General features: G+C 69.1%; 107 protein-coding genes, 2 tRNA genes, 1 other RNA gene and 1 pseudogene (1 of these 111 cut by a window edge). 43 read left to right on the forward strand and 68 right to left on the reverse strand.

The features are described 5' to 3' along the window. Window positions 1-18 precede the first annotated feature (18 nt). The 5 genes from FNM00_RS07040 to FNM00_RS07060 all read right to left on the reverse strand — a co-directional run bounded on the left by FNM00_RS07040 (window position 19) and on the right by FNM00_RS07060 (window position 5,211). A complete protein-coding gene (locus tag FNM00_RS07040) occupies window positions 19-1,332 on the reverse strand; it encodes an MmgE/PrpD family protein (protein WP_185973032.1) in 1,314 nt (437 codons plus the stop codon). 4 nt (window positions 1,333-1,336) lie between these two features. Further along, entirely contained in the window at window positions 1,337-2,359 is a 1,023-nt protein-coding gene (locus FNM00_RS07045) for an LLM class flavin-dependent oxidoreductase (RefSeq protein WP_143912739.1), read from the reverse strand. Further along, window positions 2,356-3,207, reverse strand: coding sequence for an alpha/beta fold hydrolase (locus FNM00_RS07050; RefSeq protein WP_143912740.1), 852 nt, complete (start codon window positions 3,205-3,207; stop codon window positions 2,356-2,358). Before FNM00_RS07050 ends, FNM00_RS07045 begins: the two co-directional genes overlap by 4 nt. Before the next feature lie 38 nt (window positions 3,208-3,245). Then, entirely contained in the window at window positions 3,246-4,193 is a 948-nt protein-coding gene (locus FNM00_RS07055; RefSeq protein ID WP_143912741.1) for a DODA-type extradiol aromatic ring-opening family dioxygenase, read from the reverse strand. Between the two features lie 175 nt (window positions 4,194-4,368). Beyond that, on the reverse strand, window positions 4,369-5,211 hold the full coding sequence (locus tag FNM00_RS07060) for an IclR family transcriptional regulator (RefSeq protein WP_205198527.1): 843 nt from the start codon (window positions 5,209-5,211) through the stop codon (window positions 4,369-4,371). Window positions 5,212-5,327: 116 nt separating this feature from the next. On the opposite strand from FNM00_RS07060, the gene FNM00_RS07065 reads away from it, so the two are divergent. Beyond that, window positions 5,328-5,999, forward strand: a complete 672-nt coding sequence (locus tag FNM00_RS07065) for a TetR/AcrR family transcriptional regulator (protein WP_205198528.1) — start codon at window positions 5,328-5,330, stop codon at window positions 5,997-5,999. Window positions 6,000-6,036: 37 nt separating this feature from the next. Here FNM00_RS07065 and cofE read toward each other — a convergent pair whose 3' ends face one another. Genes cofE through FNM00_RS07085 form a run of 4 tightly spaced genes read right to left on the reverse strand, consistent with a single transcriptional unit; the run spans window position 6,037 to window position 9,632 of the window. Further along, the gene (cofE, locus tag FNM00_RS07070) at window positions 6,037-6,975 is read right to left on the reverse strand and encodes a coenzyme F420-0:L-glutamate ligase (protein ID WP_143912743.1); all 939 of its coding nucleotides are present in this window, start codon (window positions 6,973-6,975) and stop codon (window positions 6,037-6,039) included. A gap of 1 nt (window position 6,976) precedes the next feature. Beyond that, window positions 6,977-7,954 carry a 2-phospho-L-lactate transferase gene (cofD, locus tag FNM00_RS07075; protein WP_143912744.1) on the reverse strand — a complete coding sequence of 326 codons (978 nt, stop codon included), beginning with the start codon at window positions 7,952-7,954 and terminating at the stop codon, window positions 6,977-6,979. 17 nt (window positions 7,955-7,971) lie between these two features. Beyond that, entirely contained in the window at window positions 7,972-8,802 is an 831-nt protein-coding gene (locus tag FNM00_RS07080; RefSeq protein ID WP_221933626.1) for an SDR family NAD(P)-dependent oxidoreductase, read from the reverse strand. Beyond that, window positions 8,799-9,632: an SDR family NAD(P)-dependent oxidoreductase gene (locus FNM00_RS07085; protein WP_185973033.1), complete on the reverse strand. Its 834-nt coding sequence runs from the start codon at window positions 9,630-9,632 to the stop codon at window positions 8,799-8,801. The genes FNM00_RS07080 and FNM00_RS07085 overlap by 4 nt, the downstream gene beginning before the upstream one ends. Window positions 9,633-9,747: 115 nt before the next feature. Here FNM00_RS07085 and FNM00_RS07090 point away from each other — a divergent pair, with 115 nt between their 5' ends. After that, window positions 9,748-11,343, forward strand: a complete 1,596-nt coding sequence (locus FNM00_RS07090) for a tannase/feruloyl esterase family alpha/beta hydrolase (protein ID WP_185973034.1) — start codon at window positions 9,748-9,750, stop codon at window positions 11,341-11,343. Window positions 11,344-11,361: 18 nt separating this feature from the next. Here the strand turns inward: FNM00_RS07090 and FNM00_RS07095 are convergent, their stop codons facing one another. After that, entirely contained in the window at window positions 11,362-12,471 is a 1,110-nt protein-coding gene (locus FNM00_RS07095; RefSeq protein ID WP_185973035.1) for an NAD(P)H-dependent flavin oxidoreductase, read from the reverse strand. Continuing rightward, window positions 12,468-14,501, reverse strand: coding sequence for an acyl-CoA dehydrogenase family protein (locus FNM00_RS07100; protein ID WP_143912747.1), 2,034 nt, complete (start codon window positions 14,499-14,501; stop codon window positions 12,468-12,470). Before FNM00_RS07100 ends, FNM00_RS07095 begins: the two co-directional genes overlap by 4 nt. A 52-nt stretch (window positions 14,502-14,553) precedes the next feature. On the opposite strand from FNM00_RS07100, the gene FNM00_RS07105 reads away from it, so the two are divergent. Next, window positions 14,554-15,156 carry a TetR/AcrR family transcriptional regulator gene (locus FNM00_RS07105; RefSeq protein ID WP_221933627.1) on the forward strand — a complete coding sequence of 201 codons (603 nt, stop codon included), beginning with the start codon at window positions 14,554-14,556 and terminating at the stop codon, window positions 15,154-15,156. A 51-nt stretch (window positions 15,157-15,207) separates the two neighbouring features. Here FNM00_RS07105 and FNM00_RS07110 read toward each other — a convergent pair. From FNM00_RS07110 to FNM00_RS07120, 3 genes and pseudogenes are all read right to left on the reverse strand, one after another. Continuing rightward, a pseudogene (locus FNM00_RS07110) lies at window positions 15,208-16,296 on the reverse strand (ATP-binding protein); the annotation flags it as partial. A 204-nt stretch (window positions 16,297-16,500) separates the two neighbouring features. Continuing rightward, window positions 16,501-17,277 carry an SDR family NAD(P)-dependent oxidoreductase gene (locus FNM00_RS07115; protein ID WP_185973036.1) on the reverse strand — a complete coding sequence of 259 codons (777 nt, stop codon included), beginning with the start codon at window positions 17,275-17,277 and terminating at the stop codon, window positions 16,501-16,503. After that, window positions 17,270-18,922 carry a 4Fe-4S binding protein gene (locus tag FNM00_RS07120; protein ID WP_143912751.1) on the reverse strand — a complete coding sequence of 551 codons (1,653 nt, stop codon included), beginning with the start codon at window positions 18,920-18,922 and terminating at the stop codon, window positions 17,270-17,272. Before FNM00_RS07120 ends, FNM00_RS07115 begins: the two co-directional genes overlap by 8 nt. A gap of 72 nt (window positions 18,923-18,994) precedes the next feature. Here FNM00_RS07120 and FNM00_RS07125 point away from each other — a divergent pair, with 72 nt between their 5' ends. The 5 genes from FNM00_RS07125 to FNM00_RS07145 all read left to right on the forward strand — a co-directional run bounded on the left by FNM00_RS07125 (window position 18,995) and on the right by FNM00_RS07145 (window position 24,103). Further along, window positions 18,995-19,417, forward strand: a complete 423-nt coding sequence (locus FNM00_RS07125) for a universal stress protein (RefSeq protein ID WP_143912752.1) — start codon at window positions 18,995-18,997, stop codon at window positions 19,415-19,417. A gap of 66 nt (window positions 19,418-19,483) precedes the next feature. Further along, on the forward strand, window positions 19,484-21,106 hold the full coding sequence (locus FNM00_RS07130) for a flavin-containing monooxygenase (RefSeq protein WP_143912753.1): 1,623 nt from the start codon (window positions 19,484-19,486) through the stop codon (window positions 21,104-21,106). A 12-nt stretch (window positions 21,107-21,118) separates the two neighbouring features. Continuing rightward, entirely contained in the window at window positions 21,119-22,327 is a 1,209-nt protein-coding gene (locus FNM00_RS07135; RefSeq protein ID WP_143912754.1) for a CaiB/BaiF CoA transferase family protein, read from the forward strand. Then, complete coding sequence (locus FNM00_RS07140) at window positions 22,311-23,252, forward strand: alpha/beta hydrolase (protein ID WP_143912755.1); 942 nt, start codon at window positions 22,311-22,313, stop codon at window positions 23,250-23,252. Before FNM00_RS07135 ends, FNM00_RS07140 begins: the two co-directional genes overlap by 17 nt. Window positions 23,253-23,374: 122 nt before the next feature. Continuing rightward, entirely contained in the window at window positions 23,375-24,103 is a 729-nt protein-coding gene (locus FNM00_RS07145) for a FadR/GntR family transcriptional regulator (RefSeq protein ID WP_221933628.1), read from the forward strand. Window positions 24,104-24,396: 293 nt separating this feature from the next. On the opposite strand, the gene FNM00_RS07150 is transcribed toward FNM00_RS07145, so the two are convergent. From FNM00_RS07150 to FNM00_RS07165, 4 genes are read right to left on the reverse strand one after another with little or no spacing between them, the layout of a single operon-like run. Beyond that, window positions 24,397-25,200 carry an amidohydrolase family protein gene (locus tag FNM00_RS07150; RefSeq protein ID WP_143912757.1) on the reverse strand — a complete coding sequence of 268 codons (804 nt, stop codon included), beginning with the start codon at window positions 25,198-25,200 and terminating at the stop codon, window positions 24,397-24,399. 4 nt (window positions 25,201-25,204) lie between these two features. After that, the gene (locus FNM00_RS07155) at window positions 25,205-25,954 is read right to left on the reverse strand and encodes an SDR family NAD(P)-dependent oxidoreductase (protein ID WP_143912758.1); all 750 of its coding nucleotides are present in this window, start codon (window positions 25,952-25,954) and stop codon (window positions 25,205-25,207) included. 1 nt (window position 25,955) lies between these two features. After that, window positions 25,956-27,083: an acyl-CoA dehydrogenase family protein gene (locus FNM00_RS07160; protein ID WP_143912759.1), complete on the reverse strand. Its 1,128-nt coding sequence runs from the start codon at window positions 27,081-27,083 to the stop codon at window positions 25,956-25,958. Window positions 27,084-27,094: 11 nt separating this feature from the next. Beyond that, a complete protein-coding gene (locus tag FNM00_RS07165) occupies window positions 27,095-28,246 on the reverse strand; it encodes an acyl-CoA dehydrogenase family protein (protein WP_221933629.1) in 1,152 nt (383 codons plus the stop codon). Window positions 28,247-28,352: 106 nt separating this feature from the next. Here FNM00_RS07165 and FNM00_RS07170 point away from each other — a divergent pair, with 106 nt between their 5' ends. The 3 genes from FNM00_RS07170 to FNM00_RS07180 are packed head-to-tail and all read left to right on the forward strand — an operon-like array spanning window position 28,353 to window position 31,123. Then, window positions 28,353-29,549, forward strand: a complete 1,197-nt coding sequence (locus FNM00_RS07170; RefSeq protein WP_143912761.1) for a thiolase family protein — start codon at window positions 28,353-28,355, stop codon at window positions 29,547-29,549. Between the two features lie 36 nt (window positions 29,550-29,585). Beyond that, on the forward strand, window positions 29,586-30,344 hold the full coding sequence (locus FNM00_RS07175; protein WP_143912762.1) for an SDR family NAD(P)-dependent oxidoreductase: 759 nt from the start codon (window positions 29,586-29,588) through the stop codon (window positions 30,342-30,344). Beyond that, window positions 30,341-31,123, forward strand: coding sequence for a crotonase/enoyl-CoA hydratase family protein (locus FNM00_RS07180; RefSeq protein ID WP_143912763.1), 783 nt, complete (start codon window positions 30,341-30,343; stop codon window positions 31,121-31,123). The genes FNM00_RS07175 and FNM00_RS07180 overlap by 4 nt, the downstream gene beginning before the upstream one ends. Before the next feature lie 150 nt (window positions 31,124-31,273). Here the strand turns inward: FNM00_RS07180 and FNM00_RS07185 are convergent, their stop codons facing one another. Together FNM00_RS07185 and FNM00_RS07190 are read right to left on the reverse strand one after the other, a co-directional pair. After that, a complete protein-coding gene (locus FNM00_RS07185; protein WP_143912764.1) occupies window positions 31,274-32,752 on the reverse strand; it encodes an aldehyde dehydrogenase in 1,479 nt (492 codons plus the stop codon). A 28-nt stretch (window positions 32,753-32,780) separates the two neighbouring features. Next, complete coding sequence (locus FNM00_RS07190; protein WP_143912765.1) at window positions 32,781-33,791, reverse strand: LLM class flavin-dependent oxidoreductase; 1,011 nt, start codon at window positions 33,789-33,791, stop codon at window positions 32,781-32,783. A 206-nt stretch (window positions 33,792-33,997) separates the two neighbouring features. Here FNM00_RS07190 and FNM00_RS07195 point away from each other — a divergent pair, with 206 nt between their 5' ends. The 4 genes from FNM00_RS07195 (at window position 33,998) to dctP (ending at window position 39,072) form a co-directional block, all read left to right on the forward strand. Further along, entirely contained in the window at window positions 33,998-34,423 is a 426-nt protein-coding gene (locus tag FNM00_RS07195; protein ID WP_143912766.1) for a Zn-ribbon domain-containing OB-fold protein, read from the forward strand. Beyond that, a complete protein-coding gene (locus tag FNM00_RS07200) occupies window positions 34,420-35,580 on the forward strand; it encodes a thiolase C-terminal domain-containing protein (RefSeq protein WP_143912767.1) in 1,161 nt (386 codons plus the stop codon). The genes FNM00_RS07195 and FNM00_RS07200 overlap by 4 nt, the downstream gene beginning before the upstream one ends. An 18-nt stretch (window positions 35,581-35,598) precedes the next feature. After that, entirely contained in the window at window positions 35,599-37,701 is a 2,103-nt protein-coding gene (locus tag FNM00_RS07205) for an acetate--CoA ligase family protein (RefSeq protein ID WP_143912768.1), read from the forward strand. Window positions 37,702-37,794: 93 nt separating this feature from the next. After that, a complete protein-coding gene (gene dctP / locus FNM00_RS07210) occupies window positions 37,795-39,072 on the forward strand; it encodes a TRAP transporter substrate-binding protein DctP (protein WP_143912769.1) in 1,278 nt (425 codons plus the stop codon). 45 nt (window positions 39,073-39,117) lie between these two features. On the opposite strand, the gene FNM00_RS07215 is transcribed toward dctP, so the two are convergent. Genes FNM00_RS07215 through FNM00_RS07225 form a run of 3 tightly spaced genes read right to left on the reverse strand, consistent with a single transcriptional unit; the run spans window position 39,118 to window position 42,472 of the window. Further along, on the reverse strand, window positions 39,118-39,999 hold the full coding sequence (locus tag FNM00_RS07215) for an HpcH/HpaI aldolase/citrate lyase family protein (protein ID WP_143912770.1): 882 nt from the start codon (window positions 39,997-39,999) through the stop codon (window positions 39,118-39,120). Between the two features lie 29 nt (window positions 40,000-40,028). Continuing rightward, the gene (locus FNM00_RS07220) at window positions 40,029-41,687 is read right to left on the reverse strand and encodes an AMP-binding protein (protein ID WP_143912771.1); all 1,659 of its coding nucleotides are present in this window, start codon (window positions 41,685-41,687) and stop codon (window positions 40,029-40,031) included. Further along, the gene (locus FNM00_RS07225; RefSeq protein ID WP_221933630.1) at window positions 41,684-42,472 is read right to left on the reverse strand and encodes an enoyl-CoA hydratase/isomerase family protein; all 789 of its coding nucleotides are present in this window, start codon (window positions 42,470-42,472) and stop codon (window positions 41,684-41,686) included. Before FNM00_RS07225 ends, FNM00_RS07220 begins: the two co-directional genes overlap by 4 nt. 91 nt (window positions 42,473-42,563) lie before the next feature. On the opposite strand from FNM00_RS07225, the gene FNM00_RS07230 reads away from it, so the two are divergent. Then, window positions 42,564-43,628, forward strand: coding sequence for a Zn-dependent alcohol dehydrogenase (locus FNM00_RS07230; protein ID WP_221933631.1), 1,065 nt, complete (start codon window positions 42,564-42,566; stop codon window positions 43,626-43,628). Between the two features lie 27 nt (window positions 43,629-43,655). Here the strand turns inward: FNM00_RS07230 and FNM00_RS07235 are convergent, their stop codons facing one another. The 10 genes from FNM00_RS07235 to FNM00_RS07280 all read right to left on the reverse strand — a co-directional run bounded on the left by FNM00_RS07235 (window position 43,656) and on the right by FNM00_RS07280 (window position 53,737). Beyond that, complete coding sequence (locus FNM00_RS07235) at window positions 43,656-44,051, reverse strand: Zn-ribbon domain-containing OB-fold protein (protein WP_143912772.1); 396 nt, start codon at window positions 44,049-44,051, stop codon at window positions 43,656-43,658. A gap of 4 nt (window positions 44,052-44,055) precedes the next feature. After that, window positions 44,056-45,231, reverse strand: coding sequence for a thiolase C-terminal domain-containing protein (locus tag FNM00_RS07240; protein ID WP_221933632.1), 1,176 nt, complete (start codon window positions 45,229-45,231; stop codon window positions 44,056-44,058). Continuing rightward, on the reverse strand, window positions 45,228-45,686 hold the full coding sequence (locus tag FNM00_RS07245; RefSeq protein WP_221933633.1) for a hotdog family protein: 459 nt from the start codon (window positions 45,684-45,686) through the stop codon (window positions 45,228-45,230). The genes FNM00_RS07240 and FNM00_RS07245 overlap by 4 nt, the downstream gene beginning before the upstream one ends. Beyond that, window positions 45,679-46,287, reverse strand: a complete 609-nt coding sequence (locus FNM00_RS07250) for an FAS1-like dehydratase domain-containing protein (protein ID WP_221933634.1) — start codon at window positions 46,285-46,287, stop codon at window positions 45,679-45,681. Before FNM00_RS07250 ends, FNM00_RS07245 begins: the two co-directional genes overlap by 8 nt. Then, window positions 46,284-48,743 (reverse strand): CaiB/BaiF CoA-transferase family protein, encoded by a 2,460-nt coding sequence (locus tag FNM00_RS07255; protein WP_143912774.1) that lies wholly within the window; start codon window positions 48,741-48,743, stop codon window positions 46,284-46,286. The genes FNM00_RS07250 and FNM00_RS07255 overlap by 4 nt, the downstream gene beginning before the upstream one ends. After that, window positions 48,736-48,951 (reverse strand): ferredoxin, encoded by a 216-nt coding sequence (locus FNM00_RS07260; protein WP_143912775.1) that lies wholly within the window; start codon window positions 48,949-48,951, stop codon window positions 48,736-48,738. The genes FNM00_RS07255 and FNM00_RS07260 overlap by 8 nt, the downstream gene beginning before the upstream one ends. Before the next feature lies 1 nt (window position 48,952). Continuing rightward, complete coding sequence (locus FNM00_RS07265; RefSeq protein WP_143912776.1) at window positions 48,953-50,155, reverse strand: cytochrome P450; 1,203 nt, start codon at window positions 50,153-50,155, stop codon at window positions 48,953-48,955. A gap of 30 nt (window positions 50,156-50,185) precedes the next feature. Beyond that, a complete protein-coding gene (locus tag FNM00_RS07270; protein WP_143912777.1) occupies window positions 50,186-51,691 on the reverse strand; it encodes a TRAP transporter large permease in 1,506 nt (501 codons plus the stop codon). Window positions 51,692-51,853: 162 nt separating this feature from the next. After that, window positions 51,854-52,384, reverse strand: coding sequence for a TRAP transporter small permease (locus FNM00_RS07275; protein WP_221933635.1), 531 nt, complete (start codon window positions 52,382-52,384; stop codon window positions 51,854-51,856). Between the two features lie 63 nt (window positions 52,385-52,447). Next, complete coding sequence (locus tag FNM00_RS07280; protein ID WP_143912778.1) at window positions 52,448-53,737, reverse strand: type 2 periplasmic-binding domain-containing protein; 1,290 nt, start codon at window positions 53,735-53,737, stop codon at window positions 52,448-52,450. A gap of 252 nt (window positions 53,738-53,989) precedes the next feature. Here FNM00_RS07280 and FNM00_RS07285 point away from each other — a divergent pair, with 252 nt between their 5' ends. Beyond that, window positions 53,990-55,210 (forward strand): NAD(P)/FAD-dependent oxidoreductase, encoded by a 1,221-nt coding sequence (locus FNM00_RS07285; protein WP_185973037.1) that lies wholly within the window; start codon window positions 53,990-53,992, stop codon window positions 55,208-55,210. Further along, window positions 55,207-55,647 (forward strand): nuclear transport factor 2 family protein, encoded by a 441-nt coding sequence (locus tag FNM00_RS07290; RefSeq protein WP_143912780.1) that lies wholly within the window; start codon window positions 55,207-55,209, stop codon window positions 55,645-55,647. The genes FNM00_RS07285 and FNM00_RS07290 overlap by 4 nt, the downstream gene beginning before the upstream one ends. Window positions 55,648-55,667: 20 nt before the next feature. On the opposite strand, the gene FNM00_RS19200 is transcribed toward FNM00_RS07290, so the two are convergent. Genes FNM00_RS19200 through FNM00_RS07305 form a run of 3 tightly spaced genes read right to left on the reverse strand, consistent with a single transcriptional unit; the run spans window position 55,668 to window position 61,370 of the window. Next, window positions 55,668-58,238, reverse strand: a complete 2,571-nt coding sequence (locus tag FNM00_RS19200) for a chorismate-binding protein (protein ID WP_143912781.1) — start codon at window positions 58,236-58,238, stop codon at window positions 55,668-55,670. Beyond that, on the reverse strand, window positions 58,235-60,343 hold the full coding sequence (locus tag FNM00_RS07300; RefSeq protein ID WP_143912782.1) for a DNA polymerase III subunit gamma and tau: 2,109 nt from the start codon (window positions 60,341-60,343) through the stop codon (window positions 58,235-58,237). The genes FNM00_RS19200 and FNM00_RS07300 overlap by 4 nt, the downstream gene beginning before the upstream one ends. 52 nt (window positions 60,344-60,395) lie before the next feature. Further along, complete coding sequence (locus FNM00_RS07305) at window positions 60,396-61,370, reverse strand: alpha/beta hydrolase (protein ID WP_143912783.1); 975 nt, start codon at window positions 61,368-61,370, stop codon at window positions 60,396-60,398. 172 nt (window positions 61,371-61,542) lie between these two features. Between FNM00_RS07305 and FNM00_RS07310 the strand changes: the two genes are divergently transcribed. Further along, entirely contained in the window at window positions 61,543-62,421 is an 879-nt protein-coding gene (locus FNM00_RS07310) for a glycosyltransferase family 2 protein (RefSeq protein ID WP_246065107.1), read from the forward strand. Between the two features lie 241 nt (window positions 62,422-62,662). Here the strand turns inward: FNM00_RS07310 and FNM00_RS07315 are convergent, their stop codons facing one another. Next, window positions 62,663-63,415, reverse strand: a complete 753-nt coding sequence (locus tag FNM00_RS07315; RefSeq protein ID WP_143912785.1) for a glycosyltransferase — start codon at window positions 63,413-63,415, stop codon at window positions 62,663-62,665. Between the two features lie 43 nt (window positions 63,416-63,458). Between FNM00_RS07315 and FNM00_RS07320 the strand changes: the two genes are divergently transcribed. After that, window positions 63,459-64,691, forward strand: a complete 1,233-nt coding sequence (locus FNM00_RS07320) for a polysaccharide biosynthesis protein (protein ID WP_143912786.1) — start codon at window positions 63,459-63,461, stop codon at window positions 64,689-64,691. A 141-nt stretch (window positions 64,692-64,832) separates the two neighbouring features. Here the strand turns inward: FNM00_RS07320 and FNM00_RS07325 are convergent, their stop codons facing one another. The 4 genes from FNM00_RS07325 to FNM00_RS07340 form a co-directional block, all read right to left on the reverse strand. Then, a complete protein-coding gene (locus FNM00_RS07325; protein ID WP_185973038.1) occupies window positions 64,833-65,789 on the reverse strand; it encodes a glycosyltransferase in 957 nt (318 codons plus the stop codon). Next, window positions 65,779-66,159, reverse strand: coding sequence for a DUF2304 domain-containing protein (locus tag FNM00_RS07330; protein WP_143912788.1), 381 nt, complete (start codon window positions 66,157-66,159; stop codon window positions 65,779-65,781). The genes FNM00_RS07325 and FNM00_RS07330 overlap by 11 nt, the downstream gene beginning before the upstream one ends. After that, window positions 66,159-66,893: a glycosyltransferase family 2 protein gene (locus FNM00_RS07335; RefSeq protein WP_143912789.1), complete on the reverse strand. Its 735-nt coding sequence runs from the start codon at window positions 66,891-66,893 to the stop codon at window positions 66,159-66,161. Before FNM00_RS07335 ends, FNM00_RS07330 begins: the two co-directional genes overlap by 1 nt. A gap of 181 nt (window positions 66,894-67,074) precedes the next feature. Further along, window positions 67,075-69,057, reverse strand: coding sequence for a DUF6541 family protein (locus FNM00_RS07340; protein WP_143912790.1), 1,983 nt, complete (start codon window positions 69,055-69,057; stop codon window positions 67,075-67,077). Between the two features lie 112 nt (window positions 69,058-69,169). Here FNM00_RS07340 and FNM00_RS07345 point away from each other — a divergent pair, with 112 nt between their 5' ends. The 3 genes from FNM00_RS07345 to FNM00_RS07355 all read left to right on the forward strand — a co-directional run bounded on the left by FNM00_RS07345 (window position 69,170) and on the right by FNM00_RS07355 (window position 72,929). After that, window positions 69,170-70,522 carry a threonine/serine exporter family protein gene (locus tag FNM00_RS07345; protein WP_246065108.1) on the forward strand — a complete coding sequence of 451 codons (1,353 nt, stop codon included), beginning with the start codon at window positions 69,170-69,172 and terminating at the stop codon, window positions 70,520-70,522. 88 nt (window positions 70,523-70,610) lie between these two features. After that, entirely contained in the window at window positions 70,611-71,771 is a 1,161-nt protein-coding gene (locus FNM00_RS07350) for an acyl-CoA dehydrogenase family protein (protein WP_143912792.1), read from the forward strand. 6 nt (window positions 71,772-71,777) lie between these two features. Next, on the forward strand, window positions 71,778-72,929 hold the full coding sequence (locus FNM00_RS07355; RefSeq protein WP_143912793.1) for an acyl-CoA dehydrogenase family protein: 1,152 nt from the start codon (window positions 71,778-71,780) through the stop codon (window positions 72,927-72,929). 186 nt (window positions 72,930-73,115) lie between these two features. Here FNM00_RS07355 and FNM00_RS07360 read toward each other — a convergent pair whose 3' ends face one another. The 4 genes from FNM00_RS07360 to FNM00_RS07375 all read right to left on the reverse strand — a co-directional run bounded on the left by FNM00_RS07360 (window position 73,116) and on the right by FNM00_RS07375 (window position 76,281). Then, the gene (locus FNM00_RS07360; RefSeq protein ID WP_185973039.1) at window positions 73,116-73,313 is read right to left on the reverse strand and encodes an LPXTG cell wall anchor domain-containing protein; all 198 of its coding nucleotides are present in this window, start codon (window positions 73,311-73,313) and stop codon (window positions 73,116-73,118) included. Window positions 73,314-73,536: 223 nt separating this feature from the next. Continuing rightward, window positions 73,537-75,084 (reverse strand): choice-of-anchor G family protein, encoded by a 1,548-nt coding sequence (locus tag FNM00_RS07365; RefSeq protein ID WP_143912795.1) that lies wholly within the window; start codon window positions 75,082-75,084, stop codon window positions 73,537-73,539. A gap of 91 nt (window positions 75,085-75,175) precedes the next feature. Beyond that, the gene (locus tag FNM00_RS07370) at window positions 75,176-75,871 is read right to left on the reverse strand and encodes a type 1 glutamine amidotransferase domain-containing protein (protein WP_143912796.1); all 696 of its coding nucleotides are present in this window, start codon (window positions 75,869-75,871) and stop codon (window positions 75,176-75,178) included. Window positions 75,872-76,196: 325 nt separating this feature from the next. Then, window positions 76,197-76,281, reverse strand: a tRNA-Ser gene (locus tag FNM00_RS07375). Window positions 76,282-76,362: 81 nt separating this feature from the next. Here FNM00_RS07375 and ffs point away from each other — a divergent pair. Then, an RNA gene (gene ffs, locus FNM00_RS07380) (signal recognition particle sRNA small type) lies at window positions 76,363-76,459 on the forward strand. Here the strand turns inward: ffs and FNM00_RS07385 are convergent. Continuing rightward, a complete protein-coding gene (locus tag FNM00_RS07385; RefSeq protein WP_143912797.1) occupies window positions 76,455-76,877 on the reverse strand; it encodes a GNAT family N-acetyltransferase in 423 nt (140 codons plus the stop codon). The genes ffs and FNM00_RS07385 overlap by 5 nt on opposite strands. A 60-nt stretch (window positions 76,878-76,937) precedes the next feature. Between FNM00_RS07385 and FNM00_RS07390 the strand changes: the two genes are divergently transcribed. Continuing rightward, window positions 76,938-77,243: a type II toxin-antitoxin system VapB family antitoxin gene (locus FNM00_RS07390; protein ID WP_087622207.1), complete on the forward strand. Its 306-nt coding sequence runs from the start codon at window positions 76,938-76,940 to the stop codon at window positions 77,241-77,243. Beyond that, window positions 77,240-77,770 (forward strand): LytR C-terminal domain-containing protein, encoded by a 531-nt coding sequence (locus tag FNM00_RS07395; RefSeq protein WP_143912798.1) that lies wholly within the window; start codon window positions 77,240-77,242, stop codon window positions 77,768-77,770. Before FNM00_RS07390 ends, FNM00_RS07395 begins: the two co-directional genes overlap by 4 nt. A 160-nt stretch (window positions 77,771-77,930) precedes the next feature. Here FNM00_RS07395 and aroQ read toward each other — a convergent pair whose 3' ends face one another. The 9 genes from aroQ to FNM00_RS07440 form a co-directional block, all read right to left on the reverse strand. Then, entirely contained in the window at window positions 77,931-78,383 is a 453-nt protein-coding gene (gene aroQ / locus FNM00_RS07400) for a type II 3-dehydroquinate dehydratase (protein WP_246065109.1), read from the reverse strand. 235 nt (window positions 78,384-78,618) lie between these two features. Beyond that, complete coding sequence (locus FNM00_RS07405; RefSeq protein ID WP_143912799.1) at window positions 78,619-78,798, reverse strand: hypothetical protein; 180 nt, start codon at window positions 78,796-78,798, stop codon at window positions 78,619-78,621. Between the two features lie 24 nt (window positions 78,799-78,822). Continuing rightward, window positions 78,823-79,485: a hypothetical protein gene (locus tag FNM00_RS07410; RefSeq protein ID WP_143912800.1), complete on the reverse strand. Its 663-nt coding sequence runs from the start codon at window positions 79,483-79,485 to the stop codon at window positions 78,823-78,825. A gap of 201 nt (window positions 79,486-79,686) precedes the next feature. Further along, window positions 79,687-80,373, reverse strand: a complete 687-nt coding sequence (locus FNM00_RS07415) for an SRPBCC family protein (RefSeq protein WP_246065110.1) — start codon at window positions 80,371-80,373, stop codon at window positions 79,687-79,689. 1 nt (window position 80,374) lies between these two features. Continuing rightward, window positions 80,375-81,229, reverse strand: a complete 855-nt coding sequence (locus tag FNM00_RS07420) for an FAD binding domain-containing protein (protein WP_143912801.1) — start codon at window positions 81,227-81,229, stop codon at window positions 80,375-80,377. After that, window positions 81,226-83,637 carry a xanthine dehydrogenase family protein molybdopterin-binding subunit gene (locus FNM00_RS07425; RefSeq protein ID WP_143912802.1) on the reverse strand — a complete coding sequence of 804 codons (2,412 nt, stop codon included), beginning with the start codon at window positions 83,635-83,637 and terminating at the stop codon, window positions 81,226-81,228. The genes FNM00_RS07420 and FNM00_RS07425 overlap by 4 nt, the downstream gene beginning before the upstream one ends. Next, the gene (locus tag FNM00_RS07430; protein ID WP_143912803.1) at window positions 83,634-84,101 is read right to left on the reverse strand and encodes a (2Fe-2S)-binding protein; all 468 of its coding nucleotides are present in this window, start codon (window positions 84,099-84,101) and stop codon (window positions 83,634-83,636) included. Before FNM00_RS07430 ends, FNM00_RS07425 begins: the two co-directional genes overlap by 4 nt. A gap of 235 nt (window positions 84,102-84,336) precedes the next feature. Next, on the reverse strand, window positions 84,337-85,581 hold the full coding sequence (locus FNM00_RS07435; protein WP_143912804.1) for a sigma-54-dependent transcriptional regulator family protein: 1,245 nt from the start codon (window positions 85,579-85,581) through the stop codon (window positions 84,337-84,339). Window positions 85,582-85,639: 58 nt separating this feature from the next. Continuing rightward, a complete protein-coding gene (locus FNM00_RS07440; RefSeq protein WP_143912805.1) occupies window positions 85,640-87,226 on the reverse strand; it encodes an FAD-binding oxidoreductase in 1,587 nt (528 codons plus the stop codon). A 64-nt stretch (window positions 87,227-87,290) separates the two neighbouring features. Between FNM00_RS07440 and FNM00_RS07445 the strand changes: the two genes are divergently transcribed. From FNM00_RS07445 to FNM00_RS07475, 7 genes are all read left to right on the forward strand, one after another. Continuing rightward, window positions 87,291-87,905, forward strand: a complete 615-nt coding sequence (locus tag FNM00_RS07445) for a TetR/AcrR family transcriptional regulator (protein ID WP_143912806.1) — start codon at window positions 87,291-87,293, stop codon at window positions 87,903-87,905. Window positions 87,906-88,004: 99 nt separating this feature from the next. Further along, a complete protein-coding gene (locus FNM00_RS07450) occupies window positions 88,005-88,379 on the forward strand; it encodes a YidH family protein (protein WP_221933636.1) in 375 nt (124 codons plus the stop codon). Between the two features lie 19 nt (window positions 88,380-88,398). Further along, window positions 88,399-88,698: a DUF202 domain-containing protein gene (locus FNM00_RS07455; RefSeq protein ID WP_143912807.1), complete on the forward strand. Its 300-nt coding sequence runs from the start codon at window positions 88,399-88,401 to the stop codon at window positions 88,696-88,698. Window positions 88,699-88,738: 40 nt separating this feature from the next. Further along, the gene (locus FNM00_RS07460) at window positions 88,739-89,626 is read left to right on the forward strand and encodes an alpha/beta fold hydrolase (protein WP_143912808.1); all 888 of its coding nucleotides are present in this window, start codon (window positions 88,739-88,741) and stop codon (window positions 89,624-89,626) included. Window positions 89,627-89,630: 4 nt separating this feature from the next. Continuing rightward, window positions 89,631-90,680: a YdcF family protein gene (locus FNM00_RS07465; RefSeq protein ID WP_143912809.1), complete on the forward strand. Its 1,050-nt coding sequence runs from the start codon at window positions 89,631-89,633 to the stop codon at window positions 90,678-90,680. Window positions 90,681-90,719: 39 nt separating this feature from the next. Continuing rightward, window positions 90,720-91,730 (forward strand): adenosine deaminase, encoded by a 1,011-nt coding sequence (locus FNM00_RS07470; RefSeq protein ID WP_143912810.1) that lies wholly within the window; start codon window positions 90,720-90,722, stop codon window positions 91,728-91,730. Beyond that, window positions 91,730-92,518, forward strand: coding sequence for an endo alpha-1,4 polygalactosaminidase (locus FNM00_RS07475; protein ID WP_143912811.1), 789 nt, complete (start codon window positions 91,730-91,732; stop codon window positions 92,516-92,518). Before FNM00_RS07470 ends, FNM00_RS07475 begins: the two co-directional genes overlap by 1 nt. A 3-nt stretch (window positions 92,519-92,521) precedes the next feature. On the opposite strand, the gene FNM00_RS07480 is transcribed toward FNM00_RS07475, so the two are convergent. The 5 genes from FNM00_RS07480 to FNM00_RS07500 form a co-directional block, all read right to left on the reverse strand. Continuing rightward, a complete protein-coding gene (locus FNM00_RS07480; RefSeq protein WP_143912812.1) occupies window positions 92,522-93,319 on the reverse strand; it encodes a serine hydrolase in 798 nt (265 codons plus the stop codon). After that, complete coding sequence (locus FNM00_RS07485) at window positions 93,316-94,050, reverse strand: hypothetical protein (RefSeq protein ID WP_143912813.1); 735 nt, start codon at window positions 94,048-94,050, stop codon at window positions 93,316-93,318. The genes FNM00_RS07480 and FNM00_RS07485 overlap by 4 nt, the downstream gene beginning before the upstream one ends. 70 nt (window positions 94,051-94,120) lie before the next feature. Continuing rightward, window positions 94,121-95,143, reverse strand: a complete 1,023-nt coding sequence (locus FNM00_RS07490; RefSeq protein ID WP_143912814.1) for an LLM class flavin-dependent oxidoreductase — start codon at window positions 95,141-95,143, stop codon at window positions 94,121-94,123. 55 nt (window positions 95,144-95,198) lie between these two features. Continuing rightward, window positions 95,199-95,471: a hypothetical protein gene (locus FNM00_RS07495; RefSeq protein WP_143912815.1), complete on the reverse strand. Its 273-nt coding sequence runs from the start codon at window positions 95,469-95,471 to the stop codon at window positions 95,199-95,201. Window positions 95,472-95,553: 82 nt separating this feature from the next. After that, complete coding sequence (locus FNM00_RS07500) at window positions 95,554-96,678, reverse strand: MalY/PatB family protein (protein ID WP_246065111.1); 1,125 nt, start codon at window positions 96,676-96,678, stop codon at window positions 95,554-95,556. A 138-nt stretch (window positions 96,679-96,816) separates the two neighbouring features. Here FNM00_RS07500 and FNM00_RS07505 point away from each other — a divergent pair, with 138 nt between their 5' ends. The 9 genes from FNM00_RS07505 (at window position 96,817) to FNM00_RS07545 (ending at window position 104,609) form a co-directional block, all read left to right on the forward strand. Beyond that, window positions 96,817-97,683, forward strand: coding sequence for an isocitrate lyase/PEP mutase family protein (locus tag FNM00_RS07505; protein ID WP_143912817.1), 867 nt, complete (start codon window positions 96,817-96,819; stop codon window positions 97,681-97,683). A 9-nt stretch (window positions 97,684-97,692) separates the two neighbouring features. Next, window positions 97,693-98,958 carry a 3-isopropylmalate dehydratase large subunit gene (locus FNM00_RS07510; RefSeq protein WP_221933637.1) on the forward strand — a complete coding sequence of 422 codons (1,266 nt, stop codon included), beginning with the start codon at window positions 97,693-97,695 and terminating at the stop codon, window positions 98,956-98,958. Beyond that, complete coding sequence (locus tag FNM00_RS07515) at window positions 98,955-99,494, forward strand: 3-isopropylmalate dehydratase small subunit (protein ID WP_143912818.1); 540 nt, start codon at window positions 98,955-98,957, stop codon at window positions 99,492-99,494. Before FNM00_RS07510 ends, FNM00_RS07515 begins: the two co-directional genes overlap by 4 nt. Next, window positions 99,491-100,804 (forward strand): MFS transporter, encoded by a 1,314-nt coding sequence (locus FNM00_RS07520; protein WP_143912819.1) that lies wholly within the window; start codon window positions 99,491-99,493, stop codon window positions 100,802-100,804. Before FNM00_RS07515 ends, FNM00_RS07520 begins: the two co-directional genes overlap by 4 nt. Window positions 100,805-100,894: 90 nt before the next feature. After that, entirely contained in the window at window positions 100,895-101,686 is a 792-nt protein-coding gene (locus FNM00_RS07525) for an IclR family transcriptional regulator (protein WP_205198070.1), read from the forward strand. Between the two features lie 102 nt (window positions 101,687-101,788). Next, window positions 101,789-102,472, forward strand: a complete 684-nt coding sequence (locus tag FNM00_RS07530; RefSeq protein WP_143912820.1) for a hypothetical protein — start codon at window positions 101,789-101,791, stop codon at window positions 102,470-102,472. Window positions 102,473-102,579: 107 nt separating this feature from the next. Further along, window positions 102,580-103,368, forward strand: coding sequence for a hypothetical protein (locus FNM00_RS07535; RefSeq protein WP_143912821.1), 789 nt, complete (start codon window positions 102,580-102,582; stop codon window positions 103,366-103,368). A gap of 198 nt (window positions 103,369-103,566) precedes the next feature. Then, complete coding sequence (gene cmtR / locus FNM00_RS07540; RefSeq protein WP_143912901.1) at window positions 103,567-103,926, forward strand: Cd(II)/Pb(II)-sensing metalloregulatory transcriptional regulator CmtR; 360 nt, start codon at window positions 103,567-103,569, stop codon at window positions 103,924-103,926. Next, window positions 103,923-104,609, forward strand: a complete 687-nt coding sequence (locus tag FNM00_RS07545) for a cation efflux transmembrane domain-containing protein (protein WP_143912822.1) — start codon at window positions 103,923-103,925, stop codon at window positions 104,607-104,609. Before cmtR ends, FNM00_RS07545 begins: the two co-directional genes overlap by 4 nt. A gap of 74 nt (window positions 104,610-104,683) precedes the next feature. Here FNM00_RS07545 and FNM00_RS07550 read toward each other — a convergent pair. After that, window positions 104,684-104,770, reverse strand: a tRNA-Ser gene (locus FNM00_RS07550). A gap of 138 nt (window positions 104,771-104,908) precedes the next feature. On the opposite strand from FNM00_RS07550, the gene FNM00_RS07555 reads away from it, so the two are divergent. Beyond that, window positions 104,909-106,006, forward strand: a complete 1,098-nt coding sequence (locus FNM00_RS07555; protein ID WP_185973040.1) for a S1C family serine protease — start codon at window positions 104,909-104,911, stop codon at window positions 106,004-106,006. Between the two features lie 64 nt (window positions 106,007-106,070). Here FNM00_RS07555 and FNM00_RS07560 read toward each other — a convergent pair whose 3' ends face one another. The 7 genes in view from FNM00_RS07560 to FNM00_RS07590 are tightly spaced (at most 20 nt apart) and all read right to left on the reverse strand, a layout consistent with a single transcriptional unit that may run on beyond the window. Next, the gene (locus FNM00_RS07560) at window positions 106,071-107,036 is read right to left on the reverse strand and encodes a zinc-binding dehydrogenase (RefSeq protein ID WP_246065116.1); all 966 of its coding nucleotides are present in this window, start codon (window positions 107,034-107,036) and stop codon (window positions 106,071-106,073) included. Between the two features lie 7 nt (window positions 107,037-107,043). Beyond that, window positions 107,044-107,607, reverse strand: a complete 564-nt coding sequence (locus FNM00_RS07565) for a carboxymuconolactone decarboxylase family protein (RefSeq protein WP_143912825.1) — start codon at window positions 107,605-107,607, stop codon at window positions 107,044-107,046. Beyond that, the gene (locus FNM00_RS07570; protein WP_143912826.1) at window positions 107,604-108,272 is read right to left on the reverse strand and encodes an SRPBCC family protein; all 669 of its coding nucleotides are present in this window, start codon (window positions 108,270-108,272) and stop codon (window positions 107,604-107,606) included. The genes FNM00_RS07565 and FNM00_RS07570 overlap by 4 nt, the downstream gene beginning before the upstream one ends. Before the next feature lie 20 nt (window positions 108,273-108,292). After that, window positions 108,293-109,129: a cyclase family protein gene (locus FNM00_RS07575; protein WP_205198081.1), complete on the reverse strand. Its 837-nt coding sequence runs from the start codon at window positions 109,127-109,129 to the stop codon at window positions 108,293-108,295. A gap of 4 nt (window positions 109,130-109,133) precedes the next feature. After that, entirely contained in the window at window positions 109,134-111,488 is a 2,355-nt protein-coding gene (locus tag FNM00_RS07580; protein WP_143912828.1) for a xanthine dehydrogenase family protein molybdopterin-binding subunit, read from the reverse strand. After that, entirely contained in the window at window positions 111,485-111,967 is a 483-nt protein-coding gene (locus FNM00_RS07585) for a (2Fe-2S)-binding protein (RefSeq protein WP_143912829.1), read from the reverse strand. The genes FNM00_RS07580 and FNM00_RS07585 overlap by 4 nt, the downstream gene beginning before the upstream one ends. After that, window positions 111,964-113,929 carry the 3' portion of a xanthine dehydrogenase family protein molybdopterin-binding subunit gene (locus FNM00_RS07590; protein WP_143912830.1) on the reverse strand. It continues 422 nt past the right edge of the window, so 1,966 of the gene's 2,388 nt are visible here — the last part of the coding sequence; its start codon lies beyond the right edge, outside the window — the gene reads right to left on this strand; its stop codon occupies window positions 111,964-111,966. The genes FNM00_RS07585 and FNM00_RS07590 overlap by 4 nt, the downstream gene beginning before the upstream one ends.

Genomic DNA, 113,929 nt, shown 5'->3' on the forward strand with positions numbered 1-113,929 from the left:
GACCCCGTCGCGAGAACCTCAGGGTCGCCGGCGCAGGGCCGCAGCGAAAAAGCCGAGATCATCGGCATCGTCGAGGTCGACGAGTGAGCGACGGAGGTCGTCGGCAGCCTCGGTATCGAATCCCGCGGCCGTGACATTGGCGAGGAACTTGGCGCCGACTCCCTCGCGATCGGCATCCGTGCGCGACGCAGCGGCGACCTCCTGCCAGGCGCCCGATGATGTCCGACACCGCACCCGCGCCGACCAGGCGGTGGCCGGTCCATCGGTCTCCAGGGCCTCGACGACGACCTCGGGCGCGCTCGGACGCAACCGCGCTTCTCTGAACCAACCGACCTCGGCCTCGTGTCCCCCGCAGACGGCATCGACGACGAAGGCCGCGCTCGCGGCCGCCTCGGTGGGTCCGATCACGTCCCGCCGATCGGTCACGAAGGCGAGGACGCCGGGGTCCAGTCCGATCTCCACGCGCGTGATCGTGGACAGATCGACGTAGCGGTCCCGCAGGGATCGCAGGGCCTCCACGACCGCGTGCAACGGCCGCGCACAGGGATACCACTTGGTCACGCATTCGGAGACCACCGCCGTGGAGCTCGGCGCCGGGAACGGGTCCGAGCCAGAACCGAGGAAGGCGGCACGAGCCGGATCGTCGAGCGCCTTCCACGAGGCCTGCACGCCGGCCTTGGCCTGCAGGGCCGCGGCCGCACCCGCGGCTGCGGCGCGTGCCGCGCTCAGATAGTGGCCACCCCCCAGCCGGTCCCCGGCCAGCAACCCGCCGGAGCCGATGCTTGCGATGCCGAGCGCATGGCAGGTCCGCTCCTCGTCGAGCCCCAGCAGTGTCGCGGCGGCGGCCGCCGAGCCGAGAGAGCCGAAGGTGGACGTCGGCCACCACCCCGCCGCGTAAAGTCCTGATCCGCCGAATCGGGCCGCGACCGTGCCGGTCACCTGATAGCCGGCGATGACGGCATCGATCACCTTCCGGCCGGAGACCCCCATGGCTCGCCCGAGGTGGAGAGCCGGTGCCGCCACCACCGCAGCCGGGACGGTGGCCGAGCCCGCGTGGAGGCTGTCGAACTCATCGACATGGCACGCCAGGGCGTCGAGCACCACCGCCTGCTCGAGCGGAAGCGCGGCATCCACCGCGATGGCCTCAGTGTCGTCGCCCGGGTGCCAGGACCTGGCGTAGTCGAGGAACTCTCCGCTGATCGCATGGTCGCCGCCGCGGATCATGCATCCGACACTGTCGAGCAGTTCCGTGGCCGCATCCGCGCGCGTCTGCGAGGTCGCCTCCCGTACGGTGCGGGAGGCGACCTCGGCCAGGACCTCGACCGTCGACACGTTCTCAATCCGTCAGGAGGGGAAGCACCGACCCGGCCACGTCGGCAGCCAGCTGCTCGGGCAGGTGGTAGGAGCCCACGTGCTGGAAGAAGACCGATGTCACCCCGAGACGCTGAGCCTCGCCGATCCTCTCGACAATGTGCTCGGCGGTGCCGAAGAGACAGAAATTCTCGGCGAAACGGACAGCGTCCGCATCACTCACCCACTGTCCGCACACCTCGACGGCCAGATCCCAGTCCTCCGCATGCACGAGATCCGGGTAGACCCCCGGCACCTCGGACGGGACGTCGATCTCGATGCCCGTGGACGCGAGAGCGGCTCCGCCGCCCTGCTGGGCGATCCCGGCGCAGATCGGCTTGAGGATCCGGGCGTCCCGCTCGACGTCATCGGTCACCATCGCGTGGGCGGAGACGACCACACCGACATCCTCGGGTCGGCGGCCCGCCTCCGCCGCACCTTCACGCACCAGACCGATCGCGCGCTCGAGCAGCGGTGTCGACACACCGGAGAGGAGGATCACGCCGTCGGCGATCTCGCCGGCGAGCTTGAGATTGCGCGGCCCGGTCGCCGCCATGTAGATCGGCACATCAGGCTGGGGATCCCGCAGGCGGCCCCGGCGGGTGCCGAAGTCGATCTCGGCGCCCTCGAGGAGCCCTCGGATCTGGGTCATCCCGGCCCGTAGCTCGGCCTGCTTACTCGGACGCAGCCCGACCGGCTCGACCGAGCTGTTGCCCACCCCGAGGCCCAACCGGAATCGCCCGGGCGCGACCTCGGCGATCGTCCGGGCGATCGAGGCGACGACGCTCGGATGCCGAGTGACGACATTGCTCACCGCCGTGCCGAGCTTGATCCTCGAGGTCTGCAACGCAGCGCCGTAGAGAGCCATATAGGGGTCACGCCAGAGCAGCTGCGAGTCCGGGATGTACAGCTCGTCGAAGCCCATCTCCTCCACCCGCGCGGCGAAGTCGGCGATCTCGGTCGCCGGCCGGCAGGCCGGGACGCGGATCCCCAACGACGGTGCGGTCATCGGCTGTGCGCCTCGATGAACGCGATGGTCTCCTTGTTGAAACGATCCGCGTGCTCATGCTGCGGCCAGTGCCCGCACTCGCCGTAGATGTCGAGCGTCGCGTCGCCGATGGCATCGGCCATCGCGCGCGCCTCGGGCACGTCGCCGAAAGGATTCTCCGCTCCCCACACGACGTGGGTCGGCGCGGTGATGCGTCCCAGTTGCTCGGCCGTGAGGAGATCCTGGGTGCGGTTCTCCATCTCCTGCAGGCACAGCAGGTGGTCGATGTTCTCCACGAAGCCGGGCTGGTGGTAGATGTCGTGTCGTATCTCGACGAGCTCGTCGGAGACATTGGCCGAGTCGAACATGAGCAGTTCGAGACGCTGGCGGGTGAAGGCGATGTCATCGCTGAGCACGGCCTTGCGGGTGCTGCCCTTGATGCGTTCCATCACCTCCGGCTTGGCTACCGTGCCCCCCGCCGCGACCAGGGCGAGGGTCTTGACCCGCTCGGGATGGTCGGCCGCGAGCCTGCCCGAGACCCAACCACCGAGCGACTCTCCGAGGAAGTGCGCCGAGGAGAGGCCGACCGCGTCCATATAGTCGAGCACGTGCTGCACATAACCCGCGATCCGATAGGGCACTCCAGGGCTCTCGGTGTAGCCATGGCCCATCATGTCGATCGCGTGGCACTCGAAGTGCTCGCTGAGCACCGCGACATTCCGCACGAAGGCCTCCAGATGCCCGCTCGTGCCGTGCAGCATCACGATCGGTTCCCCCTGGCCGGCACGCAGGGAACGCGTCCGCAGACCGCCTGCGTCCACATAGTCGACCGTGAACGCGACATTGCGCAGTTCAGTCCAGATCGTCATCGTTGCTCTCTCTCATTCCTCGGATTGCTGGTACCGGTTCAGGCGGGATCGTGCTGCGTGGGTTCGAAGGAGGCGACACCCATGCCGGTGAGCCATTCATCGATGGGCTCGTAGGCGAGGGTCCGTCCTCGGCCGGGGCCGACCGCGGTCGTCATCGCGATCCACGAGCGGATCTCCTGCGCCCCATTGCCCGCGACCTCCTCGAGCTTGTCGTTGGACCAGGAGAGGATCTCGCTGAGATCTCCGCGTTCGAGCTGCGCCAGGAAGTCGCGATCGAAGTCGGGATTGAGATCGGGCTCGGCCGCGCGGATGATCTCCCGCCGGCGGACCTCGAACTCCTTCCACTGGGTGCGGCCGTGCAGCCACGCCTCGACGAGGAAGCGATCGTCATCGGACAGGGTCTGCGACCAGTCGGGCCATGGCAGCCGATGGGAGAGTCCGCCCGAGGCGATGACGAGCACTCGCTTGTCCGCCTCGTCGCTGCGGGCGGCTGCCCCGATCGCGGCACCGAGTGCGGCGGCGCGCGGCAGGCCGATGAGCGGCGGCGCGAACATGTTGATGATGACCGGGACGATCGGGATGTCGAGATCGGGGACGAGGTACTGCAGGCTGTGGGTGATGCCGTGGTCCACGGTGAGCCTCAGCGAGAAGGCGGGATCGAAGCCCTCGTCGACGAGGCCGTCGACGACTCGCTTGGCGAGTTCGCGATCCACCGGCAGCGGCCCCTCGGGGGTTCCGGCCTCACCGGCGCCGAGGACCTCGGCGACCCCGACGGTGATCGACGGCATCAGGTCGAGGAACAGGCCCCGGAAGTGATTGGAGCCGATCACCACGATCGCATCCGGCCGCAGCTCGGCCACCATCTCGCGCGCTCGGTCCAGCCCCTCCCGGAAGCGGTGGGGTCCTTGCAGGTGGTCGACCTCGGCCCAGTGGGTGTTCATCAACGTGCTGTGGGACGCGGCGATACCGCCGACGATCTGGCTCACGGATATGACTTCCTCTCGTGTCGCTGGCGGCGAGACACCGCACCGCCGCCGCGCTCGTCACGGGCATCCGTCCCGTCGACAGCGAGTTGTCGTCGTTGCGCACGCGGCCTCGGCATCCATCTCACGGCATCGCTCGCGACCGCGGAAGCGTCATCCCGCGCCGCGGGATGGGCGTCTAGCCGAAGGCATGTGCGCGGCGCGACGTGTCCACACGGTGCGGAAGCGTGCGGGCGGAGGCCGGCGCCAGTCGCTCGGCCTCCATGGGGGGCCGGAGTCGGCGCGCGAGACCCAGAGCGGCGGTCTTCACTGCCGCGGCCAGCGGTGGAACGCGGTACTGCGTGACCGGAACCGAGACCGAGATGGCGGCCACGGCTTCGCCCCGCACGAGGACCGGCGCCGCGACACACGCCCGGCCCAGGGTGGCCTCCTCCCGCTCGAAGGCGAAGCCCGTGGCCCGGATCTCGGCCAGCTCCCGCCCGAGGGCGACCAGGTCGGTATTGGACTTCGGGGTGATGCGCCGCAGCGGACGGGCGAGGACGCTCTGGCGGACCTGCTCATTGCTGAAGGCCAGCAGCGCCTTGCCGACACCGGTACAGGTGAGAGGCATCCGCCCGCCGATGCGCGACGGCAGACCCAGGTCGGAGTGACCGTGGATCTTCTCGACATAGACCACGTCGAGGCCGTCGCGCACCCCGAGATGCACGGTCTCCTGGGTACTCAGGAACAGGTCCTGCAGGAACGGCAGCGCCGTCTCTCGGAGGCCGCGGTTGATCGGCACCAGGCCACTGAGTTCGAAGAGTCCGATGCCGAGCTCGTAGCCGTCCCCGTCGACAGCGATCAGCTGGTGCTCGATGAGCAGCCGCGCGAGCCGGTGGACGGTCGACTTCGGCATCCCGGTGCGCTCGACCAGGTCGTTGAGCCGAAGCTTCTGATCGCCGGCGCGGAATGCCTGGAGGATGCGCAGGCTCTTCTCCAGCATGTTGGCGCTGTCCCGTTCGACCGGCTGATTCCATGTCATGAGACGCTCTCTTTCTGCAAGAGTGGTGCACACGGTTCCCTGTGATCGACACAAGAACCACACACGGTACAATGTACGGACTCGGCGTACGGACGTCTAGAGGAAAGGCAGTGCAGGTGTCTCCCAACTCGACCGACGGCGCCCGGCTCACCCCGGAGACGATCGCCGCTCACGCGCTCGCCCTCGCCGACGAGGACGGGCTGGAGAAGCTCACCGTCCGCCGCCTCGCGTCTCGCATCGGGATCGGCACCATGACCTTCTACGGGTACTTCCGCTCGAAGGAGGAGATCCTCGACGCGATGGCCGATCTCGCGCTCGGGTCCCTCGTCCTGCCCGACCGCAGCACGAACGAGACGCCGTCCGAGGCGATCGTGTCGATGGCGAACGCCTTCCGCCAGCTCCTGCACGACCATCCGGCCGTCGCGCAGATCCTCGTCACGCGCGTCACCGAGAGCCCGCAGGCCCGTCGAGGAGCGATGGAGGCCGTCATCGACCGGCTCATCGCCAGCGGCATCCCCGGCCCGCTCGCCGTCCAGTGCTATGGGTTCATCATCATCTACACGCTCGGCTTCGAGAGCTACCAAGCGCCGAGGAACTGGGCCGGCGACGATGCCGAGAGCGACGAGCGACGACGCCAGCAGAGCCATCGCTTCGCTGCCCTGCCGATGGACGAGTTCCCCCGATTGATCGCCCTACGCGACTCCATCATCGACCTGCCGGCGGACTCGCAGTTCGAGTTCGGGCTTCAGTGTCTGTGCGCGCAGGTCGAGAGCCTGCTGGCCGGATAGCCGCAGCGAGGAGTCCGTCGCCGAAGCGATCCGCGGCTCAGTCCCCCGAATCTGTCGAGACGAGAATCTCGATGTCGAGCCCATAGGCGAAGGCCACAGCCCACACCCGCTCGGCGGTCGCCCCCGCTTCGATATCGTCGTCACCACGCTCGATCAGCACCCTGCTGCCGTCGCGGCGACAGGGCACCGACGCCGCTGCGAGGACCTCATCGAGTCCCTCCCACTCGTCGGCGGCGTCGAGGAATCCCCGCCTCGACTCCCGCAGCGCCGCGGAGAGCACGGCTTCGCGACTGCCGAGGCCGAAGAGATCCTGGCCCTCGTCGCGCACGAGGGCGGCGGCCCCGGGCCCGTCATCGGCGGAGAGCAACGAGGCATCGAGCCCCCGGACGACCACGAAGGGACGACCACCGAGCTTGCCCGATGCCAGTTCGGCGGCACCTGCGATCTCGTCGGCGACGGCAGGGGCGGTGACCACGAGCGTATTGCCGTGGCCGTCGGTCTTCCCCGCGAAGGACGCGACCGGGACGACACCCGCACAGCCGATGGCCATGTCCGTCTGGCCGTTGCGCCATGACCGCCCCGCGGTGTCGGCGATCACGACGCCCACGGTGACCCCGGCCAGCTCCGCGATGCGGGCGCGCAACCGCCGCGCATCACCGTCAGGGTCGCGGGGCAAGGGGATGACATAACCCTCCTCGACATTGGAGGCGTCGATTCCGGCGGCCGCCATCGTCAACCCGTGGTGGGTGCGGACGATCGATGTGCCGCCGCGGCGCGCCACCACCCGATCGGTCTCCTCGGCGAGCACCTCATCGCGGGATCGACGCGTGGCCAGTCCCGCGGCCTTGGCGACGATCTTGCTGGTCACGACCACGACATCGCCGTCGACGAGCTCGGCGGCCTCGGTCAGGAGCGCCGCGAGATCATGCCCCGGGGCGATCTCGCCGATACCGTCGACCGCGATCAGCTCGACCATCTCAGCGCTCCCCCGCCAGGGGCCGGGCGAGCTCCAGCGCATCCTCGGCCAGCGCTCGGGTCGTGTCGTCGTCGCTCATGTAGAGGGGGACGGCCCGCGCGGCGATGCCGGCGGACTCGATCCGCGACACTGTCCCCGCATCCGCGGTGTCGACGAGCCAGCCGTCGAGCACTCCACCTCCCGATCGGGCGCCGTGGAACTCGGCGACACCGGCGGCGCTCACCTCCAGACCGAGCCCGCCGAGCAGTTGATCGGCCATACCGCGCACGTGGCCACCGGCGATGATCGGGGAGACCCCGACCACCGGTGCCGCTGCCGTGCGCAGGAGCTCCCGCATGCCCGGCACGGCAAGGATCGGGGCGATGGAGACGATCGGATTCGAGGGCGCGACCACGATCACGTCGGCACCCTCTACGGCCTCGATGACACCCGGAGCAGGGGCGGCCGACTCGATGCCCTCGTATCGCAGCGACCGAATCGGCACCTGGGCTCGATAGCGGATCCAGTACTCCTGGAAGTGCACGTCACTCTCGCCCTCAGGCGTGTCGACGACCAGACGGGTGGCGACCTCGTCGTCGGTCATCGGAACGAGGCGGATACCCGGTCGCCACCGCTCGCACAGCTCGTCGGTCACCTGGGAGAGGGTGGCGCCGCGGCGCAGGCGGTCCGAGCGCACCAGATGGGTCGCCAGATCGCGATCGCCCAGGCCGAACCATGCCTCGGGCTCGCCATAGCGCTCCAGCTCCCCGCGGGCATTCCAGGTCTCGTCCTGGCGGCCCCAGCGCCGCTCGGGATCGATCCCGCCGCCGAGCGTGTACATCACCGAGTCGAGATCCGGGCAGACGCGAACGCCGAAGACCCAGAGGTCGTCGGCCGTGTTGACGATGGCGGTGATCTGGGTGTCCGGATGCGCCGCGCGCATCCCTTCGAGGAAGCGCGCTCCACCGACCCCGCCGGTGAGCACGACGATGTTCTGCATGAACACCAGTGTCGCGTTCAGTCGACCTCGACGTCGTCGCGGACCCCCCGCCACGCGGTCGTGCCGCCGTCGACGGGCAGGTTCGCACCGGTGATGAAGGAGGCGGCGTCGCTCGCCAGGAAGCAGACGGCAGCGGCGATCTCCTCCACTTCGCCGAATCGCGGCAGCAGATGCGTGCCGTACATGGCCCGGGCCCGGGCGACCTTGTCGTCCGCGGCGTCCAGATGCGACTGGCTCATCGGCGTACGGATCGATCCCGGCGAGAAGGCATTGACCCGGATGTGCGGGGCCAGGCCCACGGCTGCCGTGCGGGTCAGCTGCAGCACGGCCGCCTTGCTCACCGAGTACGCGGTCATCGGCGATCCGTTCATGCCTGCGACGGAGGCGGCGTTGACGACCGACGGGCCACGGGAGGATTCCATCAGATAAGGCGTGGCAGCCTTGATCGCGAGCCAGACGGCCTTGAGGTTGATGTCCATCACGGCGTCCCAGGCCGTCTCCTCGAGCTCATGGACGCGGACGCGATCGGGATCGGTGAACACGTGGTCGAGCACGCCCGCATTGTTGACGAGGGTGTCCATGCCGCCCGCCTGCCGGGCGAAGTCATCGACCATCGCGATGACCTGCGTGCCCTGCGCGAGATCCACCTCGAGTTCGGCGGCCCGAGCGCCGAGCGCCTCGATCTCGGCGGCGAGGGTTCGCAGACCCTCGACATCGCGGTCGGCGATCCCCAGGTGGGAGGCTCCGCGGCGCGCGGCCTCCAGGGCGATCTCGCGCCCCATCCCCTGGGCGGCCCCGGTGATGAGGATGCGCTTGTCGTCGAGCATGTCGTGTCCCTTCGAGGTCATGAGGTGCGTCCGCCCTCCAGCAGGGCGCCGCGACCGGCGTGCGTCGGCTGAGCGAAGGCCGCCGATCCCGAGGCGTGCGTGTAGCCGGCGTCGACGAACATCTCGCTGCCGGTCATGTAGCGCGCATCGTCGCTGGCGAGGAAGGCCATCGCCCCGGCGATGTCCTCGGGCTGGCCGGCGCGGTCGAGCATGGCCGATGACGTCATCGCCTCGGTGGTCTGCTCGAGGGCCTGGGCGTCGCCGACGATCGCCGAGGCGGTCATGGGCGAGACCACCGCGCCGGGCACGACGGTGTTCACACGGATGCCGAAGGGCCGCAGCTCGGCCGCGACGGAGCGGACCAGACCGATGACACCCGCCTTGGTGGCGCTATAGACGTGAGGGCCCGCTCCTCCGACGATCCCGCCGGGGCTGGCGGTGACGATGATGCTGCCCGAGCCCCGGGACTGCATGACGCGCGCCGCGTGCTTGAGGGAGAGGATGACGCCGCGCAGGTTCACCGCGATCGTCAGATCGACATCGGTCGTGCGCTGTTCGGCGATCGGGCCGATCGCGCCGAAGACGGCGGCATTGGCGATGAAGACGTCGAGTCGGCCGTGTCGCTCGACGACGGTGTCGACGAGACCGGCGATGCTGTCCTCGTCCGTGACATCGGTGACGACGAACTCTGCCCGGTCGCCCAGCCGTTCGGCGAGGTCACGCGCCGGGTCCGTCTGCACGTCCGCGATGACGACGTGGGCGCCCTCGTCGACGAACCGGGCGACGGCCGCGGCACCGATCCCGGTGGCACCCCCCGTGACGATGACCACCGCTTCGTTCAGTCCGTGCATCTTCGGCCTCCTTAAATCCATGCTAACGATATATAGAGAAACATTCCGCGGCTAGGGCCCGGCCCCCCGGCGTCACCATTGCCGTCACGCCCGCTCAGTGATATAGATCATGATCATGAATTTGCTCAGGGGAAGTCGCCGGACGTCCACCGTCGTCGGTCTGGCGCTGATGGCCATCGTGGCGGCGGGCTGCACCGGCACCGATGACCAACGCCGTTCAACCGACGCGCCGGACCGGTGCGAGGACCCGGCGACGTGGGAGTCGCTCTCGATCGGCTCGGCGGAGATCACCGACGCGACCGGGGTCTGGAACGACGGCGCCTCGACGCGGGTCACCCCTCCGGAGGAGACCGAGGTGGACACGGACCCCTTCTGCGAGGTCGCCGTCACGCTGACCCACGGCGAGGAGGGTGGATTCGGACCCGACGAGGTCGGCCTCTGGGTCTGGTTGCCCGAGGACTGGAACGGCCGCCTGCAGGCGATCGGTGGCGGCGGGACCTATGCCACCAACGGCCCCGAGGTGATGCGCGAGGCGCTGGCCACGGGGTATGCGGTCACCGCGAGCGATGCCGGGATCGGCGAGGAGCGCCAGCCGAATATCTTCCTGACCGATCAGGAGACCTTCGACTGGCAGATCTTCGAGAACTGGACCCACCGCAGCATCGGCGAGACCGGCCTGCTCGCGCAAGCGGCCATCGAGGCGTTCTACGACGAGCCGGCCGAGTACTCCTACTGGAACGGCTGCTCGAACGGGGGCCGCCAGGGGCTGGCTGCGGCGCAGCGTTATCCCGATCTCTTCGACGGCGTCCTCGCGGCCGCACCCGCCCTCTACGGCGCCGACCGGCTGAACATGACCATGTCGTGGCCCGCGATCGTCCAGCAGGAGCGGCTCGGGGGTCTGATGGACGAGTGCACGGCGACGACCATGAACACGGCGATCATCGATCACTGCGATGCGGACGACGGAGCCGAGGACGGGTTACTCGGCGACCCTCGCACCTGCGATGTCGCCGCGGCACTGCAACCACTGGTCGGCACCGAGACCCCCTGCGGATCGATCACCTCCGAGGAGGTCGCCGTCGCGCTGGAGATCTTCGCGGGTCCGACGACCCCGGACGGCCAGGCGGTCTGGTACGGATTCGAGCCGGGGATCGACCTCGCCGGCGGAGCGATCCGCACACCACCGTCCTTCGCACTGCAGAACTTCGCCTTCGCCGATCTCGATCACGACTGGACGACCGTCTCCTCGACGGATCTCGTCACCTCGGTCAGGCCGCGCCTGCAAGGACGCTTGGAACTGCTCGCGACCGCCGACCCCTCGCTCAGCCGGCTGCGCGATGCCGGTGGCAAGGTCCTGATGTGGCACGGCCTCGCGGACGCCATCTTCCCCGCTCAGCAGTCCGTCCACTATGTCGAGGAGGTCACCCAGCTCACCGGGGAGAGCACCGCCGACTTCCTGCGGCTGTTCCTGGCTCCCGGCGTCGATCACTGCGGCGGCGGAGACGGGCCGGCCCCCGCCGATCCCCTCGCGGCACTCGTCGCCTGGGTCGAGGATGGCACCGCTCCGGACACCCTGCTCGCCGAGGACCGCGACGAGGACGGCGAGGTCGTCCGCACCCGTGACCTCTGCGCCTTCCCGGCGAAGCAGGCCTATGAGGGCGGCGAGGTGGACGACGCCGGGAGCTTCACCTGCGAGGCAGCCGACGGCTGAGACAGGGGCACGGGCCGATCAACGCCGGCCGCCGAGTCCTCCGATCGCCTCGACGCAGCCGGCGACCATGTCGTGGACGATCTGGCGCGTGGGTCGGATCTCGGTCATCCGGCCCACCACCTGACCGACGAAGAAGGAGGTCAGCTCGTCGACATCCCGCCCCTCCTCGGCGGCGGCCTCGATCAGCGCCCAGGCGTCCTTGGACAGCAGCAGCTGCTGGTTCATCGGCAGGACCGGTGGCGCATCGGCGCTCTCCCAGGCGTCGTGCCAGGCCGATCTGAGCTGGCGTGCGGGCTTGCCCGTCCGCGCGGTGGAACGCACCGTGTCGCCGCTGCCGGCACGCAGCAGACGCCGCTTCACGGTCGTCGGCGTGATGTCCTCCTCGCTCGCGAGCCACACCGAACCGCACCAGGCCCCGGCGGCGCCCAGAGCGAGGCTCGCCGCCAGCTGTCGGCCGTCGGCGATCCCGCCCGCCGCCAGCACCGGCACGTCTCCGGCGAGATCGACGATCTCCGGGGTCAGCACCATCGTGGCGATCGAGCCGGTGTGGCCGCCGGCCTCGGTGCCCTGAGCGACGAGCACGTCGACCCCGAGGTCGAGCTGTCGGCGAGCATGCGTGGACGAGCCGATGAGCGCTGCCACCGGCACGTCCTCGGCGTGCGCGCGTTCGATCAGACGTGCCGGGGCGGGGCCGAGCGCATTGGCCACGAGCGCCGGGCGGTGGGCGAAGGTCACGTCGAGCAGCGCCTCGACGCCGTCCGCTGAGAGCGAGGTGGTCGTCGTCGCGCCGTGCCCGAGCTGCCCGAGCCCCGGGGACGCGATGCCGTGCTCAGCCAGCAGCTCGCGCACGAAGTCGACGTGGGTGACCGGCAACGGGCCGCTCGCCACCCCCGTCATCGGGCCGGGCGGCACGAGCAGATCGACCCCGAAGGGCGCCCCGTCACACCGCTCCGCGATCCACGTGAGGTGACGATCGAGCTCGTCGGGAACGTACGGCGTGGCCGCCAGCACTCCCAGACCGCCCGCGGCGCTCACCTCGGCCACGACCCCGGGCGAACGGCTGAATCCGGCGAGCGGGAGCTCGAGGCCGAACATCGTCGTGAACCGCGTATCGATGATCGCGCTCATCGCGGCAGTCCCAGAGCTCGGGCGATGATGCCGCGTTGGATGTCATTGGTGCCGCCGCCGATGACATACATGGGTGCCAGACGCAGTATCGCCTCGTAACGACCATCGAGGGCGGCCTCGGGCCCCAGCAGATCGAGGGCGACCCGGCCGAACTCCTCGGCGAGGTGACCGCTGAGGACCGCCGACACCGGACCGAGGATCCGGGCATCGTCGCCGTCCATCGCCCGGGTGGCCTCCACCACGAGGACGCGTGCCGCCTGGAGACGCGCGGCGACCGATCCGAGTCGGTCGAGGATGACGGGATCGCCGTTCCGGTGGGCGCGCAGGTCACGCAGCAGAGCATCGAAGTGGCCGAGAAGTGTCGCGGCGATGCCGCCCATGAGCACGCGCTCGGCCGCCAGGGCGTCCGTGATGACGCGCCAACCGCCGTTCACCTCGCCGACGCGCGCCGCATCCGGCACACGGACATCGTCGTAGAAGACCGAACAGGAGATCTCCCCGGACAACGCCCGGTGCTGCTGCACCGTGATGCCGGCGGTGTCCATCGGCACCAGGAAGATCGTGATGCCGGCATGGCGTGGATGTGCCTCCGGGTCGGTGCGCACCGCCAGCCATACGTGCGAGGCGGTGTGGGCCCGCGTGGTCCACAGCTTCTGACCGCGGATCACCCACGCATCGCCATCGCACACGGCTCGCGTGCTGAGCGAGGCGAGATCCGAACCGGCATCCGGCTCGGAGTAGCCCAGACAGAAGGCTATCCGCCCCTCCCGCAGCAGCGGCAGGAACTCCTGCTTCTGATCGGCGCTCCCGTGCCGCAGCAGCGAGTGGCCGATGAGCATCGTCGCGCTCATCGCCCGGTCGACAGGGCCACCGGCGTACTTCATCTCCTCGTTGAGGACGACCTGCTCCTCTAGGGAGGCTCCGCGGCCTCCGTGTTCGGCCGGCCAGGAGAGCGCGAAGAGACCCGCCGCCGCGGCAGCGGCGCGTACCCCCTCCGTATCGAAACCGTCATCGCCTCGGTGAGCATCGAGCAGGGCGCGCACCTCGGCACGCAGCAGTTCGGCGTCCTCGCCGAGGTCCAGTGGCGGCAGTGCGCCGTCGTCGGCGAGGAGGAACCGTTCGAGTCCGTGGGATGGGGCGACGGCGCTCTCGAGGGCCCGCAGCCGCGACACCTCGGCGTGGACGAAGCGGAACAGCCACGCGACCTCGTGCTCGTCGAAGTAGCCGATCGCACCGAGGGTGTGCTGGGCCCCGGCCAGCACACCGACCACGTGATCGCGGGCGTGCCGCGCGACGAGGGCGCAGGCGAGCGGCGCCGGGCCGTCTGTCGCGGTGCGTGCGGCCTCGTCCACGAGGGCATCGTGGGCGAGCACGTCGATCTGCCCGCTGGCAACCCGTTGCTGCACGGCTCCGAAGGCGCCGATGACCTGGCCGAACTGGCGACGTGTGGTGGCGTGTCCGACCGCGAGGCGGTGCGCTCGTCGGGAGGCGCCGCCGAGCCGTGCCGCGGCTGCCAGCCGCAGCACGGCGATGCACTCCTCGATGAGCGTCCGGCCGACCTCCAGCTCCTCACCGGCGCCGAGGGTCACGCGGTGCCATGAGGGGACCGCGAGGCCGGGAGCGGGGACCGCCCGGGCCACCGGGGCGAGCCGTGTCGTCGTCCCGGCAGCATCGAGCTCGAGCACATGGGTGGTGCCGGCGGGCACCAGCGCCTCCGCGGTGGGGTCGAGACTGACGGCGGGGCGAGCGGTGCCGAGGTCGAGGCCGGGCACCAGCCGCGCGGCGACATAGGCATCGGCGAGCGGAAGCGAGCATCCCCGCTCGCCGAGGACTCCCTCGGCGGCCGCGAGATAGTCCACCGCCCCGGCCTCACCCAGCTCGAACCATCCCTGCTGCGCGGCGATGGCATGGAGCTCGTCCAGGTCCGCCGTCGCTGCGGCGGTCGCATCGGGCCACACTCCGTCGAGTGCGCCGGCCACCGCCCGAGCGAAGTCGCGGATCTCGGCATTTCCTGATCGATCATCGTCCATGAATGACATCATGAACGATAGCCGTCTGAAACCCAAGCGGTACTCTCGCGCTGTGGAGACGACGTCACCGGGCCGGCCGCGCGATCCCGCGGTCGGCGAACGCATCACCGCGGCAGCCGTCGAGGTCTTCGCCCGCCAGGGATGGAGCGGTTTCAGCCTCGACGCCGTGGCGCGGACCGCCGGCGTCGGCAAGGCCTCGATCTACCTGCGCTGGACCGACAAGGAGGCGTTGCTCACCGACGCGATGGCGGCCGTGTTCGCCCCGATCGCGGACATCGATTCGGGCACCCTGCGCGGAGATCTGGAACAGCTCGCCCTGCTCCTGCTCACCCTCTACGCCGATGGCGTGCGTGGCACTGCCGCCCGGCGCATCGTCGTCGAGTCGGAGGTGACGGAGGCGGTGAGAGAGCGATGGGCGACCGTGCGAGCCGAGCAGATCGCCACCACACGCTCGATCGTCCGGCGCGCGGTCGAGCGCGGCGAGCTCGCGACCGACGCCCCGGTCGCGCTCGTCCTCGACAGCCTGTGCGGCGCGGCGATGCTCCACCCCGTGGCGGTATCGGCGGCACACCTGACCGAGCCTGCGCTCGCCCGGCATGCCGCGGCGATGGTCGACTTCGTCCTCGCCGGCGCCTCCGCCTATCCCCGCCGTTGAGCCCGGCAGCGTTGAGAGCAACACGCAGGTTCCTGCGCGTTGCTCTGCCACTCACTCGCCGTGGCCCTCGCCAGTGTCGAATGTCCGGGACGCCACGTGACTGCGCAGGTAGTCCCGCAGATACGGGAGCGTGAAGTCGACATAGCCGTGCTTCGTCGACATGATCATTTCCGCAGCCAGGAGCTTGAGCCGGTATTGGCTGACGTAGTTCGCATCGACCCCGAGCCGGCGCGCGATGTCAGCCATCTTGCTCGGCCCGTCATCCTGAGCCATCGCCAGAAGGAACGAGCGAGTGATCGGCGACAGAGGAGCCAGCGCTGGTTCGTGGACCAGCTGCCCAACGCGCCGGATCGCGCCCGCGACGGCCTTATCGGCATCCTCCGGCGAGATCTCATCGCTGTCTGGAGTAGCAGCCCACATGCGAAACCCGATGAGCTGCACCAGAAAGGGATAGCCTTGGGTTCCATCAGCCGCGACCGTCAAGGCCTCGTCTCCGATCGTTCGGCCGGCCATCTCAACTGGCTCGCGCAGCGCTCGCCTCACGTCGCCAGGCGACACGCTTGTCATGCCGTACCGCTCAGCCCGGCGCATGAATGTCATGACCTCATCGCTGAGGACGTCATCGACCGACCCCGGGAGACCAGCACCGACGAATGCGACCTGGCGGCCGTCCCGGAAAGCATGCTGCACTGCCTGAGTGATAGCCCGTAGATCGTCACGGGCGGCCGTGTGAACTTCATCCAGGGAGATGACGACGCCAGAGCCAATGGGGGCGAGGTGGTCGGCGAGATCCTCGAGCTGGGACCGAAAGGTGGCAGTGGCCGGATAACGCTCAGTGAACTCCCTCGAAATCCCGAGACCAGTGCCGCTCACCTTGAGCTCCGCGCTCGTCGCATGCCACTCGGTAGAACCACCAGCGTGCTTCGCCAGGAGACGTGGCAGGGTACTGCGAGCTATCTCCTCGGCGACTCCGGGGCGTGTCGTCTCGGACACCACGACCCAGTTCCGCCGTCTCGCCTGGTCCTCCAGCGCGTTGAGCATGACCGTCTTCCCGGCACCGCGCGCTCCGGTGAAGAGCATCGCCCGCGCCGGGTCGCCGGGGCTGCTGTCGAGGGCATCGCCGAAATCCTCGATCACTTCATCGCGAAAGTAGGAGTGAACGGGTTCGCCATGATCAAACCACCGTTAGAAATCATTAGATTTATTAGATATGACGATACACGTTAGAGGTCGCTAGATCTATTAGATATCCGGCTCATGGCGACGAGTCAGAGCAAGCACAGCAGCAACTCACCTTGAGGACCTCGGCTCACGAGTTCCCCGGCGACGGGTCGCACGACGAGCTCAGCCGTAGTAGGACCTTCCCGCTGATCCGGGGACCGCATCGCCACCGTCGACGACCAGCGTCGCCCCGTTGATCCGGCGCGCCCCGGAGAGGAAATAGGCCGCCTCGGCGACATCCTCGCTCGTCGTGGGCACACCGGACGACGAACGAGAGGCCAACTGTTCGTAGGCCCGCTCCACGTCACCGGGCCCACTGCCGACGAGGCCGGCCGACAGCGAGCTCACGGTGCCTCCGGGCGCTACGGCATTGACGGTGAGCCCATAGGGCGCGACCTCGACGGCCAGGGACTCCACGAGACCTTTCACCGCGTGCTTCGCGGCGGTGTACAGATGAGGTCCGAGTCCGCCGCGCACGCTCGCGACCGAGGCGGTCGCGACGAGGGCACCGCGACCCTGCGGTCGCATCCGCGCCACCCCGTGCTTGAAGGCCAGGAACACGCTGGTGAACAGCAGATCCATCGTGGCGCGGGCGTCGCTCAGCTCCGTGTCCTCCACGCGGCCCGTGACGCCGACCGCTCCGGCATTGGCGTAGACGGCGTCGACCGGGCCGAAGGCCGAGGCCGCCTCGAACAACGCCACCGTGTCGCGCTCGCTGGTGGCATCGGCAGAGACGAAGCGCACCGCGGGGCCGAGCTCGCGCGCCAACAGCTCACCCTCGTCCGCCGCGAGATCGCCCAGGACGACACACCCGCCTGCGGCCACGACCCGCCGGGTGACCGCGGCGCCGATACCGCGCGCGCCTCCGGTCACCACCGCCACCTGTGTCGGCTCAGGCATCGCCGCGTCCGATCTGCACCAGGTCCTCGGCCCGGACCGTCTTGACCCTCGGCCGTCCGTCGGGACGGCCGGCGGCGCGCTCATGCCGATCGATGCGCTTCCAGGCCGCCGCGTCGAGCCGGTCGGGGACGAGCGACTCGAGGTCTTCCTCGACCGCCAGCCCCGCAGGGATCGTTCCCTCGCGCACGTCGTGGAGCAATGCGGCGACCGTCTCCTGGGCGCACAGCTTGTTGGTGCCGATGACCCCCGAGGGACCGCGCTTGATCCAGCCCACCACATACGCGCGACCGGCCCACTCTCCCGCCGGATCGACGACCTTGCCCTCGCTATTGGGCACGACGCCGCGGTCGGCATCGAAGGGGAGCCCGGGTACCGGCTCGCCGAAGTAGCCGACCGAGCGCAGGACGAGCCCGCACTCGAGGTCCTCCAACTCCCCCGTGGGATGTGCGGCCGTGCGCCCGCCCTCCTCGACCAGCTCGTTGCGGCCGACACGCAGGCCGGTCACGTGGGAGTCACCCAGCATCTCGGCGGGCGAGCTCAGGAAGCGCAGCGTGACCGTGCGATCGCCGTCCTCGGGCTCCGTGGCCGCCGCCTCGTCGAGCACCTCGGCCTTCAACCGGGCGATGTCATCGGCGGGCTCGCGGAGCGCACCCTCGGCGCCCTCGACCCGCACGTGGACACCCCGGGTGGCCAGCAGCCCGAGCAGCTCCGGGGTGGTGAAAGCTGCCTCGGCCGGGCCACGGCGTCCGAGGACCACCACCTCGCGGATCTTCGACGAACGCAGCGCCTCGAGGGCGTGATCGGCGATATCCGAGCGCTCCAGCGTGGCGATATCCGCCGTCAGGACACGGGCGACGTCGAGGGCGACATTGCCGTTGCCGATGATGACGGCCCGCTCGCCGCTCAGGTCGAACTCGTGGTCGGCGGCATCGGGATGCCCGTTGTACCAGGCGACGAAGTCAGTGGCAGGGTGGCTCCCGGGCAGGTCCTCGCCTTCGATCCCGAGCCGCCGGTCGCGCATCGCGCCGACCGCGTACACGACGGCGTGATAGCGATCCTGGAGCTGCTCGAAGCTGATATCAGCGCCGATCTCGACGTTGAGGAACAGCCTGAATCCCGACCTCCGGAACAGCGAGCCGAACTGCTCGGCCACCACCTTGGTGTCCTGGTGGTCCGGGGCCACGCCGTACCGCACCAGGCCGAAGGGGACCGGCAGCCGCTCGAACATGTCGACGTTGACCTCCAGACCCCGCGTCTCCAGCAGCTCCTCGGCCACGTAGCACGCGGAGGGCCCCGAGCCGACGACCGCGACGCGCAGCGGTCCCTCCCAGTCACCGCTCCACTCACGCTTGCGTGGGGCATTGGCGGTCTGCGGGTAGTCGGCATTCTCCGGATCGAGGTAGTAGCGCGCGTTGATCTGCTGATAGCGCTCCATCGACTCGGGGAGCTCGTAGTCCGGGGCGATCGCCGAGACCGGGCAGACATCCATGCAGGCCCCGCACTCGATGCAGACGTCCGGGTCGATGTACAGCATCTCCGCCGTGCGGTAGTCCGGCTCGTCCGGAGTCGGGTGGATGCAATTCACCGGGCAGACCGGCACGCACGAGGCGTCGTTGCAGCAACTCCGGGTGATCACGTAGGGCATTGAAGGAGACCTTCCTCACACCAAAGACTATTTGAGGTATACGATAGTCATAGATTTCCCGAGGAGGAAGACATGGACCTGATCATCGTCGGCGTCGACGGCAGCGAGACCGCTCTCGCCGCGGCCCGGACCGCGGCCACGCTCGCCCATACGACGAGCGCACGCCTGCACGTCATCTCCGCGACCCCGCGCGACACGGTGGACTACGAGGACGGCCAGCACCACGTCCAGGTCGATGTCGCGGCCGAGGCCGAGCAGATCGCCCAGGAGGCCGCGACAGCCCTCCGCGAGATCACCCCTGACATCACGTCGAGCGCGGTCAAGGGCCGCCCGGCCGATGCGCTCGTGAGCGAGGCCGAGCGGCTGGGAGCCGACCTCATCGTCGTCGGGAATCGGCGCGTGCAGAGCGCGGTGGCACGGGTGCTCGGCAGCATCGCCACAGCGGTCGCACACCACGCACCCTGCGATGTCTACATCGCCCACACTGGCCGCTGACACCCGTGGTTGCCGTCACGCCGCGATATCCGTAGTATTCATACGCATGATTAGAGGAGGATGACCATGGCGACCACTCCCGACCGTACCGCCGTCCCCGGCGATCTCGACGTCCTCGTCGTCGGCGCCGGCTTCTCCGGCCTGTACAGCGTCTACCGCCTGCGCGAGCTCGGCTTCCGCGTGCACGGTATCGATGCCGGCGAGGACGTCGGCGGCGTCTGGTACTGGAACCGCTACCCCGGCGCGCGGTGCGATATCGAGAGCGTCGATTACTGCTACTCCTTCTCCGACGAGCTCGTCCGCGAGTGGGACTGGACCGAGCGCTATCCCGCGCAGCCGGAGATCCTGCGCTACATCAACTTCGTCGCCGACAAGTTCGAGCTGCGCGAGGACTTCACCTTCGGCACCCGGGTCGACAGCGTTACCTGGGACGAGGAGGACCGCCGCTGGCACGTCACCACCGATCGCGGTGACGACATCACCGTCTCGCACGTCATCATGGCGACCGGGCAGCTCGCGGTGCCGCAATTACCCGACATCCCCGGCATCGAGGACTTCGAGGGTCGCACCCTGCACACCGGCGCCTGGCCCCACGAGGGCGTGGATGTCACGGACGAGCGGGTCGGCGTCATCGGGACCGGCTCCTCGGGTGTGCAGGTCATCCCCCAGCTCGCCAAGCAGGCCGGGCACCTGACGGTGCTCCAGCGCACCGCGCACTTCGTGATGCCCGCGGAGAACCACCCGCTCGATCGGGAGTACGCCGAGGACCTGAAGACGCGCTTCGAGGAGTATCGCGAGATCGCCCGCCACCATCCCGGTGGCACGCACCGCAAGTTCGGCACCTCCTCCGCGCTCGAGGTGTCCGACGAGGAGCTGCGGGCGTCCTTCGACGCCTACTGGGACCGGGGCGGACCCGATGTCCTGGCCGCGTACACCGACCTGCGCACCGACGAGCGAGCCGCCGAACGGGTCGGCGAGCTGGTGCGCGAGAAGATCCGCGGCATCGTCCACGACCCGGCCACCGCCGAACGGCTCTGCCCGCGCGGCTATCCCTTCGGCTCCAAACGCCTGGTCCTCGAGATCGACTACTACACGACCTACAACCGCGACAATGTCGACCTCGTCGACGTCGGCGCCGATCCGATCGAGCGGATCGCGCCGAACGGAGTCGTGCTGCGCAGCGGCACCGAGATCGAGCTCGACACCCTCGTCTTCGCCACCGGCTTCGACGCGCTGACCGGGGCGCTGTTCTCCGCCAATATCACCGGGGTCGGCGGCCTCACCCTGCCCGACGCATGGAAGGACGGTCCGCGAACCTATCTCGGCGTCGCCACGCACGGGTTCCCGAACCTCTACTTCGTCGCGGGCGCGGGCAGTCCATCGGTCATCAGCAACGTGCTCATCTCCATCGAGCAGCACGTCGAGTGGATCACCGATCACATCGCCTGGCTCCGCGACCACGATCTCGACCGGTCCGAGGCGACCGAGGAGGCACAGGACGAGTGGACCCACCACGTCTACGAGACCGCCGCGCCGACCCTGTTCATGAAGGGCAATAGCTGGTATCTCGGTGCCAATGTCCCCGGAAAGCCGCGGGTCTTCTCGCTGTACCTCGGCGGAGTCGGACGCTATCGCGAGGTGTGCGATGAAGTCGCCGCCCGCGACTACGCCGGCTTCGCGACCACCTGACAAGGAGCTCCCATGTCCGCCCCTACTTCCGCCGCACCCCTCGCCGGTGTGCGCGTCGTCGAACTCGGATCGATGTACGCCGCCCCCACTACCGGGCGCATGCTGCGCGACTTCGGTGCCGAGGTCATCAAGGTCGAGGACCCGCGCCAGGGCGACTTTGCCCGCCAGTGGCAGCCCGCGCACGAGGGGATGGCGATCGGCTTCGCCCGGCTGAACTCCGGCAAGCGGTCGATCGGCATCGACCTGCGCGAGGAGGCCGGCCGCGACATCGTTCGGGACCTGGTCCGCGAGGCCGATGTGCTCATCGAGAACTTCCGACCGGGACGGCTCGAGGAGTGGGGCATGTCCTACGCCGAGCTGAGCGCCGACCACCCGGGACTCGTGATGACGCGGGTCAGCGGCTTCGGGCAGACCGGCCCCTACCGTCAGCGGCCCGGTTTCGGAACGGTGGCCGAGACGGCGAGCGGCTTCGCCTTCCTCAACGGATGGCCCGAGACTCCGCCCACGGCACCACCCTTCGGGTTCGCCGACTCGATCGCGGGCATCTCGGCGGCCTTCGGCACGGCGATGGCGCTGTTCCGCCGGGAGATGTCCGGGGGCATCGGCTCGGAGGTCGACGTCGCCCTGTACGAGCCGCTCATGTTCATCCTCGGCGATGCGGTGCTCAACTACACCGCCAGCGGAACGATCATGGAGCGCCACGGCAATGCCTCGGGCGCCGCGTCACCGCGCGGCATCTATCAGGCCGCCGACGACGGCTGGCTCTCCATCGCCGCCTCGAACCAGGCGATCGCCATGCGGCTGTTCGAGGCGATGGGCCGGCCGGAGCTGCAGACCGACGAGCGCTACGCCACCAATACGGCCCGCATGGCCAACAACACCTCATTGCAGACGATCGTCAGCGAATGGGTGCGCTCGCGCGATCGCGACGAGGTGCTGAAGATCCTCGACGATCACGAGGTCGTCGCGGCGGCGGTCAACGACTCGAGGGACATCAGCGAGGACCCGCACTTCCTCGAACGCACACTGCAGCACCTCAGCGACACCGTTCTCGGTCCGGCGCTCGTGCCCGGCCCTGTGCTGCATGTCGCCGGATACGAGGGACCGCAGTACGACGGCGTGCCGGCCGTCGGCGAGCACACGGCCGACATCCTGCGGTCGCTCGGCTACGACGACGACCGCTTGCACGACCTCACCGAGCGCCATGTCATCTCGGCATGAGGCGCTCGACCCCGATCTCGCGGCCCTCCGCGATCAGGTCCGGGCCTCCGGCGCCGCGCCGCTGGTCGCGCTGACCCCCGACGAAGCGCGCGAGCGGGTCAGCGGGGGTGACGTGGCGTGCGACGGCGGCCCGGTCGTGCGCGAGGTCGAGGACCTGACGATCGGCGACGCTCCAGGGGTGCGGATCCGGTCCTATGACAACGGCGCGTCGCACTCGATCCTGGTGTACGCCCACGGGGGCGGCTGGGTCACCGGGGATCTGCAGTACGCCGACGAGCTCTGCCGGCATCTCGCCGCGACGGCGTCGCTGCGGGTGGTGAGCGTCGACTACCGACTGGCGCCGGAGCATCCTTTCCCTGCTGCTGTCGACGACATCGATGCGGCGGTCGAGTGGACGATGGCGCTGGCCAATGGCGATCCGGTCTTCGTGGGCGGCGACAGCGCCGGCGGCAATCTCGCCGCGACGGCGGCGCAGCGACATCCGGGCATCACGGGGCTCGTCGCGATCTATCCGGTCGTCGACCACGATCCCACGCGCCCGTCCTATCGCCATCACGCGCAGGGCTTCCCGATCGGCGCCTCTGACATGGCCTGGTTCTTCGATCACTACGCACCGCCGGAGGCCCGGACCGACCCCCGGATCAGTCCGCTGCGGGCCATCCGCGACGACCACCCGTCGACCTATCTGCTCACCGCTGGACACGACCCGCTGTGCGACGAGGGCTTCGCCTACGCCGAGGGGCTCACCGAACGTGGCGTCCTCGTGGAGCACCGGCACGAGCCCACCCTGTGTCATGGGTTCCTCCGCTCCTCGCGGATCTCGTCGGGTGTGCGCGCCGCCCGGGACCGGCTGGTCGCGGACATCGCGAGGTTCGTCGCCCTCGACCGGTCACCGTCGGCGGCCGATCCGCGGTCCCGTGCATGATTCCGTGTTCCTTGAGCGACGAATAGTTCGCCTCCAGAGCGGATTGATGCATATGATTCGATGAGCGACCAGCCGTCGGCAGTTCGATATCAGGGTCCAACGGAGGAAGAACACTAGTGTCTGTGGCCAACTCACGACCGCCCAAGACGGCGATGCTGCTCGCGCAGCAGATCGTGGCGGATATCAATCGGCGCGGCAACCGCGTCGGCGACCGCCTGCCTCCGGAGCGTCTGATGCTTGAGGAGTACAACGTCGGACGCGGCACACTCCGCGAGTCCCTACGTTTCCTGGAGCTCCAGGGAGTCATCCGCCTGCGTCCCGGCCCCGGCGGCGGACCGGTCGTCCAGCAGCCCGACTCCACGGCCCTGGCCACGTCCCTGACCCTGCTGCTGCAGTTCGAGAACGCGCCGTTCCGCACCATCGCCGAGTCGCGAGTGGGCCTGGAGCCGATCATGGCGCGACTGGCAGCCGAGCGCATGAGCGAGGAACAGCTGGCCGATCTCAAGGCGAGTGTCGACACCATGAAGCTCCATCTCGGAGACCAGCGGGTGTTCCTGGAGGAGAACAAGCGTTTCCACGATGTGATCGCCCACGGCTCGGGCAATGCGATGTTCGGCTATCTCGTCGATGCCCTGCTCGACATCCTGGACGGATCGGCGATCGGCATCGACTATCCGGAGGTACGGCGCGAGGCCGTGCAGGAGGCGCACGCGCAGATCTACGAGGCGATCGCCGCGCGCGACCCACTGGCCGCCACCGAGGCCATGTCCGATCACATCGACCAGTACATGCGCTATGCCGAGCGCAAGTTCCCCGATGTCCTCGACGAGCCCATCACCTGGGCCCACTGACCCGAGCCACCCCGCTCCAGCAGCTCCGCGTCCACCGAGCTTGTGCCGTAACGCAATCACCTCAACCTGGTGTGGTCTCGATACGTTCAGTCGCTGGCGCTCCCTCGCACTCGACCACCGAGGGCCGGGAGCCGCAACTCGGTGACCGAGTGCGACGGCGAGCTCTGCGAGCACGTCGCGATGGAGCCGTGGCACAAGGGAGATGGCCTCCGCGTAGCGCGATCACCTCAACCCACGTGGTCTCGATACGCTCCGGCCGCTGAGCGACCGCCGCACTCGACCGGGGACGTGACTCAGGGGCGCCAGGGGGACGGGATGTCGAGCATGCGGGCCATCGTGCCGCCGAGCACGAGCTTGACCTCGTCATCGCTCAGACCCAGCGCCTCGATGGCTGCGATCTCCTCCACGGGACTCGTCATCGGCCAGTCCGAGCCGAAGACGATGCGCTCGGCGCCGTGTCGCTGGATCAGCTGGCGGACGCGCTCGGGACGCAGCGTCGCCAGGCTCGGTGGCCACGAGGTCTCCAGGACGACATCGACCCCCTCGAGGATCTCGCGAGCATCGTCGAACAGCTTGTAGCCGCCGAAGTGGCACGCCATCAGCCGCAGGTCGGGGAACTGCCGGGCGATGTCGCGGATCATGCCGGGATTCGAGAGCGCGTTGGCCTCGGCTGACCCGCCCTCGCCCACATGCGTGATGACGGCGATGTCGCTGCCGAAGGCCTCGAAGATCGACCACAGCCGCGGATCGTTCAGTGCATAGCGCTGAAACAACGGGTGGATCTTGACCGCAGTGATGCCGTGCCGGCGCAGGCTCGCCAGGTTGTCCTCGACCGACAGGTCGACGTGCACCGTGCCGAAGCCGAAGCGCTCCGGTGAGCGCAGCGCGGCCACGAACTCGTTGACCCGGTCGACGTGCCGGGCCTCGTTCGCGATGCCGAGACAGCACGAGGCGTCGACCCCGCTGCCGGACATGTCCTGCATGAGGCCGTCGACGGTCCCGTCACCGCGGGCCACCAGGCCCGGCAGACGGTTGCCGCTGAGAGCGGCGTGGGCGATCTTGTCGGGCCAGACATGGGTATGGGCGTCGATGATCATCGGATCACAGCTTTCCTGACTCTCCGCCGTCGACGACGAAGACGCCACCGGTGGTGAACGGGGAGGCCGGCGAGACCAGCAGGGCCGCGAGCGGCACGAGCTCGCCCGGATCGGCCATCCGGCCGGCGGGGATCTTGGCGACTCGGCGGGCATGCAGGTCGGCCGACTCGGTGACGGCCTTCTGGGCCTCCGTGACGAAGGCACCCGGCGCTATGCAGTTGACCTGGACGTTGTGCCGAGCCCACTCGGCCGCCAGCGCCTCGGTCATCCGGACGACCGCACCCTTGGACGTCGAGTAGCCGACGAGGTGGGGCTTGCCCCGCACACCGGTGGTCGAAGCGATGTTGACGATACGTCCACCGCCCTGCTCGATCATGTGACGGCCGGCCGCCTGAGCGAGCAGCATCGGCGCCACGACGTTGACGGCGAGGGCGTCCCTCCAGATCTGCGGGTCCTGGTCGACGAACTTGCCGGCCGGGGCGATGCCGGCATTGTTGATGAGACCGTCGATCCGTCCGTGCCGGGCGATGACCTCGGGCACGACCGCGGCGACCGAGGTCTCGTCGCTCATATCGGCCTCGATCGTGCTGATCCGGCCGTGTCCCTGAGCGGCGACCTCCTCCAGGCTGCCCACGGAGCGCGCCGCGGCGACGACGTGGGCCCCCTCTTCCGCTAGCGCGATCGCCATGGCCGCGCCGAGCCCTCGGCTCGCGCCGGTCACCAGGACGACAGTGTCGCGCAGTCCGAACTCCATCTCAGCGTCCTTTCTTGACGAGGCGCCGCGCGAGCGAGTCCAGCAAGACCTCGGTGGCACCCTCGTAGACCCGGAGGGGCCGAGCATTGCGATAGAGGCGTTCGATCGCGCTGCCGCGCACCAGGCCGAAGCGTCCCATGGTCTGCACGGACCGGTCGACGACGCGGCCGGCGGTCTCCGTCGCGCTGACCTTGGCCATGGACGAGAAGTCCAGGTGACCCAGCGGATCCTCGGTCGCGAGCGCTGCGGCCCGGTAGACGAAGGAGCGAGCCGCCTCGGTCTCGGTCCAGGAGAGCGCGAGGGACTGGGACACCGCACCGAGCTCGGCCAACGGGCGCCCGAACTGAGAGCGTTCCTGAGCGTGCCGCACCGCCTCGTCGAGGGCCGCCTGAGCCAGGCCGACGCCCGAGGCGGCGACGGTGACCCGGAAGACCGCGAGCGTCTGCAGCATGAGCGAGAACGCCTTCCCCGGCACACCGAGACGATGGGTCGAGGGCACCCGCACCTGATGGAAGGCGAGTTCACCGAGGATGTGCGGGGCGATGAGATCCGCGCCCGGCTCGATCGTCAGCCCGTCGCTGTCGGCCGGCACCAGCACCATCGAGTAGCCGTCGCCTTCGCGGGCGAGGACACAGTAGAAGTCGGCGGCCCCGCCATTGGTGATGAAGGACTTGCGGCCGTCGATGACGACCTCGTCGCCGTCGGCGGTGAGCGTTGTGGTGACGGCGCGCAGATCCGATCCGACATCGGGCTCGGTGAGCGCCAGGCCGGCGATGGCGTCCATGGTGGCCACCCGGGGCAGCCACTGCTCCTTGAGCTCCTCCAAACCGCCGACCGACAGCGAGTAGCTGCCGACCCCCTGCATCCCGAACATCGAGTCCAGGTGCGCCGAGGAGTACATCAGCGCCTCGCGCACCACGGCGATCGCCAGCGGGTCGAGCCGTTCGCTCGCGCCACCGTAGGCCGCGGGCACCACATGTCGCGCCAGTCCGCTCTCGCGCAGCTCGGCGAGCACGCCCGGATGCACCTGCGTGTACTCGTCGGCCTCGGCGGCGTACGGGGCGACCGCCTCGGCGACGGCACGCGCGCGCGCCTGGATGTCTCGATGCTCTTGTGTCAGGTCGAACATGGCTCTCTTCCTCAGGCTCGCTGATCGAACTTACGGCCCAGCAGCTCCGAGACGATGCGGATCCGCTGCATCGCCGGCGTGCCGCCCGCGATCGCCCAGCCGTGAGCGTCGCGGTGCAGCCGTTCGATGCCGTACTCCTCGGTGTAACCGTTGCCCCCATGCAACTGCATGGCGATATCGGTGACGCGCTTGGCCATCTCATTGGCCGTGCACTTGGCCAGCGAGACCTCATAGGAGTTCGGGAGCCCGACCCCTGCCGAGGCGGCGGCGCGATCCCGTAGGAGGCGTGCCGCCTCGACCTGCAGCGCCATGTCCGCCAAGAGCACCTGCACACTCTGGAACTCCACGAGCGGCTTGCCGAACTGCTCGCGCTCCTGGACGTACTGCACCGTCTTGTCGAGGGCGGCCTGTCCGATCGCGATGCTCATGGTGGTGTTGCCGAGGCGTTCGACCGAGAAGACCCCGAAGAGTTTGGAGAAGTCGCCAGCGGGGACCACGATGTTCTCCACGGGAACCCGGACATTGTCGAAGTAGATGTCGGCCGACGGGATCCCGCGGAAGCCCATGAGGCGCTCGCCCGCGCCGAAGCTCAGTCCCGGGGTGCCCTTCTCGACCAGGACCGCACCGATGCCCTTCGAGCCCGGCGCATCCGAGAGGCGGCAGTAGACGAGATACTGATCGGCCTCGCCGCCGTTGGAGATCCAGCGCTTCGCACCGTTGATGATCAGATGATCACCCTCGGGCTTGGCGGCCGTGACCATGTCGGTGGCCGCCGAGCCGGCGTCCGGTTCGGAGATCGCGACCGCCATGGTCTTGGCGCCGCTGACGATATCGGGGAGCCAGCGTCGCTTCTGCTCCTCGGTGCCCAGATGTGAGATGACCTGCGCCGGGCCGGTGTTGGCCTCGAAGACCTGGAAGGCCGCCGGACGGCACACCTTGCCGAACTCCTCGACGACGGCGAGCGCCTGTTCCAGCGGCGCCCCCGATCCGCCGTACGCCTCGGGATGCGCGATACCGAGAAATCCCAGCGCTCCCAGTTCCATGCGCTGCTCGCGTGTGATCGCCTTGCGCTGCACGTCCAGCTCTTCCGCGATCGGCGCGTACCGCTCGCGTGCCACCTGCGCCGCGAGCGACCGGATCTCTGCCAGATCATCGTGAGCCACGACGACCACCTCCTCTAGTGGTAATGATTATCCTGATTTAGCCGACCCGGGTCAACCGGCACCGGACGGCGTGACACACAGATGACTATCATGATAATAGTTAGCTATGTCACTCCAGCCCCGCGACATCGTGATCGTCGACGCCGTCCGCACCGCGAGCGGCAAGGGCCGTAACGGAGGTGGTCTCGCCGAGCTGCACCCGGTCGACCTCCTGGCACAGACCTTCATCAAGCTCGCCGAGCGCACGCCCGAGCTCGATCCAGGCGAGGTCGACGATGTGCTCATCGGCTGCGTGTCGCAGGTCGGTGAGCAGTCCGCGACACCCGGCCGGATGGCCTGGCTCGGCGCCGGCTTCCCCGCACACGTGCCCGCCACGACGATCGACCGCAAGTGTGGATCGAGCCAGCAGGCCGTGCACTTCGCCGCCCAGGGCATCGCCGCCGGGTCCTACGACATCGCCATCGCCGGCGGCGTCGAGTCGATGAGCCGCGTGGTCATGGGGTCGGCGCGTATGGGTGCCGACCCGTACGGCGCGATGGTCGCCGAGCGCTACGCACCCGGCCTGGTCTCCCAGGGGGTGGCCGCCGATCTCGTGGCCGCGCGGTGGAAGCTCGAGCGCGAGGACCTCGACGGTTATGCGGTCGAGTCCCACCGCCGCGCCGGAATCGCACTCGAGAGCGGCTCCTTCGCCCGCGAGACGATCGCGATCGACACCCCGTCCGGCGTATTCGACCGAGACGAGACCGTCCGTGCCGGGAGCACTGTCGAGAAGCTCTCCACCCTGCGCAGCGTCTTCGGCACCGAAGCGCTCGCGGAGCGCTTTCCCGAGGTCGGCTGGCACACCACCGCAGGCAACTCCTCGCAGATCACCGACGGCGCCAGCGCCCTGCTGATGATGAGCGCGGAGCGCGCCGCGAGCCTGGGGCTGACGCCGAGGGCGCGCGTCCACACGATGTCGGTCGTCGGCGATGATCCGCTGCTGATGCTCACCGCCCCTATCCCGGCGACCCACCGCGTGCTCGCCCGTTCGGGACTTCCGCTCGAGGCGATCGACCACATCGAGATCAACGAGGCATTCGCCTCGGTGCCCCTCGCCTGGATGGCCGAGTTCGGCGATGCCGACCCCGCCCGGGTCAACCCGCGCGGCGGTGCCATCGCCCTCGGTCATCCGCTCGGGGCCTCCGGAGCGCGACTGATGACCACCATGCTGCACGCGCTGGAGGATGACGGCGGTCGCTACGGGCTACAGCTCATGTGCGAGGCCGGCGGCATGGCCAATGCCACCATCATCGAGCGCCTCTAGGCGCCCGAACCCATCACGCAAGGAGAAGGGACGCCCATGGACATCGCCCACTGTTCGGCGGTCGTGACGGGAGGAGCATCCGGTCTCGGTGAAGCCACCGCCCGCGCTCTGGCCGCACGCGGCGCACACGTCGTCATCGTCGACCTGAACGAGGATCTCGGACGTGTCGTCGCCGAGGAGATCGGGGGGACATTCGCGCTCGCCGATGTCACCGATACCACCGCCGTCGAGGCCGCGCTCGATGCGGCCGAGGCTGCGGCCCCGCTGCGGGCCGTCGTGCACTGTGCGGGCAAGGGCGGCACGGTCCGCGTGGTCGAACGCGACGGGCAGCCTGGCTCGCTGGAGACCTACGAGCAGCTCGTACGACTCAACCTCGTCGGCAGCTTCAACGTGCTGCGACTGGCCGCCGCTCGCATGGCCTCCCTGGATCTCGTGGACGACGAACGCGGGGTCATCGTGCTCACCGCATCGGTGGCCGCGTACGAGGGGCAGATCGGGCAGATCCCCTATGCCTCGGCGAAGGCCGGCGTGGTGGGCATGACGCTCGTCGCCGCCCGCGACCTGGCCAGCAAGGCGATCCGCGTCGCGACGATCGCTCCCGGCACCTTCGACACCCCGATCCTGGCCCGCTTCGGTCAGGACGTGCGCGACAAGCTCGCGGCGCAGACCCCGCACCCACGCCGTCTCGGCCGTCCCGAGGAGTACGCCAGCACCGCGCTGCACATCATCGACAACGCCATGATCAACGGCGAGACGATTCGCCTCGACGGCGCGATCAGGATGGCCCCGAAATGACCGAGACCCCCATGAACGACCGCGAGCTCCTCGTCGAGGAGCGGGGACGCGTGCTGGTGCTGACGATGCACCGTCCCGAGTCTCGCAATGCGATGTCGATGACGATGGCTCACCAGATCGCCGAGGCGCTCGAGGACTTCGACCGGCGCGACGATCTGAGCGTCGCCGTCATCACCGGCGGTGGCGGCACGTTCTGCGCGGGTATGGATCTGAAGGGTTTCGCCCGCGGCGAGCGGCCGGTGGTGGAGGGCCGCGGTTTCGCGGGCATCGTCAAGAGCCCGCCGCGCAAGCCGATCATCGCCGCCGTCGAGGGCTACGCGCTCGCGGGCGGATTCGAGATCGTGCTCTCGTGCGACCTCATCGTCGCCTCTAGCGAGGCCACCTTCGGGCTCCCCGAGGTCAAACGCGGGCTGACCGCCGCGGCGGGCGGACTGCTACGCCTCCAGCACCGCGTCCCCTATCACCTCGCGATGGAGCTGGTGCTGACCGGGCGGATGTGGCCGGCACCGGAGGCACACACGGCCGGACTCGTGAGCCGCCTCGCCGGCCCCGGAGAGGCGCTGGCCACGGCGCTCGAGCTCGCCGAACAGATCGCCCCGAACGCGCCGCTGGCGCTCGCCGCCTCCAAGCGCGTCCTCGTGGAGTCCGTGGACTGGCCGTTGCCGGAGAAGTTCGATCGCCAGGAGGCGATCGTCAACCCGATCCGCGAATCCGATGATGCGAGGGAGGGGGCTCGCGCCTTCGTGGAGAAGCGCGACCCCCAGTGGACCGGCCGCTGACCCGCACCCTCGCTGCGAACGCCCCCGAGCTCAGGCTCGGGGGCGTTCTTCTGTTCTCCGCCTCCGGTGGGCGGTACCTATCGCGGTACGCCATCAAAACCACGACAGCGGGGGGTGGTCGCCCCCCCCCCGAGGACGGGTGCCCGTGGATCAGGCGGGGCCGATCGCGATGGACTTGGTCTCCAGATACGAACGGAAACCCTCGGGTCCCATCTCGCGGCCGATGCCCGACATCTTGTAGCCGCCGAAGGGCGAGCCGTAGGCCTGCGGGAAGCCGTTGATGCTGACCATGCCGGTGCGGATGCGGCGCGCGACCCTGACAGCGTCATCGACATCGGCACCCCAGACCGAGCCGGACAACCCATAGGGCGAGTCGTTGGCGATATCGATCGCCTCCTCGACATCGTCATAGGGCACCAGCGCGAGCACCGGGCCGAAGATCTCCTCGCGCACCGCGCGCATCGAGTTGTCGACTCCAGCGAGCAGGGTCGGGGGCACGAACCAGCCGTTCTCCAGCTCCGGCGGCAGGACCAGCGTCTCGGCTCCCGAGACGATCCGGGCTCCCTCGTCGCGCGCCAGCGAGATGTATCCCTGCACGGTGTCCAGCTGGTTCTTCGAGACGAGCGGGCCGATCTTGGTCGCCGGGTCCATCGGGTGCCCGACCGTCCACGCCCGCAGCGCCTCGGCGAAGGCCTCGGTGAACTCGGTCTCGCGATTGCGGGGCACCAGGATCCGCGACTGGGCGATACAGAGCTGGCCGTTGACGACCAGCGCCATCGGCAGAACGGCCTTCGCCACGGTCTCGGCGTCCGCATCGGGCAGCACCACCGCGGCCGACTTGCCGCCGAGCTCCAGCGTCACGCGGGCGACCCGATTGGCCGCTGCCCGCATGAGCGTCTGGCCGACGGCGGTCGAGCCGGTGAAGGCGAGCTTGTCGACATGCGGGTGCTCGATGAGCGACTGCGCCGCCTCACGATCGGCCGGCACGATGTTCAGCACGCCCTCCGGGAGCCCCGCCTCCGCGAAAGCGTCCGCGAAGGCGAAGGCCGACAGAGGGGTCTGCGTCGGCGGCTTGAGCACGACCGAGCAGCCGGCGGCGATCGCCGGGGCGATCTTGATGCTCGGGGTGCTGAGCGGGCCGTTCCACGGGGTGATCGCCGCGGCCACGCCGACCGGCTCCTGCGTCACGATGCTTCGCATGCCGTTGGCATCGGTGCGAACATCGTCGAGCTCATAGGACTCGGCCAGATCGGCGTAGTACCGGGTGTGGCGGATCGGGTTGGGCACATGCGCCTGCTGACTGAACCACAGCGGACAGCCCAGCTCGGAGGTCAGCAGTACGGCGATCTCGTCGAGTCGTGACTCCAGGATGTCGGCGGCCCGTCGCATGACCGCGGCCCGCTCGGGGCCGGGCAGATCACGCCAGCGGCGGTCCTCGAAGGAGGCCTTGGCGGCTCCCACTGCGCGGTCGACGTCGGCGGACGTGCCGACGGCCGACCGCCCGACGACGGACTGGTCGACGGGGTTGAGAACGTCGATGATCTTGCCGCCCTCGGTGTCATGCCACTGGCCGTCGATGAACAGCCGGCTGCGGTCGGCGAGATCGGGGGCGATGACAGCATCGGTCATGAGTGCTCCTCAGGGGTCGTGGGTCGGATCAGCGGAAGGCCGGCAGGACCTCGTTCTTGAACAGTTCGAGGGTCGCCAGCACCTGCTCCTGCGGGAGCCCGTACCACTGCATCCGCAAGATGATGTAGGTGAGTCCCTGCGCCTCGAGGTCTTTGAGCGCCGCAATGGCACCGGCCGGATCGGTGAACAGGTAGGAGGCGTCGGCCACCTCGGTCGCGGTCTGCTCGGACTGCAGGTGGCGGTAGCCGGCTCCCTGCTGCGGGGCGTTGTACTGCGCGTACTGAGCCGTGACATCGCCGCGCGCCTGCAGGCCGATCGCCCGCGCGCGCTCCGGGTCGTGATCCAGCACCAGTTCGCGGCGCACGACGAGGTTCTTGACCGGAAGGCCGAGCCGCTCCTTCTCCGCGCGATAGTGTCCGAGCACGACCTTGAGCCGCTCGGGGTCCACATGGGGCGGAACGATCCAGGCGTCGCCGAGGCGTGCGGCGCGCTGCGCGCCCTTCTTGTGCGGTCCGGCTCCGATCCAGATCTCGGGCCCGCCCTCCTGCACGGGACGCAGGCTGATGTGCTGGTCCTTGATCCGGTAGTACTCGCCATCGCGGGTCACCGATGCACCGCTCCACAGATCGCGGATCATCGCGATGCTCTCCTCGAAGCGCCCGACCCGCTCGTCCAGGCCGATGCCGAAGGACTCGAACTCGTTCTCGCGGTAGCCCATGCCGAAGCCCGCAACCGCCCGTCCGCCGGTGAGGTGGTCGAGGGTCGAGAACTCCTCGGCCACGGCGACCGGGTGGCGCAGCGGGAGGATGAACATATTGGTGCCCAGCTGCATCTCACCGGCATCGGCGGCCAGAGCCGCGAGCGTGGGGACCGGCTGGAGCGTGGGCATACCGCCCAGATAGTGCTGCAGCACCCAGGCCGAGGAGATTCCGCTCTGGGAGGCCGCCCGCACCTGCTCGCGCATCGCGGCGATGCGGTCTGCGGGCACGACGTCGGTCGGGAAGTCGTTCATGATGGCGAGGCCGAAGGTCAACGGCATGGTGTCTCCCACAGGTTGCTGCGATTGATATGCATGATTGTGCCATAGATCTTCTGCCACCACAGCCCCGACCGTGAGCGGGATCACGCGAGGGTATGGCGCGGGGCGCTCTTCTAGGTTAATTTGATGATCAGCAATTTGGCTGAGCGACCACCCCCGCGCGCCCGCTCAGCCCCTCATCGCGGCGAAGGAGCACCCCGGCGATCATGAGCACCAGAACCGGCCGACCGTTCCCCCAGGAGACCCCGGCCGAGTTCGCGGGCCATGTCGAAGGCCTGCTCCGCGGCGAGTTCGTCGTCCCGCGATGCCGCCCCTGCGATGCCGTTCAATGGCCGCCGCGGACCGTGTGCGGACAGTGCGCCGGCACCGAGTTCGAGCAGGTCGTGCTCGGCGAACTCCGCGGTGAGGTCACGACGTGGACGATCGTCCGGCGCGCCTTCCACCCCTGGTTCGCCGACCGTGTGCCGTACGGCGTGGCCGTCGTCGACACGACGGTCGGCCTCCGCCTCACCGGCTGGTACGCGGGCCCCGAGGTCGACACTCTGCGCGCCGGACTCCCCGTACAGGGGTCCGTCGAGCCGCTGGGCGACGCACCGGCACTCGTCTGGCGACCTGGGCAGGTTGAGCGATGAGCACGCCCCTCGCCGCGATCACGGGGGTGGGCGAGACCGCGTACACGCGCGGCACCGACCTGACGGCGACCGCGCTCCTGCTCCAGGCCGGTTTACGTGCGTGCGCCGACGCGGGCATCGATCCGAGCAGCATCGACGGGGCCGTGACCCCGCAGGGCAAGGCCGAGTCCGAGCAGTTCGTCCACGCCCTCGGCATCCGCGACCTGCGCTTCCACGCGCACAACGCGATGGGTGGAGCGGGGCCGGTCGGATGTGTCGCGATCGCGGCGGCCGCGGTGCGGGCCGGAGTCGCCGAGCGTGTCGTGGTCGCGGCCGGCGGCACGCAGTTCAGCGGCAACCGTCGTATGAGCGACGCCGGGGGCGCCGCCATGTCGATCCCCTGGCCCGGTCAAGGGATCCGCGACTGCCTGGAGCGACCGTACGGTCTGTCGGTCCCCATGCAGTGGTACAGCCTGCACGCCAACTACTGGCTCACCCAGACCGGGGCCGATCCAGCGGGTATGCGCGCGGTCGCGCTCGCAACCCGTGAGCACGCCCACAGCAATGCCCAGGCCTACTTCCGCGGACGCGAGCTGACGACCGAGGCGTACGACGCCTCCCCCGTGCTCGTCGACCCCTTCCACCTGTTCGACATCTGCCAGGAGTCCGACGGCGCGGCCGCCGTGATCGTCGAGCGCGACGGCGCCCGGGAGGACGCGGCGGGTGTCACAGTCCTCGCCGCGGGCGAGGGTCACGCGGATGTTCCCGACGACCTCGTCACCCGTCCGGACATCATGCAGATGGGCCTGACCAAGCTCGCCCCGCGGCTCTTCGCCGAGGCCGGTGTGACCCCGCAGGATCTCGACTTCGCCCAGCTCTACGACTGCTTCACCTTCGTGGTCCTGCGCCAGATCGAGGAACTCGGCCTGTGCGCGCGTGGCGAGGCACCCGACTTCGTGCGTGAACACGGCATCGGGCCCGGTGGCTCATTCCCGATCAACACCCACGGCGGCCTGCTGTCGCAGGCCCACATCGCGGGGATGAACCACGTCGTCGAGGCGGTGCGCCAGTTGCGCGGCGAAGCGGGCGATGCCCAGCTGAGCGATGCGCACCTCGGCGTCGTCACCGGTTACGGCGACATGTCGGACGGGTCGATGCTCATCCTCGCCCACCACTGACCCTCAGAGAGGAACCCCATGGCCACCGAGTCCACACTGACACGTCTCTTCGAGCCCCGGTCGATCGCGCTGATCGGCGCGAGCGACCGATCGAACTGGTCGCATCGCATCGTCGACGGCCTTCGCGTGATCGGCTACGAGGGCGACGTGCACTACGTCAACCCTAAGGGCGGGGAGGCCCACGGGCGATCCCTCTTCCGCAGCGCCGCCGACATCCCCGAGGCCCCCGATCTCGCCTTCGTGATGGTGCCGGCCAAGGCGGTGCTCGACGCGATGCGCGATGTCGCGCGGGCCGGCATCACCTCCGCGATCGTCCTGAGCTCGGGCTTCGCCGAGCTCGGGGACGAGGGCAGGCGAGCCCAGCAGGAGCTCCAGTCCCTGGCCGCCGAGCACGGCATCACCGTCCTCGGCCCGAACGCCCTCGGCTACGTCAACACCGACGCGAAGGTGGCGCTCAAGCCCTTCCCGCCCGGTGAGCCGCTGAGGTCGGGGTCGATCGGCGTGGTCTCGCAGAGCGGCAATGTCACCGTTCAGCTGCTCAACATGGCTCGCTCCTTCGATATCGGCGTGAGCCTGGCGGTCAGCACGGGCAATGAGATGGACGTGCGCATCGCCGACGTGGTCGACTTCCTGGTCGACCACGAGCCGACACGGGTCATCACCATCTTCACCGAGGCCTTCCCCGAGCCGCACGCCTTCCTCGCGGCCTGCCGTCGCGCCCGGGAGGCCGGCAAGCTCGTGGTCTGCCTCAAGGCCGGACGCAGCGAGGCGGCCGCCCGGGCCGCCCTCGCGCACACCGGCTCGCTGGTCGGCAACGATGCCGTCATCGACGCCTTCCTGCGCTCTGCCGGCGTCGTGCGCGTGTCCTCGCTCGAGGAGCTGCTGGTCGTCGCCGACACCTTCGCCCACACCGGGCCCATCGACGGCGCGATGGCCCTGCTGACGATCTCGGGCGGCACATGCGACATCGTCGCGGACGCCGCCGAGGACATCGGCCTGGAGCTCGCGGAGCTCACCGGGGAGACGGTGACGGAGCTGAAGCAGGTGCTTCCCGAGCTCGCCGCGGCACAGAATCCCCTCGACGTCACCGGTGCCGCCGTCACGGACGCGACCCTGATGGCGCGTGCCCTCGCCGTGGTCGCCCGCGACCCGGGCGTCGGCATCGTGCTCGTCGCCCAGGAGATGGACCACCAGGCGGAGAACCTGGCGTGGGGACGTGAGGCCCTCGAGCAGCTCAGCACCGAGGCGTCCGCGGCGGAGTGCCCCGCGATCCTCGCCAACACCACCGTCCGGTACGTCAACGAGCGGGTCCGCGAGATCCGGGCCGCCGCGGGCGCTCCGGCGGTCTTCGGCGGTGTCAGCCGCATCCTCCCGGCGATCGCCGCGATCACCGAGTGGACCGCACGCGACATGTCTCCCGGGGCGGACGACGTGCGCGTCCAGACCGGGGCGGTCACCGCACCGCGCGAGGGGACGTGGTCGGAGGCGACCAGCCGCGCGCTGCTGGAGTCGGCCGGGGTCCCGGTGGTTCCGGCGACCGTCGCGGCGTCTCCGTCGGCGGCGGAGGAGGCTGCCGCCGCCTGGGGCGGTCCCATCGCGCTCAAGGTCGTCTCCGATGACATCGTGCACAAGAGCGACATCGGGGGCGTGGCCCTGGACATCGCCACGGCGGACGTCGAGGAGGCCGCCACCGCGCTGCTGGAGCGGGTCCGGACGGCTGCGCCGGACGCGTCCGTCGAAGGGGTCTTGGTCACGCCGATGCGCGAGCCGGGTGTCGATCTGCTGGTCGGCGTCGTGCGCGAGGCCGAGTGGGGACAAGTCTTGGCCGTGGGACTCGGCGGCGTCTGGGCCGAGGTCTTCGGCGATGTGCAGCGCATCGCACTGCCGGCCTCTCCCGCGCAATTCGAGACGGCCCTGCGCCGCCTGCGGGCGTGGCCCCTGCTCGACGGCGTCCGGGGCACGGAGCCGGTCGATATCACCGCCCTCGTCGAGGTATTGGGCCGCGTCGCCGCACTGGCGACATCGCTCGGGGACGAGCTGGCGGCCGTGGAGATCAATCCGCTGCGAGCGCGGGGAACCCAGATCGAGGCACTCGACGCCGCGGTCGTCTGGAACGGATGACTCGATAAATTGGTGCGCATAGATCTTGACCGCAGGCCCATTCTTTGATCATGATTAGCGTGATATTGATCACAGAGCCGAGTGGAGCCTGCCGTGCCAACACCGAGATCACTTCTGAGAATCGCCAGTCTGACGATCAGCGCCACCGTCGGCGCGGGCCTGCTGGCCGCCTGCGCCGAGAGCGGTGGGACCAACGGAGGAGGCGGGGGCGAGGGCATTGACTTCGGCGCCTCGAAGGAGGAGTACGCCGAGGCGCTCGCCGATATCGACCCCATCACCATCAAGGCCCAGTCGCCCTCACCCAAGGGCTCGCTGACCGGAGCCAAGTTCGAGGGTTACATGCAGGCGGTGGAGGAGTGGTCGGACGGGAAGATCAGCTTCGACATCGCGTACTCCAATGCGATCGCGCCGCCCGATGAGATCGACAACGCCCTCAACGACGGCCGACTCGACCTCGGCTCGGTGGTGCCCGCCTACGAGCGCGAGGAGTTCCCGGCGAGCGCGCACCTCGCCGAGGCCACCTTCGCGGGCAGCCAGGGCGCCTTCCTCGGACTGCTGGAATCGAATGCCTGGTGGATGGACGTCGGGTACGCCACCGATGAGATCTTCGAGGAGTTCGAGGAGGCCGGCGCCACGGTGTTGGTCCCGGCCTTCAACAGCGGTCTCATCGCGCTGAACTGCGGCGACCCCATCGACTCGCTGGACGACTTCGACGGCTTGCAGGTGATCACCGGCACGGCGACCCAGGCGGACACGCTCGGCGAGCTGGGTGCGAGCGGCGTCTCGATGGCCTACCCGGAGATCTACGAGGCGCTGCAACGCGGCGTCGCCGACTGCAGCATGAACAGCCTGCTCGTCAGCGTCCTCGGCGGCTTCACCGACCTGACACCGCACGCCATCATCGACTCAAGTGCCGGCTTCGGATCGGGCCCGGGGACCTGGGCGTTCAGCACCGCATCGTGGGAGTCCTACCCGCTGGTCGTCCAGCAGCTCCTCTTCGATCGCATCGACGCCTTCATCGAGTCCAACCTGGAGTCGGTGTGGCAGACCATTTCCGAGGCCGTCGGCGCCATGCAGGACGCCGGCGGCGGGATCACCGAGTACCCGGCCGAGGTCCGCGACGCCATCGCCGAGATCAACGAGGCACGGATGGAGTCCCTCCGTGACACCGATGCGGTGGCCGATGGCGATGCGTGGATCGATGACCTGAACGCGAGCATCGAGAGCTGGGACGACACGCTCGTCGAGCTGTACGGCGAGGAGATCGCCTATGACGACTTCCCGGCGGAGTGGTCACCGGGCGAGACCGATCTCCAGCCCTATATCGATGCGATCTTCGACGAGGTCCTGCTCGACCACCGGCCGAGCTGACGAGACGACGACGGCCCGTCCTCGATGAGGGCGGGCCGTCGCCGTTCACTCGCCGCGTACGAGGCGGGCGTGCGCGAGCCAGTCGCGCGCCTTGTCCGCATGAGCCAGGTCGACGTGCTGTCCGCGGTACCGCACCGCCCCGTGGCCCTCAGCGGTGGCGGACTCGACCGCCGCGACGAGGCCCTCGTGATAGGCGACCTCGTCGTCCGTCGGCGTGTAGACCTCGTGGACCACCGGCACATGGGACGGGTGAATGACGATCTGGCCCCGGAAGCCGAGCTGGAGCCCGTAGTCGGCGAACGCCCGCAGACCGTCCAGGTCGGCGAGGTCCTCCCAGAGAGCCGTGAGCGCATGGAGCCCGTACTGGCGGCACGCGAGCAGGATGCGGCTGCGCAGGTACAGCGTCTCGCTGCCCTCGGGCGACTGCCGGAAGCCGACGGCGCGTGCGATATCGGCATGCTCGGAGGTCGGTCCGATCATGGCGCCGACCCGCGGCGATGCCGCCGCGATCTCGTAGCAGTTGACGATCGCATCGACCATCTCGACCGGGACGATCATCTCCAGACCGTCGGCGCCACCGCGCAGCTCGAACCAGTCGAGCAGGGTCTCCCACCGGACGACATCTCGGCCGTCGCGGATCTTCGGAGCGAAAATGCCGTCGAGCTCCGGGCCCACGACCGCTTCGAGATCGCCCCCGGTCAGACCGGTGTCGAGAGCATTCGGGCGGACGAACAGGCCGACCCGCTGGTTGCGCGAGCGCACCTCGCGCAACGTCTGGCGAGCGGTCTCGCGACTCTGCTCCTTCAGATCGACCGGCACCGAGTCTTCGAGATCGATGACGACGCAGTCGGCGCCGCTGGCGACGGCCTTGTGGGCCCAGTCCGGCTTGTGGGCAGGCACGAACAGGACGGATCGATAGGGGTGCATCGGAACTCCTCAGCAGCAGATGGGCATGGTCATCGAGTCAGGGCCGCCTCGCGGTCGTGCGTGTCATCGGTGACACCGAGCTCACGCAGCTTGGCCTTCTGCACCCGCTGCGAGGGCGTCTTCGGCAGCTCGTCGACGAAGCGGATGTACCGCGGGATCGCGAACGACGGGATGCGCTTGGCGAAATGCTCCCAGAGCTCCTGCGGCGTCACCTCGTCGCGGAGGATCACATAGGCCATCACTTCGTCCTCCCCGGCCTCTGCCGAGGCGGGGACCGCGATGACCGCCGTCTCCACGACCGCAGGGTGACTCAGCACGGAGGTCTCGATCTCATAGGAGGAGATGTTCTCTCCGCGGCGACGCAGGGCGTCCTTGAAGCGATCCACGAAGTAGAACCAGCCGTCGGCATCGCGCTTGAGGGCATCGCCGGTGTGAAACCACAGGTTGCGCCAGGCCTCGACGGTCTTCTCGGGCATATTGAAGTACCCCATCGAGCAGATGAAGGGCACCTTAGGCCGGATCACGAGCTCGCCGATCTCGTCGACACCGACCTCCTCGTCGGTCTCGGGGTCGACGAGGGCGACGTCGAACCACTCGTCGGCCGCCAGACCCGCGGCGCCGGCGGGACGGTCCTCGCCGTAGGGAGAGATGATCGGCGCGGAGGTCTCCGTCAGCCCGAACACCTCGACGAAGGCCTCGATGCCGAAACGGCGCCTGAGCGGCTCGACGAGTGTCGCGGCGGTGGGAGCGGCGAAGACACAGCGCAGCGGATTGTCGGCATCATCGGGGCGCTCGTCCTGCTTGGCGATGAAGTCCATCATGACGCCGATGAAGTTGGTGACCGTCACCTTGCTCTCGCGCAGCTGGTCGACCCACCGGCTCGCCGAGAAGCGGCTGCGGGTGACGAAGCGGGCTCCCGCCACGAGAGTCGGGTACGCGGCCATGAACTGCGCGTTGCCGTGGAACAGCGGGGTGACCGACATCCACGCGTCGGCATCGGTCAGACGGACGAGCGAGACGCACTCGTCGGCGAAGAAGTACATCTGGGCATGTGGCATGGCCACGCCCTTGCTCGGTCCGGTCGTACCGGAGGTGAAGAGGACCGAGGCGAGATCCTGGGGTGCGACCTCGGGCAGCTCGACGTCCGCGCCCACGGCGGAGTGCTCGTCGAGCTCCTCCCACGGCGCGGCGTCCCAGCCGGCAGCACGCAGCGTCTCGATGGCTGCATCGCGCTGTCCGGTGTCGATCACCCAGAACTTGCGGATCGTGGAGGCCGCCTCGGCCACGTCCACGAACCGTGCGGCGAAGACATCGTCGACGATCGCGTGTGTCGCCTCGACCGTCCTGACCTGATGGGCCAGGAAGTCGTGCTCGTAGGCCGTGTTGATGGGGACCTCGACGAGACCGGCGACGGCCGTGCCGACCCAGGAGCGCACGAACTGCGACGAGTTGGCAGCGACGATGACGACCCGGTCACCGACGGTCGCGCCGGCCGACAAGAGGCTCCGCCCGACCCGCTCGGCCGAGACGAGGGTCTCGGCGAAGGTCCAGCTACGGTCCTCCTCCGGCGCGTCCAGCCAGACGGCATCGGGGCGCTCCGCGGCGTGATGACGCAGCACGGTCGGCAGCGCCCAGTCGGCGCGATCGCCGAAGGTCGGCTTCAGATCCCGGTAGTAGCGAAAGCTCATCGCGCGTCCTCTCCTGCTGCGTCCCGCGCCCCGCGGAAGTCGGGGCGACGCTTCTCCAAGAAGGCATTGGCGCCCTCGATCATGTCCTCGCTGCCGATGGCCTGGATGAGCATGCCGAGCCCGGACGACATGTTGTCCTTGGACTGGTTCCACCACTGGTTGGCGCTGATCTTGACGATCTCCAGATAGCGCGGGCTCAGCCGGTGGATCTCCCCGAGCCAGCGGTCCACGGCGGCCTCGAGACCGTCATCGGCGACGACCTCGTTGATCAGGCCCATGTCGAGCGCCTGCTCGGCCGAGTAGCGGCGGCACAGCATCGCCATCTCTCGCGCGCGCTTCTCGCCGATCTGCACCGCCATGAGATTCGTCGCGCCCAGCACGGGAGCCGAGCCGACCTTGGGGCCCGTCTGCCCGAAGGTCGAACGCTGCGTGGCGATGGCGAAGTCACACGCCACGACCAGTTCATTGCCGCCACCGGCCGCCGGCCCGTCGACCGCGGCGATGACGGGGCGAGGGCAGGCGCGCAGGGCGTCCACGAGACGCAGAGAGGTGGTGAACAGCGCCCGCAGGGCCTCGGGATCGGGCGATCCGAGGTTGTCCAGGGCTCCACCGGCACAGAAGGCACCGCCGGCGCCGGTGAGCACCACGGCATCGGCATCGGCCGCGGACTCGACGGCGGCGATCATCGCCTTCGCCATCTCGAGGTCGTAGGCGTTGAGCCGTTCCGGGCGGTTGATCGTGATCCAGACCGCGTCGCCGCGGCGTTCGACGTCGATGGCGCTCACACTGCTCCTCGAAAACTATGGTGTTGATGATCAGCAATCTAGGGTAGCCTGCATCACAGTGTCAACGAAAGGGCGGCTCATGCGCGCGGCGGTGCTTCATACATTCGGAGAGGACCTCACCTTCGAGGAGGTCGCCGTCGAGGCCCCCGATCCCGACGAGGTCCTGGTGCGGACCGTCGCCTCCGGGGTGTGCCACACCGATCGGACGATGCAGAACGGCGCCAACCCGCTGCCCCTCCCCCTCATTCTGGGCCACGAGGTCTCCGGAGTCGTGGAGGCCGTAGGCCGGAATGTGACCTATGTCCGCCCCGGCGACCACGTGGCGACCTGCGCCTCCTCCTTCTGCGGCACCTGCCGCTGGTGCCAGCGCGGGGCACTCCAGCATTGCGAGAACAAGGGACGGTCCCGGCCCGAGGATCGGGCGCCGCGTCTGAGTCTCGGCGCGGTCGGCGTCGAACCATTCGTCGGGCTCGGCGGATTCGCCGAACAGCTCCTGGTCCACGAGCGAACCCTCGTGAAGCTTCCCAGGGAGATGCCCCTGGACAAGGCCGCCCTCCTGGGGTGCGCCGGCATCACCGGCCTGGGTGCCGTCCGCCATGCCGCGCAGGTGCGGCCCGGTGACACCGTCGCCGTCATCGGCTGCGGCGGAGTCGGGCTGAACGCCGTCATGGGGGCGCGCCTGGTGGGCGCGAGCCGCGTCATCGCGATCGATCGCCTCCCGGCCAAGCTGGACCTCGCCCTGCGGCTCGGCGCGACGGACACGATCGACGCCTCGCGGGCCGACGCGGTCGAGGCCGTCCGCGAGCTGACCGGCGGCGTCGATCACGCGATCGAGGTGGTCGGCATCGGCCCGACCATCGAGCAGGCCTTCGCGATGCTCGACACCATGGGCACCGCGACCGTGGTCGGGGTGGCGCACCCGGACCTCACGGTGCAGATCCCGGCCGCCCAGCTGCTGTTGGAGAAGCGGCTGCAGGGCACCAAGATGGGGTCGACGCGATTCCGACTCGACATCCCGTTCTACTGCGATCTCTACCTGAACGGCCGGCTCGACCTCGATCCACTGCTGAGTGAGACGATCGGCCTGGACGATGTCAACCGGGCGCTCGCCGACCTCGACGCCCCCACCGGCGCCCGCACGGTCATCACTTTCTGACAGCGCGCGGGCGCGGCAGAGCCGGCGCTAGGCCAGATGGCCCACCGGAAGGTGCTCACTGCCCTCGGGCTGGACGAAGCCGACCCGTACCGCGCGGTCGACCGCGAGATCGGCGGCAGCGGCGTCCGGGAACTGCAGGGACATCCAGGGGCCTTCGTCGAGTTCGACGATGCCGATGACCGTGTCGGGGGCCACGACATCGTCTCGCCGACGTCCTGGCTTGATCGTCCAGGTGACCAGCCGACCGGTGCCCGCCGCCTCGCGCCACTCGAGATCGTCGGCTTGGGTCGTCGAGCAGACGAGTGCGGCAGGATCGGACCAGGTGTCCTGACTCGGTGAGTAGCGCAGCAGCAGGCGGCCCTCGGCGGTCGCCTCGAAGAAGGGCGCGGAGTGATCGTCGCGAACGACGGCGGCGAGAGTCATGGTGTCACCGACCTTTCTGATGCGGGCTGAGGACGAGGGTGGAATGGAAGTCGAGCACCCCGCCATTGCCCGACACCATGATGACGTCGTTGCGGTCGACCTGGCGTTCTCCGCCCTGACCGCGCGCTTGGATGATCGCCTCAGACAGCGGCGTCATGCCCCACATGTAGAACGACGAGAGCTCGCCCCCGCCGGTATTCGTCGGGTGCGAGCCGCCGGGCGCCAGCGCGCCGCTCGCGACGAACTCGCCGCCCTCGCCCTTGGCGCAGAAGCCGTAGTCCTCCAAGGTCACGAGGGTCGTGAACGTGAAGCAGTCGTAGAGCTGGCGAAGATCCACCTCGTCGACGCCGACCCCGGCCATCTTCAGGGCATCGGGACCGGACTTCGCGGCACCGGTGACGAGACCGAACTCGCTGTCCCGATGTTGGACGTACCCAGGATGCGCCTGGCCCCAGCCCCAGATATGGACCGGGGGCTGCTGCAGGCTCGCCGCACGGTCGGCGCTCGTCACGATGATCGCCACCGCACCGTTGCTCACCAGACAGCAGTCGAGCAGCCGCAACGGGTCGGCGATCATCCGCGAAGCGTGGTGATCCTCGAGGGTCATCGGGTCGCGCATCTGCGCCATCGGGTTCATCGCGGCCCACTGCCGAGCCGCCACCGCAACCGCACCGAGCTGCTCGCTCGTCGTGCCGTAGGTCTCCATATGTCGCCGCGCCGCGACGGCATATCGCTCGGGCGCCGCCTTCAGTCCCGCGGCGAAGGGCAGCGACGCCGTCCCGACCATCGCGCGCGCCTGACCCGGATAGGCATCAGAGGAGCGCTTGCCCTCCTTCAGCGGGGCGTCCGCGTAGACGCAGGCAACGACATCGGCCATGCCGGCCTCGATCGCCATCGAGGCGTACTGCACCATCTGCCCGGCGGAGGATCCGAAGCCCTGGATCGTTGCGAGCAGACGGGTGTCTCGCATCTGCAGGGTGGACTGCAGGCGCAGATCGGTGTCGTTCTTGACTCCCGGGTTCACCAGCAGACCGTCGATATCGGACAGCGAGAGGCCCGCATCAGCCGCGGCGGCCCCGATGGCCTCCACCGCGAACTGCGTGGCCGTCTTGCCGTAGACCTTGCCCATCTCGGTCATGCCCAGGCCGGCGATCGCCGTGCCCATCGTCCGTTCGCTCATCCTTGCTCCTGTTCGTCGAGGGGGAAGCCGAGTTCGACGACACCGGGGCCCACGGTCACTCCCGTGGACGTCTCACAGCGCACCTCGACCTCGGCGACACCTTCATCGCCCTCGCGGCGCAGGTCGGTGACCTCTCCGAGCACGGACATCGTCTCCCCGACGTAGTTGAAAGACTTCATCCGGAATCCGCGGATCGCCCGGATCCGGGCGCGCGGTCCAGCCCAGTCCCGCACCAACCGTTCCCATGAGCTCATCAGGAACGAGGTATTGGCGTACATCTCGCGCGCACCGGTCGATCGGGCGTACTCGCTGTTGTGGTGGATCGAGTTGAAGTCACGGTTGCTGCCCGCCGCCATGACGAGGCGATACACCGTGAGCGGTAGGCGCACCGCGGGCAGCTGTTCACCGACGACGATCTCGTCGAACGGCCGACCGGTGGTCCGGGTGTCACTCACCCTCGTCTCCCTTCTCGTGCGGCACGTAGGCATAGGTGCCGATGCGGATCAGGCCCACGACATCGCCGCGGTCGCTGACGATCTCGCTCTCCCAGGTCATGAAGGCACCGCGGCCGACCCCCGTCTGCTTCGGCGTGCACGACAACAGACGTCGTCCACGGCGTCCGATCCGCTCGCCGGCGACGACCTCACGATGGAAGTCGACTTCGATATCGGTGCCGAAGAAGCCGGTCGTGCGCGGGCCGAGCGGCATGTCGGCATTGTTGATCGCCGTGTGCACCGGCTGCGCGTCACGATCATCGCTGTCGAACAGCACCTCGCCGGGCTTCCACGCGGTGGGGATCGTCCAGGCGATCACCCCCGTGTAGGGCATCGTGACGTCCTCGAAGCCCGCCGCGCGCGCGGCCTCGGGATCGGTGTGGAGCGCGCAGTCGAGTTCCAGGGGCTCCAGATAGCGCCGGATCGCCCCCGGCTCGACCGGATCGCCACCCCAGATGACCTCGCCATCGGCGAAGTCTCGGCCGATCGCGTCGATGACCGGCTGCCACTCGGCCGTCCAGTCGGGTTCAGTGTCCGTGGTGCTCATCGTCTGGTCGCTCATCGCAGGACTCCTTTCGTCTCCAGCTCGTCGATGACCTCCGCCTCATAGGCCAGGAGGTCCCCGAGCACCCGTCGGTTGTGCTGACCCAGGGTCGGCGCGCAGGAGCGCGGTCCCCCCGGCGTATCGGTCAACAGCACCCGCGCGCCCTCGACGGTCGTCATCCCGTGCAGCGGATGGGCGAGCTCGACCAGGTGATGCCGGTGCCGCAGCTGCGGATCACCGGGATAGTCCTCCGGTCTCAACGCGAGATAGGCGGCCACGCCGATCTCCTGGAGCCGATCGACGAGCTCGTCGCCGTCCTGTCCGCTCGTCCAGGCCGCGATCGCCTCGTCGATGGCATCGGCGGCCTGTTGGCGGTCGGTCCGTGTCGCATAGTCCCGGCCAAGCCGTTCCCCGATGTCCGCGAGCCCCGCGAACCGGGTCCAGGCAGCATCATCCGTCACGCTGATCGCGATGAAGCGGTCGCCGTGATCGTCGGGCGCCACCGGGTAGACGCCATGCGGCGCATAGGCGGGATCGGCATTGCCACGCCGTTCGGCGATCGTGCCGTCGAAACCGTGATGGGCGAGCTGTGGCGAGAGGAAGTAGGCGCCGGCCTCGACCTGCGAGACATCGATATAACACCCCTCGCCGGTCGCCACGCGATGTCGCAGGGCACTCAGCAGCGCCACCAGCGCAGTACGAGGGCCGAGGTAGTCGGTGTACGGGCCGAAGGGTCCCATGGGTAGCCGATCGGACCAGCCGACCAGGTGTTGGAAGCCGCTCAGCGATGAGCCGACGTTGCCGAATCCGGCGAGCTTCGCCCATGGGCCTCGCTGTCCCGCGATGGAGCTGCTCAGCATGACGATGCCCGGGTCGATCTCGCGCAGCGATGCGTAGTCGAGACCCCAGCGCGTCAGCTGGCCAGGTGAGAACGACTCGATCACCACGTCGGCCCAGCGCACCAGGTCGCGGACGATGTCCTGGCCCTGGGGGGAGGTGAGATCGAGGGTCACGCCGAGCTTGCCGGCATTGCAGTTGCCGAAGAGGGCCGATCCCTCGCGATCGGGTGAGCCGTCGTGGAAGGGCTGCATCATCCGTGCGGTCTCGATGCGGGTGCTCGACTCGACCCGCACGACCGTGGCGCCGAAGTCGGCGAGGGTGCGGCCGATCAGCGGCCCGGCGACCACCCAGGACAGGTCCAGGACCTTCACACCGTCGAGCGGCAGCGTCCGGCTCCGCGTGGACCGGCGCAGCTCGGGCCGAGGTGTGGACAGCCACTCGGCGAGCACCTCGTCGTGATGTTCACCCAGCTTGGGCGCACGCCCCCGCAGATGCGGGCTCGGGGCGCCGGTCACCTGCGCGAAGACCGCGGGCACCTGCACCGTCGTGCCCTCGATGTCGAGGGCGTCGAAGAAGCCGCGCTCAGCCAGCTGAGGACTGGCGGCGACATCGGAGACATCGAAGATCGCCATGGACAAGATCCGCCGTTGCAGGGCCTGCTCGACCACCTCGGCCTTGGTCTTGGTGGCCAGGAAGGCGCGCACCGCCGCGCGGGCCTCCTCGAGATCGGCGAGTTCGAGCTCACCCTCGGCCACCAGCCGGGGCACCTCGCGCCAGTCCCAGGAGGCGATGCGCTCATCGACGGCCCCTTCGTCGGACAGCCAGCCGAAGAGCCGGTTGGTGAATGCACCGGCCGCGGGGCCCATCGAGAGGTGCAGCTCGATCATCCCGTCGAGACAGTGCCACTTCTTCAGGCTGTTCGGCGTCGCCGCCCCGCTGCCGGACTGATCGGCGCGTGCGGTCGGCTGCTGCTGCCACTCGGGATGGTCGTCGCCGACGGCGTGCGCGAGGATCCGCGCGAGGGTGGCCTGCCCGACCGACACCTGCGCCGAGGCGTCGACGAACTGTCCCTCACCGCTGCGGTCGCGCTCCACGAGCGCGAGCAGGATGCCGGTCGCGGCATCGGCCGCGGCGTGCAGATAGGCCTGGGGGACGCTGATGCGCAGGGGAGCGCGCTCACCGTCGCGATGCGGTGCGAGCGGGCCGCCGGCCGCCCAGACGGTCAGGTCGCTGGCCGCGAGACGGGCCCGGGGGCCGTCCCATCCGAAGGCGGTGATCGCCGCCACCACGCAGCTCGGGTTGAGCGCCCGCACCTCCGCGGGCGTCATCGACCATCGCTCGAGCTCGGCATGGTCCCAGGATGTGACCACGACATCGGCGCGCGCCGCGAGCTCGCGCAGCTGATCATGATCGCCGGGCCGCTGGGGATCCAGGGCGATCCCCCGCTTGCCCGCCGCGAAGCTGTGCCAGGTGAACGAGATGCCGGTGCTCGGATCGACCGGGGAGGCCGCCCGGGCACTCGACCCGCCGATGTCCTCGACCTGCACGACATCGGCGCCGAGATCGGCGAGCAGCCGCCCGCAGAGCAGGCCGCGCTCATCGGTCAGGTCGAGGACCCGCAGCCCGTCAAGCATCGGCCGGAGCCGTCGCGGTGACGACGATCGCTCCCTCGGGGCACGCGTCGGCAGCCTCCTGGGCCTGGTCGAGCAGATCGGCCGGGACCTCCCAGCTCGTGCCCCGCTCGGCCACGAAGCCCTCGTCATCGTCGCTCAACAGGTCCGGCGCCACGGCATAGCAGCGTCCGTGTCCCATGCACTTGGCTGCGTCGATCTCGATGAACACCTCAGACCTCCCATTCCAGCGGCAGCGTCGACAGGGTCAGCTGGCCGCCTCGTTCCGTCAGTTCGGCACCCTCGGCGATCCGGTACTCCGGGATGCGCTCATGCCACTGCTCCAGCACGACCTTGAGCTCCAGGCGGGCCAGGTGCATGCCCAGGCAGCGGTGCGGACCGCCGCCGAAGGCCAGATGCTGGTTGGCGCCAGGACGATCGATGATGAACTCGTCGGGGTCGTCGAACTTGCGCGGATCGCGGTTCGCCTGGCCGATGCCCATCCACACGACATCGCCCTTCTCGAGCTCCAGACCCTCGAACTCCTGGTCGGACTGCACCTCACGCCCGGCCTGGAAGACCAGCGGATACAGCCGCAGGAACTCCTCGACGGCCTTGCCGATCAGATCGGGGTCCTCGACGATCTCCTCGCGGTGCTCGTCGTGCGTCGCCAGATGGGTGTAGATATAGCCCAGCGCCGACCGGGTGGTGTCGAGGCCGGCGAGCATCAGCGTGAGCAGGATCGTGTGGATCTGGTCGCGCGTCAGGGGCTCGTCGTCGATCCGGGCCTCGAGCAGCCGCGTCACCATGTCGGTCTCCGGATCCCCGGGGTTAGCCGTCCGGTCCTCCAGCGCCGCCTCGAAGTACTCGATGATGTTCTTCTTCGCGGCCGCCGCCCGCTCGGGCTCGCCGGCGAGCATCGCCGAGAACATGTCCTCGGACCACTCCAGGAACTGCTCGCCATCGGAGACCGGCAGCCCCAGCAGCGCGAGGAACAGGTCGGTCGGGTACCGGATGGCGAACTCGGCCACGAAGTCGCACGAGCCCTTCGGCTTGAGCTCCTCGATCAGCTCGATGCAGCGCTGGGTGGCCAGCGGCTCCAGCCGGCGCACGGCCGCGGGAGCGAAGAACTGGTTGAGGATCTTGCGCAGCTTGAGGTGCTCCTCGCCGTTGAGGTCCTGCGGCAGGAGCGGCTCGCCGAGGCCCGGGCGCAGCGCGCTGCGCACCGCCGTGGTCCAGTTCTGGTGCTGCTGGAATCCGGCCTGCACGTCCTCATAGCGCTGCAGCATGTAGAAGCCGCGCTCGGTCGAGTCGTTGAACAGGAAGCGCTCGCGCTCACGGTCGGCGTTGAGCAGCGCGTAGTGCTCGTAGATGGGCGTGGTCCCGGTGTAGTCGGTATGGGTGACCGGGCACCCGCGATGGGTCGTGTCAGTCATGGGTTGTCCCTTCCTTCAGGAGTCGGTCGGCTAGCCCCCGGCCGCCACGCCTGGCAACCAGGTGGCGATCTCGGGAAAGAAGATGAGGATCACGGTGACGACGATCGCCATCGGCAGGAACCACGCGGTCGCGATGAAGACGTCGTTCAGGGTGATCTTGTGGCCCTGGTTGACCTCCGGCTCGCGGGTGATCGAGTGGATGATGAATGCCAGGATGCCGACCGGCGGCGTGACCACCGCGATCTCGCCCATGAAGACCGCGAACACGCCGTACCAGAGCAGCGAGATGTCGAGTGCCTCGAGTGTCGGCACCAGGATCGGGATGGTGAGCACCATCATCGCGAGCGGCTCCATGAAGGTGCCGAGGACGATGTAGACCACCATCATCAGCAGCAGGAATGTCACCCGGTTGAGATTCATGGACTGCACGACCTCGGCGAAGCCGTCGCTGATGCCGGTCAGCGTGAACATCCGCGAGAGCGCCGCGACACCGACGAGCATGAAGAAGATGGCTCCGACGCTGCTCACGGCGCCGGTGGCCGCGTCCGCGACGGCGCGCATCGGGCCGGTGTTACGTCGCCAGATGATCGTCACCACGAGCGAGAGCAGCGCGGCCACGGCGCCGGCCTCGGTGGCCGTGAAGACACCCGAGAACATGCCGAAGATGATCACGGCCACCAGCACCGGGATCGGCCACACGCTCACGAGAACGCGCCAGCGATTCTGGGACTTGCTCGGGTCGGGCGCCTGAGCGGCCTTGGACTCGTCGGTGGCCCAGCGGCTGGCGAAGGCCACCAGCATGATCGTGAACATGATCGCGACGAGGATGCCTGGGCCGACGCCGGCGAGCAACTGAGGACCGACCGGGACCTCGGCGATGCCGGCATAGATGACCAGCATGATGCTGGGTGGGATGAGCTGGCCGGGCAAGCCCGCCACGATGACCGACCCGAGGGCCAACCGTTTGTCGTAGCCGGCCTTGAGCATCTCGGGGATGCCGATGCGCGACAGCGCGTACGTGGTGCCGACCGACGAGCCGCTCACGGCGGCCAGACCCGAGCCGGCGAGGTTCGTGCCGACCGCCAGGCCGCCGGGCAGACGCCTGAGAAACAGCCGTGCCGCGTCATAGACGCTCTCGGTGAGCCCCGCGCGCCAGAGCAGCAGCCCCATGAGGATGAACATCGGCACGACGCTCAACGACCAGCTCGCGACCTCGCCGTACGGCAACGTGGTCATGGTGCTCTGCACCAGAGCGCTGCCGCGGAGGGAGAACATGCCCAGCAGCGCCGGGATCAGGAGCGCCATCGCCACGGGAACGCGCAGGAAGATGAGGCACAGCATCATGACGATGGCCATGCCGCCGATCGCCTCGGGCACCAGCGGCAGGAACATGCCGATCGTGCTCCCGACGAGCAGCGTCATCGTCACGGCGAAGACGATCCAGGAACGGCGCCCGGACACCACCGGAGGCGGAGGCTGGGTGATGGCCGGCCCCGCACCATCGGGGCTCTGGATCGGATCGAGGTCGACAGTCATGCCGACACCTCCTGGGAAAACAGCACGATAGGACGGCGTCGGCATGAGACCACGCCGACCACTCGCTCGCTTCGCTCGCTCATACCGACACCTCCTGGGAAAACAGCACGATAGGACGGCGTCGGCATGAGACCACGCCGACCACTCGCTCGCTTCGCTCGCTCATACCGACACCTCCTGGGTCTCAGCGCCGACCGGAGGCTCGGGCCGGAACACGGCGCGGACGGCGGCAAGATAGAACTGGATGGTCAGCGAGCCGAAGGCGACTGGAGCCAGGAAGTACGGCGGCCAGGCCGGCAGGTCGCTGACACCGGCGGTGCGCCGGATGTCGAAGGAGTGCAGGGCCTCTTGGAGGCCGAACCAGGCGAAGCCCGCGCAGACGGTACCGACGAGGACGAAGGACACGGCCTGCACCCAGCGCTTGGTGACCAGCGGCAGCATCTCGTAGATCAGATCGGCGCTCACATGCTGGCCGCGGCGCTGCGCCGCGATGAAGCCCAGGAACGCGATGACCGGCAGATACCAGTACTGCGTGATCTCCAGCGTGTTGGGCAGCGGCGAGGACCAGAAGGCTCGCATGACGGCGTTCAGCGAGATGTGCACCATCATCACGAACGTCAAGATGACTGCGGGGACCTCGATGAACAGATCGAGGTTGAGACGACGCGGACGCGCGTCGACGGACAGACTCATCACCCTACTCCTCGGTGACGTGGGCGGACGGCCGCCGGCAGCGCCGGCGACCATCCACGCCGATCATGATGGACGGTGCTCCGCGAACGTGTCGTCGAGAAGCTTCTGCAGGAACGCATCGATGTCGATGGCGTCCTCGCTGTACCAGGTGTCGAAGTCCTCATAGCCGACCTCGTCGGTGTAGCCGAGTTCGTCGGTCACGATCTCGAACCATCGGTCAGCGGACTCCTGAGCACCGTCGACGAAGGCATTGGCGTCATCGAGGGCCGATGCCTGGCGAACGCTGTCGAGCAGGCCCTCGTTGGCCTCCTGCATCGCCGCGCGCGCCTCGTCATCGAAGGTCGTGAAGCTGCCGCCGGCCTCGGTGACAGTCGCCGCGGCCTCCACGGTGTTGGGCCAGATCTTGCTGGAGATGTTGCCGCCGATGAAGACATCCAGACGGTCCCAGAACAGTTGCTGAGCGACGAGCGGAAGCGTCTCCCAGGTCGCCTTGCTGAAGGCCATGCCACCGGGGGCCAACGCGAAGCCCGCCTGGTCGTCGATGACGACATTCGGCGCCTCGGACAGATAGCCGCCCAGGACGGCCACGGTCGGGCTCGACACGGTGCAGCCGACTACGCCCCGCTCGAGGCTCTCGTAGAGCTCGGTGTACGCGATCGAGGCCGGTGATCCCCCGAGCGACTCGATCTGCTTGCTCTGCGCGGAGCCGCCGGACCCGATCGCCTGTCCGGAGATGGACGAGAGCGAGTTGCGTTCCTGGCTGCAGAAGAGCCCGTTCGATCCCGAGTTGTAGATCGGCACGAGCGGCACGAGACCGTGATCGTCCCACTCCTGCAGGATCTCCGGCGTGTCGAAGGCGACCTCGTTCGGCCACGCATTGGACTGCAGCGCGCCGACGACCGGACTCTGATGGGAGATGAAACCGGTCTCGATCAGCGCCACGGTCGCGGGGTATTCCGAGGGCTCGTAGATCGGCAGGACCTGGCCGAGGTCCAGGCGGCCGTCGTTCAGGGCATCGTCGATCTCCGCCGGGTCGGCCACGGCATTGGCGTAGGCGATGTCGAAGCTGATCTTGCCGTCCGACCATTCCTCGATGCTCGCCAGGTAGTCCTCGATGTTCTTGCCCGTCGCGGAGCCCTTGGGAGCAGGCGACTGCGTGCGAATCGTGATCGGGTCGACGCTCTCGAAGGCGGCGATGTAGTCCTCCTTGGACGCCCCGGGGTCGAGGCCCTCGCCTCCACCCGAGCCGCCACTTCCCCCTTGCTCAGCGCAAGCACTGAGAGTGACGACGCCGGCCACAGCCAGCATCGCGAGAAGGCGCGTGGACCTTCGATTGGTACGCATAGCGATCATGTCGTCTCCGTTGGTTGTCGGCATCTCCGTGCCGTGACCTGCCTCTCGTGACCACGGTCACAAGATATGAATATCATTCGCCTAGATTCACCGACAGTCAAGTTCCCCACCCAGGAATTTCCTGAAACCCTGTCGCCAGTGCCACGGCGCCAGCCCGCCCGTCCCACACCACCCCACTACGGCAACCGGGATTGCTGATAATGAAAGGTAACATCTACAGTGATGCGGGACACATGCGACCAGGAGGATGCCGTGAGTGCCGAAACCGTGATCGTCGGAGGTGGGATCTCCTCGATTCGACTCGCCGAGCGACTTCGCCGCGCCGGAGACGAGGACCCCATCACCATCGTGTCCGCCGAGCCCGGACTCGTCTACGACCGTCCGCCGCTGTCCAAGGGCGTACTGCTCGACGACGATCCGCGACGACCCGACCTGGCGACCGAGGAGGCCCTCGGCGCCCTCGGCGTGCGGCGTGTGACAGGTTGCCGCGCGGTGCGCCTCGACCAGGCCGCACGCCGAGTCGAACTCGAGACCGGCGAGACCCTCTCGTATGACGACCTCGTCATCGCCACCGGCTCCGATCCTCGCCGGTTGCCGGCGCTAGACGAGGTCGGTCCGTACTACCTGCGCACATGGGACGATGCACTGGCACTGCGGGAGGCCGTGCGGGAAGCAGCGCGCATCGGCGTCATCGGCGCCGGGGTGCTGGGACTCGAGATCGCGGCGACGAGCCGCGTACTGGGCCGCGAGGTCATGGTCGTCGACACCGCGCCGCACGCACTCGCGCGGATCGGCGGCCCCGAGCTCGGCACGCCGGTCGCCGACCTCCATCGCGAGCACGGCGTACGCTTCCATCTGGGTGTCGGCATCGACACCGCGACCGAGAACGGCGACGGAGCGATCACGCTGCGGCTCACCGACGGCACCGAACACGTCGTCGACGTCCTCGTCGTGGCGATCGGCGCCGTTCCGGTGACGGACTGGCTCCAGGGCAGCGGTCTCGCCGGACACGACGGGGTCGAGACCGATGCCGGCTGCCGCACGTCCGATGAGCGTATCTTCGCGATCGGCGACGTCGCCCGCGTCGAACGTGGCCCGGGAGATCGCCGGCGCCTCGAGCACTGGACCAATGCGGGCGATACGGCCGCCGTCGCGGCACGGGGCATCCTCGCTCGCCGGCGCGGCGAGACGCCGCCGACCCTCACTGAGCTCCCCTACGTCTGGAGCGACCAGTACGACGTCAAACTCCAGATCCTCGGCCATCTCGACCCCGACGGCAGCCTGATCCCGGCGGTCGAGGACCCTGAGGCGGGACGCTGGCTGCGCATCGCCGTCCGCGGACAGGAGGTCACCGGCGTGGTCGGTTGGAACATGCCCGCCGCGGTCAACCGCTGCCGGGCGGCCCTCATAGCCGGCGCGACCACCGACGAGCTCTTGCAGAGCGCACCCTGGGAACGGAAGGCACGACGATGACCGATGACCTGCACGAGCGACTCGACCGGCTCGAACGTCACGAGCTCGCGCGGTCGATGGCAGCCGCCTACGCCGTAACGGTCGACGCAGGCGATGCCGACCGTATCGCGGCACTATTCGCTCCCGACGGCACCCTGACCATTCCCAGTGGCACGCTGCGGGGACGCACGGAGATCGCCGCCTTCTACGCTAGCCGCGTGGCCGACGCCGACCGCCGGCACTTCGTCACCAACGTCGCGACACATGCCACCGAAGTCGCCTCGGCGGTCGGCCTGAGCGCGTACTTCCTCTACACGAGCCGCGAGCCCGGACGCTCGGCACTCGGCTGGGGACGCTACGACGACCTGGTCGATACCTCCGGGGACACACCGCTGCTGCTGGCGAAGACCATCACCCCGGCCGTCTTCACCGACCTCGATGAGGGCTGGGCCTCCTGACCGGGCACGCCCAGCGGCTCTCAGCCCGCACGGGGCGAGTCGACCGGCCCTGAGCGGACCGGCCGGCGCAGGAAGTTCGAGATCACCGCGTGTCCGTGGCTCGTCAGGATAGACTCGGGGTGAAACTGCACCCCCTCGACTCCGAGCCCGGCGTGGCGTAGACCCATGACGATCCCGCTCGCTGTGCGCGCGGTGATCTCCACCTCTTCAGGCAGATCGTCGACGACGAGGGAGTGATAGCGCGCGGCAGCGAAGGGTGTCGGCAACCCGGCGAGAACCCCGGCTCCCTCGTGGTGGACGAGCGCGGGATGCCCGTGGACGGGGTCGGCCCGTCGCACGGTCCCGCCGAGGAACTCGCCGATCACCTGATGGCCGAGGCAGACCCCGAGCACCGGGACACCCGCCGCTACCGCGGACTCGACCGCGGCCCTGCTCGTGCCCGCGTCCAGCGGCGCGCCCGGCCCCGGGGAGACGAGCAGGTGCGTGAAGCCCGCGAGATCCGGTAGCGGTACGGTCGAACGCACCACCGATGCCTCGGCCCCCAGCTCGCGGGCGTACTGCACCAGGTTGAACACGAACGAGTCCTCGTTGTCGACGACCAGCAGCCGGACGTCCTCGACCCGCGCGACGGGCGGAGGTTCCCGTTCCGGCCCGCGCAAGCGCCGCGTCACCGGACCCGGTACCGGCCACCGAGCGACGCCACCGAGCGATGAGACCGGGACGATGCCGCGCAGCGCATTGACCGCGAACGCCTCGGATGCCTGGCTGAGCTCGGAGAGCCGCATCGAGCGCTCCCGGATAGGGAATCCATGCCGCCGGGCTGCTTCGATCACCACGGCGCGAGCCGTGCCCGGCAGGATGCGGCCGTCCAGCGGTGGCGTGTGTACGCCGTCGTCGAATACCGCGAAGAACGAGGCGCGGTCGGTCTCCAGCACCTCGTCGTTGGCGTCGACGAGCAGAGCGGCATGATCGGGGAGCGCGCCGCGGTCGACCCACTTGTGGGCGCCGAGGCCTCCTGGCAGACGATGCACATCGAGGACCCACGACTCCGGCGCTGAATCCAGCGGAGCGATCGTGGTCTCCACACGCCCATCCGGGTGGAGCTCGACACGAAGCCTCCGCCTGCCTGTCGTCACCGAGGAGGCGGCGAGGGCGGCGCGACGTATCTCGGTCCCGACGTCGATGCCGTAGAGCTCGCGACCGCTCGCGGCCAGGCGGACGACATGCTCGTCCAACCGCGCGGGCCGGGCGTCCTCCACCAGGACGGTGGTGAACACTCCACGCGAGGAATCGGCCGCCGACGCAGGCTCGACGAGGACAGGCGGGGTGCCGTGGTGGCCCGGGCGGTCCACCAGGGCGGCGCCGAAGGCGGCGGCGATCGGCGCGACCTTGTCGAAACACTCCACGACCTCGGCCATCGGATCGCTCGCCGCGACGATGCCGCCGCCGGCACCGATCCAGGCCCGGCCGTCGGCCGCCACCTCCAGCGTCCGGATCGTGACATTGAGCTCCATGCCCCGGCCAGGACTCACATAGCCCATCGCTCCCGTGTACGCCTCGCGGCCGGTGGTCTCGAGTTCGGCGGCGAGGAGCTGCATGGCACGGATCTTGGGAGCGCCCGTCACCGACCCCGGCGGGAAAGTCGCCCGCAGCAAAGCGGAGTCGGGAGCGGACACCTGAGCCGTGACGTCCGAGACCAGGTGCCAGACGGCGTGGCGCTCGAGGCGGGTCAGCGCGGGCACCTCGACGCTGCCGGGCCGGGCCACGCGTCCCAGATCGTTGCGCATGAGGTCGACGATCATGACATTCTCCGCGCGATCCTTCGACGACCCGGTGAGTCGCACGGGATCGGCGTCGAGTGGAGCGGTGCCCTTGATGGGGGACGTCTGCACGCGTTCCCCCTCACGCCGCAGGAACAGTTCCGGCGACCAGCTGGCGATCGCGCCCTGGTCGTCCGCGACGAAGGCCGCGTAGGCAGGGCTCAGCTGCTCGACCCCGTGGCAGAAGGCGTCGAGCGCATCGCCGTGCAGGCGGGTCTCGAACCGGCCGCACACATTCGCCTGGAAGATGTCGCCGGCCTCGATGTGCTCGATGGTCCGGTGCACGGCATCTGCGTGCACCTCCACACCGGGTGAGAGGCGCAACGGCTCCAAGCTCGACGCGCGCACCTCCGAGGGGGACGCCAGCGACTCGCGCAGGGCATCGATCCGGTGTCGGGGTGTTCCGGCGAGCCATTCGAGCCACCACTGTCCCTCGACACGCCGGGCGACCACATCGTAGAAGCCCACGCGCAGGGCTGGTTGTGGCACCGGCCGTGGCGGCGACCCGGGAAGGTCTTCGAGATCTCCGGCCAATCGGTAGCCCCACGAGCCGATCCATCCGCCGCCGAAGTGAAGATCGAGCGAGGGCGCGAGGTCGATGGCGTCCCAGTCGCGCAGTTCGCGGACCGGATCGGCGGAGATCACCGCCTCACCGGCCGACCATCCCGAGCCGATGAGCGCCACGATCCGGGGCCGCCCGCGCAGTCGGCGGAGCAGCTGTGTGGGCGAGTCGTCGAGCGAGAGGCGCTCGCGCTCGACGACCGTGCTCACGAGGGTGGCGTGTCGTCGATGACCTGCGCGCCGAGATGCTCGGCGAGCAGCGCCTCGGCGTCAGCGGAGCTGCCGTCGAGGATCGGATCATCGGGATCGACACCGGCATCGGGATCCTCGGCCGCCTTCCGCGGCGCCGGTCCACTGCGCAGCGCCTCGCGGACCGATTCCGGCACTGCCGAGGTGGCCGGCGACGGCGGTGCCTGCTGCGCCGCCGGCGCGCTCGGCGCCGGACCGCCGCCTCCCGGACCGGGCTGCGCGGAGGGGTCGACGATGGCCTCGATCCGCCAGTCGACCCCGAGGACGTCGACGAGCGCCTGAGCGACGATGCGGTCCGAGCCGCTGTTCATGAAGGAGTCGCGGGCTCCGGCGTTGACGAGGGCGATTGTCAGGGTCGAGCCGTCGACGCCGGTGACCTGGGCGTTCTGGCTGAGCATGACCCACGTGAACCGGCGCAGGTTCTGGATGCGATCGAGGATCTGCGGCCACAACCGCCGGACATCGGCGATCGAGAGGGCACCGGGAGCCGGCTCGGGTTCCGGAGCCGGCTTGGGCTCCGGCGTCGGGCCTGGGGTCGGCGTCGGTTCCGGCTCGGTGGCGGCTGGCGCGGTCGGCGGTACCTCAGCAACGTTATCGGGGATGGATGGGGTTGACGGGCTACCGCCACTTGCCGGAGCCTCGCCGACCGACCCAGCCCACGAGGCTGGCGGTACGTCGGCAACCTCAACGGGAGCCGATGACGTTAACCACGCACCGCCCTCGACCGGGGCCTCCGCTGGCGAGGCGACTGGAGACGCCGGCGGTGCCTCAGCAACGTTATCGGGGACGGATGGGGTTGACGGGCTACCGCCACCGGCGGAGGAGGACTGCGCGGGGGCGGGAGCCGGGGCCGGACGAGCCGGGGCGGGAGCGTGATCGGGTGCCGGGGCGGTGCCGCCGCCGGACAGGCGTCGCTCGATCCGCTCGAGTCGTGCCTGGAATCCCTCGACCGAGTTGTCGGCGCCCGGCACGAGGATCCGGGCGCACATCAGCTCCAACATCAGCCGCGGGGCGGTCGCGCCCCGGAAGTCCACGAGTGCCGTGCTGACGATATCGGCGGCACGCGTCAGCTCGGACGGCCCGAAGCCCGAGGCCTGCTGCGCGAGTCGCTCGCCGCGATCGCCGGGGACATCGAGCAACCCGGACTCGATCGCGGTGGGGACGGCCGCCAGGATCACCAGATCGCGCAGCCGCTGCAACAGATCCTCCGCGAAGCGACGGGGATCCTGGCCGGACTCGATGACCTTGTCGACCACCGAGAACACCGTGCCGCCGTCGCGGGCGGCGAAGGCCGAGACGGCTTCGTCCAGGAGCGAGTCCGGGGTGTAGCCGAGCAGCTGGACGGCCAGCTCATAGGTGACCCCCTCGGGGCCCGCGCCGCCGAGCAGCTGATCGAGCACGCTCAGGGTGTCGCGCACGGAGCCCGCGCCCGCGCGCACCACCAGCGGAAGGGCCCGCGGATCGAGGGTCACGCCCTCGGCGGCGCACAGCTGCATCAGATACTCGCCGAGCTGCTTGGGCGGGACCAAGCGGAAGGGGTAGTGATGGGTCCGCGACCGGATCGTGCCGATGACCTTGTCCGGCTCGGTGGTGGCGAAGATGAACTTCAGATGGGGCGGCGGCTCCTCGACCAGCTTGAGCAACGCGTTGAAGCCCTGCGGCGAGACCATGTGGGCCTCGTCGATGATGTACACCTTGTACCGGCTGTTGACGGGCGCAAAGAACGCGCGCTCGCGCAGATCGCGAGCATCGTCGACGCCGCCGTGGCTCGCGGCGTCGATCTCGATGACGTCGACGCTTCCCGGCCCGCCGCGCGCGAGGTCACGGCAGCTCTGGCACTCCCCGCACGGGTCGGCGATCGGTGCCTGCTCGCAGTTGAGCGCGCGGGCCAGGATGCGCGCGCTGGTGGTCTTGCCGCACCCGCGCGGCCCGGAGAACAGATAGGCGTGGTTGACCCGATTGGCCGCGAGGGCGTGCCGCAGGGGGTCGGTGACGTGATCTTGGCCGATGACCTCGGCGAACGTCTCGGGCCGGTAGCGGCGGTACAGAGCCAGGGGTGCGTCCACGCCACGAGCCTAACCGTCGCCGGGGACACGCCCGGCGCGGACCGAGGTCGGTTCAGGGCAGGTGGCGGTCGAGCCAGTCGCCGAGGACCTCGTAGGCGTGGTCACGGGCCTCCTTGCGGGAGAGGAAGACATCGTGACGGGCTCCGGGAATCGGCACCGAGGTGACCTCATCGCCCAGGCAACCGGCCCAGCGGGCGATCTGGCGAACGTCGAGAACGGCGTCCGCGGTCTCGACCTCCTCGCTGTACCGGCTCACGATGCGCGAGCGATCCGAGCGCAGGACGAGGGACGGCACCCCGATATCGAGGCCACGGTGCAGTCGAGCCTGGCCGCGCCGGACCGCGCTGAGCCAGCCGACGGTCACCGGGAACCCGCCGAGGGGCTTCCAGGCCAACTCGTAGTCCCACTCGCCGCCGCGCGAGGTGTGCAGGCTCGACCCGTAGGCCTCCGCTTCGGGCAGCTTGAGGACGAGGCCGGGGCGCACTCGCGCGGCGAGCCGGATCGCCTGGGTGCCCACGCCGCGCATCCACGGCGCACCCTGCAGATCGAACCACGGGCTGTTGAGCATGATCCCGGCGATACCGGTGTCTCCACTGCCGGTGCCGCGACGCCGTCGATGCAGCCACAGCGGGACGATGAGCCCGCCGGTCGAATGCGCGGCGAGATAGACCGGGAGACCCGTCTCCTCGCGGACGATCCGCAGCGACTCGTCGAGTTCGGCGTCGTAATGGGCGAGATCGGAGACATAGTGCGCGGTGTGCCCGTCGCGCAGGGAGCGGCCGCACTTGCGCAGGTCGAGCGAGTAGAAGGCGACGCCGCGATCGGCGTAGAACTCGGCCATCGCGGTCTGGAAGAAGTAGTCGGTGAAGCCGTGCACGTAGATCACCGCGGCACGCGGCGAACCCGTGGAAGCCCGCCGAACCAGGGTGGCGGTGATCGTGCCCTCGCCGTCGGGGTCGTCGCCGAGCTCGATGACGTGCCGTTCGTACGGCTCCCCGAGCAGGTCGGTGGTCCAGTCGACGCTCATGTCCGCTCCTTTCGCCGTCGCCAGGATAGGTCTCCGCGCCTCGCCGTGGTGGCGCTTCGGCGAACCGATACCGATACATCGGGGTCGCCATAGCCACCACAAGGCATCGGCATCGGTCCCGCCCGTGCGCCATCGCGAGGACGGTGCCCGTGGAGGGGCTAGGGTGCGAACTGTGGCTGCCGTCGACATCGTCGTGCCCTACTGGGGCGACCCGGACCTGTTCGCGCTCACCGTGGACTCGGTGCTGGCGCAGGATGACGACGACTGGACGCTGACGATCCTCGACGACCATTACCCGGACCTCACGGCCTACGAGCGCTACCGCGGTGATCCGCGAATCACCTACGTCCGCCACGAGGAGAACATCGGGATCACGGCCAACTTCGCGCAGGCGGCACAGCGGGCGAGCGCCGACTATGTCTGCATCCCCGGCAGCGACGACCTCCTCGACCCCGGCTTCGTGCGCATCGTCAAGGGGGCGATCGAGCGACATCCGGGGGTCGACGTGGTGCAGCCCGGGGTCCGCGTGATCGATGAGCACGGTGCTCCCTCGTTGCCCCTGGTCGACCGGGTCAAGCGGCAGCTGCTTGCGCCACGCGGGGAGACGGTGCTCGCCGGCCAGGATCTCGCGACGAGTCTGATCCGCGGCAACTGGCTCTACTGGCCCTCGCTGACCTTCCGCACCGATACCCTGCGACGGCATGAGTTCCGCGACGGATTCCCGGTGATCCAGGACCTCGCCCTGCTGATGGACATCGCCTTCGCCGGGGGGTCCCTCGTCTACGTCCCCGAGCAGGCCTTCGTCTACCGACGCCATGAGGGCAGCGCCTCGATGGCCGCGCTCACCGGCGGATCGCGGTTCCGCGATGAGCGACGCTACTACCGCCTCGCTCATCGCCTAGCCGTCGAGCACGGCTGGAGACGCACCGCGCGGGCGGCCAGGATCCGGATCTTCTCGCGACTGCACGCGGCGACGGTGCTGCCGGGAGCGCTGCTCAGGCGCGACCGTGCCGGCATCGCCTCGGCGATCACCCACCTGGCGGGCCCCTGACCGCCGATCGCCCCGGCCCCCGGTGGCGGTAGGTCATCAACCCTTCCGCTCCGAGAGCGGTACGCCCTCAACGTTATCGCTCCCCGATAGGGTTGAGGGCCTACCTCCGCCGCCTGCCCCCAGCGCCCGGTGTGATGCTCCGAACGGCAGTGATCACCTCCGGTGGCGGTAGAGCATCAACCCCCATGTCGACCTGGTGAGGTTGATGGCCTACCTCTGCAGCGCCGGAAGGGTTGATGGCCTACCGCCGGCGACGGGCCTCGAGCGCGAGGCGGAGGAGCATGAGCCGGGCCCGCAGCACCGGGACGATCGAGCGCGGCCGGGAGGTCGAGGCGTTCGTCTCGTGGAGGCGGCGCCACACCACGACATCGTCGAGATGGCGGATCGACCCGTCGACATTGGCGACCGTCGCGATCCACAGGTCATGGGACTCCGACAGATAGGAAGGCAACGGCAGCACCCGGTCCAGTGCCTCGCGTCGCAGCGCCATCGCCGAACCGAAGTAGGGGATCACGCCGGCCCAGATGCGCAGCAGATTCCGTCGGTGCTGACGGGACGTGCGCGACCGCAACAACCAGGAACGCCGGCGCATGGGCGACGGCAGCGGCTGTCGCCCATCGAGGTCGACGACATTGCCCACGGCGACCTCGGCATCGGCCAGCCCCGCCAGAAGCGCCTCGACACGCCCCGGGGGCCACACATCGTCCTGGTCGCTCAACACGAGGTACTCACCGCGCGCGGAGCCCATCGCCTGTCCGAAGGCCCCGACATAGCCGAGATTGCGTTCGGTCCGCTGGACCTCGATGCGGGGGTCATCGCGCTGTGCGAGCAGTTCCAGCGTGCCGTCCGTGCTTCCGTCGTCGACCACGACGACCTCGTCGGCATCGGCCAACTGCGCGAGGATCGAGTCCAGCTGCTCATCGAGGTAGGCCGCACCGTTGTAGGTGGCCAGGCACACGCTCACGCGAATCCGCTCCGCCGCCCGCTCACCCATGGTTCCCCTCTCGCTGCGATGCCCCACCGTAGACTCCTCGATCATGGGACGGTCGATCACCACGAGGCTAGCGGCTTTCACCGGTGGTCCCGTTCTCGCGGCCCTCGCGCCGCTCCTGATCATCCCCGTCATCACCCGTGCGACGGGCGCCGGCGGATGGGCGAGCTTCGCCGCCGGGCAGAGCGTCGGCCTGATCGGCATGATCGTCCTGACCTTCGGCTGGGGCATCGTCGGACCGGTCCGGATCGCCCAGCATCCCGACCCGACGGATCGCGCGCGCATCCTTCTCGAGAGCCTGGTGACGCGGGCCGTCGCGGCGGCGGTCGTCCTCCCGGTATCGGCGCTCGTGGCCTGGTGGGTGGCGACCCCCGACTATCGCCTCGCCGCGGCCGCCATCGCCGTGGCGACCGCGGCGGCCGGTTTCACTCCGGCATGGTTCTGCATCGGCGCCGGTCAGCCGGGCCTGCTGACGGTCTACGACGTGCTGCCCCGGCTCGGCGCCGCCGCCGTCGGTGCGGCGCTCATCTTCCTGACCGGTGAGATCGCCTGGTACGCGGTGGTGCTGGCCCTCAGCTGTGTCGTCGCCTTCGGCTGGCACGCCCGGGTGACCATGCGCGACCACGACCTGGGGCACCTCGATGCCGCCGAGATCCGCATAGCGCTGCGCCGGCAGGTGCCGACGGCGGCCATCGACACGGTCTCCAACAGCTACGGCTCGACGCCCACACCGATCGCGACCGGCAGTCTGGCGACCTCCGCGGCCGACAGCTTCGCGTCCGCGAACACGATGTACCGCTTCGGGTTGATCGCCGTCGTCGCCTTCGGCAATGCCTTCCAGGGCTGGGTCCTGGAGCCCGATGCGGATGACCCACGAGCCCGTCACCGGCTGGCCATCGTGGCGCACGGCGCGCTCGGGGTGGCCGGAGGCATCGGGCTGGCCGCGCTGGGACCGTGGGCGAGCTCGATCGTCATGGGCGCGGACAACGCGGCGACCTGGACGGCATCTGCCCTGTTCGGCGCCGCCTTCTTCGCCATCTCGTTCACGACACCGTTCATCCGCAACGTCATGATCCCGCACGGACGGTACCGCTATGTCTTCGTCGTGACGTGCGCGTCCTCGCTCGTCGGGCTCTCGGTGATGCTCGCCGGTGCGGCAATGAGCGCCATGGAGGTCATCGCGGGAGGTATGGTCGCCGCCGAGCTGGTCATCATGGTCGCGATCGTCGTCCCGGCGCGGCGGCTGCTCGCCGACCGCACGCCATCGCGCAGGGCATGACCTCTCCCGCCCCGCACGGGCGGTGAGTCAGCGTCCGTTCCCCGATCGGGGCGGTTGGTCAGCGTCCATGTCGCTCGGACGGATGGACGCTGACTCACCGCCCCTGACGGAGGAAGGACGCTCAGTCACCGCCCTTGGAGGTCAGCCGCGGTCCACCGGTTCGAGGGCCCAGCGCACGTCTCGCAGACCGGGTTCCAGCTCGGCGGGGACACGTCCCATCGCCGACCCCTTGCGACCGTCGCGCCAGCCGCGTCGGGCCGCGGCCCACACCGGGCCGCGGGGACGCGCGTAACGCAGCACCTCGACGAGGTGCAGGATCTCCATGAAGGTCTCAGCCGCGAGCCGGGCGGGGAACCGCCGCCCGTACATGCGGTTGACGACGCGCCGGTTCCGGACCCGGTAGTAGTACCGGAAGGGCGTGCTCAGCGTGATGATCGGCGGCAGCGGCGACCCGCGGAAGCCTCCCGACAGCAACGGCCGGCGATACGCGGCGCCGAGATGGTGGTGCAAGGCCACCCCGGGGGCGGCGATAGGCGCCAGCCCGGCGCTCAGTGCCCGCAGCTCCAGCTCCTCGTCGACGAGGTCGATGAAGAACTCCTCGCGCATCGCGCCGATGCGCTCCCAGGTGGAGCGTGGAAGCAGCATGCCGGACTGAATGGTACGGATGGCGATGAGCGTGCCGTCCTCGGCCGTCCGGCTCACCTGACGGATCGTCGCCCAGAACTCCGGCACGACGAAGGCAGGGTCGATCACCCCACGTGCGGTCGCCCGGTCGAACTCGTCCGACAGTCCGGAGACGAAGTCCGCCGAGGGCAGCGAGTCCTGATCGAAGGTCACGACCCGATCGGCGCCGCCGTCGAAGGCGGCCTGGATGCCGCGGTTCAGCGCCGCCGCGATCCCCGCATTGCGCGGCTGGCGGAGGAGATCGACGTCGTCTCGTTCCTCGAGCGCGGCGAAGACCTCAGCATCGGGCGCGGGCGTGCCGTCGTCGACCACGACCACGCGGACGGTCTGCGCCGCGATCGCATCGAGATGGGTCAGCAGGGAGCGGTCGGGGCCGAAGACCGAGACCACCGACCAGGTCGCCTCACTCGTCATCGGGCTCCGCCTCCGCGTCATCGGTCGGTGCGACGACCTCGGTGCGGTGCTCGAACTCGGCCCGCAGCAAGGTGACCTCCTCGGCGACCCGGCGGATCTCGTCCTCGGCCCGCGAGAGCTCCCACGAGAGGTGGAGACAGACGCCGAGCAGCATCGCGATGCCCATCGCGAAGAGCAGGTTCGACGGCACTTGCACGCCGGCGATCGAGGAGAGCCAGCCGAGCAGACCCGGCACGAGTTCCAGGATCAGCATGGCGACGCCGATGACGATCCAGAGGACCGCGTACTTCTCCTGCAACTGCCGCCGGAGCAGCATCGTGACGACCGCGACGATGAACAGCACCGTGAGTGCGGTGATGGCGATGAGCATCAGAGGGTCTCCTCGCGAGCGCCCACCGGCTGTCGCAGCATCGCGAACACCAGCGCGAAGACCGAGCGCAGCAGATAGATCATCGCCCCGATCGGATGCTGGCTGGGATTGCCGTGACGCCGCTGCCGCATCTCCACCGGCACCTGGGTCACCGTCAGCCCGGCCCCGAGGGCGGCGACGAGCGAGTCGATCGTGTCGCCGAGGTACTCAGCCGGGTAGTAGGTGACGTATTGCCGGATCGCGCGCCGGTTGGCCGCCCGGAAGCCGGAGGTGACGTCGGTGAGCCGGGTGCGCGCGAGCCGGGACAGGACCCAGGCGAGCAGGATCATCGCCCAGCGTCGAGGGCCCCGGACCGTGTAGCCGCCACGATCGGCAAACCGCGCCCCGATCGAGATATCGGCCTCGTTCAACCCCTCGAGCACCCGCACGATATCGGCCGGATCGTGCTGTCCGTCCGCGTCGACCTGGATCGCGCGGTCGTAGTCATGGCGTTCGGCGTAGCGAAAGCCCGTGCGCATGGCACCGCCGACGCCGAGATTGAAGGGCAGCTGGAGCACGACCGCCCCGGCCTCGCGCGCCTCGCGCGCCGTGTGGTCGGTGGATCCGTCGTCGACGACGACGACGTCGAAATCGGGCGTCGCCGTGAGGATCTCGCGCACCGTGCCACCGATATTGTCCTGCTCGTTCCAGGCGGGGACGATCACCAGCGTGCGCGGGAATGCCAGGTCTGTCATCTCAGCACGAGCCTAATGGACCGGGGTACCCGGCAGCCGCATGACCGTCCCAGCCGGTGGCGGTGGGTCGTCGATCTCTTCCGCGCCGGCGGCGGTAGACCGTCAACCTCATCGCCCCTCGATGAGGTTGACGACGTACCTCCGCTGCCCCGGAAAGGTTGACACCGTACCGCTCTCACCCTCACTGCTCACAGATCGTGACCCGCTCGAGGGTGACATCGCCCTCGCGGGCGACCTCCTGCACCGTCGGCGGGGCGAGGCCGTTGAGTCCGCGGTACATCCTCGGGTACTCGTCGGGGTGGTGGAAGCTCAGGACATAGACCTCGCCACCGAGATCCTCGACCGCATCGCACACCTGCTCGCGCACCCGCGGACTGGAATCAGCGCGGTTGAGCTGGGTGCGGATGGTCTCCTCGTCGTCATTGGCGATCACGTACATATACGCCGGCGCGACCCTGACCCCGGTGAGCGCGTAGACGAACGGGGTGCCCGAGCGCGGTTCACCGATCAGCAGGGCATCGTCGGGCACCAGATCCGGGATGCGCTGGATCATCGCCCACTCGTCGGCATTCACCAGATACGAGTCGGAGGTGATCGTGTAGGCGTTTCGGGCCCAGTGCAGAGCCGGATTGACGGCCCGCTGGTAGGCGACCAGGACACCGAGGAGCACGACGATCGCGAGCGTCACCCGCGCCAGCCTCGTGCGCCCACGGGCCGAGGACATCCCCACCCGGCGAGCCAGCCAGGTGATCGCGGCCATCCACCAGCGCGCCAGCGCGACGAAGCCGATGATCGCCGGAGCCATCGCACTCACGGCGGTGACAGCCACCACGCGCAGGTTGTCCTGGAAGAAGACACCGGAGACGAACCAGCGGAGGTCCCCGGCGGGTGCTCCCACGGTGATCACGAACAGCGCCCCGATGACGACCCAGACCGCGACGAAGGCGAACCGCCGCTTGAGCACGAGCAGCACGAGCCCCACGATGATCGCCACCGACACCGAGACGGGGATCGGGCTGAACACCTGCGAATTGGTGGCCAGCTCCCACGCCGCGCCCGGCAGTTCGCGATAGGGCGACCACGGCGACTCGTCACGCGGAGGCCGCATCACGGACCACGCCGTCGCGGTGACAGCGACCAACACGAGGGTCACGACCGTGGCGGTCACCAGCGCACGACCCCGCTGCGAGGACCGGACCGCCCACTCGAAGACCGAGACGGACGCGAGGACGACGGTCAGGAGCGCCCACACGAGGGCGGTGTTGGGGTGCGCTAGCAGGAGCCCGGGCAACGAGGCGCCCAGCACGAGGAAAGCGGTGCCACGTGTGACCTCGGGCTGGACCCCGCGCACGCGAAGGAGGACGGCGGTGAGCCCCACCATCGCGGGCAGCAGCGAGACCCCGAGGAAGTTCGGGTACAGCGTGCCGTAGTTGAGCAGCAGGAACGGGAAGGTATGGAAGCAGCAGGCGAGCGCCGCGCCTCCGACGGCTGCCAGGATCCGGTGTCGGCTGACGACGAGTCCGAGGAAGATGCAGCCGCTCACCCAGCCGACCGTGGCGACCGCGATCATCATCGCGTTCGAGGCCTCGGGCAGGCTCACCCCGGTGGTCTGGGCGATCAAGGACAAGAAGCCGTGCCACGCGGCCGGGTACAGGCTGGCGACGCCGTCGAGGCTCGCGAAGCCGGAGACGTGGAAGGCCGAGGCATTGCCGGTCTCCATGGCGTAGCGCGTCGCGCCGAGGTGGAAGGCGTTGTCGAAACGGATCGAGAAGGCCGAGGGCGTGCCGGGGATGCGCGCCACCAGGTAGGTCATGTAGAGCGATCCGAGGACCCAGGCGACCAAACTCGGCCACGGTGAGGCCGGACGCCCTCGCCACGCGGGTGGACGTTCGAAGGCGCGCAGACGGCGCACGAGGCGATAGAGCGCCCCAGCGATCAGGAACAGGACGGCCCACGTCAGCACGACCGGCAGCAGGCCCCACCGCAGGCCCACCCACGGCGCCACGACGGCGGATCCGGCGACGACGGTCACGCTGATCGGCACGCCCGCCGCGAGGATGCCGAAGCCGCGCACGCCCAGGGCGGCCGCGAGGGTCGCTCCGGGGAGCACCAGCAGGGCCGCCGCCACGATGACGGCCGGCACCAGCATGATCCAGTCGAGCACGCGGGTGTCCTTTCGATGTGTACCGGTGGTTCTTCCCGGCATGCGGCCCGAACCCGGCTCGCCGGCCCGACCCCGCCTGTCGAACGTAGCCGACGCCGCCACAATGGGAGCCGTGGACACACCGAGGCGGACTCTGCGCATCATGGACCTCGCGCTCCGCGTCGGCGAGACCCTCCTGGCCAATGGCGCGGGCACGGCCGATGTCCAGGCTACGATGTCGTCGATCTGCCACCATTTCGGGCTCCGCGGCGCCTACGTGGATGTCACCTATGTGATGCTCACGGTGATGCATCAGGAGAACATCGACGATGTTCCGCTCGCACTGCGTCGCAACGTCAATCACCGGGAGACCGACTTCGAGGACCTCACCGATGTCGACCACCTCGTCCGGCGCCTGCTCGCCGATGAGGTCGACCTGGATGAGGCGCGTCGTGAGATCGCCACCATCTCCACCCGCGGGCACACTCGCCCCCGTTGGTCGGTGCTCGCGAGCGGCGGCCTCCTGAGCGCCGGAGTCGCGTTCATGATCGGCGGCGACTGGATCGTGGCCCTGATCGCGACCGTCGCGGCCTGGCTCATCGAGCTGATGCGCTGGCGGCTGGCGCGCTTCCGGCTCCCGGACTTCTACGTGCAGATCGCGGGAGGTCTCTGCGCGTCCCTGCTCGCGGTCGGTACCGCCGCGCTGCACGTGCCCGTCAACCCCTCGCTCGTGATCTCGGCCAATATCGTGGTGCTGCTCGCGGGGCTCGGCTTCATCGGCGCGATCCAGGACGCTCTGACCGGGTACTACCTCACGGCAGGTGCGCGCATCTTCGAGGTGATGCTCTCGACCGCTGGCATCATCGTCGGGGTGAGCGGCGGGATCATGGCCGGCGGCTGGCTGGGCGTCGATATCTCCAATCAGACATCGCTGCCCCCGCTGTCTCAGCTGTTGGCGGTGACCTTCGGCGGCGCCATCGCGGCGATGACCTTCGCCCATTCGACCCACGCACCATGGCGCACGCTGCTGCCGATCGGCCTGATCGCCGGGGTCGGCGCGTCGATCTTCGTGGCCGGCGTCAACGCCGATGTCGACCGCGCCTTCATCGCGGCAGTCGCGGCCATTCTCATCGGCATCGTCAGCTATCCCGTCGCTCGCTGGTGCCGCGTCCCCGCCCTAGTCGTGGTGGTCTCGGCGATCGTGCCGCTGCTGCCCGGTCTGACGATCTACCGTGCGCTCTCACAGCTGGCGGAGAACAACCTCTCGGGCATCTTCCAGGGGATCACCGCGACGGCGATCGCCGTCGCGCTCGCCGCGGGTGTGATCTTCGGCGAGTACCTGGCGCAGCCGCTGGCCCGCGAGACCCGGCGGCTGGAGCGTCGACTGGCCGGGCCGCGCCTGGTCGGGCCGTTCCGCGACAAGGGGCGGCGACCGAAGCAGATCGTGCCCGGCGGTGGTCCGCGACCGCGTCGGCGACCGCGCTGATCCTCGCGAACGACCCAGCTTCCGCGTGCCAGAGCCATCGGCTACCGTTCAGTAGGTAGTCAGCGCCCAGCCGCGAGGGAGCACCGTCATGAGATTGCAGTTATCGCCCGAGGACGAGAAATTCGCCGAGGAGCTCCGAGAGTTCTTCACGACTCAGATCCCCGAGGAGATCCGCGAGACCGTTCGCGCCCGCCGGGAGTTGTCCAAGGAGCAGATGGTCGAGAGCCAGCGCATCCTCAACGATGCCGGACTCGCCGTGCCCCAGTGGCCCGCCGAATGGGGCGGCAAGGACTGGACTCAGCTCCAGCGTCACCTCTGGCACGAGGAGATGGCGCTCGCCTGCGTCCCGGCGCCGCTGACCTTCAACACCAATATGGTGGGTCCGGTCATCGCCGCCTTCGGCTCGCAGGAGCAGAAGGAGCGCTTCCTTCCCGCCACGGCCAGCCTCGACATCTGGTGGTCGCAGGGCTTCTCCGAACCCGACGCCGGTTCCGACCTCGCCTCCCTGCGCACCGTCGCGGTCCGCGATGGCGACGAGTATGTCGTCAACGGCCAGAAGACGTGGACCACCCTCGGTCAGTACGGCGACTGGATCTTCACCCTCGTACGCACCGATCCCGAGGCCCCCAAGAAGCAGCAGGGCATCAGCTTCCTGCTCATCGACATGACCACCCCAGGCCTCACCGTCCGGCCGATCGAGCTGCTCGACGGCGGGCACGAGGTCAATGAGGTCTTCTTCGAGAACGTCCGCGTGCCGGCCGAGAATCTGGTCGGCGAGGAGAACAAGGGCTGGACGTACGCCAAGTTCCTCCTCGGCAACGAGCGCACCGGCATCGCCTCGGTGGGCGCCACCAAGCGCAACCTCGCGACGGTCAAGGAGCACGCGATCGACCTCGGGCTGCTCGAGGATCCCGCATTCGCCGGGCGCATCGCCGACCTGGAGAACGAGCTGCTCGCCTTGGAGCTGACGGCGCTGCGCGTGGCCGGTAACTCCGCCGATGGCAAGCCCGATCCGGCCTCGTCGATCCTCAAGCTGCAGGGCTCGGTCCTGCAGCAGGCCGTCACCGAGCTCGCGGTCGATGTCGCCGGTCCGGCGTCGATCTCCTCGGGCGCGGGCGACGACAGCACCGTGCCCGAGTGGGCGCGGCTCGCGACCCCGACCTATCTGAACTACCGCAAGACCTCCATCTACGGGGGGTCCAATGAGGTGCAGCGCACCATCATCGCCGGCACGATCCTAGGACTGTGAGCTGACATGGACTTCAGCATCGATTCCGAACAAGAGGCTCTGCAGAGCGCCGTCCGCGGGCTCATCGCCAAGGCCTACGACTCCTCCGAGACCCGTCGGGAGGTCGTCAAGGCCGATCCGGGCTACGGCGAGGGCACCTGGCGCAAGCTGGCCGAGATGGGCATCCTCGGGCTGCCCTTCGACGAGAAGCTCGGCGGCATGGGTGCCGGGCCCGTCGAGGTCTCCCTCGTGGCCGAGGAACTCGGTCGCGTGCTCGCGCCCGAGCCCTTCGTCGAGTCGGTCGTTCTCGCGGGCGGCCTCATCGCCGCGGCAGCCGACGAGGCCCAGGCCGCCGACCTGCTCACGCCGCTCGCCGAGGGCACCAGTCTGCCGATCCTCGCCTGGTTCGAGGCCGGGCGTCGCTGGGACGCCTCTCCGTCCGCGGTGACGGCCACGTCCTCCGGTGACGCGTGGACCCTGTCGGGTGTCAAGGAGCCGGTGCCGTGGGGCGCCCGGGCCGACGTGCTCATCGTCAGCGCCGCGACCGACGCGGGCACCGGCCTGTTCGTCGTGTCGGCCGATGCCGACGGTCTCGAGCGCAGCGGATACACGACCCATGACGGTCTTCGTGCGGCTCGCGTGAGCTTCGACGGCACGCCGGCCACACCGCTCGGCGATGTGAGCACCGACCAGTCCACGCTGCTGGGCCGGGCGCTCGATGCAGCACGGATCGCCTACGCCCACGAGGCCGTGGGCGCGATGGAGACGGCGCTGCAGACCACGGTGGGCTACCTCAAGACCCGCAAGCAGTTCGGTGTCACCTTGAACACCTTCCAGGCGCTCACCTTCCGCGCGGCTGACATGTACACGGCCCTGGAGCTGGCCCGCAGCACCGCCGCATGGGCGACCATGGTGCTCGATGCCGCCGCTGAGGGCGCCGAGGTCGATGTCGAGGCAGCCGCCTCGCAGGCGGCTCTGCAGGTCAGCCGCGCAGGACGCCATGTCGGTCAGGAGGCGATCCAGCTGCACGGCGGTATCGGCGTGACCGCCGAGTACAGCGTCGGTCATTACACCAGCCGTCTCACGGCCATCGAGCACCTGATCGGCGACGGCGCCCACCACCGCGCCCGGCTGGCAGCGACCGTGTCCGACCACGAGGTGCTCGACCCGATCGGCTGACGCCAGGGACCGTCAAGGTCCTCTCTGCTGAGGGCGGTGAGCTGTCACCTATCCCGGCGTCCCAGCCATGGTTGACCACTCACCGCTCCAGCGCCTGGCAACAAATCGGTGAGGGGTCAACCGCCGTGAACCCCGCGATGGTTGACTGCTCACCGCCCCGGGCCGGGGTGGGCGATCGCGCTGAGGTCAGTGACGGTTACGACGGGCGAGCAGGAGGACCACGAGCCCGAGGGCCAGCAGCGCGAGAGCCCCGAGGATCGCGAGGAGGCCGACCTGGGTGCCCGTACCCGGCAACTCGGCGCCTCCCATCGATACCGGCGCAGCGGCAGCGGACGCCGGGAGGGCTCCGCCGATCAGCGCAGACGCGACCAGGAGAATGGTCACCGGCCATGCCAGCGATCGAGGGGTCGAGGGCGGGCGCCGCATGCATGAACGAGCGATCTGATCCACAACAACCCCCTGGGGTACTCGGGCGGGACCCTATCCCGCCGTCTGACACGACATCGCCTCCAGGCTACCGCGAAGCTGCGGGGCGGGTGCTTGACGACGCCCGGACATGGGGAAGGGCCGCACACCCCCGAGGTGCGGCCCTTCGCCCGGTGAAGGATCAGCTCAGCGCGAGCGGATCCTCGTCTTCATCGCCTCGACGTCCGACGAGGAGGTAGCCGATGCCCAGCAGCACGAGCCCGCCGAAGAAGACCGGAGCGAGCAGCTCGGCACCCGTCCTCGGCAGTAGCCCACCGGGACCGGCTCCGTCGTCGCCGCCGGGTCCGCCATCGCCACCGTCACAGTCCGTCGTGCACACCGGGACCTGAGTGGCAGCGGTGTCGACGAGGCTGTTGCCGAGCAGCAGATCGGCGAGCTGTCCCTCGTCGCCGGTCACGGCGAGCAGCTTGACCCGCAGTGCCGAGATCGACGCGGCGTGGTCGCTGAGCTGAACGTCCCCGTTGTAGCGGGCGGCGTACTCGTTCGGGACGTTGACGAGGATCTGAGCGATACTCGCGAGCGCCTCGGTGAGCTGATCGAGCGCATTCGCGAGCGGGGAGGCGAGTTGCTCGAGCGCGTTCTCGAGGTTCGCACTGAGCAGACCGAGCGCGTCGGCCAGCGGTCCGGTGAGCTGATCCAGCGGCAGCTCCACGGGCGAGCCGCCGGGGGCGGTGACCGTCACCGTGAGCTGGCCGACCAGGTTCTCGACCGTGGTCACCAGCTGTCCCACCAGCTCGGGAAGCTTCTCGGCGAGCGCCGGGAGGATCGTGTTCAGCAGGTCAGTGTTCTCCGGCAGGTTGTTGAGGTCCATGCCGAGGCTCTTCAGCAGCGTCTCCAGGTCCACGATGATCGAACCCGTGGACAGGTCGAAGGAGATCCCGCTGTCGGTCGTGGCCTCGATGCCCTCGCTGATCGCATTCAGCCCGGACACCTCGATCGTGCCGAGGTCGGGCAGGTCGGCGCAGGCCGTATCGGGAAGCCGCAGGATGCCCAGGAGGGTGCTGCAGAGGGCGGTGCCGCTGATCTCCAGATTCTCGGGGATCTGCGCCTCACCCGCACCGAGGCCGTTCGAGAGCGCCGCGAGCGCAGGCACCTCGAGCACGAGCCGGGAACCGGCGAGGGAGTAGCCGCGCGAGAGCTCGCTGCTGGCGTTCTCATAGCGGGCCTGCGAGGTGACCGCTCCGAGATCGAGACGCAGGTCGGCGATGTACTCGGTCAGCGGCTCGAGCGCCCCACCCGACAAAGCGAGAGTGGCGTTGCTGGTCGCGGGCTGCGATCCTCCGCCGATGTGGATGATGCCGTCCTTCGTGACGGCTCCGCTGGCCGCATACGCCAGACCCGCGGCACCTGTCTGCGCGTACGAGCCCACCGCGCCGATCTCGCTGTCCAGCAGCGTGTCACCGACGGGGATCGTCAGACGGTCGAGGGCCTGCAGCGGGCTCTCGGTGAACTGCTCGCCTCCCTCGGGGAATTGCGAGGAGGCTCCCTTCTCCTCGACCCCGTCGCCGACGATGTTCACCAGCTCGCCGAGGGCGTTCTTGCCGGCCAGGAACTGCGACTCGGCGTACGACGAGTAGGCGACGGCATCATCTGCCGTTGCGGGGAGCGGCGCGAGGACGAGCGCCGCACCGAGGCTCACGGCCACCAGGCCGGATCCGAGATACCTCATATGTGTGCCTTTGTACGAGAACGGACTAGTGACCGTCTCAACGACGCGCCCGGCCGAAGGTTACGCACCTCACATCGCGATCCTGGAGGATCTACGCGATCGCCCGGAGCACCGCCACGACCTTCTTCGCCGTCGCCTTGGCCGAACCGGGATTCTGACCGGTCACGAGAGTGCCGTCAACGACGGTGTACGGAGCGAACGGCAGCAGGCCCTTCTCGTAGCGGGCACCGCGCTTCCTGGACTCGTCCTCCGCGTTATAGGGGACGAGCTTGTCGACGCGCGCGAGGATCTCCTCACGCCAAGCGAAACCGGTCATCGCACGCCCGGCGATCAGATGAGAGCCGTCGGACAGTCGCGTGTTGAGCAGACCGCAGTAGCCGTGGCAGACCGAGGAGACGACCGCCCCGCGCTCGAAGAGCTCGCGCGTGATCCGCTGGAGGCCCTCGCTGTCCGGAAAGTCGTACATCACGGCGTGACCGCCGGTGAAGTAGATGGCATCGTAGTCGGCGGCATCGACCTCCTCGGGACTCAGCGTGTTCTCCAATAGCGCCATCTTGGCCGGATCGGCGCGCCAGGCCTTCGCGGTCTTGTCCTCATTGGGGAACTTCAACGACCGCGGTTCCAGCGGAGAGGCACCACCGGCCGGACTGACGACCGACTGCTCATAGCCCTGCTCCTCGAACACCTCCCAGGCATGGGTCAGCTCCGACAGCCACAGGCCGGTGGGATGAGACGGGTCGTCGTAGTGCCCCACATTGGTCACCACGTGCAGGATGCGCTGGGACATGGATACCTCTCTCGGAAGATCGCCGGGCCGGTTCCAGTGTCGCTCGTTCGGTCAGCGCGCGCCGCGAACGCATCCGCAGCCGCCGGTGCGTGTGCGGCTCCTGATGTATGAGACGCGAAGTTCCCGGCGCCCCGGGCCGTTTCGTCAGCTGCCGAACGCCTCCTCAACGCTCGGATAACGAAGAAGACCAGCGCACTTCCGAGACTCGGGAAATACGCTGGCTTCTCGCGCCTCGGCGGAGGTAAACCCCCTCATCGCTCGCCCAACGAAGAAACCAGCGTGACCGTCGAGTTGACGACAGTCGCGCTGGCTTCTTGCGTTGCAGCGGAGGATAGGGGATTCGAACCCCTGAGAGCTTTCACTCAACCCGCTTTCCAAGCGAGCGCACTAGGCCACTATGCGAATCCTCCGCCGACGATCGTACCGGGGCCGGGGCGAGACCTTCGAATCGGCCCCACGGACGCGACTGGATCCCGGCACGTATGATGGGCGTCAGCCCCTCGCGTGGCGGCACATCACCCAACTCCCCCAGGGCAGGAATGCAGCAAGGGTCAGTGGTCCCTGCCGGGTGCGCGAGGGGTCCTTATATCTCCGGACGCCACACCATCCCGACGCTGGCGGGTGCCGAGGGCACGAATCCGAGCGACTCGTACAGGCGCCGTCCCGGTGCATCGGCCAGCAGTGTCACATAGGCGTCATGCGGAGCCCGGGCGACGATGTCATCGAGTAACCACCCCACCACACGGCGGCCCAGACCGCGGCGCTGGAATCGCGGATCGGTGGCGATATCGGCGAGATGGAAGTACCAGCCGCCGTCGCCGATCGTCCGACCCATCGCGACCGCCTCACCCGAGGCCACGTCGCGGACATGACAGAACGACCAGCTGCCGGTCAGCACAGCGTCCCCTTGGTCAGGGCGTTTGGGCGAGAGCCCGGATGCGGCCCGCAACCGCAGGTACTCCTCCAGCTCCGGAGGTCCCGTCAACAACTCGAGTCCGTCGTCCATGCGGCCATCCTCCCAGCGTGCGTCACACGACCTGCCTGTCCGGTCACCTAGACTGACGGCGTGATCTTCCGACGCGTGGGGGACGGTCGGCCCTACCCCGAACACCACCTGACCCAGAGCGACTGGGCTCAGATCTCGCCGACCCAGGTCCGTCTCGACGATCTCACCACCACCAAGAAGGAACTCGACCTCGCCACACTCCTGGACGAGGACTCCACCTACTTCGGTGACCTGTTCGCCCACGTCGTGAGTTGGCGCGGCGAGATGTTCCTCGAGGACGGCCTGCACCGCGCACTCCGCGCCGCCCTCCAACAGCGCACCATGCTGCACGCGCGTGTCTACTCCCCCGGAGGCAAGAAGTCGTGAACCGGCTCCAGCAGACCCTCGTCCTCGCGGGCACCGCCGTCGTCTTCGTCGGCGGAGCGGCCCTCGGCACCCAGCTCCTGCTCGCGCCGACCGGGGCGGACTCCGATGACATCGCCACATGCGAGACGCAGGCCATCGCCGTGGGCGATCTGGTGCAGAGCAGCATGATCACCGTGGACATCTTCAACGCCGGGGAGACCGCCGGCCTCGCCAACCGGGTCCGTATCAACCTCGAGGACCGAGGCTTCCTCGGCGGGCGGATCGGCAACAGCGGCAGCGATGTCTCCCCCGCCAATGTCGCCATCCTCACCGACAACCAGGAGGACCCGACGGTCCAGCTGGTCGCGAGCCAGTTCAACGGAGATGTCGAGTTCGCCGAACCCGATATCGATACCGAGGACGCTGTGACGGTCATCCTCGGGTCCGGCTACCAGGATCTCCGGGCCGATGCGCCCACCGAGATCGAGGCCGGCCAGGAGACCAGCGTGTGCGTGCCGACCATCGACCTCGAGAACCCCGAGGGCTGAACCCCTTCACCCACAAGCGCCGCGAGCGTTCACCCCCGCGCGCAGGGAACACCGGTGGGCGGTGAGTTGTCACGCGCTTTCGTCGTCGAAGTACGGGATGGCTCACCGCGCCCATCCCACCGGCGAGCTCACCGATCCCCGATGGCGACCCCCTGCGCAGCTAGGCCGGCGTCGGCGTCTCGCCCATCACGCGGGCGAGACGCCGGATCGCGAACTCGTAGCCCTGGATACCCGCGCCCGCGATGACGCAGCTCGCGATGCCCGAGACGAAGGAATGGTGCCGGAACTCCTCGCGAGCGTGCACATTCGACAGGTGGACCTCGGCGATCGGTAGTCCGACGCCGGCGAGCGCGTCGCGCAGCACGACCGAGGTGTGGGTGAGCCCGCCGGGGTTGATGACGATGCCCGCGCAGTCCTCGCGCGCCTCGTGGATCGCGTCGATCAGCATGCCCTCGTGATTGCTCTGGACCGCCCGGATCTCAAGCCCCTCCTCCGCCGCGACACGCTCCGCGAGGGCGACGACGTCGGCGAGGGTCTCGTGGCCGTAGATCTGCGGCTCGCGCGTCCCGAGCAGATTCAGATTGGGTCCGTTGACCAGCAACAGTCGCTTCACGATGTCGGTTCTCCGTTCTGCCCCGGGCGTCGAGTCGGACGGGCGCGTTGGGAACACCGTAGCCGTCGCGGCCACCACGGCGCTCGGGTCGGTCACGCTCGACGCGAGACCGATGATGATGCGTTGTGGTCGCCCTAGCAGCCGCAACGCATCGACTTTCGTCAGCGACCCGGGCGGCGACGATGCGTTGTGGTCGCCATGACGACCACAACGCACCATCATCAGTCCCGCCGCGTCATCGTGAGGCACCGGCGGCACGAAAGGCGGCGCGAAGCTGACGTTCGACCTCGTGCGGCTGGTGACGGATCGCGTAGGACGAGAAGATCAGGAGCCGGTCACCGGCGATGACGAGCTCATTGGACCGACGCAGGTCCGCGTCCCAGCGGTCGATCTGCTGGTGTTGCGCACCGTGCACCTCGGCGGTGATTCGCCACCGCGCTCAGTGAGCATCAAGGTAGTAGCGCCCGTCCGGCCCCTTGCGGACCACCTGACGGTCGGGACGAGGCAATCCGGTCCTTGCTCGTAGCTCGTCGAAGTCGGCCTCGGGCAGAGAGGCGATACCTCCCGCGGCGTCGTGGATCGACTCGAGAATCAGCCCGTGACGGCGGCACGGCCCGCGGCGGGTCAGCGCATCGTATAAGCCGGCGGCGTTGATCAGCCCCTGCTGTACCGGGGCGATGACGTAGAGCCGGGCGGACCGGTCACTGGCCGCCCACGCCGCCGCATCGCAGGCACTGCGCGCGACCCGCGTGCGTCGAGGCGCCCGCAGCGGATGGACATCTGCATCGGTCAGCTCCGTGCTCCAGTGATACTCCACGCCGTCGAGCTCCGGTCGCCGGGCGCCTCCGGGCAGCACGATCTGCACCGATCGCGGATCGGCGAGCGCCAGACCGTCGCGCGCCAGCGCCGATGCCCCAGCGAGGGCCGCGCGACCGGGGGTCACCGCGAGAGCGATCTCCTCCTGGTCGCTGACAGAAAGGGCGCCGTTGTGGGTGACGACGACGCCTCGCGCCGGACGTTGCCACCGGCCCGCCGCGAGGGCGTGACGGATCTGCGCCCGCGTGTGAGTGCTGAGGAGATCGGCGGTGCGGTGAACGGACATACGCCAACCGTGTCCGCAGGCCGACACCGAGGGCCAGACCTTCGGTCGCTTCTGTGGATGACCTCACCGGTCCCGTCCGCCGGTGGATAACCGGTGATGATGCGTTGCGGTCGCTATAGCAACCGGAACGCATCGATCTTCGTCAGCGACCGAGCGGTGATGATGCGTTGTGGTCGCCATGACGACCACAACGCATCATCATCAGTCCCGCCGTAGGCGACGCCAGAGGAGGAACAGGATGACGACTCCGGCGCCGATCGCGAGGGGCTTGCCGTAGGCCTTCACCAGGGCCGGCAGCAGCGTGCTGCCGAGGTCGAGGGGTTCGTCCTCCTGCCCGGCCGAAGCCGACGACGATGTCGCCGTCGACGCCGAGGAGGTCGCCGCCGTCGGCTGGGGGATCTCCTCCGTGTGCTCCGCGTCCTCGACGCTCTCGGCGGCGGCTGGACCGAGCTTGGTCTTCAGACAGTCGACGAACTGATCGAGCAGCTTGTCGCTGACGTCCTGGATCATGCCCCGTCCGAACTGCGCCGGCTTGCCGGTGATCGACAGCTCGGTCTCCACCCGCACGCGAGTGCCGTCACCGTCCTCGCTGAGCGTGGCCACGACATCGGCCCCCGCCGTGCCGTTGCCGCGCTTGTCCTTGCCCTTCGCCTCGATCGTCATGCGGTGCGCGGACTCGTCCTTCTCCACGAAGGTGCCCGAGCCGTTGTACACCAAGGCGATCGGACCGAGCTTGACCTTGACCGAGCCCTCGAAGCCGTTCTCATCGGCCGAGGCGACGGTCGCCCCCGGGAAGCACTGCGCCACGGACTCGATGTCGTTGAGGGCCGTCCAGGTCTCGTCGACGGTGGCCGGGACCGTGAACTCATGGGTCAGCTGCATCGCCATCTCAGACCTCCGCCGCCGCCAGCACCGCGCGCCGGGTGAGCACCGCGGCCAGGTGCCGGCGATAGTCCGCATCGCCGTTCAGGTCCGTCGGCGGATTGGTGCCATCGGCCGCGACGGCCGCTGCCTGCCGCACCGCCTCATCGGTAGCGGGCAGCCCGACCAGCGCCTCCTCGACAGCCCTCGCCCGGACTGGGGTCACGTCCATATTGGTGAGCCCGACGCGAGCCTCCGCGATGGTGCCCCCCTCGGTGCGCACCGCAGCCGCCACCGCGACGATCGGCCACTGATGCGCCACCCGCACGAACTTCTCGTAGTGGGCGCCCCAGCCCGTGTACTTGGGGATCCGCACCTCGACCAGCAACTCGTCATCGGCCATCGACGTGGTGAAGAAGTCGTCGAAGAAGTCGTCCGCGGCGATCGTGCGGCGACCACCGGGCCCGGCGACGAGGAACTCGGCACCGAGCGCGAGCACCGGAGCACCCAGATCGCCGGCCGGATCGGCATGGGAGAGCGCCCCGCCGAAGGTCCCTCGATGACGCACCTGCGCGTCGGCGAGATGCTCGATGGCCTTGGCGATCAACGCCGCATGCTTCCGGACCAACGGATCGCCACTGACCGTGTGATGTGTCGTCGTCGCGCCGATCACGAGCGCGTCTCCGTCATCGCGGATACCGCGCAGGCCCTCGATACGGCCCACGTCGATGAGCACCTCGGGGGCGTTGAGTCGCATCCGCAGCACCGGGAGCAGGCTCTGCCCCCCGGCGATGATCTTGGCATCGTCACCGTGCTCGGCGAGGGCGGCGACCGCCTCGTCGAGCGTGGTCGGTGCCAGATAGTCGAAGTCGGCGGGAATCATCGTGTCGCTCCTTCCGTCGCGGCGGCTGCTTGGATCGCCTGCCACACCCTCTGCGGCGTACACGGCATCCGCACATCCTCGACCCCGAGATGCCGCACCGCGTCGACCACCGCGTTGACCACGGCGGGGGTCGAGGCGATCGTGCCCGCCTCCCCGACACCCTTGGTGCCGAGCGAGTTGGTCAGCGAGGGAGTCACGGTGTGGCCGAGATCGAAGTCGATCGTGTCGGCCGCGGTCGGCAGCAGATAGTCCACGAAGGATCCGCTGACGAGGGTGCCCGCATCGTCGTAGACGGCCTCCTCCCAGAGCGCCTGCGCGATGCCCTGGACCAGACCGCCGTGCACCTGCCCGGCGACGATCAGCGGGTTGATCACCGTGCCGACGTCGTCGACGCAGGTGTACTTGCGCATCCTGACCGCGCCGGTCTCGGTGTCGACCTCCATCGCGCACAGATGTGTGCCGTGCGGGTAGCTGAAGTTGACCGGGTCGTAGGTGGCATCGGAGTCCAGCGACGGCTCCATGTCCTCAGGGAGATCGTGCGCGGCGAACACGGCGGCCGCGATCTCCCCGATCGCCATGCCCTGGCCCGTGCCGCGCACATTGAAGCGGCCCGCGGAGAACTCGATATCGTCGACCGAGGCCTCCAGCAGATGCGCGGCGACCAGCTTGGCCTTCGCGATCACCTTGTCGGAGGCCCGGACCAGTGCTTCACCGCCGACCACCAACGACCGGGACCCGTAGGTGTCCAGCCCCTTGGCGGCGATCTGCGTATCCCCGTGCAGGACCTCGACGGCCTCGAACGGGACCCCGAGCCGGTCGGCGACGATCTGGCTGAACGCCGTCTCGTGGCCCTGCCCGTGGGCCGAGGCCCCGGTGATCACCTCGACCGTCCCCGTGGCGAGCATGCGCACGGAGGCGTGCTCCCAACCGCCGGCACCGTAGTCGAGTGATCCCAGCACCCGCGACGGTGCGAGACCGCACATCTCGGTGAAGGTCGAGATGCCGATGCCCAGCTGCACCGGATCGCCGCTCTCGCGGCGGCGCCGCTGCTCGGCGCGCAGCTCGTCGTAGCCGAACTTCTCCTTGGCGAGCGCGGTGGCGGCCTCGTAATTGCCGGAGTCGTATTCCAGGCCGGCGACGGTAGTGAACGGGAACTCCTCGTGCTTGATCCAGTTCTTCTCGCGCACTTCCAATGGGTCGGCACCCAGTTCAGCGGCGAGCTCGTCCATCATCCGTTCGATGCCGAAGGTCGCCTCGGGCCGGCCGGCGCCCCGGTAGGCGTCTGTCCACGTCTTATTGGTGAGCACGGTCTGGCAGGCGAAGTGATAGGCCGGGAACTTGTAGATCGCATTGAACATGAAGGCCCCGAGCACCGGAACGCCTCCGCCGACGACGGCGACATAGGCCCCGAGATCGGCCAGCAGTTCGACCTTCAGGCCGGTGACAGTGCCGTCCTTCTCGGCGCTGAGCGTGAGCTTCTGCCACTGGTCACGGCCGTGGTGACCGGCCACCAGCGATTCGGACCGGGTCTCGGTGTACTTGACCGGCTTGCCGAGCCGACGGGCCAGCGCCCAGACGACCCACTCCTCCGGCGTGGTCTGCAGCTTGCCGCCGAAGCCACCGCCGACATCCGGCGCGATCACCCGGATCTTCGACTCAGGGACACCTGTGGTGGCGGCGAGCGCGAAGCGCACGATGTGCGGGATCTGCGTGGCGGACCACATCGTGAGCTGCTCGCCGGTCGGATCGACGACGACCGAGCGCGGCTCCATGAAGGCCGGGATCAGCCGCTGCTGCCGGAACTCCCGCTCGACGACGACGCCATCCTCGCGGGCCTTGGCGATGGCCTCCTCGACATCGCCGCCGGTTCCAGCAGCGGCGGAGTCGAAGATCCAGAGCGCCGACTTGTTGGTGCCGAGGTCGGGGTGGGCGAGGGGCCCGCCGGTCTCGTCGGCGGTCGCGGCCTCCTTGAGGTCGAGCGCCGCCGGCAGCTCCTCGTAGTCGACATCGACGAGCTCGGCGGCGTCGCGTGCCGCCGTCGCCGTCCTGGCGACCACGACCGCGACGATCTCTCCGGCGAAGGCGACGCGGTCGGCCGGCATCGGCGAATGCGCCGGGGTGACCTGCTCGGGCGTGATCGGCCAGGCGTTGATGCAGGCGCCCAGCTCCTCACCGAAGTCCGCCCCGGTGAACACGGCGGTCACATTGGGCGAGGACGCCGCCTCGCTGGTGTCGATGCCGACGATCTTGGCGTGCGCGAAGGGACTGCGCACCATCGCCACGTGCAGCATGCCCGGCAAGGTGATGTTGTCGGTCCAGCGGGTGCGGCCGGTGATCAGGCGCTGGTCTTCCTTGCGACGGCGGTCGCGGCCGATCTCGGCGACCGGGGCCTCCTCGACGGCGGTCATGACCGCACCTCCTTCGCCGCGGTGCGTACGGCTTGGACGATATTCTGATAGCCGGTGCAGCGGCACAGATTGCCCTCGAGGCCGATCCGGATCTCGTCATCGCTGGGATCGGGATTCTCGGCGAGGAGGTCGACCGACTGCATGATCATGCCCGGCGTGCAGTAGCCGCACTGGAGGGCATGGCACTCGTGGAACGCGCGCTGCACGGGGTGGAGCTCACCGTCATCGGCGAGACCTTCGATGGTGGTGACCTCTCCCCCGTCGGCCTGCACGGCGAGCACATTGCAGGACTTCACGCTCTGCCCGTCGAGGTGGACGGTGCAGGCACCGCAGTTGCTGGTGTCACAGCCGACCACGGTGCCGGTCTTGCCGAGGGTCTGGCGCAGGTAGTGCACCAGCAGGGTGCGGGGGGCGACATCGTCGCTGACCGTGGCTCCGTCGACGGTCATCGTGATCCTGGTCATGGGGCGGCTCCTGAGCGTTGTCAGTGTGATGGACCTCACACTAGGCGCCGGCAGGTTGGCGAACGGTTGGCCAGGGAGCCCTTAGTCACCCGCCCCCCGTCCACTCACCCGCCCGTCCCAGGTTCGCGAGTGGTGCGAATTCGCCCTGATATCGGCGTTTGCCGGGCGAATCTGCACCACTCGCGGGCAGAATTGCACCACTCGCTGCCGCCCTGCCGCGGGCCACGAGGGTCGCTCAGCCCAGATGACGTGACCGGGCGACCGCGAGGCGAGCCTTCAGCAGGGCACGACTGGGATGGGGGGCCGAGCCCATAGCCCTCAGCCCCGCCTCGATGACCTCGCTGTCGTGCGGGACGAGCTCGCTGTAGCGCACGACGGCCGCCGGATTCGGATCGGCCAGCAACGCCTCACGTATCGCCACTGCGACGACCTCTCCCAGCTCCATCAGCACCGGGGACTCCGTGCCGGGCATCAGGTCGCCGCGATAGGCGTGGACCGCCTCGCTGACCCGCCCGGCCCGGAGCAGATCGAGCACGGTCTCGACATCGGTCTGCACCGGCATCATCAGTCGATAGGGGCGCGATGCCAGCTGTCCGGAGAGGGCACCGCGCAGATGCGAGACCTCGACCTTCAACGTGGAGAGGGTGACCGCGGCATCGCCGTAGAGCAGGGCATGCAACTGATCGAGGCTCAGGCCGTCGGGGTGGAGCGCGAGCAGGGCGAGGATCTCGGTCTGCCTCCGGCTGAGCAGCAGCCGTGCTCCGTCGAGCCGCACCTCGACCGCGCCGAGCAGCGTGAGATCCAGTCCCGGCTCCCCGAGCTCCGCTTCGTCCGCGGCGGCAGGGGCACCCCGCGCGGGGAGCGCCGACTCGACGAGCCGGGCGAGCACCCGCGCCGTGGCGAGACCGATCGGATGGGTCCGGTCCCAGGTCGTCGAGAGATCGACGACCCCGAGCTGCTCCCCCGTGACCGGATCGCGCACCGGTGCCGCCCAGCACACCCAGTTGTGCACCATCGGCGCATAGTGCTCGGCGCTGAAGACCATGCTCGGCACGCCGAGCCGATTGGCCAGGTCGAGCGCATTGGTGCCGGCGGATCTGTCGTCCCAGCGACCCGCCGGCACGAAGTTGACGCTCTCGGCCTTGCGTCGCATGACCCGGCCGCCGTAGGTCCAGAGGATCCGGCTCTCGGGATCCGTGACGGCGACGACGAGGTCGCCGTCCTCCGCCGTCCGGCGAAGTTCGGCCTCGATCCGCTCGACCGCGGCCTGTAGAGGGGATTCACGCCAGTAGGCCAGCGCCTCGCCTTCGTCGGCCAAGGGCGCTTCGCCGATCCGCTCGACATCGGCCTGCTCGGATCGTCGCCAGCTGCTCAGGATCTCCGGCCGCACCAGGTCTTCGGCGGCATCGCCCTGCTCGACGAAGGACGTCCAGGCGCGCATCGCCCGCACGCGCCTCGCCTGAAGCTCCGCCTGCTCCATGGACCAACTCTAGGAGCATTCGCCGCTTCTTCCCAGATGTGGCCGGGGTGGACGATCTTCAGCCGAGGAGGATGCCGGGGTTGAGGATGCCGACCGGGTCGAGCTCCCGCTTCGCCCCGGACAAAGCCGCCGCGAACAGATCGGGACGCTGGCGGTCGTACCAGGGTCGGTGGTCGCGGCCGACCGCGTGATGGTGCGTGATCGTGCCACACGCCCTGTTGATCGCCTCGCCGACCGCGACCTTGATCTCGTCCCACTGCTCGACCGTGCTGCCCCAGGTGCCGGCGGCGTAGACCCCGAAATAGGGCGCCGGACCGTCGGGATAGACGTGCGTGAACCGGCAGGTGACCACGCCGGGCACGCCCAGGGAGCGCATCGCCTCCTCCGCGGCTGCCGTGACGCCCGCGCGCAGATCGTCGTAGCGGTCCCACGTGCACGCGGTCTCGAAGGTCTCCACGATCATCGACCGCGCCGCCAACGCATCACGCTGGTAGGGCATGCGCAGGAAGGCCGAGCGCCAGGCATCCGAGGCTCCGCTGCGAGCCACCTCGTCCGCGCTGTCGGTGTAGCGGGGCGGTTCGGTCAGCGAGCCACCGTGGTCGCGGCAGATCTCGACCGCACGCTCCATCCACGGCTCCAGCGGATGATCGGCGGACTCGAAGCCCAGCACGAGGATCGCCGACGAGGCGCCCGCGTTGATCGCCGCCTCGACCGCATCGAGGAAGCGGCAGTTCGCCGGCTGCAGGCCGGACTGGGCGATCGTGCGCACGGCCCGCACGCCGGCATTCTCGTCGGTGAAGGACACGGTGGCAGCAGCACGCCAGCGCGGGCGTTCTCGGATCCGCATCCACGCCCGCGTGACGACTCCGAGCGCCCCCTCGGAGCCGAGGATCAGCCGATCCGGTGACGGTCCGGCGCCAGAGCCCGGCAGCCGCCGCGACTCCATCGCGCCCCTCGGCGTGACCGTGCGGACGGACTCGACGAGATCGTCGATATGGGTCGGTCCGGTGGCGAAGTGACCGCCGGCTCGGGTCGCGATCCAGCCGCCGAGGGTCGAGAACTCGAAGGACTGTGGGTAGAAGCGCAGGGTGTATCCGTAGGGGCGCAGCTGCTCCTCGAGCTCGGGACCGAGCGCACCAGCCTCGATCAGCGCCGCCTGGCTGGTGGCGTCGACCTCGAGCACCCGCGACATCTCCCGCAGGTCGAGGCTCACCACTCCGGCATCGTGAGCGAAGCGTGGCTCGACGCCGCCGACCACCGACGTGCCCCCGCCGAACGGCACGACCGCGATCCCTCTATCGGTGCACCAATCGAGAACAGCTGCCACGTCGGCCTCACTGCGCGGTCGCACCACCAGATCCGGTACATGGTCGAATCGTCCGAGCAGCGCTCGGACGACGTCGCGGAAGGCCTGCCCGTGCGCGTGGGACAGCCGGTCGACGTGGTCATCGGAGCAGAGGTGCGCGAGGGTCACCGGAGCCTCGACCCGCGAGGCCGGCACGGCGATGGCGCGCGGATCCGGGGGCTCGTGTGCCGTCAGGTCGGCGCCCGGCAGCAGCTGGCCGACATTCGCCGCCAGAACCTCGGCCTCGGACGAGCTCAGGGCATCCTCCGTCGTGCCCCAGCCCCACCATGAACGCCCCATTACAGCCTCCTGAACTGACGTATGCGTAAGTTACGTAGGCGTCAGTTCATCGTAGACTGGCCGCATGCGCAAGTCCCCTTCGCCGGCCACCGGCACCAAAGGCGTCCCGAGAGCGGAGCGTGAGGCCGAGATCCTCGATGCCGCGTGCCGGGAGTTCGGCGAGCAGGGCTACGAGCACGGGTCCGTCGCCCGCATCGCCGCAGCCTGCGACATCTCGCGCGCCTTGGTGTACGAGTACTTCGGATCGCGCGACGGACTGCACGAGAGATGCGTGCGGGCGGTCGGCGATCCACTCGTCACCGCCGTGACAGCGGCTCAGACGAGCCCCGACCCCGGCATCCGAGCGCAGGCGACGATCTCGGCGATCCTGATGGAGCTGGAGGAGCGCCGGTCCGACTGGCACCTGATCTACGACCCGACGCTTCCCCGGAGCGCGGCCGGGTACGCGGTCGCCCAGGGCTACCGCGAGCGTCTGAACCGCCTCGGGGCCGAAGGGGTCCGGGCGGTGAACGACACCCGCGACGCGCTGGACCTCAGCCTGCTCACACACCTCTGGTACGGCACGGTCAGCTCGACGATCTCCTGGTGGCAACGGCATCCCGACGAGAGCGCGGCCTCGCTCGCGGACCGATGGCACCGGTTGTTCGCCGACGGAGCATCAGCCCCGACGACCGGATAGGCGAGGCGCGGTAGCTCGTCCTCATCGCGCGGGTTTGAGGTTGCCCAGCTACCGCCACCGATCGGGACGATCCGCGCGGGCCGCCGCTAGGGTGTCAGTGTGAGTGCTGAGGACCGTCGTGGACGCGTCGCGCGCTGGATGCTTCCCGGAGGCACGGAGCCCGATCCGCGGTTCACCCTCGCCAACGAGCGCACCTTCCTGGCCTGGATCCGCACAGCACTCGCCTTCATCGCCGCTGGGGTCGCCCTCGAGGCCTTCGGCGGCGACCTCTTCCACGACGACATCCGCCTGGCGGCGTCCCTCGTCGCGGTGGTGATCGGCCTGATCATCGCCGCGACCTCGCTCTTCCGCTGGCGGCGGGTCGAGTCGAGCCTGCGCCACCACACCCCCCTGCCGTGGCCCGCCCTGTTGCCGCTGCTGGCCCTCGGCACCGCACTCGCCGCCGGTGTCGTGCTCGGCCTGGTACTCGCATGACCTCCCTACGAGTCGAGACATGACCGCCGAGACCCAGCCCGAGCGCACCACCCTGGCGTGGTCACGCACCTCGCTCGCCCTGCTGGTGGTGAGCGCGTTGTTCCTGCGGTGGCTGCCGTCGGCCGGATGGATCGCGGTCCTGCCGGTGCTGGTCAGCGGATTGTTCGCCCTGGCCATCACGACGACCCGCCGCGCCGGGCCGGTCCCGCTGGTCGACACCGCGGCCGATCTGGCGGTATCCCGCATCCTGCTGACCAGTCTCGCTACCGGGATTCTCGCCCTCACCGCCGCCATCGCGGTCATCATCGCGGCCACCTGAGCGATTTCCCCACCGGCCGGAATGTGACATCATCGATGTCATGGTCGAACCGCCTGCCCTGCGCGATGTCATCCACCGTGACGTGCTCGTCGGCGATGTCCGCCTGCACATCGCCGAGGCCGGCACGGAGCACGAGGGCCCGGCCCTGGTGCTCGTGCACGGCTGGCCCCAGCACTGGTGGATCTGGCGCGACGTCCTCCCACGGCTGGCACAGCGACATCATGTGATCGCGGTGGACCTGCGCGGCCACGGCTGGAGTGAGGCGGTACCGCCCGAGGACGGGGCCTACGACAAACGCGTCATCGCCCGTGAGCTGCTGAACCTCTGCGAGACACTCGGCCTGGACCGGCCCGTCCTCGTCGGACACGACTGGGGCGGATGGGTGTCACTGCTCGCCGCCTCCATCGCGCCCGACCGGGTGCGCGGCGTAGTCGCGACCGCGATCATCGCGCCCTGGGCTCCGATCCCGTGGCGCGACCTGTGGCGCTTCGCCTACCAGCTCGTCGCCGGAGGACCCCTCGGCTACGCCGCCCACCGCCGATTCAAACAGCGTTTCCTGCGCCTGGTCTTCAAACTGGGCGCCGGGGGCGGTCGACGGCTGACCACCGACGAGAAGAAGGTCTATCTCGTCCGCTACCGCGACCCCGCCCGCGCTCGCGCCGGTGTCGCCATGTACCGGCAGTTCCTCCTCAACGAGATGCCCGACCTACGGCGGGGACATTACGCGAACCGACCGCCCGCGGATCTGCCGGTGCTGCTGCTACCGGGACGCGACGACGGCGTGCTGACACCGCGACTCGTACGTCGCGCCGAAGGGCCCTCGGTCGAGGTGAGGACGGTCGAGAACGCGGGCCATTGGGTGCCCGAGCAGCGTCCCGACGCGCTGGCCGAGCACGTCGAAGGCTTCGTCGCGGCCCTGGCAGACTGAGCGGGTGCCCTGGCTCGGCGTCTGGACCCCTCTCGCGATCGTCATCGTGATCTTCACGGTGAGCGTCGTCCGCGAACCGCGACGCCTGCGACCGGGTCTGTACCTGCTCGTCGCCGTCCAGCTGGCCGTGCTCGCCGCGCTCGGCGACATCCTCGACCTGGCATCGCGGTGGGGTGACGACCTCACCGCCGCCTGGATCCTCTTGGGCCTGCTGCTGCTCGGTGTGGTGACGGTGAGTCTTCTGGGGCTCTTCCTCGTCGCCAATGCCGTCACGATGCTGCGAAGAGAGGGGCGCGGCGCGGCGACCCTGGTGTCACTCGCACTGGGACTCGTGGTCGTCGGCTACGTCGCCCTCGCGATCATCGCGGTGACGGGCACGGCGCCGCGGGCCATCGCGTGGACCTTCTTCCTCGGCATGCCGATGATGTACCTCGGGTGGGTCTTCTCGGGTTTCCTGTTGTACTCGCTGGTCTACCTGTGGTGGAACAAGCGGTGGGGCGGACCCATCGACGCGGTGGTCGTGCTCGGCGCCGGACTGCGACGGGGCGAGGAGGTCACCCCGCTGCTCGCCTCCCGGCTGGACCAGGCGCGGGCCGTCGCGGACCGTTCTCGCGCCGCGGGACGCGATCCCGTCATCGTGGTATCGGGCGGGCAGGGTCCCGACGAGCGGATCAGCGAGGCCGACGCGATGGCGCGCTATCTGCGCGACCACGGCGTGCCGGCCGACCGGCTGCTGCGCGAGGACCGTTCGACCACGACCGAGGAGAATCTCGCCTTCTCCGCGCGCGTCCTCGCCGACCAGGCGCCACGGCGCGTGGCCGTGGTGACCAACAACTACCACGCCTTCCGTGCCGCGACCCTCATGCGGCAGGCCGGTCTACCCGGCTACAGCGTCGGATCTCCGACAGCGCGGTACTTCTGGCCGAGTGCGACGGTCCGGGAGTATCTGGCCCTCTTGCGCGACCATCGATGGGTCAACGGCATCGTCCTCGGCCTACTCTCGCTGCCGATGCTCTGGTCGATCGGCTACGGCGTGGTCGATCTGCTCCGCTGACACCACTCCGGTCGCGGTGGGCGGTGCGATGATGGGACGGTGAGCCTCGACTCGTTCATCGCCGGCCTGCCGAAGGCCGAGCTCCATGTCCATCACGTCGGGTCCGCGTCACCGCGCGCGGTCGCCGAGCTCGCCGCCCGGCACGCCGGCGACACCCCCGTGCCGACCGACGCCGCCCAGCTCGCCGAGTACTTCACGTTCACCGACTTCGCGCACTTCATCGAGGTCTACCTCTCGGTCGTCGATCTGCTGCGCACGCCCGAGGACCTCTGGACGCTCACCTACGAGGTCGCCCGCGACCTCGTCGGACAGAACGTCCGCTATGCCGAGCTGACGATGACGCCGTACACCTCGATCGTCCGGGGCATCGCCGCCGAGGCCTACGTCGAGGCGATCGAGGACGCCAGGCGGACGGCCGAACGCGACCTGGGGCTGAGCCTGCGCTGGTGCTTCGACATCCCCGGCGAGTCGGGTCTCGAGGCGGCCGATGTCACCCTCGACACCGCGCTGCGCCTGCGCCCCGAAGGACTGGTGTCCTTCGGCCTGGGCGGACCCGAGATCGGCGTTCCCCGGCCGCAGTTCGCGCCGCATTTCGAACAGGCGATCGCCGCCGGTCTGCGCTCTGTGCCCCACGCGGGCGAGTCGACCGGCCCCGAGACGATCTGGGACGCGATCCGGCATCTGCGAGCCGAACGCATCGGCCATGGGATCGCGGCGGCCGAGGACCCGGAACTGCTGGCCTATCTCGCCGAGCACCGCATCGCGCTCGAGGTCTGCCCGACCTCGAACGTGCGCACTCGGTCGACGCCCTCGCTCGATGAACATCCGCTCCCGGCGCTCGTCGCCGCCGGCGTGCCGGTCACCATCAACTCCGATGACCCGCCGATGTTCGAGACGACGCTGAACCGCGAGTACGCCGTCGCCGCGGACCTGCTCGGACTGGACCGGGCAGGGATCGCCGATCTCGCCCGCGCCGCGGTCGAGGCGAGCTTCGCCGATGACGCCGTCCGGCGGGATCTGCTGGCCGAGATCGACGCGTACGACTCGTGATGCGCCGATGCGCAGCCGCCTGCGTCGCGGTCGCCTTCTCGCTGTCCGCGTGCGGTGCGCCCGGGTCCGAGGCCCCACCGGTGGCCGGCGGCATCGTCGACTATCAGCTCGGCGGAGCCTATGAGCCGGACGACGAGGTCACGATCGTGGTCCGCGATCGCACCGATGAGCCCGACTCCTCGCGCTACTCGATCTGCTACGTCAACGCCTTCCAGACCCAGCCGGACGAACGCGAAGATCTCGCGCGCGACCGTCCCGAGGTGTTGTTGACCGGGCCGGGCGGGCCGGTGTACGACCCGGACTGGCCCGACGAGCAGCTGTTCGACCTGTCGACGCCCGAGCTCCGGAGCGAGGTGCTGGAGCTCGTCGAGCCGTGGGTCGCCGGATGCGCCGAGGACGGCTTCGAGGCGATCGAGGCCGACAACCTGGATGCCTGGACCCGCTCGCAGGGCCTCTACACGCGCAGGGATGCCGAGGCCTTCGCCGAAGACCTCGCCGCGCTCGCCCACGAGCACGGTCTCGCGATCGGCCAGAAGAACGCCGTGGAGGTCGACGGCCCCTCGCTCGGCTTCGACTTCGCCGTCACCGAAGAGTGCGCCGTCTTCGACGAATGCCGCACCTTCTCCGATCTCTACGGCGAGGACGTCATCGAGATCGAGTACACGGACAACGGGCACGAGGCCTTCGCGGAGGCCTGCCGCGACCGCTACGACGACCACCCGATCACCTTGCGCGACCGCGACCTGCTGCCCGCCGGCGAAGAGGGCCACGTCGTCGAGACCTGCTGAAAGTCAGCCGGCGATCCGCGTGCCGATCGCGCGCATCGCCGCGAGGACGTCGTCGCGCCGGTCGGGACCGGTCGCGTCCCAGTGCGCGAGGACGGCATAGGCGATGGTTCTCGCCGAAGCCTCGACGACCCCGATATCGGCCCGCACACCGGGATCGGTGCCGGTCTTCGACCACAGCCGGACCCCACGCTCGTCGGCCCGGTGAGCGAGCGGATCGAGCCCGAAGGCACCGCCGACCATCGACAGATCCGTGGTGCCCGCCAGCCACTGCCGCACCCGTGCGCTCACCGCGGCGCCGATGACCTCGTCGCGGTGCAGACGTGCCATCAGATCGCTCAGCTCATCGGCCCGACCACGCGAGAGCGCGGCCGGATCGGCGGGTCGGCGCTCGTCGCGCGCCCGGTCGAGCAGTGCGGAGTCGCGGAGACCGAGGGCATGTGTCGTGGCCGCGATGGGCTCCAGCCCGAGCCGGCGGATGACGACATTCGCCGCGAGATTGTCGCTGACCGCACCGATCAGGACACAGAGATCGTCGAGGCAGAGCGCCGGCTGGCGCAGCAGGTGCCACAGGCCCGAGTCGGCGACGCGCTCGTCCAGATCCCAGCCGAGCTCCTCAGCCGGGTCGAGGTCACCTGCCACGATGCGTCGCGCCGCCTCGATCAATGCGAACACCTTGCCGATGCTGGCAGTCGGCACCACCTGGTCCGCACCGTGCTCGGCAAGCACCCGGCCGGACCGGGCGTCGCGCAGACAGACCGACCAGCTGACTCCGGAGGGCAGTGCCGGCAGCGTGATCGTCATCGGGTGACCGCCTTCTCGAATCGTGGCTCCATCGCCCAGAACCCGCCCAGGGGGAGGCTCCGCAGGATCTCGGCGTCCTCGGGGTGCAGTTCCTTGCGGCGGAGCAACTCGTTGAGGATCCGCCCGCGCTCCTCGAGCAGCTCCTCGCGGGTGCGCTCGGGGAGTGTGGTCAGCCGCTCGGCGAGCTGCTGGTAACGGTATGCCCAGACGCCGCCGGGCCGGGAGAAGAAGGTCTCGGCGATCATCAGCAGCAGCGCACACGCCGTCACGACACCCATGAGGACGAAGACCCCTTCGCCGAGATCGTCGGGCGTGTAGCGCAGGGTCAGGGCGCCGCACACCACCAGCGAGAGCACGGCGATGACGTACGCGAGATCGTTGCGACGCCGCCCGATCCGCCACCATTGGACCGCGTACATCGCCATGCCCACGATCCCCAGCAGCAGATTGATTGGCAACAGAACATCGCGCATCCCGCTGCTCATGGGATCGGCCGAGGTGGAGCTCCGGATTCCGGGGATCCAGCCTCCTGGCCCGACGGTCGCGAAGGCGCCGAAGATCGCGACCCCGCAGATTACCGCGGCCATCTGCACCCGCTGCTGCCGCTGGAACCAGGCGCTGTACGACTCGGTGGTCATGCCCAGTCGGTGCTCGATCTCACCGAAGGGCACCTTCCCGCCGAAGCAGTGGTTGCGCGCCCAGTGTCGCGGGGTCTCCTCGTCGGTGTTCATCACTCGCCATTGTCGCGCGGAACCGGCCACGGTGTCGGCGCTCCTCGTCGGCGACGAGGCCCGACGCTGGTCAGCGCCAGCCGAGGGCGGGCGCGACGTGGGTGAGGATCGACTCCAGCACGTGGGCGTTGTAGTCCACGCCGAGGGTGTTCGGGACGGTGAGCAGCAACGTGTCGGCCGCCGCGATCGCCTCGTCCTCGCGGAGCTGCTCGACGAGCGCATCGGGCTCGTCGGCATAAGAACGCCCGAAGATGGCGCGCGTGTTCTCGTCGATCATGCCGACCTGATCGGAAGCATCGCGGTTGACGCCGAAGTAGGCGCGGTCGCGGTCGTCGACGAGCGCGAAGATGGAACGACTCACCGAGACCCGCGGCTCACGCTCGTGTCCAGCCTCCTTCCACGCCGCGCGATAGACGTCGATCTGCTCACGCTGCTGTACGTGGAAGGGCTTGCCGTTCTCGTCGTCCTTGAGTGTCGAGGACTGCAGGTTCATGCCGAGTGTGGCGGCCCAGCGCGCCGTGCCGGTGGAGCCCGAACCCCACCAGATACGGTCGCGCAGACCCTCCGAGTGCGGCTCGATCCGCAACAGGCCCGGCGGGTTGGCGAACATCGGACGCGGGTTGGGCTCGGCGAATCCCTGCCCGCTCAGCACCTGGAGCGCGACCTCGGTGTGGCGTCGGGCCATGTCCGCATCGGTGTCGCCCTCGGAGGGCTCGTACCCGAAGTACCGCCAGCCGTCGATCACCTGCTCCGGTGACCCGCGGCTGATGCCGAGCTGAAGTCTGCCGCCGGCGATCAGGTCGGCCGCGCCGGCCTCCTCGGCGAAGTAGAGCGGATTCTCGTAGCGCATGTCGATGACCCCGGTGCCGATCTCGATGCGCGAGGTGCGAGCGCCGATGGCCGCGAGCAGCGGGAAGGGCGACCCGAGCTGGCGCGCGAAGTGGTGCACCCGGACGTAGGCGCCGTCGACGCCGAGTTCCTCGGCGGCCTCGGCCAGCTCGATCGTCTGGTTCAGCGCGTCGGACGCGGTGCGCACCTGCGAGCCGGGGGCCGGCTGCCAGTGGCCGAAGGACAGAAATCCGATCTTCTTCACGTTGAGGTCAACGTCCGCGCCTGTGGATCATTCCCCGTGGGCGACGTCCGGTCCGTCATTTCCGTTCGCCGAGACGGAATTGGCTCCCGTACTGCCAGTCGCCGCCGTAGGCCAGCGTCTTGCAGTTCACCGAGATGTACGCGTCGTGATACTGGCGGGCGTACTTGGTGTGCTGGACGTTGCTCTGATACAGGCACGAGAAGTAGTTCTTCCCGTAGTAGTGCGTCCGTATCGTCCCCGCGTTCGCTGCATTCGCCGAGCCCAGAACGAGCGTTCCAGCCGCGACCAGCGCGGCGGTGATCACGGCCAGCGGGCGGCGGACTCTCATCGATTCCATACCACCAAACAATCATCGGCGTCCTCGCAAGGCAACCGGAGCCGACGCGGAAATGGGCGCGCGATCCCGGAGGTCACCCCAGGACGCGGGCGATCTGGATGACGGCGCGCTCCAGCAGCTCGGGTGTGGTCGCGTAGTTGAGCCGGGCGTGTCGCTCGCCGCCGAGTCCGAAGGGCAGGCCCGAGCTCAGCGCGACCCGTCCATGCTCGAGGATCGGCTCGGCAGGATCCTCGCCGAGCAGGTCGCCGAAGTCGAGCCAGGCGAGATAGCACCCGTCGCCGCTCGCCCACCCGACGTCGGGGAGGTACTCGTCGAGGAGGGCGCGCAGGAGTCGTCGGTTGTCCTCCAGATCGGCCACCACCGCGTCGAGCCAGGCATCCCCGCCGCCGAAGGCCGCCGTCTGCGCGACCAGCCCGAACTGGCTCGCGCCGAAGGTGACCACGGGAGGGATGGCCGCCAGCTCGTGGACGGCATCGGATCCGGCAACCAGCAGACCGGCCTTGAGACCGGCGAGGTTGAAGGCCTTCGATGCCGACGTGGCCACGAAGGCAGAGTCACTCCCGCGGACGGCGAGGTAAGGCACGAAGCCATGAGGCACGAGGGGAGCGTGGATCTCGTCCACCACGACCCGGGCTCCCCGTGCGGCGGCGATGCGTGCGACCGCCTCCAGCTCCTCGCGAGTATGCACGGCACCGGTCGGATTGTGAGGGCTGCACAGCAGATAGCCACTGTCGGGACCTGTTTCGGCGAGGACCTCGTCGAGACGGTCGAGATCGAGTCGGCCATCGCCGCCGAGGGGCGCGGTCTCGACCCGCCGGCCGGCCCACTCGATGACCTCGTAGAAGGGCGGATAGACCGGCGGATTCACCACGACGGCGGCACCCGGTTCGGTGATGAGCCGGATCGCCGCACCCAGTCCGGTGAGTACATCGGCGACCTCGATGATCGCGTCGTCGGCCACAGCCCAGGTCCACCGCCGCCGTGCGAAATCGGCGAAGGCCTCCCGATAGGGGCCGACCACGCCATAGCCCGCGTCGCCGCGGGTGACGAGATCCTGCAACGCGTCGGTCACCGCAGTGGCCGGCCGTGCGTCCATCTCGGCGATCCAGAGGGGCAGGACATCGCCGGGGTACTGCGACCATTTCACGCTCGTCCGCCCTCGAAGCTCGGTCTCCGTCAGTTCTCGCAGCGGGTGCATGGGACCCATCTTCGCCCGTCGGCACCGCGGTGCGCATCGGGATCGAGTCCGCGTGACCCCTTGACAGTGTGACCTGCGCCTCGTCTAGGATCGATTCGCATTACGCACATCATTCCGTATAACGAAACGAGGCAGTCGATGTCGAACCGCTTACGCGATCAGCTGGACGAGGATCTCGTCCTGGCCCCGGGCGTCTGGGACGGCCTCACCGCCGTCATCGCCGAGCAGGCCGGCTTCTCGGCGCTGTGCGCCTCCGGCTTCGCCATCTCCGCGAGCCTCGGCTACCCGGATGCCGAGCTCTACACCATGACCGAGAATCTCCATGCCGTCCGGACGATCCGCGAGGCCAGCTCCCTGCCGCTCGTCGCCGATATCGACACCGGCTACGGCAATGCCGTGAACGCGGTCCGTACCGCGCGGCGCTTCCTCGATGCCGGAGTCGAGGCCGTCTTCATGGAGGACCAGGAGTCCCCCAAGCGCTGTCCGCTGACCACCGGGGCCGCCCTTCCGTTGCTGGACGTCACCGCCGCCGCCGGGAAGATCCGGGCCGTGAAGGACACCGTCGGCGACGACATGCTGGTCATCGCCCGGACCGATGCCCGCGGAGACGAGGCGCTGCGCCGCGCCGTCGCCTATGTCGAGGCGGGTGCCGACCTGATCATGCCGGTCACCAAGACCTTCGACACCGTCGAGGAGTGGGCCGCATGCCATGCCGAGGTCGGCGTGCCCCTGATGGCGACCCTGACCGCGTCGGCGTGGACCGAGAAGGCGTTCACGCCGGAGGTCATGCGAGAGATCGGGGTGGGGCTCGCCATCCTGCCGACCCAGCTGCTCATGGCGGTCGCGGGTGTCGCCGAACGCACCCTGAGCCGCCTCGCTCGCGACGAGGCACCGGCGCAGGTCGGCGAGGACGAAGGAGCGATGGCGCACCACCGGTTCGTGGACCTCATCGGGACAGCCGATGTCGAACGGATCCAGCACACCTATCTGCCCGAGAGCGCCTGAGGAGGAGTCGTGCCACAGACCATCGTCGAGAAGATCCTCGCCCGTACCGCGGGGCGTGACGAGGTGCAGGCGGGACAGAACCTCCCCTGCCGGCCCGACCACATGATCGCCTACGACTTCCCCGGCTACACCGACGTGATGTTCCGTCAGATGCACGACGACTTCGGGATCACCGAGCTCGCCGAGCCCGAGCGGTACCTGGTCTTCATCGACCACATGCTCACCCGCGGCGATCAGCGCGAGGAGGACGTCCACCGCGTCACCCGCGAATGGTGCGACTACTACGGGATCACGCTGCACGAGGCCGACGGCATCGGCCACCAGGTCATGGCCGAGCGCGGCTACGCGGCCCCCGGCCGTTTCCTCATCCACTTCGACGGCCACATCTCCGGCGCGGGTGCCTTCAACGCGCTCGGCTGGGGCGTGCGCCGCGATCTCCTCGAGGGATGGGTGAAGGGCGAGCTCTATCTCGACATCCCCGCCACCACCCGCTTCGAGCTGACCGGCGAGTTCCAGCCGGGAGTCGACAGCCGCGACCTGGTCCACGAGATCATCGCCCGGCTCGGCGCCGACGGCTGCGCCCATCAGGTGATGGAGTTCGGCGGGCCCGGCGCGCGAACCATGAAGATCGACCACCGTCAGTCGCTGTGCGGTATGGCCATGTTCACCGGAGCCGTGTCGGCGGTCTTCGAGCCCGACGAGCTGATGCTCGAGCACGTGGGCCGTCTCACCGATGGCCCCCTCGACCCCGTCTGGCCCGACGAGGACGCGACCTACGCCGCGGTCCACACCATCGATCTGACGGAGCTGCGACCCCGGGTCGTGACACCCGGGTCCGCCCGGTCGGCCAATACGATGCACGCCGAGGACCTCGCGGACACCCGTGTGACGAAGGCCTTCATCGGATCCTGCGCGAGCGGACGGATCGAGGACATCCGCGCAGCCGCCTCGGTACTCGACGGCCGGACGGTCGCCCCGGGCGTCACACTCAACGTCGTCCCGACCTCGCAGGCCGTGCACGATCAGGCCGAACGCGAGGGGCTCCTGGATGTACTGCGCGATGCCGGCGCGCGGATCGCGCGCTCCAGCTGCGACTTCTGCTTCGGCTACGAGCGCCCCCTGGATCCCGACGACATCTGCATCTCCACCGGCGTGCTCAATATCTCCGGACGGATGGGCAGCACCGATGCGGGGATCTACATGGGCTCGGCGTTCACGGTCGCCGCCAGCGCCGCCAACGGCCGGATCAGCGTGGCGGAGGTGGCCCCCCGATGACGGGATACCCGCCTCCTGCGGACATCATCGAGGGCCGGGTCGCCTGGATCTTCGGCGACGACTTCGACATCGATCTCGTCATCGGCGTCGAGAACATCAAGACCTACGACGCCGATGAGCTGAAGGCGGTGACGATGACGGCCTACGATCCCACCTTCGTGGACCGCGTCCGACCGGGCGATGTGATCGTGGGAGGCCGCAACTTCGGCTACGGACATCCGCACTATCCGCCGATGGTCGCCCTGCGCAATCTGGGCATCGCCGCCGTGCTGGCCGAGTCCTTCTCGCCGGGCTTCTGGCGCGGCGAGACCTACAACGGCATGCCGCTGCTGACCGTCCCCGGGATCAGTTCGACGGTGCGGACCGGGGATCCCGTCGCCGTCGAATGGCGTACCGCCACCGTCCGGATCCCCCGCGCCGACGGCACACAGACGCTCACCGGCCCGCCCCCCAGCGATCGCGTCCGTCGCGTCATCAGCGCCGGCGGGTCACTCAACCTCATGCTGGCCGAGCACCGACACGGAGAAGGATCATGACCGAAACGACCTCGTCCACCCCGACCGCGACTCCCGCGGTATCGGAGTCCACCGCCCGGCGGGCGGCGATCGCCGGAGGTGTGGGAACGCTCATCGAGTACTACGACTTCAGCGTCTATGCCTTCCTGGCGCTGACCATCGGACCGCTGTTCTTCCCCAGCGAGCGCCCGGCGGTGTCCCTCCTGCTGACCCTCGCCGTCTTCGGCTCCGCCTATGTCATGCGTCCCCTGGGCGGCTGGTTCTTCGGGCGGCTCGGTGACCGGACGGGGCGCCGCAGGGCCCTCGTGGTGACGGTGGTCGCCATGGGCGTGTGCTGTGCGCTCCTCGGCATGCTCCCGACCTATGCACAGGTCGGCATCCTCGCCCCCATCCTGCTGGTCCTCATCCGTCTGGCCCAGGGGTTCTCGGCCGGTGGCGAGATCGGCGGCGCTGCGACCTATATCGCCGAGTCCTCCCCGGCCGGCCGGCGCGGCATCTACGGCTCGCTCACGCCGATCGGCTCCACGCTCGGCTTCGCGGTCGCCGCGACCGTGGTCGGCCTGGTGTCCCAGCTGACGACCTCCGAGCAGATGTCCGCCTGGGGATGGCGGATCCCGTTCCTCGTATCGATCCCCCTCGCCGCGCTCTGCCTGTGGGCGCGGGTCAAGCTGGAGGACACCCCCGAGTTCGAGGAGATGGCCGATCAGGCCGAGGTGGTCCGCAGCCCGCTGCTGCAGGTGGTGCGCGAGCATCCGATCTCCGTGCTGCGCGTCATCGGCATCGCGATCGCCATGAACGGGACCGGGTATATCGGGCTGACCTACTTCAACATCTATCTGGTGGACGTGGGCTTCCCGCAGCAGTCGGTGTACTGGACGTCCGCCATCGCGATCGCGCTGGCCTGCGCCTCCTTCCCGATCGCCGGCATGCTGACCGATCGCTTCGGGCGCCGGCCGGTGCTGCTCGGGGCCTACGCGGCCTATCTGGTGATCGCCTGGCCGGCCTTCGCGGTCATGGGCGCGACGGGGAGCCTCGTGGTGGTCGCCCTGGTGTACATCGTCTACATGATGTTCAACGGCCTCGCGCAGGTTCCGGCATTCCCGCAGTTCACCGAGCTGTTCCCCCGACAGGTGCGCTATACCGGTGTCGCGCTGGGCTTCAACATCGGCACCATCATCGCCGGGGGCAGCGCGCCGTACATCGCGGCTCAGCTGGTCGAGACGACCGGCAGCTCGATGGCACCGGCGTACTGGGTGATGGCCGTCGCCGCGGTCGGCATCGTCACCGTCCTCACGATGCGTGAGACCGGGAAGTCCGCGTTGCCCAAGTGACGGCAGCGCAGAGTAGCGTCGCGGGCCAGCTGCACCCGCGACGCTACTCTGTGCCCACAGCATGCAGTCCGCGCACAGAGAGGGGTGCCCGTGACCTCGGAACCCGATGCGACCGACGGCATCGATCAACGCAACTACGTCGGATCGGTGCTGAAAGCCTGCCGGCTGATGGCCTACTTCGACCACCAGCGCCCCGACCTGACGCTGGCGGAGATCGCCGAGCGGTCGGGGATGAACAAGACGACGGTCTACCGTCTTCTCAACACGCTGGTGATGGCCGGATGGCTCGCCCGCGGGGACGGCAACTCCTACCGGCCGACGATGCGGGTGTTCCAGATCGGGTCGGTGGCCCTGGCGTCCACGACGCTTCCGGCGGAGGCCAAGCCGCTGCTGCGCGAGCTCGCCGAGGACTTCGGCGACACCGCCTATCTGATGGTGCCCAGTGGCCGGCATGCCGTCTGCATCGATGCGGTGACCGGTGATTCGCCGGTCACCGTCAACGCCGTGGCGATCGGTTCCAGCCTGCCGCTGCACGCGGCCGCCGGACCGGTGACGATGCTCGCCTTCGTGCCGGGGCTGCTGGAGGAGGAGCTCGCCCATCACGACCGGGAACCGTTCACGCCCGGCACGGTGACCGAGGCCGAAGACCTGCGGGCGCTCGTGGCACGCGTCCGCGACCAGGGGTACGCAGTGAGCGAGGGCGACTTCCTCGGCAATGTGGCGGCCGTCGCAGCTCCGATCTTCGGCCCCGATGGCACGTGTATCGGGACGATCAGCCTGGGCGGGACCGTGGACCGGATTCGCGGCGAACGGTCCGAGGCGATCCTCGAAGCCGTGCGCGGGGCCGCCGGACGGCTCACCTCCCGCCTCCAGGGCCGTTGACGATCCGGCGGTGACGAGTCCCACACGGGTCGCTGAGCACACCATCCGAAGGTGACGATATGATCCGCTTGTACCACAAACGACTTTGGAGGGAAACCCCCCATGAAACGACACCAGCGCCTCGCTGGAGCCGCCGCCGCTACCGTGCTCGCGACCTTCGGCCTGGCTGCCTGCGGCAGCGACGATGCCGACGAGCCCGAGAGCTCCGAGACCACCCCGGCCGAGGAGACCGAAGAGACCGAGGCCGCCCCGGCCGCTGAGGGAACCCCGTCCTGGGCCGCCGAGCCCACCGACGGTGGCGAGCTGATCTCCACCATCGAGGCCGGTGACGTCACGGTCGAGGTCTACCAGATGGGCACCGCACCGGCGCCCAAGGACGGCAACTGGGTCGATCCCGACACCAACGAGCCGCTGATCGCCGAGGGTGACGACCTCGTCTTCCTGAACTACGTGGTCACCAACAACGGCGACCCGATCGACCTGGGCTCCAGCCTCGTGGACGTCTCCGCACGCTACGACGACTGGGAGTACATGCAGGGCATGGGCGGCATCACCGACTCGGCGCTGGCCGAGGAGATGGGCATCGTCACCAGCCCCATCGCCGAGATCGCCGATCCGACGGTCTACACGCTGGGCACCGGTGAAAGCTACTCCTTCGGTGAGAACTTCCACTACCAGGCTGATTCGCCGATCACCTTCGATGTCACGATCACGCCGGTCGATGAGAACGGCGACCTGATCCACGACGACAAGATCGAGGCCGAGGGCACGGGCACCGTCGCCTGACCTCCTCCCTCACCGAGGCCCGGACCGCCCCCGCGGTCCGGGCCTTCGTCGTCTCCGGGTGAGACGTCACCGTAGCCTGGTGACCGTTCCGACCAAGGGGGTTCCAGGTGGCCGAGAAGCCGGAGAGGTTCTTCGACGCACGCGGGAGGCAGGAGTATCTGACCGCGCGCGAGGCGGAGCTGCGGGCTGATCGTGGCCGGCGGGCGCCGCTCGGCGAGGTCGCCGGGGTCTTCGCCCGGCTGCTGGCGGTCGAGCTCGCGACGATCCTCGGGCTGATGGTGCTCATCGCCGTGCTCGCCCGGCTGGAGGACGGCGACGCCGGGTGGCAGTCGGCCTTCCTGGGGCCGACGCTCCTGCTCCTGGTGCCGCTGGCGGGGACCGTGTGGACGCTCATCTCTGTCGGCAAGCACGAGTTCTCGGGCCCGCCGGGACCCATGGCGATGCGAGTGTGCGTCGCCCTCATGGTCGCCGCCTTCACCGTGTTCATTCTGGCCGGCGTGTGGGTGCTCAGCCTGCTGGACCCTGGCACCTACGACGCCTCGACCGTCTCGCAGCTCTCGTGGGCGGCGATCGCCGTGCCGACCACGATCATCGGCATCTGCCTGCTCCTGCTGTGGACGTGGCGGCTCCCCCTCTGGCTGAACCTGACCCTGGCACTCGCTCTCATCGCGGTGGTGGTGTTCGTGGGCCTGCTGCCGGTGTTCCAGATCATAGGAGCCACCTGGCCCGATCCGCTGCTGACGGGACTGCGGGTGGCGGGGCCCGCCCTACTGGTGATCGCCGTCGCTCTGCTGCCGACGGAGCGCGCACTGCTGCTGGCCGATAACGATGTCGTCGGCGAGGCCATCGACCGTGCGACTGGCACCTTCGATCAGGACGGCCCCTCGGCGAGCTGACGGCTTCCACTGTGCTGTTCGTGGTCTCAGTGAGGTGGACGGCGAGATCCAGAGGCTACCTGCCGGCCCGTCAGCCGTTCGGCATCCGAGCCGCAGGGGCAGGGTGCATGGGCCGCGCACCAGGGGACGAGCGCGCGGAGCGTGTGCGGCACCGTGGACAACTCGACAACGATTCAGCATTCGCTGTATATTCAGCGTATGCTGACCATTGCTTCACGTCTCGATGTCATGAACCGGCTCGGCCGAGCGATGGCGGACCCAACGCGCTCCCGGATCCTGATGACCCTGCTCGACGGCCCGAGCTATCCTGCTGTGCTCTCGCGCGAACTGGAACTGACCCGCTCGAACGTCTCGAATCACCTGACCTGCCTGCGCGACTGCGGGATCGTGGTCGCAGAGTCGGAAGGTAGGCAGACCCGCTACGAGATCGCCGACCCGCACCTCACCGCGGCGCTCACAGCCCTGCTGGACGTGACCCTCGCCGTGGACGAGAGTGCACCGTGCATCGATCCGGCCTGTTCCGTCCCCGGATGCTGTGACGCAGAAGCCCAGCAGTGAGGGCCTCGGTGCTGGCGCCCGAGCGCACCGCAACGCTGCGGCGTCGGGTGAGGATCGTCGTCGCGATCACGATCACCTGGAATGTCATCGAGGCGATCGTCGCTCTCTTCGCCGGTGCCGCCGCGGCGTCCGCGGCACTCATCGGCTTCGGGCTCGACTCCATCGTCGAAGTACTCTCTGCCGCCGCGGTGGCCTGGCAGTTCACGGCACCCGACCCCGAGAAGCGGGAGAAGGTCGCGCTCAGAGTCATCGCGGTGTCGTTCTTCGCCCTAGCCGCCTACGTGTCCGTGGACGCGGTGCTCTCGCTGCTCGGTCTGCGCGATCCCGAGCACTCCCCGATCGGCATCGCCATCGCGGCATTGAGCCTCGTTGTCATGCCCTTCCTGAGCTGGTTCGAGCGCCGCACGGGCCGGGAGCTCGGCTCCGCGTCGGCCGTCGCCGACTCGAAGCAGACACTCATCTGCACGTACCTCTCGGCTGCGCTGCTCGTCGGGCTGCTGCTCAACAGCCTGCTCGGCTGGGCCTGGGCGGACTCCGTGGCTGCCCTGGTGATCGCTGTGTTCGCCGTCCGCGAGGGCGTCGAGGCGTGGAAGGGCGACGCCTGCTGCGCCGCACCGGTCGCCGTGCTCACCGGCGAGCAAGAGGCGGACGCGTGCGAGGACGACTGCTGCGGGAGTCGCTGATGACGGCCTGTCTCGGACATGGCGAAAGCCCCGGATCCATTGCTTTCTCACGGATCTCGGGGCCTTCCCCTCGGCGGTGGCGGTGGGATTTGAACCCACGGTGGGTTTGACCCCACACATCATTTCGAGTGATGCACCTTCGGCCGCTCGGACACGCCACCGCGAGGTACCTTACCGGACCGGCCATGATCACCCACGCGGCGGGTGATCGTCAGGACTCTTCTGATTCTCATCGCCCTTCCACAAGGAACGCACAGCAAGCGGGACTTCACTCGAAGAGAACCCGCTCAGGAGGCGTCATGAACACTCACCGATCCGCTCGGCTCGCCCTCGTCGGAGCCCTGGCCGCACTCACCGCGGGCGTGGCCGGACTCACCTACGCGGCCACGGCCGACAGCGAGTCGGCCACCGTCAGCACCGCACAGCGGCCCATCGCCGTCACCGTCCCGCCACCGCCTTCCCGCGCTGACGAGACCACCACCAGCTCCGCCACCAACGCCACGACAGCGCAGGAACAGAGTCTCGTCTACATCACCACCACCGTGGACTACGGCCGGGCAGAGGCAGCCGGCACCGGCATCGTGCTCACCTCCGACGGTGAGATCCTCACCAACCACCACGTCGTCGAGGGTGCCACGAGCATCCAGGTGCAGGTCGTCACGACGGGTGAGACCTATAGCGCCGAGGTGGTCGGCTACGACGCCACCCACGATGTCGCGGTCCTCCAGCTCCAGGACGCATCCGGGCTGACCACGGCGGCACTCGATCGATCGGGAACCGTGGCCGTGGGCGACGAGATCGTCACGGTCGGCAATGCAAACGGCGACGGCGGAGCGGCGAGCGCCGCGAGCGGGACGGTCACGGCACTCGACCAGTCGATCACGGTGCAGGATGAGCAGACCGGGTCTGGCAGGCAGCTCTCGGGCTTGATCCAGGTCGACGCCGACGTGGTCTCCGGCGACTCAGGCGGCGCACTTCGCGATGCCGACGGCGACGTGATCGGCATGACCACAGCGGCCTCGAACGGCGCACCCGAGGTGACCGGCTACGCCATCCCGATCGAGCAGGCCCTCGGTATCGCCGACCAGATCACCTCCGGCCAGACGAGCGCCACGATCACCATCGGTTCGACCGGTTTCCTCGGACTCCAGCTGGACGAGCGCGGCGGTGTGCCGATCGTCGCGGGGACGATCGAGGGATCGCCCGCGGCCGATCTCGGCATCGCCCAGGGCAGCACTATCACCGGCATCGACGGTGAGACCGTCACAACCGCCCGGCAGCTGTCCTCGGCGATCGCCGCTCACGCGGCCGGGGACGACGTGAACATCACCTGGCTCGACGCGGCAGGAGCCTCCCACACCGCCACCGCCCGGCTCACCGCCGGCCCGATCGGCTGACGAACCCGTTGAGTGTGGGGGCACCTCACACTCAACGGGTTCGGGCCAGCTCGGGTGGTGAGGCTCAGGAGATGGCGAGCAGCAGCTTGCCGACGGAGGCTCGGCTCTCCAGATGACGGTGTGCCTCGGCCGCTTCGCTCAGCGGCCACACACCCCCGGCCACGGCTCGCAGCGTTCCTTCCCCGGCACGCGCCAGGACATCGTCGGCCCTGCTCCGCCACTCTTCTGGCGTGCGCGCATAGTCCCGACCCGCAGCACGCGTGACATAGAGTGAGCCATCGCCCAGCCGTCCGAGATCCAGTGGTGGCACCGGCCCGCCGGCCGCGCCGTACAGCACCAGCGCACCCCGAGTCCGCAACAGTTCGAGACCCCGCAACGCGGACTCGCCTCCGTTGGCATCGAAGACCGCCCCCGCGCCGTCGTGGACGATCGACCGGAGATCGTCCACGAATCGCTCGGAGTCCACCACGACATCCGCCGCCCCCGCTTCGAGGGCGGCAGCCTTCTTGTCGTCGCGTGAGACCACACCCACGACGCGCACGCCCCGCGCTCCCAGGAACTGAGTGAGCAGCGTGCCGACCCCGCCGGCCGCGGCCATCACGACCGCGCTGTCGCCCGTCTCCAATGTCCACGTGGACTCGGCGAGGTACTGCGCCGTGACGCCCTGCATGAGCACCCGCGCAGCATCCTCATCGGCCAGCTCGGTCGGCACCGGCACGAACATCCATGCCGCGCCCACCACCTGCTGCGCGTAACTGCCCGCGACCTTGCTCCAGGCCACCCGGTCGCCGACTCGCAAGGAGTCCACCTCGGGGCCGACCTCGATCACCTCGCCGACGCCCTCCACACCGGGGACGGACCCCGGACCGAGCGGCACGACTCCACGACGTTGCATCACGTCCCAGAAGTTCACCCCGCTGAACCGGACCGCGACGCGCACCTCAGCGGGCCCCACCGCCGCCGACGGGACGTCGACGAGCCCCAGCACCTCCGGGCCGCCGGTACCGTGCGCGGCCATCGCCTGCACCATCGTCACGTCACTCCTCAGGGATGCCGACGCCGAAGAGCGTCATCGTCTGCGCGAGTGTGCGGTAGTACCCGACCAGCACGGACAACTCGACCAGCTCTTGATCGCTGAGGATCGCCGAGGCCCGCTCGAACTCCTCATCGGTGACCACACTCGACTGCAGGAGATTCGCGACCACCTCGTAGCTGGCCTGCTCGGTCTCGTCGCGGCCCTGGAAGCTGCCCAGCGAGATGGCCGTGATCTCCTCATCGGTGACGCCGATCGAGCGCGCGACACGCTCGTGCGCCCACCACTCGAATTGACTCCCGAGCGCGTGTCCCACCTGCAAGATGGCGATCTCGCGCACCCTGTCACTGAGGTTCGTCTGGAACCGGATCGCCGACCCGAGGGCCTGCAGCCGGTCCCCGATCCTCGGGGCGTGCAGCATGACCCCGAACGGTCCCGTCAAGGAGCCGTCGGAGTCGACCAGCGGGAAGAGCTGCTTGCCCTTGGCCCGGTCGCCCCCGGCGATCGCATCGTAGACGGCCCGCTGCTCGTCGTCGAGCTCCCCGGGCACCAGCTTCTTGAGTCTCATCGTGTCTTCCTTCCCCACAGCAGCCAACCGAGCACGAGGCCGGCGATGCCCCCGGCGATCGCCTGGCCGTACCGCTCCTTCACCATCGGCACCAGCAACGACATCGCGTCCAGGCCGGCGTCGGCGCTCTCGGTCGTCGTCGCGCCCGCGCCGGCACTCGCCTGAGCCGGGCCCGCGCCGGGCCGAGCCGTGGACTCCTCGGCTCGGTTCGCGGCTCCGCCACCGGCGAGCTCACGGCTCAGGTTGTCAGTGAACTGGCCGATGAGGCGATTGCTGACATCGGCGATCGCGCCCCGCCCGAACTGCGCCATCCGACCGGAGATGTCCAGCTCGGTGTCGATGAGGACGCGGGTCCGCGCCTCCCCCTCCGACTCCAGCCGTGCCGCGATACGGGCATTGGCCGCCGCCTGGCCCTTCGGATCCTTGCCCGCCGCGGCGATGACGGCCGACTTGGCGGCGTCGTCCTTCTCCGCGAAGCGAGCCGTCCCCTTGAAGTGGGCGCCGATCGGGCCCACCTTGATCTTGACGCCGCCGAGGTAGTCCTCGCCGTCACGTCCGTCCAGGACCGCGCCCGGCATGCAGGGGGCGATGCGTTCCAGATCGGTGAGCAGCGCCCACGTCTCCTCCACCCCCGCGTCGATGGTGAACTCGTTCTTCAACAACATGGCTGTGCCTCCTCTCCGTCTCAGTTGCCGGCGAATCCGGCGAGACCCTCGATGACCTCGTCCTCGCCGCAGTCGAAGAAGGCCATGATGCGGCACGGGCAGGCCTCACCGCCCTCGATCTTCCACGGGAACGCTCCGATGATCGCGCGCTGATTGAGCACGCTCTTGAGATCGCCGCCCACGTTCTCCGCATGGATGCAGCCGTCCTGGAAGGCCAGGTGGTGCATCGGGAAGATGTCGGACGTGATCTCGCGGCCCGACATGTGGTGCGTGTAGGTGTACTCGCCGAAGAACTCCTTGTAGGACATCCCCACGTGCTTCTCGAACTGCTCCAGCAGATCGGGGCGCATGTTGCGGATGGTCGTGTTCATCGGATGGTCCCCTGAACCGGCGTCGATGCCCCACCAGCGGATCTCCATGTCGGCCATCCACTCGGCCAGGCGGGCGCTGCCCCCTGGGTGCATCGTGAAGTAGCGGACCAGATCCTGCTTCGGCATGTCCTGGTAGTAGTCGATGAAGCCCGTGTGGATGATCAGGATGTCGCCCTTCTTGATCTCCACATTGCGGGTGATGTGCTCCGGCTCGATCAGGTCCCAGTCGCTGACGACATCGGAGACATCGACGATCGCGCCGGGGTGGATGAGCTTGTCGAGCGGGAGCGAGGCCATGTCCAGGCCGCCGTCCGTGCCGTGCATCGGACCGTCGAGGTGCGTGCCGGTGTGCAGGGAGGACTCGATGCGCTGCGACACGATCTGGTTCGTCTGCAGGTTCTGCGTGTAGTACATCTTGTTGCCCGCGTAGCCGACCCAGCCGGGCGTGTGGATGCTGTACGGATGGGTCATGTCGACGATGCGCATGTGCTTACTCCTTGGTGGTGAGATGTTGCGTGGTGGTCTGGTGCAGGAGCCGGTGCAGCGTTCCCGGCGTGATGGGGACGGCGTCGATAGCGCCCGGCTGCTGCAGCGCATCGTCGACGGCCGAGGCGATCGCGGCGGCGACGGCGGTCGTGCCGCCCTCCCCCGCGCCTTTGACCCCGAGGGGGTTGAGCGGGCTGGGGGCGTCCTCGGTCACGAGCGTCTCGACATCGGGCACCTCGGCCGAGGTGGGGATGAGGTAGTCCATGAAGGTGGTGCAGAGCGGCGTGCCGTCGGGGGCGTACAGGAACTCCTCGTACAGCGCTCCACCGAGCCCCTGCGCGACTCCGCCCGCGATCTGTCCTTCGACCAGCGTGGGGTTGAGGGCCCGGCCGACGTCGTAGGCCACCATGAACCGCTCGACCTCGAGCCGTCCCGTCGCCTCGTCGATCCGGACGAGAGCGGCGTGCAGGCCGTAGGGATAGGTCATGTGATCGGTGTGGAACCATCCATCGGCCGACAGCCCCGGCTCCTCTTTGAGGTCGTTGGCCCGTAGCGGATCCAGGAGTCCGGCGATCTGGCCCAGGCTCAGGCCCTGTTCCGAGCCCTCGACCTCGACGACCCCGCCGCGGATCCGCAGTTGCTCGACGCTGACGGCGAGCTCGGCCGCCGCCACCCGGAAGGCCTTGTCGCGTAGCGCCGTCGCGGCGTTCAGGGCGGCCGATCCCGCCATGACCGCCAGCCGCGTCGCAAACGCCCCTCGCCCGTACTGGAACTGATCGGTGCGGCCGCGCACCACGCGAATCGTGTCGTGGGGAACATCGAGCACCTCGGCGACGACCTGCGCGAGGACGGTGTCGACCCCCTGGCCCACGGATGAGGCCCCGCAGATCACCGTCACCCCGCCGGCGTCGTCGATGACGACACGGGCGCCCTCCGAGGGACCGATCCCGCTCTTCTCGACGAAATACCCGAACCCGAATCCGACCCGTTCTCCGGCGGCCCTGCGGCGCGACACGATCTCACGGATCGTGGAGAAGCCGAAACGCTCGGCCGCCTTGTCGAACAGCAGCGCGTAGTCGCCGGAGTCGTGGACCATGTGCGTGCCCATCGCCTCGATCGGCCGCTCGTAGGGCATCTGCTCACGGCCGATGAAGTTGCGGCGGCGCACCTCCTCGCGGGACAGGCCCAGACCGTGCGCGATGGTGTCGATGAGTCGTTCGCGAGCGAAGGTGCCCTCGTAGCGGCCCGGCGAACGATAGGTGCCGGCAGGTGTCTTGTGGGTCAGGCGCACGTGTGCGGTCACCCGGAAGTTGTCGATGACGTACGGCCCGGGCAGCATCGAGGCGGTGAGGGACGCGACCGTCGCCCCGTGCGTGCGCACATAGGCGCCCTGATCGAGGGTGAAGCTCGCGTCGAGGGCGCGGATGTAGCCATCGTCGTCGACCAGGGCCCGTAGCCGGTGATGCTGTCCGCGTGAGTGGTTCGTCGCCATCAGGTGCTCTTGGCGGTCCTCGATCCACTTGATCGGCGCCCGCAGACGCATCGCCGCCACGGTCACCAGCACGTCCTCGGGGTAGAGCTCCCCGCGCGGGCCGAAGCCGCCGCCGACATGGGTCTCGCGCACCACGACCCGCGACGGGGTGAGACCGTTCATCGCGGCGATGGCCTCGCGATTCCAGAACGGGACCTTGGCGGCACCGTCGACGATGAGCTGTCCCTCCGCCTCGTCGTAGACGGCCACGAGTCCCCGGCATTCCATCGGCACACCGGTGTGGCGTCCGATGCGCGCGTCCATCGTGAAGACCCGGCCCTCACCGGACGAGAAGGCCGCATCCACGTCGCCATAACCGATCGTGAAGACGCTCGCCTCGGAGTCCTGCGCCGGGAGGTTCTCCCCGTGGCCCGCCGCCCAGCTCGCCTGTTCGGCGTCGACCCAGTCGACCGGCTCGGCATCGGGGTCCAGGTGAGCCGGAAGCGGCTCGATCTCCAGGTCGACGAGCTCGGCCGCGTCCTCGGCCAGATACGACGACTCGGCGAAGACGACCGCGACCGGCTCTCCCACGTAGCGCACGATCGAACGTGCCAGCACCGGTTGACGGTAGGGCAGCAGCTCCTCACGCGGGGTCAACCGGAACCCGATCGCCGGGAGATCCGCGATGTCCGCGTAGGTCCACACCGCTGTCACGCCGTCGAGCCGCAGGGCCTCGGTGCCGTCGATCGACACGATGCGGCCATGGGCGATCGGGGATCGCACCACCCGCATGTGCAGCTCCCCAGCACGCTGGGTGTCGGCGGCGAACCGGCCGGCCCCGCGTAACAGGACCCGGTCCTCGATCCGGAGAGCTCGTGCGCCGATCACCCCCGCATCTCCTCTGCCGCGGCCATCGTCGCGGTGACGATGTTCTGATACCCCGTGCAGCGGCAGAGATTCGAGGAGAGCACGTCGCGGAGCTCGTCCTCCTCGGCCTGTGGATGTTCCTCCAGGTACCCGGCCACCAGGGTGAGGAAGCCCGGCGTACAGAACCCGCACTGCAGGCCGTGGTGCTCCCAGAAGGCCTTCTGGACCGGGTGCAAGGTCTCGTCATCGGGAGCGAGGCCCTCGACCGTGCGCACCGAGGCGCCTTCGGCCTGCACCGCGAACATCAGGCAGGCGCGGACCGGTTGCCCGTCGAGCAGCACCGTGCACGCACCGCAGACACCGTGCTCGCAGCCGAGGTGAGTGCCGGTCAGGGAGCAGTCCTCCCGCAACGCATCGGCCAAGGTCCGCCGTGGCTCGACCTCGATGTCGTAACGGTCTCCATTGACGTACAGGCGCACAGGCACCGTGGATCGGGTCATGACGCGGCCTCCTTCGTTCGGCTGGCTTCCCGGATCGCCGTCCGCAATCGGTGTGGGGTGGCGGGCAGGTGGAAGACTCCGATGCCCAGCGGAGAGAGCGCATCGGAGATGGCATTCGCGATGGCCGCCGGCGCGCCGATCGTCCCGCCCTCGCCGACTCCCTTCGCCCCGGTGATCGAGGCCGGAGAGATGGTCTCGAGGTGAGCGATCCGGATCGGGGGGATCTCGGCCACCGTCGGGGGCAGGTAGTCCATCAGCGAGGTGGTGACGAGGACGCCACGGTCGTCGTAGATGAGCTCCTCGTAGAGCGCATTGGCGATGCCCTGGGCGATGCCACCGTGGATCTGCCCGTCGACGACGGCGGGGTTCACCAGCCGGCCGGCGTCCTCGGCGACCAGGAACCGGTCGATCCGGACCTGGCCGGTGTCCGGATCGACCTCCACCTCCGCGACGTGACACGCATTCGCGAAGGTCCCGGCCGGGTCGTAGACGCCCACCGCCTCCAGCGCCGGCTCGCCTTTGTCGGGGATGAGCTGGGCATTGTGGTAGGTGTCGCGGGCGAGGACGCGCAGAGCGATCTCCTCGCCGGTGTCGCGGCGGCGCGCGTGTCCGCCCACCAGCTCGATGTCATCGGGCAGTCCGCCGAGCCGATGTGCCGCCAGCACACGGAGCCGTTCGGCCAGCTCGCGAGCGGCGATCAAGGTGGCGCCACCGGCGATGACCATGGCCCGGCTCGCGAAGCTCCCCCAGCCGTAGGGCGTGACATCGGTGTCGGAATCGATCACGCGCACGGAGGAAGGCTCGATGCCGAGCGCGTCGCTGACCACCTGGGCGAGGGTCGTCCGTAGTCCCTGTCCATGAGGAGAGGCGCCGATCCGCACGGTCACCCCGCCGGAGGGGTCCATCGTGCAGATGACGCGTTCGGCACCCGGTGTGACGGTCGCGATGGCCTCGCGCCCCAGGCTCATCGGAACGGACCGGGCCGCGAACGCCGGAGTGCCGTAGCCGGTGCGCTCGGCGAAACTCGAGAATCCGATCCCGAGATAGCGGCCTTCGGCGCGGGCGGCTCGCTGCCGGTCCCGGAATGCCGCGAGATCGGCCATGTCGGCTGCGAGCTGCAGCGTCTCCAGGTGGGATGCTTCGTCGAGCACGAGACCGGACGGCGTGCGGTGGGGGAACTCGCTGACCAGGTTCTTGCGGCGGATCTGCACCGGATCGAGATCCAGTTCGGCGGCGGCGACATCCATGAGCCGCTCCATCGCCAGCACCTGCACCGGCCGGGACACACCGCGGTAGGGAGCGATCGGGCATTTGTTGGTGAGGATGCCGCGCGAACGCACCGAGTACTCGCGGACCCGGTAGCAGCCGGGCAGCTCCGCCATCGCCATCAGCGGCTCGACCCCGAAGGTCACCGGATAACAGCTGTACGCTCCGACATCGCAGACCAGGTCACCGCGTAGAGCCAGCAGCTCGCCGTCGGCGGCGAAGGCACCTTCGATGTCGTAGACCTGCTCGCGACTGTGCCACGCCGCCAGGAAGTTCTCCTCGCGCGTCTCGATCCACGCGATATTGCGGCGCAGCGTCCGGGCCAGGTGCACGACCACGACGTCCTCGCGAGCGAGGGTCATCTTGGCACCGAAACCGCCGCCGACATCCGGCGAGATCACCCGCAGATCGTCCTCGGGGATGCCGAGGCAGTCGGCGATGCCGGTCCGGGTCATGTGCGGCATCTGCAGCGTCGCGTGCAGAGTCACGCGCCCGCTGGCGCGGTCATAGGCCGCATGGCTCGCGCGGGCCTCGAGGGGCATCGCGCTCTGTCGGGAAGAGCCCACCCGAACGGCCACGATGCGGTCGGCCGCGGCGACGGCCTCGTCGAAACCCGGCGTATGGATGCGGCCGTCGACCACGGTGTTCGGGTCGCCGGGGTAGTCCGCGTCGTGGACGAGGGGTGCGTCGGGTCGC

The organism is Aeromicrobium piscarium, from assembly GCF_007421815.1.
In the GTDB taxonomy this organism is placed as follows: domain Bacteria; phylum Actinomycetota; class Actinomycetes; order Propionibacteriales; family Nocardioidaceae; genus Aeromicrobium; species Aeromicrobium piscarium.

Bases quoted from the DNA above. Each gene is read 5' to 3' on its own strand.
- FNM00_RS07325 (WP_185973038.1), bottom strand. From the start codon at position 65,789: ATGACGAGTGAGGCGACCTGGTCGGTGGTCTCGGTCTTCGGCCCCGAC.
- FNM00_RS07330 (WP_143912788.1), bottom strand. From the start codon at position 66,159: ATGCTCATCGCCATCACCGCACTCACGGTGCTGTTCATCGTCGCGGTC.
- FNM00_RS07250 (WP_221933634.1), bottom strand. From the start codon at position 46,287: ATGAGCGACCAGACGATGAGCACCACGGACACTGAACCCGACTGGACG.
- FNM00_RS07585 (WP_143912829.1), bottom strand. From the start codon at position 111,967: ATGACCCGATCCACGGTGCCTGTGCGCCTGTACGTCAATGGAGACCGT.
- FNM00_RS07125 (WP_143912752.1), top strand. From the start codon at position 18,995: ATGGACCTGATCATCGTCGGCGTCGACGGCAGCGAGACCGCTCTCGCC.
- FNM00_RS07425 (WP_143912802.1), bottom strand. From the start codon at position 83,637: ATGACCGCCGTCGAGGAGGCCCCGGTCGCCGAGATCGGCCGCGACCGC.
- FNM00_RS07520 (WP_143912819.1), top strand. From the start codon at position 99,491: ATGACCGAAACGACCTCGTCCACCCCGACCGCGACTCCCGCGGTATCG.
- FNM00_RS07115 (WP_185973036.1), bottom strand. From the start codon at position 17,277: ATGCCTGAGCCGACACAGGTGGCGGTGGTGACCGGAGGCGCGCGCGGT.
- FNM00_RS07515 (WP_143912818.1), top strand. From the start codon at position 98,955: ATGACGGGATACCCGCCTCCTGCGGACATCATCGAGGGCCGGGTCGCC.
- FNM00_RS07270 (WP_143912777.1), bottom strand. From the start codon at position 51,691: ATGACTGTCGACCTCGATCCGATCCAGAGCCCCGATGGTGCGGGGCCG.
- FNM00_RS07350 (WP_143912792.1), top strand. From the start codon at position 70,611: ATGAGATTGCAGTTATCGCCCGAGGACGAGAAATTCGCCGAGGAGCTC.
- FNM00_RS07440 (WP_143912805.1), bottom strand. From the start codon at position 87,226: ATGGGGCGTTCATGGTGGGGCTGGGGCACGACGGAGGATGCCCTGAGC.
- FNM00_RS07120 (WP_143912751.1), bottom strand. From the start codon at position 18,922: ATGCCCTACGTGATCACCCGGAGTTGCTGCAACGACGCCTCGTGCGTG.
- FNM00_RS07255 (WP_143912774.1), bottom strand. From the start codon at position 48,743: ATGCTTGACGGGCTGCGGGTCCTCGACCTGACCGATGAGCGCGGCCTG.
- FNM00_RS07090 (WP_185973034.1), top strand. From the start codon at position 9,748: ATGAATTTGCTCAGGGGAAGTCGCCGGACGTCCACCGTCGTCGGTCTG.
- cofD (WP_143912744.1), bottom strand. From the start codon at position 7,954: ATGCAGAACATCGTCGTGCTCACCGGCGGGGTCGGTGGAGCGCGCTTC.
- FNM00_RS07305 (WP_143912783.1), bottom strand. From the start codon at position 61,370: ATGAGCGTCGACTGGACCACCGACCTGCTCGGGGAGCCGTACGAACGG.
- FNM00_RS07480 (WP_143912812.1), bottom strand. From the start codon at position 93,319: ATGACGATCACGCTGCCGGCACTGCCCTCCGGAGTCAGCTGGTCGGTC.
- FNM00_RS07160 (WP_143912759.1), bottom strand. From the start codon at position 27,083: ATGTTCGACCTGACACAAGAGCATCGAGACATCCAGGCGCGCGCGCGT.
- FNM00_RS07570 (WP_143912826.1), bottom strand. From the start codon at position 108,272: ATGTTGTTGAAGAACGAGTTCACCATCGACGCGGGGGTGGAGGAGACG.
- FNM00_RS07100 (WP_143912747.1), bottom strand. From the start codon at position 14,501: ATGGACGATGATCGATCAGGAAATGCCGAGATCCGCGACTTCGCTCGG.
- FNM00_RS07195 (WP_143912766.1), top strand. From the start codon at position 33,998: ATGAGCACCAGAACCGGCCGACCGTTCCCCCAGGAGACCCCGGCCGAG.
- FNM00_RS07355 (WP_143912793.1), top strand. From the start codon at position 71,778: ATGGACTTCAGCATCGATTCCGAACAAGAGGCTCTGCAGAGCGCCGTC.
- FNM00_RS07415 (WP_246065110.1), bottom strand. From the start codon at position 80,373: ATGGCGATGCAGCTGACCCATGAGTTCACGGTCCCGGCCACCGTCGAC.
- FNM00_RS07200 (WP_143912767.1), top strand. From the start codon at position 34,420: ATGAGCACGCCCCTCGCCGCGATCACGGGGGTGGGCGAGACCGCGTAC.
- FNM00_RS07435 (WP_143912804.1), bottom strand. From the start codon at position 85,581: ATGGAGCAGGCGGAGCTTCAGGCGAGGCGCGTGCGGGCGATGCGCGCC.
- FNM00_RS07505 (WP_143912817.1), top strand. From the start codon at position 96,817: ATGTCGAACCGCTTACGCGATCAGCTGGACGAGGATCTCGTCCTGGCC.
- FNM00_RS07135 (WP_143912754.1), top strand. From the start codon at position 21,119: ATGTCCGCCCCTACTTCCGCCGCACCCCTCGCCGGTGTGCGCGTCGTC.
- FNM00_RS07190 (WP_143912765.1), bottom strand. From the start codon at position 33,791: ATGCCGTTGACCTTCGGCCTCGCCATCATGAACGACTTCCCGACCGAC.
- FNM00_RS07370 (WP_143912796.1), bottom strand. From the start codon at position 75,871: ATGTCCCAGCGCATCCTGCACGTGGTGACCAATGTGGGGCACTACGAC.
- FNM00_RS07275 (WP_221933635.1), bottom strand. From the start codon at position 52,384: ATGAGTCTGTCCGTCGACGCGCGTCCGCGTCGTCTCAACCTCGATCTG.
- FNM00_RS07240 (WP_221933632.1), bottom strand. From the start codon at position 45,231: ATGAGCGAACGGACGATGGGCACGGCGATCGCCGGCCTGGGCATGACC.
- FNM00_RS07385 (WP_143912797.1), bottom strand. From the start codon at position 76,877: ATGGACGACGGACTCGAGTTGTTGACGGGACCTCCGGAGCTGGAGGAG.
- FNM00_RS07095 (WP_185973035.1), bottom strand. From the start codon at position 12,471: ATGAGCGCGATCATCGATACGCGGTTCACGACGATGTTCGGCCTCGAG.
- FNM00_RS07460 (WP_143912808.1), top strand. From the start codon at position 88,739: ATGGTCGAACCGCCTGCCCTGCGCGATGTCATCCACCGTGACGTGCTC.
- FNM00_RS07575 (WP_205198081.1), bottom strand. From the start codon at position 109,129: ATGCGCATCGTCGACATGACCCATCCGTACAGCATCCACACGCCCGGC.
- FNM00_RS07130 (WP_143912753.1), top strand. From the start codon at position 19,484: ATGGCGACCACTCCCGACCGTACCGCCGTCCCCGGCGATCTCGACGTC.
- FNM00_RS07280 (WP_143912778.1), bottom strand. From the start codon at position 53,737: ATGATCGCTATGCGTACCAATCGAAGGTCCACGCGCCTTCTCGCGATG.
- FNM00_RS07050 (WP_143912740.1), bottom strand. From the start codon at position 3,207: ATGACGATCTGGACTGAACTGCGCAATGTCGCGTTCACGGTCGACTAT.
- cmtR (WP_143912901.1), top strand. From the start codon at position 103,567: ATGCTGACCATTGCTTCACGTCTCGATGTCATGAACCGGCTCGGCCGA.
- FNM00_RS07185 (WP_143912764.1), bottom strand. From the start codon at position 32,752: ATGACCGATGCTGTCATCGCCCCCGATCTCGCCGACCGCAGCCGGCTG.
- FNM00_RS07455 (WP_143912807.1), top strand. From the start codon at position 88,399: ATGACCGCCGAGACCCAGCCCGAGCGCACCACCCTGGCGTGGTCACGC.
- FNM00_RS07265 (WP_143912776.1), bottom strand. From the start codon at position 50,155: ATGACTGACACGACCCATCGCGGGTGCCCGGTCACCCATACCGACTAC.
- FNM00_RS07215 (WP_143912770.1), bottom strand. From the start codon at position 39,999: ATGCACCCCTATCGATCCGTCCTGTTCGTGCCTGCCCACAAGCCGGAC.
- FNM00_RS07410 (WP_143912800.1), bottom strand. From the start codon at position 79,485: ATGTCCGTTCACCGCACCGCCGATCTCCTCAGCACTCACACGCGGGCG.
- FNM00_RS07315 (WP_143912785.1), bottom strand. From the start codon at position 63,415: ATGGGTGAGCGGGCGGCGGAGCGGATTCGCGTGAGCGTGTGCCTGGCC.
- FNM00_RS07220 (WP_143912771.1), bottom strand. From the start codon at position 41,687: ATGAGCTTTCGCTACTACCGGGATCTGAAGCCGACCTTCGGCGATCGC.
- FNM00_RS07555 (WP_185973040.1), top strand. From the start codon at position 104,909: ATGAACACTCACCGATCCGCTCGGCTCGCCCTCGTCGGAGCCCTGGCC.
- FNM00_RS07060 (WP_205198527.1), bottom strand. From the start codon at position 5,211: ATGACATGGAATCAGCCGGTCGAACGGGACAGCGCCAACATGCTGGAG.
- FNM00_RS07150 (WP_143912757.1), bottom strand. From the start codon at position 25,200: ATGATCATCGACGCCCATACCCATGTCTGGCCCGACAAGATCGCCCAC.
- FNM00_RS07445 (WP_143912806.1), top strand. From the start codon at position 87,291: ATGCGCAAGTCCCCTTCGCCGGCCACCGGCACCAAAGGCGTCCCGAGA.
- FNM00_RS07155 (WP_143912758.1), bottom strand. From the start codon at position 25,954: ATGGAGTTCGGACTGCGCGACACTGTCGTCCTGGTGACCGGCGCGAGC.
- FNM00_RS07045 (WP_143912739.1), bottom strand. From the start codon at position 2,359: ATGACCGCACCGTCGTTGGGGATCCGCGTCCCGGCCTGCCGGCCGGCG.
- FNM00_RS07085 (WP_185973033.1), bottom strand. From the start codon at position 9,632: ATGCACGGACTGAACGAAGCGGTGGTCATCGTCACGGGGGGTGCCACC.
- FNM00_RS07365 (WP_143912795.1), bottom strand. From the start codon at position 75,084: ATGAGGTATCTCGGATCCGGCCTGGTGGCCGTGAGCCTCGGTGCGGCG.
- FNM00_RS07320 (WP_143912786.1), top strand. From the start codon at position 63,459: ATGGGACGGTCGATCACCACGAGGCTAGCGGCTTTCACCGGTGGTCCC.
- FNM00_RS07485 (WP_143912813.1), bottom strand. From the start codon at position 94,050: ATGAACACCGACGAGGAGACCCCGCGACACTGGGCGCGCAACCACTGC.
- FNM00_RS07495 (WP_143912815.1), bottom strand. From the start codon at position 95,471: ATGAGAGTCCGCCGCCCGCTGGCCGTGATCACCGCCGCGCTGGTCGCG.
- FNM00_RS07530 (WP_143912820.1), top strand. From the start codon at position 101,789: ATGAAACGACACCAGCGCCTCGCTGGAGCCGCCGCCGCTACCGTGCTC.
- FNM00_RS07175 (WP_143912762.1), top strand. From the start codon at position 29,586: ATGGACATCGCCCACTGTTCGGCGGTCGTGACGGGAGGAGCATCCGGT.
- FNM00_RS07170 (WP_143912761.1), top strand. From the start codon at position 28,353: ATGTCACTCCAGCCCCGCGACATCGTGATCGTCGACGCCGTCCGCACC.
- FNM00_RS07335 (WP_143912789.1), bottom strand. From the start codon at position 66,893: ATGACAGACCTGGCATTCCCGCGCACGCTGGTGATCGTCCCCGCCTGG.
- FNM00_RS07080 (WP_221933626.1), bottom strand. From the start codon at position 8,802: ATGACCTCGAAGGGACACGACATGCTCGACGACAAGCGCATCCTCATC.
- FNM00_RS07475 (WP_143912811.1), top strand. From the start codon at position 91,730: ATGCGCCGATGCGCAGCCGCCTGCGTCGCGGTCGCCTTCTCGCTGTCC.
- FNM00_RS07500 (WP_246065111.1), bottom strand. From the start codon at position 96,678: ATGCACCCGCTGCGAGAACTGACGGAGACCGAGCTTCGAGGGCGGACG.
- FNM00_RS07290 (WP_143912780.1), top strand. From the start codon at position 55,207: ATGACCGATGACCTGCACGAGCGACTCGACCGGCTCGAACGTCACGAG.
- FNM00_RS07205 (WP_143912768.1), top strand. From the start codon at position 35,599: ATGGCCACCGAGTCCACACTGACACGTCTCTTCGAGCCCCGGTCGATC.
- FNM00_RS07560 (WP_246065116.1), bottom strand. From the start codon at position 107,036: ATGGTGCAGGCGATGGCCGCGCACGGTACCGGCGGCCCGGAGGTGCTG.
- FNM00_RS07430 (WP_143912803.1), bottom strand. From the start codon at position 84,101: ATGACCAGGATCACGATGACCGTCGACGGAGCCACGGTCAGCGACGAT.
- FNM00_RS07420 (WP_143912801.1), bottom strand. From the start codon at position 81,229: ATGATTCCCGCCGACTTCGACTATCTGGCACCGACCACGCTCGACGAG.
- cofE (WP_143912743.1), bottom strand. From the start codon at position 6,975: ATGGTCGAGCTGATCGCGGTCGACGGTATCGGCGAGATCGCCCCGGGG.
- FNM00_RS07180 (WP_143912763.1), top strand. From the start codon at position 30,341: ATGACCGAGACCCCCATGAACGACCGCGAGCTCCTCGTCGAGGAGCGG.
- FNM00_RS07235 (WP_143912772.1), bottom strand. From the start codon at position 44,051: ATGACTCTCGCCGCCGTCGTTCGCGACGATCACTCCGCGCCCTTCTTC.
- FNM00_RS07140 (WP_143912755.1), top strand. From the start codon at position 22,311: ATGTCATCTCGGCATGAGGCGCTCGACCCCGATCTCGCGGCCCTCCGC.
- FNM00_RS07565 (WP_143912825.1), bottom strand. From the start codon at position 107,607: ATGAGACTCAAGAAGCTGGTGCCCGGGGAGCTCGACGACGAGCAGCGG.